Source organism: Pseudomonas sp. Pseusp97, from assembly GCF_047304025.1.
In the GTDB taxonomy this organism is placed as follows: Bacteria; Pseudomonadota; Gammaproteobacteria; order Pseudomonadales; family Pseudomonadaceae; genus Pseudomonas.
Window position 1 is genome coordinate 1 of record NZ_JBGLYK010000004.1, and the last position, 95,268, is coordinate 95,268.

At 61.4% G+C, this 95,268-nt stretch carries 68 protein-coding genes and 1 tRNA gene; 34 read left to right on the forward strand and 35 right to left on the reverse strand.

The window, feature by feature from the left end; genetic code table 11:
• Positions 1-151: 151 nt before the first annotated feature.
• Positions 152-469: a DUF883 family protein gene (locus ACCC94_RS01625; RefSeq protein ID WP_413347731.1), complete on the reverse strand. Its 318-nt coding sequence runs from the start codon at positions 467-469 to the stop codon at positions 152-154.
• Positions 470-872: 403 nt separating this feature from the next.
• Between ACCC94_RS01625 and ACCC94_RS01630 the strand changes: the two genes are divergently transcribed.
• On the forward strand, positions 873-2,081 hold the full coding sequence (locus ACCC94_RS01630; RefSeq protein WP_413347732.1) for an ammonium transporter: 1,209 nt from the start codon (positions 873-875) through the stop codon (positions 2,079-2,081).
• A 144-nt stretch (positions 2,082-2,225) separates the two neighbouring features.
• Here the strand turns inward: ACCC94_RS01630 and ACCC94_RS01635 are convergent, their stop codons facing one another.
• The 3 genes from ACCC94_RS01635 to ACCC94_RS01645 all read right to left on the reverse strand — a co-directional run bounded on the left by ACCC94_RS01635 (position 2,226) and on the right by ACCC94_RS01645 (position 5,202).
• Positions 2,226-3,497, reverse strand: coding sequence for an OprD family porin (locus ACCC94_RS01635; protein ID WP_413347733.1), 1,272 nt, complete (start codon positions 3,495-3,497; stop codon positions 2,226-2,228).
• A gap of 177 nt (positions 3,498-3,674) precedes the next feature.
• Positions 3,675-4,541, reverse strand: coding sequence for an MBL fold metallo-hydrolase (locus ACCC94_RS01640; protein ID WP_413347734.1), 867 nt, complete (start codon positions 4,539-4,541; stop codon positions 3,675-3,677).
• A gap of 64 nt (positions 4,542-4,605) precedes the next feature.
• Entirely contained in the window at positions 4,606-5,202 is a 597-nt protein-coding gene (locus ACCC94_RS01645; protein ID WP_413347735.1) for a glutathione S-transferase family protein, read from the reverse strand.
• A gap of 193 nt (positions 5,203-5,395) precedes the next feature.
• Between ACCC94_RS01645 and ACCC94_RS01650 the strand changes: the two genes are divergently transcribed.
• Genes ACCC94_RS01650 through ACCC94_RS01660 form a run of 3 tightly spaced genes read left to right on the forward strand, consistent with a single transcriptional unit; the run spans position 5,396 to position 7,148 of the window.
• Complete coding sequence (locus ACCC94_RS01650) at positions 5,396-5,953, forward strand: TetR/AcrR family transcriptional regulator (protein ID WP_413347736.1); 558 nt, start codon at positions 5,396-5,398, stop codon at positions 5,951-5,953.
• A gap of 27 nt (positions 5,954-5,980) precedes the next feature.
• Positions 5,981-6,220: a glutaredoxin family protein gene (locus ACCC94_RS01655; protein ID WP_413347785.1), complete on the forward strand. Its 240-nt coding sequence runs from the start codon at positions 5,981-5,983 to the stop codon at positions 6,218-6,220.
• A gap of 52 nt (positions 6,221-6,272) precedes the next feature.
• Complete coding sequence (locus tag ACCC94_RS01660; protein ID WP_413347737.1) at positions 6,273-7,148, forward strand: NAD(P)-dependent oxidoreductase; 876 nt, start codon at positions 6,273-6,275, stop codon at positions 7,146-7,148.
• Positions 7,149-7,264: 116 nt separating this feature from the next.
• Here ACCC94_RS01660 and ACCC94_RS01665 read toward each other — a convergent pair.
• The 3 genes from ACCC94_RS01665 to mobA form a co-directional block, all read right to left on the reverse strand.
• Positions 7,265-7,341: transfer RNA gene (locus tag ACCC94_RS01665), tRNA-Pro, on the reverse strand.
• 145 nt (positions 7,342-7,486) lie between these two features.
• The gene (locus ACCC94_RS01670; protein WP_017519306.1) at positions 7,487-7,708 is read right to left on the reverse strand and encodes a YgdI/YgdR family lipoprotein; all 222 of its coding nucleotides are present in this window, start codon (positions 7,706-7,708) and stop codon (positions 7,487-7,489) included.
• Between the two features lie 94 nt (positions 7,709-7,802).
• Positions 7,803-8,387, reverse strand: coding sequence for a molybdenum cofactor guanylyltransferase MobA (mobA, locus tag ACCC94_RS01675; protein WP_413347738.1), 585 nt, complete (start codon positions 8,385-8,387; stop codon positions 7,803-7,805).
• A 70-nt stretch (positions 8,388-8,457) separates the two neighbouring features.
• Between mobA and moaB the strand changes: the two genes are divergently transcribed.
• Both moaB and glp read left to right on the forward strand, forming a co-directional pair.
• On the forward strand, positions 8,458-8,997 hold the full coding sequence (gene moaB, locus ACCC94_RS01680; RefSeq protein WP_152224593.1) for a molybdenum cofactor biosynthesis protein B: 540 nt from the start codon (positions 8,458-8,460) through the stop codon (positions 8,995-8,997).
• A complete protein-coding gene (glp, locus tag ACCC94_RS01685) occupies positions 8,994-10,208 on the forward strand; it encodes a gephyrin-like molybdotransferase Glp (protein WP_413347739.1) in 1,215 nt (404 codons plus the stop codon). The genes moaB and glp overlap by 4 nt, the downstream gene beginning before the upstream one ends.
• Positions 10,209-10,598: 390 nt before the next feature.
• On the opposite strand, the gene ACCC94_RS01690 is transcribed toward glp, so the two are convergent.
• The gene (locus ACCC94_RS01690) at positions 10,599-11,480 is read right to left on the reverse strand and encodes a hypothetical protein (protein ID WP_413347740.1); all 882 of its coding nucleotides are present in this window, start codon (positions 11,478-11,480) and stop codon (positions 10,599-10,601) included.
• A 281-nt stretch (positions 11,481-11,761) separates the two neighbouring features.
• Here ACCC94_RS01690 and ACCC94_RS01695 point away from each other — a divergent pair, with 281 nt between their 5' ends.
• Entirely contained in the window at positions 11,762-11,959 is a 198-nt protein-coding gene (locus tag ACCC94_RS01695; RefSeq protein ID WP_023122019.1) for a helix-turn-helix transcriptional regulator, read from the forward strand.
• 150 nt (positions 11,960-12,109) lie between these two features.
• Here ACCC94_RS01695 and ACCC94_RS01700 read toward each other — a convergent pair whose 3' ends face one another.
• On the reverse strand, positions 12,110-14,254 hold the full coding sequence (locus tag ACCC94_RS01700) for an AAA family ATPase (RefSeq protein ID WP_413347741.1): 2,145 nt from the start codon (positions 14,252-14,254) through the stop codon (positions 12,110-12,112).
• 561 nt (positions 14,255-14,815) lie between these two features.
• Here ACCC94_RS01700 and ACCC94_RS01705 point away from each other — a divergent pair.
• Entirely contained in the window at positions 14,816-15,409 is a 594-nt protein-coding gene (locus ACCC94_RS01705) for an inovirus Gp2 family protein (RefSeq protein ID WP_413347786.1), read from the forward strand.
• 260 nt (positions 15,410-15,669) lie between these two features.
• Positions 15,670-16,068 (forward strand): hypothetical protein, encoded by a 399-nt coding sequence (locus tag ACCC94_RS01710; protein ID WP_413347742.1) that lies wholly within the window; start codon positions 15,670-15,672, stop codon positions 16,066-16,068.
• A 48-nt stretch (positions 16,069-16,116) separates the two neighbouring features.
• Here the strand turns inward: ACCC94_RS01710 and ACCC94_RS01715 are convergent, their stop codons facing one another.
• From ACCC94_RS01715 to ACCC94_RS01730, 4 genes are all read right to left on the reverse strand, one after another.
• Positions 16,117-17,019, reverse strand: coding sequence for a plasmid partitioning protein RepB C-terminal domain-containing protein (locus tag ACCC94_RS01715; protein ID WP_413347743.1), 903 nt, complete (start codon positions 17,017-17,019; stop codon positions 16,117-16,119).
• Positions 17,019-17,933, reverse strand: a complete 915-nt coding sequence (locus ACCC94_RS01720; protein WP_413347744.1) for a ParB/RepB/Spo0J family partition protein — start codon at positions 17,931-17,933, stop codon at positions 17,019-17,021. The genes ACCC94_RS01715 and ACCC94_RS01720 overlap by 1 nt, the downstream gene beginning before the upstream one ends.
• On the reverse strand, positions 17,930-19,495 hold the full coding sequence (locus tag ACCC94_RS01725; RefSeq protein WP_413347787.1) for a recombinase family protein: 1,566 nt from the start codon (positions 19,493-19,495) through the stop codon (positions 17,930-17,932). The genes ACCC94_RS01720 and ACCC94_RS01725 overlap by 4 nt, the downstream gene beginning before the upstream one ends.
• Positions 19,496-20,242: 747 nt before the next feature.
• Positions 20,243-20,464: a hypothetical protein gene (locus tag ACCC94_RS01730; protein WP_413347745.1), complete on the reverse strand. Its 222-nt coding sequence runs from the start codon at positions 20,462-20,464 to the stop codon at positions 20,243-20,245.
• 217 nt (positions 20,465-20,681) lie between these two features.
• Between ACCC94_RS01730 and ACCC94_RS01735 the strand changes: the two genes are divergently transcribed.
• The 6 genes from ACCC94_RS01735 to ACCC94_RS01760 all read left to right on the forward strand — a co-directional run bounded on the left by ACCC94_RS01735 (position 20,682) and on the right by ACCC94_RS01760 (position 26,428).
• Complete coding sequence (locus tag ACCC94_RS01735) at positions 20,682-21,326, forward strand: tyrosine-type recombinase/integrase (protein ID WP_413347746.1); 645 nt, start codon at positions 20,682-20,684, stop codon at positions 21,324-21,326.
• A 71-nt stretch (positions 21,327-21,397) separates the two neighbouring features.
• Complete coding sequence (locus tag ACCC94_RS01740; RefSeq protein ID WP_413347747.1) at positions 21,398-21,565, forward strand: hypothetical protein; 168 nt, start codon at positions 21,398-21,400, stop codon at positions 21,563-21,565.
• Between the two features lie 104 nt (positions 21,566-21,669).
• Positions 21,670-22,419: a creatininase family protein gene (locus ACCC94_RS01745; RefSeq protein ID WP_259755473.1), complete on the forward strand. Its 750-nt coding sequence runs from the start codon at positions 21,670-21,672 to the stop codon at positions 22,417-22,419.
• 176 nt (positions 22,420-22,595) lie between these two features.
• Positions 22,596-22,985, forward strand: coding sequence for a hypothetical protein (locus tag ACCC94_RS01750; RefSeq protein WP_413347748.1), 390 nt, complete (start codon positions 22,596-22,598; stop codon positions 22,983-22,985).
• Between the two features lie 26 nt (positions 22,986-23,011).
• Positions 23,012-23,428 carry an organic hydroperoxide resistance protein gene (locus ACCC94_RS01755; RefSeq protein ID WP_413347749.1) on the forward strand — a complete coding sequence of 139 codons (417 nt, stop codon included), beginning with the start codon at positions 23,012-23,014 and terminating at the stop codon, positions 23,426-23,428.
• 138 nt (positions 23,429-23,566) lie between these two features.
• Positions 23,567-26,428, forward strand: coding sequence for an ATP-binding protein (locus ACCC94_RS01760; protein WP_413347750.1), 2,862 nt, complete (start codon positions 23,567-23,569; stop codon positions 26,426-26,428).
• A 7-nt stretch (positions 26,429-26,435) separates the two neighbouring features.
• Here ACCC94_RS01760 and ACCC94_RS01765 read toward each other — a convergent pair whose 3' ends face one another.
• The 3 genes from ACCC94_RS01765 to ACCC94_RS01775 all read right to left on the reverse strand — a co-directional run bounded on the left by ACCC94_RS01765 (position 26,436) and on the right by ACCC94_RS01775 (position 30,314).
• Positions 26,436-27,065 (reverse strand): response regulator transcription factor, encoded by a 630-nt coding sequence (locus ACCC94_RS01765; protein ID WP_413347751.1) that lies wholly within the window; start codon positions 27,063-27,065, stop codon positions 26,436-26,438.
• Between the two features lie 88 nt (positions 27,066-27,153).
• Entirely contained in the window at positions 27,154-27,525 is a 372-nt protein-coding gene (locus tag ACCC94_RS01770) for a response regulator transcription factor (protein WP_413347752.1), read from the reverse strand.
• Positions 27,525-30,314: a PAS domain-containing protein gene (locus tag ACCC94_RS01775; RefSeq protein ID WP_413347753.1), complete on the reverse strand. Its 2,790-nt coding sequence runs from the start codon at positions 30,312-30,314 to the stop codon at positions 27,525-27,527. The genes ACCC94_RS01770 and ACCC94_RS01775 overlap by 1 nt, the downstream gene beginning before the upstream one ends.
• A gap of 273 nt (positions 30,315-30,587) precedes the next feature.
• Here ACCC94_RS01775 and ACCC94_RS01780 point away from each other — a divergent pair, with 273 nt between their 5' ends.
• The 5 genes from ACCC94_RS01780 (at position 30,588) to ACCC94_RS01800 (ending at position 35,175) form a co-directional block, all read left to right on the forward strand.
• Complete coding sequence (locus ACCC94_RS01780) at positions 30,588-31,883, forward strand: epoxide hydrolase family protein (RefSeq protein ID WP_413347754.1); 1,296 nt, start codon at positions 30,588-30,590, stop codon at positions 31,881-31,883.
• A gap of 58 nt (positions 31,884-31,941) precedes the next feature.
• The gene (locus ACCC94_RS01785; protein ID WP_413347755.1) at positions 31,942-32,937 is read left to right on the forward strand and encodes an alpha/beta fold hydrolase; all 996 of its coding nucleotides are present in this window, start codon (positions 31,942-31,944) and stop codon (positions 32,935-32,937) included.
• A 14-nt stretch (positions 32,938-32,951) separates the two neighbouring features.
• Positions 32,952-33,452, forward strand: a complete 501-nt coding sequence (locus ACCC94_RS01790) for a cytochrome P460 family protein (protein ID WP_413347756.1) — start codon at positions 32,952-32,954, stop codon at positions 33,450-33,452.
• A gap of 31 nt (positions 33,453-33,483) precedes the next feature.
• A complete protein-coding gene (locus tag ACCC94_RS01795; RefSeq protein WP_413347757.1) occupies positions 33,484-34,320 on the forward strand; it encodes an oxidoreductase in 837 nt (278 codons plus the stop codon).
• Positions 34,321-34,401: 81 nt separating this feature from the next.
• Positions 34,402-35,175 (forward strand): alpha/beta fold hydrolase, encoded by a 774-nt coding sequence (locus tag ACCC94_RS01800; protein WP_413347758.1) that lies wholly within the window; start codon positions 34,402-34,404, stop codon positions 35,173-35,175.
• A gap of 830 nt (positions 35,176-36,005) precedes the next feature.
• Here the strand turns inward: ACCC94_RS01800 and ACCC94_RS01805 are convergent.
• The gene (locus tag ACCC94_RS01805) at positions 36,006-37,730 is read right to left on the reverse strand and encodes a response regulator (protein ID WP_413347759.1); all 1,725 of its coding nucleotides are present in this window, start codon (positions 37,728-37,730) and stop codon (positions 36,006-36,008) included.
• Between the two features lie 154 nt (positions 37,731-37,884).
• Between ACCC94_RS01805 and ACCC94_RS01810 the strand changes: the two genes are divergently transcribed.
• The gene (locus ACCC94_RS01810) at positions 37,885-42,468 is read left to right on the forward strand and encodes an autotransporter outer membrane beta-barrel domain-containing protein (RefSeq protein ID WP_413347760.1); all 4,584 of its coding nucleotides are present in this window, start codon (positions 37,885-37,887) and stop codon (positions 42,466-42,468) included.
• Between the two features lie 124 nt (positions 42,469-42,592).
• Here ACCC94_RS01810 and ACCC94_RS01815 read toward each other — a convergent pair whose 3' ends face one another.
• Positions 42,593-43,660, reverse strand: coding sequence for a diguanylate cyclase (locus tag ACCC94_RS01815; protein ID WP_413347761.1), 1,068 nt, complete (start codon positions 43,658-43,660; stop codon positions 42,593-42,595).
• 989 nt (positions 43,661-44,649) lie between these two features.
• Here ACCC94_RS01815 and ACCC94_RS01820 point away from each other — a divergent pair.
• Positions 44,650-50,112, forward strand: coding sequence for an autotransporter domain-containing protein (locus ACCC94_RS01820; RefSeq protein WP_413347762.1), 5,463 nt, complete (start codon positions 44,650-44,652; stop codon positions 50,110-50,112).
• 755 nt (positions 50,113-50,867) lie between these two features.
• Here the strand turns inward: ACCC94_RS01820 and ACCC94_RS01825 are convergent.
• The 6 genes from ACCC94_RS01825 to ACCC94_RS01850 form a co-directional block, all read right to left on the reverse strand.
• Positions 50,868-51,149, reverse strand: coding sequence for a lysozyme inhibitor LprI family protein (locus ACCC94_RS01825; RefSeq protein WP_259755671.1), 282 nt, complete (start codon positions 51,147-51,149; stop codon positions 50,868-50,870).
• A gap of 866 nt (positions 51,150-52,015) precedes the next feature.
• Positions 52,016-53,980: a hypothetical protein gene (locus tag ACCC94_RS01830; RefSeq protein ID WP_413347763.1), complete on the reverse strand. Its 1,965-nt coding sequence runs from the start codon at positions 53,978-53,980 to the stop codon at positions 52,016-52,018.
• A gap of 108 nt (positions 53,981-54,088) precedes the next feature.
• Complete coding sequence (locus tag ACCC94_RS01835; RefSeq protein WP_169939646.1) at positions 54,089-55,183, reverse strand: DUF4236 domain-containing protein; 1,095 nt, start codon at positions 55,181-55,183, stop codon at positions 54,089-54,091.
• Positions 55,184-55,287: 104 nt separating this feature from the next.
• Positions 55,288-61,959 (reverse strand): DUF3320 domain-containing protein, encoded by a 6,672-nt coding sequence (locus ACCC94_RS01840; protein WP_413347764.1) that lies wholly within the window; start codon positions 61,957-61,959, stop codon positions 55,288-55,290.
• 261 nt (positions 61,960-62,220) lie between these two features.
• Complete coding sequence (locus ACCC94_RS01845; protein ID WP_413347765.1) at positions 62,221-62,766, reverse strand: ankyrin repeat domain-containing protein; 546 nt, start codon at positions 62,764-62,766, stop codon at positions 62,221-62,223.
• Between the two features lie 1,188 nt (positions 62,767-63,954).
• On the reverse strand, positions 63,955-65,979 hold the full coding sequence (locus ACCC94_RS01850) for a DNA/RNA non-specific endonuclease (protein WP_413347766.1): 2,025 nt from the start codon (positions 65,977-65,979) through the stop codon (positions 63,955-63,957).
• Between the two features lie 666 nt (positions 65,980-66,645).
• Here ACCC94_RS01850 and ACCC94_RS01855 point away from each other — a divergent pair.
• A complete protein-coding gene (locus ACCC94_RS01855) occupies positions 66,646-67,623 on the forward strand; it encodes an alpha/beta fold hydrolase (protein ID WP_088417041.1) in 978 nt (325 codons plus the stop codon).
• Positions 67,624-67,683: 60 nt separating this feature from the next.
• On the opposite strand, the gene ACCC94_RS01860 is transcribed toward ACCC94_RS01855, so the two are convergent.
• A complete protein-coding gene (locus tag ACCC94_RS01860; protein WP_413347767.1) occupies positions 67,684-73,170 on the reverse strand; it encodes an AAA family ATPase in 5,487 nt (1,828 codons plus the stop codon).
• Between the two features lie 31 nt (positions 73,171-73,201).
• The gene (locus ACCC94_RS01865; protein WP_239743551.1) at positions 73,202-73,873 is read right to left on the reverse strand and encodes a response regulator transcription factor; all 672 of its coding nucleotides are present in this window, start codon (positions 73,871-73,873) and stop codon (positions 73,202-73,204) included.
• 242 nt (positions 73,874-74,115) lie between these two features.
• Between ACCC94_RS01865 and ACCC94_RS01870 the strand changes: the two genes are divergently transcribed.
• The gene (locus ACCC94_RS01870; protein WP_413347768.1) at positions 74,116-75,162 is read left to right on the forward strand and encodes a GlxA family transcriptional regulator; all 1,047 of its coding nucleotides are present in this window, start codon (positions 74,116-74,118) and stop codon (positions 75,160-75,162) included.
• Between the two features lie 13 nt (positions 75,163-75,175).
• Here ACCC94_RS01870 and ACCC94_RS01875 read toward each other — a convergent pair whose 3' ends face one another.
• Positions 75,176-76,105, reverse strand: a complete 930-nt coding sequence (locus ACCC94_RS01875; RefSeq protein ID WP_413347769.1) for a LysR family transcriptional regulator — start codon at positions 76,103-76,105, stop codon at positions 75,176-75,178.
• A gap of 352 nt (positions 76,106-76,457) precedes the next feature.
• On the opposite strand from ACCC94_RS01875, the gene ACCC94_RS01880 reads away from it, so the two are divergent.
• From ACCC94_RS01880 to ACCC94_RS01895, 4 genes are all read left to right on the forward strand, one after another.
• The gene (locus tag ACCC94_RS01880) at positions 76,458-76,844 is read left to right on the forward strand and encodes a response regulator transcription factor (protein ID WP_413347770.1); all 387 of its coding nucleotides are present in this window, start codon (positions 76,458-76,460) and stop codon (positions 76,842-76,844) included.
• 239 nt (positions 76,845-77,083) lie between these two features.
• Entirely contained in the window at positions 77,084-78,286 is a 1,203-nt protein-coding gene (locus ACCC94_RS01885; protein ID WP_413347771.1) for an NAD(P)/FAD-dependent oxidoreductase, read from the forward strand.
• A 71-nt stretch (positions 78,287-78,357) separates the two neighbouring features.
• Positions 78,358-79,281 carry an MBL fold metallo-hydrolase gene (locus tag ACCC94_RS01890; RefSeq protein ID WP_196619606.1) on the forward strand — a complete coding sequence of 308 codons (924 nt, stop codon included), beginning with the start codon at positions 78,358-78,360 and terminating at the stop codon, positions 79,279-79,281.
• Positions 79,282-79,508: 227 nt separating this feature from the next.
• Entirely contained in the window at positions 79,509-80,942 is a 1,434-nt protein-coding gene (locus tag ACCC94_RS01895) for a mechanosensitive ion channel domain-containing protein (protein ID WP_413347772.1), read from the forward strand.
• Between the two features lie 165 nt (positions 80,943-81,107).
• Here ACCC94_RS01895 and ACCC94_RS01900 read toward each other — a convergent pair whose 3' ends face one another.
• From ACCC94_RS01900 to ACCC94_RS01915, 4 genes are all read right to left on the reverse strand, one after another.
• Positions 81,108-81,311 (reverse strand): transmembrane sensor/regulator PpyR, encoded by a 204-nt coding sequence (locus ACCC94_RS01900; RefSeq protein WP_413347773.1) that lies wholly within the window; start codon positions 81,309-81,311, stop codon positions 81,108-81,110.
• 432 nt (positions 81,312-81,743) lie between these two features.
• Positions 81,744-82,325: a hypothetical protein gene (locus tag ACCC94_RS01905; protein ID WP_413347774.1), complete on the reverse strand. Its 582-nt coding sequence runs from the start codon at positions 82,323-82,325 to the stop codon at positions 81,744-81,746.
• 281 nt (positions 82,326-82,606) lie between these two features.
• Positions 82,607-83,803, reverse strand: coding sequence for an MFS transporter (locus tag ACCC94_RS01910; RefSeq protein ID WP_413347775.1), 1,197 nt, complete (start codon positions 83,801-83,803; stop codon positions 82,607-82,609).
• A gap of 8 nt (positions 83,804-83,811) precedes the next feature.
• Positions 83,812-84,435, reverse strand: coding sequence for an isochorismatase family cysteine hydrolase (locus tag ACCC94_RS01915; protein WP_275607424.1), 624 nt, complete (start codon positions 84,433-84,435; stop codon positions 83,812-83,814).
• A gap of 205 nt (positions 84,436-84,640) precedes the next feature.
• On the opposite strand from ACCC94_RS01915, the gene ACCC94_RS01920 reads away from it, so the two are divergent.
• Positions 84,641-85,141 carry a winged helix-turn-helix transcriptional regulator gene (locus tag ACCC94_RS01920; protein ID WP_413347776.1) on the forward strand — a complete coding sequence of 167 codons (501 nt, stop codon included), beginning with the start codon at positions 84,641-84,643 and terminating at the stop codon, positions 85,139-85,141.
• A 300-nt stretch (positions 85,142-85,441) separates the two neighbouring features.
• Here the strand turns inward: ACCC94_RS01920 and csrA are convergent, their stop codons facing one another.
• Positions 85,442-85,588, reverse strand: a complete 147-nt coding sequence (gene csrA / locus ACCC94_RS01925; RefSeq protein ID WP_413347788.1) for a carbon storage regulator CsrA — start codon at positions 85,586-85,588, stop codon at positions 85,442-85,444.
• Between the two features lie 213 nt (positions 85,589-85,801).
• On the opposite strand from csrA, the gene ACCC94_RS01930 reads away from it, so the two are divergent.
• Complete coding sequence (locus ACCC94_RS01930; protein ID WP_413347777.1) at positions 85,802-86,083, forward strand: helix-turn-helix domain-containing protein; 282 nt, start codon at positions 85,802-85,804, stop codon at positions 86,081-86,083.
• Here ACCC94_RS01930 and ACCC94_RS01935 read toward each other — a convergent pair whose 3' ends face one another.
• The 3 genes from ACCC94_RS01935 to ACCC94_RS01945 all read right to left on the reverse strand — a co-directional run bounded on the left by ACCC94_RS01935 (position 86,084) and on the right by ACCC94_RS01945 (position 89,985).
• Entirely contained in the window at positions 86,084-87,052 is a 969-nt protein-coding gene (locus ACCC94_RS01935; RefSeq protein WP_413347778.1) for a DUF932 domain-containing protein, read from the reverse strand.
• A gap of 522 nt (positions 87,053-87,574) precedes the next feature.
• Complete coding sequence (locus tag ACCC94_RS01940; protein ID WP_413347779.1) at positions 87,575-88,795, reverse strand: tyrosine-type recombinase/integrase; 1,221 nt, start codon at positions 88,793-88,795, stop codon at positions 87,575-87,577.
• A 161-nt stretch (positions 88,796-88,956) separates the two neighbouring features.
• Entirely contained in the window at positions 88,957-89,985 is a 1,029-nt protein-coding gene (locus ACCC94_RS01945; RefSeq protein WP_413347780.1) for an AraC family transcriptional regulator, read from the reverse strand.
• A 159-nt stretch (positions 89,986-90,144) separates the two neighbouring features.
• On the opposite strand from ACCC94_RS01945, the gene ACCC94_RS01950 reads away from it, so the two are divergent.
• The 4 genes from ACCC94_RS01950 to ACCC94_RS01965 all read left to right on the forward strand — a co-directional run.
• Positions 90,145-91,740, forward strand: coding sequence for an FAD-binding oxidoreductase (locus ACCC94_RS01950; RefSeq protein WP_413347781.1), 1,596 nt, complete (start codon positions 90,145-90,147; stop codon positions 91,738-91,740).
• A 4-nt stretch (positions 91,741-91,744) separates the two neighbouring features.
• The gene (locus tag ACCC94_RS01955) at positions 91,745-93,319 is read left to right on the forward strand and encodes a glycerol-3-phosphate dehydrogenase/oxidase (protein ID WP_413347782.1); all 1,575 of its coding nucleotides are present in this window, start codon (positions 91,745-91,747) and stop codon (positions 93,317-93,319) included.
• Between the two features lie 26 nt (positions 93,320-93,345).
• Positions 93,346-94,905, forward strand: coding sequence for an FGGY-family carbohydrate kinase (locus ACCC94_RS01960; RefSeq protein ID WP_413347783.1), 1,560 nt, complete (start codon positions 93,346-93,348; stop codon positions 94,903-94,905).
• 78 nt (positions 94,906-94,983) lie between these two features.
• The coding region (locus ACCC94_RS01965) for a diacylglycerol kinase family protein (RefSeq protein WP_413347784.1) at positions 94,984-95,268 on the forward strand (285 nt) is incomplete at its 3' end.

Below are 95,268 nucleotides of genomic sequence, written 5' to 3' on the forward strand. Positions count from 1 at the left end.
TTTTCCGGGGGGGGGCTTCCGCCCCCCCCCGCCGCCGCCCCCCATGTCCCACGCGCCCCCCCCCCCCCCCCCCCCCGGGGCCCCCCCCGCCCCCCAGGGAAGGGGAGTTGGTCGGGTTTTTCGGCCCGGCGTCCATGGGGTCGCTCATGGATCAGCGCCGGCTGACCAGCAGCCCGAGGAGGAAGCCGACACCGGCAGCGATGCCCACGGCTTGCCAGGGATGTTCGCCCAGGTATTCCTCGGTGGCGTCCACGGCGGCTTTTCCCTGGTCGCGGACCGAGTCCTTGGTGGAGTAGATGGCCTCACGGGCGCGTTTGAGGCTTTCGTGGATCTGGTCGCGCATCTGGTCGGCTTCGGCGCCTGCCAGTTCGGCCGAGGTCTGCAGGAGTTTCTCGGTGTCGCTGACGAGGGCCTGGAATTCGGCCAGGAGTTCATCCTTGGCGGCGTTCACTGCGGTCTTGCGAGGCATGTGATGCTCCTTGTGCTGGTTGAGGTTCCTAGGGTTCGAACCTCGCGGGTGCGGGAAAGTTTCTCATAAATTCACCGCCCGGCCGCGAGGCAGACACCAGCTCAAGCCTAGCCGCCGATGACGGAAGTGCTGGTATGCCGCTTGCATTTCTCTGGTGCGCATGGAGCGTCGAGCGCCCCACGGCGGGGCGTTCCCGGTGCCGCGAAGGGCCGGGAATATGCGCTCAAACGACTGAAATACATAAGGAAGTACAAGAAATTGCGAAGCTGGTCGGAAGGCTCGTGGGCCCTTCTGGTTCAGCGCTCGGCCCCTCTGTGGTGCGCCACTGCTTCAGTGTGGTGCGACGCAGGGTCGCCGCGAGCCGTTTTGGTGCTTTCCCCAACCTCCGGGGCTGCCTGTAGCGATGGAAAACCTCAATAGTGCCGTAGAGACGCTGGTCCACGGCTCCAATACGCTGTTCCTGCTGATCGGCGCGGTCATGGTTCTGGCCATGCACGCGGGCTTCGCCTTCCTCGAAGTGGGCACGGTGCGCCTGAAGAACCAGGTGAATGCCCTGTCGAAGATTCTTTCGGACTTCGCCATCTCCACCCTGGCCTATTTCTTCATTGGCTACTGGATAGCCTATGGCGTCACTTTCCTGCAGCCGGCGGCGACGCTGGCGAACGAAAACGGCTACGCCCTGGTGAAGTTCTTCTTCCTGCTGACGTTCGCCGCGGCGATTCCCGCGATCATTTCCGGTGGTATCGCCGAACGCGCCAAGTTCGGCCCGCAATTGTGCGCGACGGCGCTGATCGTGGCCTTCGTCTATCCATTCTTCGAGGGGCTGATCTGGAACGGCAACTTCGGCTTTCAGAACTGGCTGAAGGCCGAGTTCGGTGCAGCCTTCCATGATTTCGCCGGCTCCGTGGTGGTGCACGCCTTTGGCGGCTGGCTGGCGCTGGCCGCGGTAGTCCTGCTGGGGCAGCGCAATGGTCGCTATCGTGAAGGGCGGCTGGTCGCTTTCGCCCCGTCGAACATTCCGTTCCTGGCGGCGGGGTCGTGGATTCTCATCGTCGGCTGGTTCGGCTTCAACGTGATGAGCGCGCAGTCGCTGGCCGGAGCCAGCGGCCTGGTGGCAGTGAACTCTTTGCTGGCGATGGTCGGCGGTACGGTGGCGTCGCTGCTGGTCGGTCGCAATGATCCGGGCTTCCTGCACAACGGCCCGCTGGCAGGGTTGGTGGCGGTCTGCGCCGGTTCCGACCTGATGCATCCCATCGGTGCCCTGGCCACCGGCATGGTGGCGGGCGCTTTGTTCGTCTGGGCCTTCACCGCGACCCAGGTGCGCTGGAAGATCGACGATGTGTTGGGCGTCTGGCCGCTGCATGGCCTGTGCGGCGCCTGGGGCGGCCTAGCCTGCGGCATCTTTGGTCAGCAGGCGCTGGGCGGGCTGGGTGGGGTCAGTCTCGCCAGTCAGGCGATCGGCACACTGCTCGGTGTGGCGGTGGCTTTCGCCGGCGGCCTGCTGGTGTACGGCCTGGTGAAGTCGGCGGTGGGCATTCGCCTGACGAAGGAGGAGGAGTACTACGGCGCCGATCTGTCGATCCACAAGATCGGGGCGCTCAGTCAGGACTGAGACGGCAACCTGTAGGAGCGAGCTTGCTCGCGAACTGTTCCACCGGCAGCGCTGGAGTCAAGTGGTTCGCGAGCAAGCTCGCTCCTACAGAGGGAAAAGGAAAAAGCCCGGCATCTGCCGGGCTTTTTCGTCATGCCATGCGGGTTACCAGAGCGGCATGGTGTAGCTGACGATCAGACGGTTCTCGTCGTAGTCGTTGGTGTAGTTGGTGCGCATGGTCGCGTTACGCCATTTCACGCCCAGGTTCTTCAGCGGGCCGTCCTGGAAGACGTAGGCGATGTCGGTGTCGCGTTCCCATTCCTTGCCTTCGCCGTCGGTGGTGATCAGGTCGATGTTGTCGCCTTTCACGTAGCGGGTCATGAAGGTCAGGCCGGGGATGCCGATGCCGGCGAAGTTGTAGTCGTAGCGCGCCTGCCAGGACTTTTCATCCTTGTTGGCGAAGTCGCCGATCTGGATGTAGTTCACCAGGTAAGGGTCGGTGCCATTGATGTAGGCAAAGCCGGTGTCGCCGCTCATCTTCTGGTAGCCGAGGCCGAAGGCGTGGTAGCCCAGGGCGTAGGTGAACATGGCGTTGAGCGCCTTGTTGTCGACGTTGCTGCCGCCATCGTCATCGGACTTGGCCCAGCGGATGTCGGACTTCAGCGATTGCTTGTCGGCAATCGGCAGCACGTGGATCAGGCCCAGGTAGTGCTGCTTGTAGATGTCTTCCAGGCCGCCGTAGTGGTAGCTGGTGCTCAGGCTGTCGGTCCACTTGTAGGTGAGGCCGCCGAACAGGAACTTGTTGGACGTGAGGCTATCGCCCAGCTTGATATTGCGCTTGCCGCCGCCGGTGATGGTCATGTCCTCGTAGTCCGAGGAATCGCGCTGATTGACCTGATAGAGGCGGCCGCCGTCGACGGTCAGGCCGTCGAGTTCCGCCGAGTTGAGCGCGAAACCGCTGAAGGTCTGCGGCAGCAGGCGGGTGTCGTTGAACTGCACCACCGGCATCTTCGGCATCAGCGTGCCGCCTTTGAGGGTGGTCTTGGACGCGCGCAGCTTGGCGGTTACGCCCAGGTCGCCGTAGCTGTCCTCGGCGCGCTTGTCGCTGGAGGAACGCTGCAGCAGGCCGGTGCCGCTGCGGTCAGGCGAGGAATCGAGTTTCAGGCCCAGGGTGCCCAGGGCATCGACGCCGACGCCGATGGTGCCGTCGGTATAGCCCGACTCGTACTTGAGGATGAAGCCTTGGCCCCATTCCTCGGCCTTGTTCTGCGTAGGGGCAGGGCTGTCCTGGCGGAAGTCGCGATTGAAGTAGAAGTTACGCAGTTCGACGGTAGCCTTGCTGTCCTTGATGAAATCAGCGTGGGCGAGTGTCGGAAGGGTAAAGCTGGTACCCAGCGCGGCCAAAGCCACGGCACGGGCGATCGGGGTCTTGCTCATTGTTATTGTCTCCTCGAGCGCTTGGGGCAGTTTGATGATGCCGACTGGATCAGGGCCGGCATGTCAATCTGTTACAGCCTATCTACTAAATCATTACCGAATGTTGACGACTCTTAGACCTTAGTCGCTGATTAGTAAGCTGGCTATTGAAGCGCCGAGCGGCGAGTGGCGTGGCTTTCACTGGACCCAGTGGGGGTAGTAGCCGAGCTTGTCCTGCACCAGGGCGTCGTGGGCAGGCACCACGGTGAGCTTGGGGTAGGCCAGCATCAGCTCGTGCACGCGAGCCACTTCGGCGAGGGTTTGCTCGCGATTGTTGTCCACCATGTTGCGGCTCACCCAGAACTTCTCGTGCGGCCCGGTGAACCCGGACAGCCGCCAGGTCGTATCGCCGCTGAAGAAGAAGCGCCGGCCGTCGTCGAGAGTGATGAACAGGCCCACCGCTCCCGGCGTATGGCCGCCCATCGGCACCAGCACCAGGTTGCCGTCGCCGAACAGGTCGAGGCTGCGGTCGTAGCTCAGGAAGGGGCCGGAGTCGAACTGGAAGGGTACCCATTTCACCGGATGGCGGAACTGGCTGGGGAACACCGCCGGCGGCTGGGCGATATGGGCATAGTTGATCTCGTCATAGGTCGCCCAGACCGGAACTTCCGGGAAGTCCGACAGCGCCGAGGCATGGTCCCAGTGGGCATGCGACAGGATGATCCGGTCGATGGAAATACCGCTGCCCTGCAACTGTTCGCGTGCCGGTTTCAGGCCTTCGTAGCGGAACAGCGGCTTTTCCCACCAGGGCATGTCCTGCTTGAACTGGGCGTCTGCCTGGCTGCCCAGGCCGGTGTCGAACAGCAAGGTGGCGGCGTGGTGCTGGACGAGGACGGCGGTGTGGTTCATCGGAACCAGCCGCGTCCAGTCGCCGCCGGCCACCGTGAAGGCATCCAGCGTGGTAATGCCTGAGGTGCGGATCAGCGAAAAGCGCAGGTCGGCGGCCTGGAGATTCAGGCAGGTGAGGGCGAACAGCCCGGCCAGCAGCAGGGATGGGAGACGCATCGGAATTTCCTTTTCGTGGAGCGAAGGAGGGCGCCGTCACGTTGGCGGCGCGAGCAGGAGAGAGTCAGAAGGCGGGCTGCGCGAGGTAGCCGGGCAGGGCGCGAACACGGGCCATCCAGTCGTGCACGTAGGGATAGCCGGCCGGTTCCAGGCCGCCTTCGGGCGCCAGGGTGACGTAGGGATAGACGACAATGTCGGCGATGCTCGGCTTGTCGGTCTGCGCCAGCCAGCGGTGGTCGGCCAGCGTCGCATCGAGCAGCTCCAGGGCATGGCGGCCCTTGGCCTGGGCGGCGGCGAGGTCGCCGGGGCGCTTGAACAGCTGGATCACCCGGGCCATCGCCAGCCCGTGCTGCACCTCGTTGGCCGAGAAGCTCAGCCAATTGGCGATGCGGCCCTGGGTGATGGCGTCCTGCGGGTACCAGTGTGGCTCGGCGTACTGCCGGGCGAGGTAGGCCAGGATGGCGTGGGAGTCGCCCAGGCGCAGTTCGCCATCCTCCAGCGCCGGCACCTGGCCGCGCGGGTTGATGGCCAGGAAGGCCGGGCGCTTGTGCGCGCCGCCCATCAAGTCCACCGGAAGCAGTTCGGCCTTCTGGCCGATAAGCCCGAGGAACAGGCGAACCTTGTAGCAGTTGCCGGAAAGCGCGACGTCGTGGAGTTTCATGGCGCAAGCCCCTTGCGATGTTGTTGTGGGACGGTTGTCGTGGCGTGTTGGAATAGATAATAGACAGACAGGTCTGTATAGTTCAAGTGAAGTGACGGGAAGTCGGTCGGCTTCCGCTGTCGCTGTCGGTAAATCGCCCGGCTCCCCATGGGCGCCAAGCCTCGCGCATAATGTCCGGTCAGGAGGTAATGCCATGGCATCCAGCAAACGCGAGCTGCTACTCGCCACCGCACAGGACCTGTTCTACCGGGAGGGCTACCACGCCACCGGTATCGACCGGATCCTGGCCGAGTCGGGCGTCGCGAAGATGACGCTGTACAAGCACTTCAAATCCAAGGACGAGCTGATCATGGCTGCCCTGGAAGAACGCCACGCGCGCATGGTCGAGCGCATGGAGGTGGCCGAACGCATCCTTGCGCCACGCGAATCGATCCTCGCGGTTTTCGACGGCCTGCAGGACGTGCTGAACAGTCCGGACTTCTGCGGCTGTGCCTTCATCCACGCCGCCGGCGAATTCCACGATCGCGAACACCCGATTCACCAGCAGGCCGCCGAGCACAAGGCTTTCCTGGGGCGTTTCTTTGCCGCCCAGTTGGCGCGTCTCGGCGCCGCGGAGCCGCAAGCCCTGGCCCGGCAACTGCAGTACCTGCTTGAAGGCGTGCTGGTGATGGCGCACATGCAGGGCCCGGCGCAGCAGGGGCGCGAAGCCCGGGCCGTTGCCGATACATTGCTCAAGCACGCCGGAGTCTGATCCATGACGCCACCCCAGGAACCCTCCATGCCGCCGGAATGCCAGCTCTTCGGCACCCTCGGCTGCCACCTCTGCGAAGTGGCCGAGGCGGTGCTGATGCCTTTCGTCGAGCACGGCCTGCTGGTCGAACTGGTGGACATCGCCGACCGCGAGGAATGGGTCGAGCAATACGGCCTGACCATTCCCGTACTGCGCCGCTGCGATTCCGGGGCCGAACTCAATTGGCCCTTCGACGCGCAGCAGGTCGCTGCCTTCCTCAGCCGCTGACGCAGTCCGCGGCTTTCCCGTTCCTCAATCAATCGATGCGAGGCGCTCTGCAATGAAGATCGGATTTCTCGGACTGGGCGGCATGGGCGCTGCCATGGCTACCAATCTCATCACCGCCGGCCATCAGGTCACCGTCTGGAACCGCTCGCCCGGCGCCGCCGAGCCGCTGGTGGAGCTGGGCGCCGTCGCCGCCACCGAGCCTGCGCAGGCATTCGATGTCGAGCTGGTGATTTCCATGCTGGCCGACGATGCCTCCACCCGCGCCGTGCTGCTGGACAGCGGTGCCCTGGCTTCGGCCAAGGCCGGTCTGGTGCACCTGAGCATGGCCACGCTGTCCACCGGCTTCGTCAGCGAGTTGATCGAGTTGCACCGCGAGCGGGGGTTGGAATTCATCGCCGCGCCGGTGTTCGGTCGCACCGATGTCGCCGCGGCGGGCAAGTTGAACATCCTGGTCGCCGGCCCTGAAATCGCCATCGCCAAGGCGCAGCCGGTGCTCGACGTACTGGGACAGAAGACCTGGCCGCTGGGCGACGACCCGCTGCGCGCCGTCGCGGTGAAGATTGCCGGCAACTTCATGATCGCCAGCGCCATCGAGGCGATGGGGGAGAGCGCCGCGCTGGTGAAGACCTACGGCGTGGCGCCGGGCGAGTTCATGGAGATCATGGGCAACACCCTGTTCAACGCGCCGGTGTACCGCAATTACGGTGCACAGATTGCCGAGCAGCGCTTCGATCCGGCCGGCTTCCGCCTGGTGCTGGGGCTCAAGGATGTCGGCCTGGCGCTGTCGGCCGGGCACGAGCAGCGCGTGCCGCTGCCACTGGCCAGCCTGCTGCGTGACAACCTGCTCGAAGCCATTGCCCACGGTGACGGCGAGCTGGACTGGAGCGCCCTGTCGCAGGTGGCGTTGCGCAGATCCGGGCAGCTCTGAATCGCCCATGAAAAAGCCCGTCCGGCTGGACGGGCTTTTCTTGTGCCTGCGATCCGTCATCCGCGGACAAATCGCAGGCAATAAAAAACCCGCCTTCAGGCGGGTTTTTCGGGATTTGGTCGGAGCGACTGGATTCGAACCAGCGACCTTCTCGTCCCGAACGAGACGCGCTACCAAGCTGCGCTACGCTCCGTTTGATGGCGCGCATTCTACCGAAAAACTTTTGATGCACAAGGGGTTAGCGAAAAATATCTGAAAAAAGTTTTTCCGCCCCCGCAAAAACGCGAACGCCCCGCAGACCGATCACGGCCGGCGGGGCGTTTTCACCACCGGGAGAATCAGAGGTCCTTGACGGTCCGTACCTGATCCTTGTTCACGCGGGCGGTTTTGCCATCCAGCTGTTCGAACTCATAGAAGCCGGATTCTTCGTCGTACTTGGGTTTGTCGACCGACTGAATCTCGCGACCATCGTTCAGGGTGATGACGGACGGAGTGGAGCAACCAGCGAGCACTCCGAAGCCCAGGGCGAGCAGGAAGGCGGGAAGCATCCGTTTGTTCATTAGTGAATCTCCTGATGAGCGAACAAAAAAGTACGAAAAGTCTGACCGAGGGGGTGATGGCATAGTTCCCGGAAAATTTTCGAATGCGCCGCTATCAGTCGCGATAGAGCAGTTCAGGGGTGTTCAGGTTGGCGAGGCGCGGGTCTTCGCCGGGGCAATCCACCGCCTGCAAGCCCAGCCTCGAGAATACGTAGCGGGGGCTGCGGTCGCCCTGGTTCCAGGCTTCTTCTATCGCCGCGCGCATCACCACCGGAATGATGCTGAACAGCGGCTCCCACTGCGTGCCGCAGCGCAGCATATGAACGACGTCCGGCGCTGCGGCCGATGCGCGCAGCAGACGCTCCAGCAAGTCGGCATCCAGACGCGGCGCATCGCAGGGCAGCACCAGCAGGTGGGAGTGGCGAGCCACGGCCAGACCTGCGCGGATACCGGCCAGCGGGCCGGGGAAGTCCGTGCTGTCATCCCGTACCAGACGGTCGGCGAAGCCGGCGTAGACCTCCGCGTTGCGGTTGCAGGAGATGATCAGGTCGTCGCTGAAGGAGCGGGCGAGGGCCACGGCGTAGCTCACCAGCGGGCGCCCCTGCCACTCCAGCAGGCCCTTGTCCTGGCCGCCCATGCGCTGGCCGCGTCCTCCGGCGAGAATCAGGACGGAACAGGGCGGCAGCGGGGCTTGTGGCATGTCAGGGTCTCCGGGGCGGGCCTGTGATATAACACCGCGCATTCCAACCTCACAAGCAAGGGCCCTCATCATGAGCCACAAGGCCGAGCAGCCATTCGTCCCGCTGAACATCGCCGTCCTCACCGTCAGCGATACCCGCACCCTGGAAACCGACACCTCCGGCCAGCTGTTCGTCGACCGCCTGAAGGCTGCCGGCCACAACCTGGCCGCCCGCGTCCTGCTCAAGGATGACCTCTATCGCATCCGCGCCCAGGTCGCGACCTGGATCGCCGAGGACGAAGTGCAGGTTGTGCTGATCACCGGCGGCACCGGCTTCACCGGCCGCGACAGCACCCCGGAAGCCGTGACCTGTCTGCTGGACAAGGTGGTGGACGGCTTCGGCGAGCTGTTCCGGCAGATTTCCGTGGCCGACATCGGCACCTCCACCGTGCAGTCCCGCGCGCTCGCCGGCCTCGCCAACGGCACTCTGGTCTGCTGCCTGCCGGGCTCCACCAATGCCTGCCGCACCGCCTGGGACGGCATCCTCGGCGAGCAACTGAACGCCAGCCACCGCCCGTGCAACTTCGTGCCGCACCTGAAGAAGGCGGCGCCCTGCGAGAGCCGCGGATGAGCTGCTGCGACAAGCCGGGCCTGCTGCCGGTCGAGGATGCGCTGGCGCGCCTGCTGAGCCTGGCGGAACAGAGCCCGATCCTCGACATCGAGATCCTGCCGCTCGCTGAGGCGGATGGCCGTGTCCTCGCCGAGCCGCTGCTGGCCGGGCTGGACCTGCCGCCGTGGCCGAACAGCGCCATGGACGGCTACGCGCTGCGCCATGCCGACTGGCAGGGCGAAGCGCTGCCGGTCAGCCAGAAGATCTTCGCCGGACAGGCGGGCGAGCCTTTGCTGCCGGGCACCTGCGCGCGTATCTTCACCGGTGCGCCTGTACCCGAAGGCGCCGATTGCGTCGAGATGCAGGAAAACGCCGAGGTGCTGGAAGACGGCCGCGTGCGCTTCCTGGAACCGCTCAGGGTGGGCCAGCACATCCGCCCGCAGGGCCAGGAAACCCGCAAGGGCGATTGCGTGCTGCCGGTCGGCACTCGCCTTGGGCCGATCGAGATCGGTCTCGCCGCGTCGCTCGGCCTCGGCGAATTGAAAGTGCGCCGCCGCCCGCGCGTGGCGCTGCTGTCCACTGGCGATGAGCTGGTGGAGCCGGGCCAGTCGCTGGCGCCAGGACAGATCTACAACAGCAACCGCCATCTGCTGCGCACCTGGCTGCAGCGCTTCGGCTGCGAAGTGCTGGACGCCGGCATCCTTCCGGACGACCTGGAGCGCACCCGCGCGGCCCTGGCCGGTTTGTCGAATGTGGACCTGATCCTTTCCACCGGCGGCGTCTCCGTCGGCGAGGCGGATTTCCTCGGTGCGGCCCTGCGCGAAGCAGGCGAGCTGGCGTTGTGGAAACTGGCGATCAAGCCGGGCAAGCCGCTGACCGTCGGCCATTACCAGCAGGTACCGGTGATCGGCCTGCCGGGCAATCCCGCGTCCACCCTGGTGACTTTCGCGCTATTGGCGCGGCCCTACCTGATGCGCCGCCTCGGTATGCAGAAGGTCGAGCCACTGCGCCTGCAGGTGCCGGCTGGCTTCAACTGGACCAAGCCGGGCAACCGCCGCGAGTACCTGCGCGCGCGCCTGGAAAATGGCCGTGCGGTGCCTTACGCCAACCAGAGTTCCGGCGTGCTGCGCAGCGCGGCCTGGGCCGAAGGGTTGGCAGAAGTGCGCGAGGGCACGACGCTGGTCGAAGGGGAGTGGCTGACCTTCATTCCTTTCAGCGAGCTCCTCGACTGATGCGTTTGTTGCAGGAGCGAGCTTGCTCGCGAACCGTCTGATACCTGGGAGTCCGGCATCGTTCGCGAGCAAGCTCGCTCCTACAGATACAGCACGGTGTTCGCATATTTGTAGGAGCGGATTTATCCGCGATCCCGGTCGACAGGCCGGCTGAGGATGATTGCGGACGGAGTCCGCTCCTACGCAAAGCCAATCCGCGTGCCGCTCCATGAAAAACGCCGGTCTCAGACCGGCTTTTTTAGTCGTTAAAGATGCGTAATAACTGGGTTAGTCGGTTTTGCTCTGAGTTTACCCACACTTTTACCCACACTTTGGATTTTTCCTATCTGCTAGATTTCCGGTCCGAGGTCGCTTTTTTGGGTCCTGGGCGCTAGCTGCTTACTTCGAATGTCAGTGCTCGACCCCTCGCAGCACACGAATCTGCTCCTTAAGATAGAGATCCTTCTCCTCTTCCATCTGGAGGAGGATTTCGAGGACCCGGGCTCGAGAGAGCTCGTTATCTTTGGAGAATCTGTCCAGCCGCTTGATCGCCTTGTCGCTCAGGATAAAGTTGTATTGCTTCTTCCCCTTGGCTTCTTGGCGCCGAAGTTTCTGCCTCCAAAGCCGCCTGACCGTCGCGATGCAATGGGCCCTCTCAATGGTGCTCCACGTAAAGGTGTCGAGGGCTTGTAGCAGACGTTGATGGCTTTCTGGGCGTGGGTTAGGGAACACCTGATCCGAGAGGTGTTTGCTCAGCCAGTCCCAGACGTGCAAGCAGGCTTCTCGCTCGTCCCCTTCCTTAATCCAATCCAACTGGTGGTCCAGTTGCTGCTGCTCGTCCCATGCGCGCTTCAGGGTTGCCAGGAATGAGGTCTTTTCCCTTGCGGGTGATTCAGCGCAGTCGATCGTGGCTATCAACAGTTCCCTCTCGGATAGCGCCGGCGAATAGATTCGCTCGTCCGCCATTTCACGGGGCAGTCTGCGCTTGATCCAAGACAGCTGACGTTCGCTCTCCGATATCCAGGAGAAGTGCTTCTCAGGAATCAGTAAGTAGTTCTGATTGCCCCCCAAGAGGTCTGTCGTCACTCCGAACTTCTCAATGCTCTCGGCCATACGGTCGCGCATGGTCGCAGGAATGATGTTCTCGGGGTGGTAGACGGCGGTGTCGCGCAGTGCCAGGTAGAACCACAGCCAGATGTCGCGACGACGGTCGACTGATTTTTCCTTTAGCAGGTTGGAGAGGGTGTCCTCGGCGAAGAAGCCGGGTTTGAGAGGAGAGCGGCGACGGGCCATGACTTCCTTGCCTTGGTGAAAGCTTCTAGCTGCGGAGAGCTGGAATAGATGGATTGTAGATGTGGCGTAGAGTGATTCTAGAAGCTGCCTAGATGCCGTTTTAATAAGACATATCTGGAATTCCGAGGCCTGCAGCGGTGTTTCATCCATACCTGCTCTGCAGTCTGCCTTCTACATGGGGGGGCTGACGCCCGTTGTTGCCACCAGGGCTATCCAGAGCTCGTCCCGGTCATTAAAAACGAGACCTGCCAATCCTCTGAACGAACACCAGGAGCACGTTCATGAGGATCATCCGTTTACGAGAAGTCATGGCTACGACCGGTCTGGCCAGATCGACCGTCTACAAGTACATCAGCGAAGGGGCTTTCCCGAAGCCGGTGTCACTGGGGGAGAGGTGCGTGGGGTGGGTAGAGGAAGAGGTGCACGATTGGGTGATGGAGAAAATTGAAGAGCGTGACGCTGCTTTGAGAGCCGCGTGAGAGATGGGCCAGGTATAAACGCGGTGACTGGACACAGCCAGTCACCGCGTTTATACCGTTGGGAGGAGTTATCGAAGGGGGTATCTAAGGCAGCAATCGGCCAGAAGCGCGGACGTTAAAGCAGCGTGAATAAATCTGAACCCTTGTCACTCAGGCCATCATCTTCTCGTAGTGCTGCTCAAAACCAGTTCGCACGAATACTTGTCTGAACCGTTCAATGTAATGATCAGGCTCAATCTCACCAAAATCTGTAAGGTTCACGGCATCGGAGTGAGACTCACGGTTTATATAGCGATACAGAGCCTTAAAATCGGCGTCCTCATCAGCTAAATCCTGCAACGCCTTCGCGAGTTCATCTTGCTTATGCACAAAATTGAAATAATGCTCAAGGATGTTTCGCATCATGTTGGGGATTACAGATACTGAGGTTCGGCCTGACTGTGCGTCTTTAATGGCCTGCCAGAAAGATTGGTAGTCGTTCTGTATATCAGATGCTTTCATTGGGATGATGCCGCTGTATTGCGCCTTGGTTATTCTAAACAGCGAAAAGTCGTCAGCCTTCTTCAAAAGCTTTAGCATCTCATGAAAAAAGAAAAGATTGTGAGTCAAAATAAAAACTTGCTTGAACCTGTCTTTGGGACTTAGGATTCTCCGATAAATTAACGACGCGATATCGTAAACATAGTTGTGAGACAGGCTCGATATTGGATCATCGATAACTATGACGCGATTTGTCTTCAGCTTGCCGCTCTTGCTGTCGAGGTCTCCATTGCAAATCTCTAAGAAGTAAAGGAACGAGATTAGTGTCTTCTCACCCTCGCTCAATGTCTTGAATACTCCCTGCTGCTGAGCCGGCCGCTCTAGGCGGTAACGGGGCAAATCACCCTCTTCCCGCACCACCAAGAAACCTTTCAGCCCCAGCGTGTTGAGTGACGCGTTGATGCTATCTATCGACTGATCAATGTTGGTTATTTTTGCTCTATTATCAGCGATGATTTGCTTTTGTTTTTGAGCCTGCTCTTTAATAAGCTCAATTGCCTTTCGCTTCGTTGCAATCTGCGTTTCGAGATCATTTCGAGCTGCTTTGGCTTTAGAAAGCACTGAGTCGATCGCACCTCTGAAACAATCCCAAAATCGGACTTTGATCGTATCTAAGTGAGCTTTTTTGTTTTTCACCTTGAGATTGAAAGCGGTGATCTTATCTTGCTCAAGCTTCACTAATAAATTCAGGCTATCCAATACATGGGAAGACGACTCCAGAACGACCGGTGCTGACGGGTTAGCGAGCTTATCGGCTAGCAAGCGGCAATTTTTCTGCAGAAGAACCTCAAGAGCGGCGATTCCAGTTGCGAACTCTGGCATTTGATAATCGATCCGCTGATACTGGGCCTTGAGACGTGCTGCACCTGCTTCGTACCTAGATTTCACCCCTGCCAGATCATCCACTTTTCTTTGGTAGGTTTGATCGAAAACCTTGTTTAGTTCTTCGTAGAAATCCGCTTGGAGTTTCTGCTGGCAAAAAGGACAAGTATTGTCATTTCTATCAACAAACCTAAATGCCTGCTTTACCCAATCGGAGTTTCCAAGATTGTTGATTACCTCGCTGAGGTAAGAGTTATCAGAGCCAATTATAACCTCATCCAATAATGGGCTGGATTCAAGATCCTGCTCCGAAAAACTGAATGAAGGGAGCGTCGGACGCTCTTGATCACTTGCTGACTGTAATTCAAATGCCTCCAGAGCTAATATCTCAAATGTGTCTGTCACAGGCCGCAGGCTCAGACTTTCGACTTTTTCCGCCAAGCGTTCCTTAGTATTTAATCCTGTGAAACAAAACTTCAGATCTGAGCTGTCGTGCTGCTTTCTCAAGATCCATAAATCATCTAAAAACGTCTCTCTATTCTCTTTTTGTGTCGCAGCTAGAGCGTTACCAGCAACCAACTCGCCTTGCCGCTGCTCGGCTAGTTTCTGTAGCGCCTCTTCCGCAGCTAGCAACGCATTTTCTGCCTCAATGTTCCCTTCGTTCAGTGTGAAAACACCGGGCTGCGAACTCTCCTGAAAATGGCTTTCCATGAAGTTGTGGTTGTAGACCAGCAGTTCACGATCAGGGTTTGAAGGTTGAATGTCGCAGTTGTAATAAATCAGATCACCGGGATCTTGGAGGTAATTGCCGATGGTGGTCTTACCCGTGCCATTGTGGCCATAAAACATGTTGACCTTGGTCAGCGGCCCGATCGCCACATTCGCATCCGGGGAATAGCTGGTCACACCTCGGAGAATGATTTTCTTTATCACTGGACTGTCCCTATCGAGAAACGGCTACCAAGGTTTCATCCTAGGTCTGAGCTGTGAGATTAGGAAGCCATCACTCCAAGAACATGTTCAGCCAGGCATCGCTTGGGAGAAAGGGAGCAGATTTTTTTGCGAGCAGACCGAACGCTTCCTGCTGGATTTGGCCGCCCTCGAGCAGCTGCAATGGGTCGATTGCTGCCTTGGTTGAACGTCCGATTCGATTAGGGAAATGCGGAGGTGATTGATTTATTGCCGGAGTGACGAGAACCGAAAATGTCCAATCGACATTGTGGCTTTAGCTTCAGTCTGTCCGAGCTCATTGGAGGTTGAGTTCTCGGTGCGGGTAATATGCTTTATAGCCATCTATCCATCCCACCATTCAACACCAGCTCCTGTCCCAGCTCATCCATCCAATCACTACGTCTTCCTAGCCATTGACCAGTAGAAAGTTACTCCCAGTGCAGAGGATATGAGCCTCACTCAGGAGTAACCTTCATGCCTCGTCACCCGAGTAATACCAGCCTCCACCTGCATCACAGCAGCACTTTCCAGGGCCTTCCTGTAATGGCAGAGAAGGGACCCTTCATCGAACAGTACCTATCTCGCTTGCACAGCACCATTGCACGTTCCCTGAAGCAGTACTCCAGAGTGTTTGCCTTTAGAGTGGATCTACGTCTGCCACTGTCCATCGAGCTGCCTGACTACGTGTACACCAACGAGGTCATCAGTAGGTTTCTGGAGTCCTTCAAGGCCAAGATCGAGCATGATCGACAGAGGGCACGCACTCGGCATCGATACGCTCATGACAGCAGGGTCCGATATGTATGGGCGAGAGAAGAGAGCAGGAGAGAGAGACCGCATTACCACCTGCTGATCCTGCTCAATGGAGATGCTTACTTCACAGTCGGCAGGAAGACCTCATCTGAGCAGAACATCTTCCATCGTCTGCAGCAGGCATGGGCGAGTGCGCTGGGTCTTAGCGTGGGCGAGGTGAGTGGTCTGGTGGAGATACCCCGAGCGGCTGGATACCTGGTTACTCGAGCTGCTGGTGATCATGGAGAGCTAGCTGACCTGTTCCATCGAGCGAGTTACCTCTGCAAGGCAGCTACGAAGAACTATAGGGATGGTCAGCATGGCTTCGGATGCAGCCGTGGATAGCTATTCCAGACACGTCTTATATCGATCTTCACCCATGATCGGTCCAATGCACCTGCCTCATTCCTGTTTGCGTGAAGGGGCAGTTGGAGCAGCTCGGCAGCTCTGAAAGGGCATCGTCGGGATGCTTCAACTCTTGCGATGGAGCGCGGTGTTTGACCGTATCGAGACTGGGCGTGGAAGCCTCGTTTTCGGACTGGTTGGTTCGTAGAAATTAACCCAGTTGGCTCCTGGTATGACTAAAGCCAGCTAGGTGCATTTCCATGACGAGCCACACCGCCATCCTTTCCGAACTGCTGCATCGGGCAGATATCACCCGCCAGATTGAGCGTTTCGTTGAGGCAGTTTGGGCCAGCAGCGAGCCGGCCTACCACGTCTCTCATGATCGCGCCGGCGATAGCCTTTATCAGCCGACACCTCTAGCCATTTCAGTCGTTCAGCTAAAGCAAATGCATGACTTCATCATGGGGCTCGACGATGAAGTGGAGGGCGAGGCACTACGAGCGTTTCAGGATGCCTGTCGGTGCGTGGGGCTTGAGTTCAGCCCATTGGTGGGCATGGTCTGCCTCAACGAAAGTGAAGACGGGTATCTAACGCCGGAAGAGACACTGAACTGGTTCGTGAAGCGTGTTCGAACGCAATTCCATACCCCTCAAGAGTGAGCTCATGGGGCTTCGCTAGAGTCAGCTTCCGACCCATAGCGGACACAGCTATTCCCGCTCCAGATGCCGAGCATCAGTGCTAACTGCCTCCATGATGGACATCAGTTCTTCTAGCAAATCAGCATGATGTTGATGGAGATAGCCAGCGATCGACTCATTGCGCAAGACGCGCATTAAGTAGCCTTTAGCAACGACCAAGACGAGCATAGTTTCACCAAGAGTATCTTCCACCTGCCGATAGTCATGCTGGAGGTTCTCCATCTCTCGTTCCATACGAGTAATGTCGACTGAGCTGACCTCGGTAGTCGATTTTTTCTGTGTGACCAGGAATTCGGGGCGGGTCGCAGCTAGAACCATTCGCGCATAGTTGTGGGTAAAACAATTCGCACTGATCATCATTTCCGCGGCTTCAATTTGGCGGATAGGCTTCATCCGACGCAGCACAGTGAAGACCTCATTCGCCACCATTCGAACCTTGAGCAGCTCCACTACCTCGGGTGCAATACCTTTCAGAAGATTGGCGCGCGCATGGATGCGATTTACATTCATGCCTAGGACCTGTGCAATTCGATCCGCTGAGACACCTTTCTTCAATGCTGCAATGATCATTTTGTGCTCTTGAATAGGCGTTAGCCGATTTATTTGCCGGTTGTAGGTGAAGCCCTCATCGTCGGTTGAGATCAAACATAGTGCTTCAGTACCTCCCAGCGCCTTGAGTGCCTCAAGGCGCATGTGGCCGTCGAGCAAGATGTACGAGGTCACGCCAGCGTCGATCACCGGTTTAGGGTGTACAGCCAGAGGCTCGATGATTCCGAGTTCGCGGATTGAGCTGAGGATGCTCAAATACTTCTTGCTCGTGTAAGTCGCTTTTCCCAGTTTTCGAGTAGGTAGGATTTGCTCAACAGGTACGACGATAACGCGTTGCTCAAAGGCCTGCTTGACGTTACCCATTATGAGTTTTCCCCCTGAACTCGGTCCGACAGAGGTTTGGGCATGTCCTGTATCCCTTTGCTGCGCAGCAGGGTGCAGAAGTACTCATCTGCAAACAGCTTGCGCAGGGCCGTCACAATGATGAGCAAGCGCTGTTCGTTGATATCAGCTTTCTTGATCATCACTTTCTGCCGACGAACCTCGGCTTGATAGGCGCTGAGTAGTTTCTGTGGAGTATTCAGACGCTCGCTACCTGACACAGGACTAAAGCGCTTACCTAGCGCCTTCCGACGGTCAATCAGTCGACGTACCCGAAGCAGTTGATCTCCTTTGAGCAGCCCTGTTTCGTAAGCTTCTATCATGGCCAGTTGGACTTCGCTGTCACTGGCGCGCGCAATATCCGTGGCGAACTTAATGGGTAGCCACCCTTTCTCGACGGCCGCAATCAGCCGATCCTCTCCATTTCGTAATAGCATGAGGATGCCGGTGATATAACCGGTATCGAGGCAGGTTTTGGCAGCGATTTCCACTGCTGAATAGCCGCGCTCGCAAAGCACTTGGATCGAGTTCAACAGATCTCGATTGGAGTGTTTTCGGCGAGCCAGGTTCTCGACAAGGCTAATGAGAAATCGGTCTGCCTCACGAGCACTGACGACAATGCAAGGGATGCTTGTTTCCCCTAAGGCTTGAAATGCCTCGTACCGGCCTTGCCCACAGACAATCTCGTAGCACTCCTCGGCAGCATCATTAACTGGCGTCACAGTGATAGGGCGCTTAAGGCCAAGGGCTGAGATATTTTCAACCAACTTGGCGAAAACCCGTCGGTTACGCCCCCTTGGGTTGAGGATTCGAATACGTTCTAGATTGATTAAGCGAATGGAGGACTCTTCGGCGACGTGCAGAGGTGCTTTGCGGTTGCTGGGGATGGCCGTCATGCAACTCTCCTATACGCTGAGCGACGTGATAGTTCAGCCAGGATCTGAAGGCTGTCAAAGCGATAGATTTCAAGGCTTGAAGGATTTGATTCTGCAAGTCGCAAGTTCGATGAAACTATATCGATGGTTGGCAGGACGTAATAATCGAGGGGTGACTCTTCTCCTTCTATCATGCGAACTGCGACGGTGATGTCGGGAGCTGCGCCTAGGTCGAAGCGAATTTTCCAGCGCCTAGCCCCACTCGCGGAGTTCTGACAACGGCACAACACCAGAGAAATTATTAATTCCTCATTCAATTGTATTAGATCAGTTTTTGGATCAATCGCGACGTGCCCGCCGGCTGCCGAAATGTCACCTATGACACGTTGAAGTAAGGTCGGATGCATCTGGCGAAGACGGCGATTTGCTTCGATGTACTCGTAATCGCGCTGGGGGGTGTAGCCAATTAGGGCGTAGGAGCGCAGCAAGCTTCCGAATCTATGCTGATATGCGCTACTGGATGGGCATCCTTCAGTTTCATCAATAATAAGTCCTGACAAATATCCGTTCCGCGCGTAGATTTCCAGTAGTTTATTCAGCATTTCCTCGTTAGACATTCTGTATGAGCGAGTCTGAATTATTTCTTGAGCTGCGCGGAATAGTACTGCACTAACTATAGGTTGGAATGCACCGTCAGCCCTAATCCATTCATCCTGCTTGTTGCGAACTCTTTGCTGCTTGAGCTTAAAGGAGCAGCGATTCCATACATTGTTTCCAATGTATTTCTCATTGATCAGTATTTGGTGGATGGTGCCCCGGGTCCATGGACGCACTCTGTCAGTTAAAACTCCACGGGTGTTAAGCCAATCCGAGATCTCTCGTTCGCTGCGTCCCTCTTCGACGAATAGTCTGTAAATCCATTGAACTATTTCGATCTCATCATCAGGGCCTGGAACTAGAACCACGCGGTCAGTCTGAATGCTTTTATGCTTTCCGGAATCCAACATGCCCTTAGGGGTTCCGTTGGCGTCTATTAATTGTCGTCTGAGACCAAATCCTGCTGGACCACCTTGCCGATACCCAAGTTCTATCAGCCGAGATTGGCCTGCAAAAACTTTTACAGACAACTCTCGGCTGTACTCTCCTGCCATCATCCGTTTTACACTTTTTATGATGTTCGAGACCGGTGATCCATCATTAGTAAACTGTTCAGCGCAGTATTGAACAGACACCCCTGCCTGTCGGCAACGAACCTCGTAGCTTGCGCTGACATCGGGATCCTGAAAGCGCCCCCAACGACTGACGTCGTAGACAAGAATGGTTGAGTAGTCGGCGAGTCCATTTTCAACGTCATCGAACAACTGCTTAAGAGCATCTCGACCCTCAAGTCGCAGGCCGCTTTTTCCCGAATCTGTATATGTACGAGAAATTTCCAGATCATGGGCGGCGGCATAAAGACGAATAGTATCGAGTTGGTTTTCGGTCGAGTACTGCTGGTGCTCGGTAGACATTCGCACATACGCAGCAGCTTTGCGCAGTCTTGACGCTCTCCTATCTTCTTCAGAGCCAATGAATGTTTGCATCGGCAAATGCCCCAGCCAGTCTTCATCCAGCGTTTCGCTGGTGTTGATTAACAAAAGGTAGAAGACGGGGGTAGGAAAAATGTTTACGAAAACGGGCAATTTTTTTCCAAGCGCAGAGCAATACGCCAAGCAGATCTCTATCGCCTTGCAAGACGAGCTAGGAGCTACGCATCAAGCAACCAAGACATTGATGCGCTGGACTAATGCTAACGAGCGCACAGTTAAGAACTGGGTCGCCGGTACGTCGGGGCCACGAGGTGAGCACCTAATTTCATTGGTTGGGAACTCTGATGCGGCTCTTAGTGCATTCCTGAGCATGGCAGGTCGCCCACAGGCTTTAGTGGCTGCGGAGCTTTACTCCTTACGACACCGTCTTCTTGCCTTGCTTGAGGGAATTGATCGCGTGATAGAACTAAAGCCGTCTAAGCCCTAGCGTCACGCTAAGGTTGTTCAATGAGGCAGGGAGCAAACGCCACTGATCTGGAGCAGGTCACGGTTTCGTCGAAGGGCCGGGCGCCTGTGGGATCTACGGTTACGGTGTGCGCGAGATCCTGCCTTCATTGATTTCAGACACAAAGACCTCAAGCGTATCCGCATCGATATCCAGCTGACCGGCCATTTCCTGTAGTCTCCCCGCTGCCCCTTTGCCTCTAACCATGGCTGCAAAGGTTCGGATCAAATCGGCCGCTGCGGCATTGTTGAACGAGGCCGTTCGCAGTGCAGAGCGTAGCTGTCGCTCCGCCTCTTTCATTGCAGCACCGCTATCTGTCCGGCCTGAGTGCGCTCGGCCAGAATGCGAATCTTTCCGGCATCAGCTCGGAGCAACTTGATTACTTCTCGCACTTTGTCTGCCTGGCCGGGTGGAAGCTCCAGTGCGGCCAGCTCCAATACTGTTGCCGAGGCCTCATTTCGAAAGCTCAGCTCTGCCAATGTTACGCGCAACTCCTGTGATGCTCTGTCCAGCGACATGGCATGACCCTCCAAGTGGAATATTCAGCTACTCATCGAAGAGTAGCGCATTGGAATGAACGGCCTGGTGAAGACCGTGCCAAGCACATGCGAGGTGCTTCTTCTGCGTGGACGATCCAGCCAGTCCTCTCGTTGATAAATGTCCGCTAATGGCCGGAAGCGGCCCTGAGGTCGCGAGCGATGCACCCTAGTCCTTCACTCATGTGGAGGACGAATCATGACCACACCCACACCCACACCCACACCCACACCCACACCCAAAGCTCGCGAACCTTGGAACAAGGGCAAACTGGTCGGCCAGAAAGCACCGCTGCGACTTAGGGACATTTGGGCTATCAGAGTGCGACTTGAGATCGCAAACAAGGAGCGCGATCTGGCGCTGTTCAACCTCGCCATAGACAGTAAATTGCGAGCCTGCGATTTAACGAAGCTGCGCGTCAGAGACATAGCTCACGGTGATGATGTGTCGACGCGCGCGATCGTGATGCAGCAGAAGACCCAGCGGCCGGTGCAATTCGATATCACCGCTCAGACAAGAGCATCAGTAGAAGCCTGGATCCGTGCAACTCGCCGTCGTAACGACGATTTCCTTTTTCCCAGTCGTGCTCGACGTTCAGCTCACATATCCACGAGGCAGTACGCCCGCATTGTGAAAGCCTGGGTAACGACAATTGGCCTCGACCCCACGCTCTACGGAACTCACACACTTCGTAGAACCAAAGCATCGCTCATCTATCGCAGAACGAGGAACCTGAGAGCAGTGCAGTTGCTTCTCGGCCATACAAAGCTTGAGAGTACCGTTAGGTATTTGGGCATTGAGGTCGATGACGCTCTGGAGATGGCGGAACAGACTGAGGTTTAAACATGTCCCTTGGCCGGCGCCGGATATTTGCCGGCGCCTCCTGAAAGCGGGGGCACTTCATAGTGCTCATCATGTCGATGCATGGTTCGCTGGGAAAACGCCCACGTATTCTTGATTTGGTTCCCTCCCGCAACGGGAAGGAAGTTGCCCTCGAATTACGACATTTTGCCGATGGCGGCTGGCCTGGCGCCAATGGACACCAAGGTGCAATGTTCGCCGTCTTGGCCTTCATGCTGTGATTTCAGCCACGGGCAACCCGGGCATGGCACCCAGAGCCCCACACCCCTAACGTCCACTTCACGCTCATCCCACTCGACGAAACTGTCGAATCGAGAGGTCTCCCATGCTCCTTCCCCTGTGCACCTGGTCCGAAATCGAGCAGTTTCTTGGCCGCAGCCGGACCATCGTCATACCCATCGGCTCCAACGAGCAGCACGGTCCCATCGGCCTGTTGGGTACGGACTGGATGTGCCCTGAAATCATCGCCCACGAAGCGCAGAAATCGGCCGATATCCTCATCGCGCCGACGTTCAATATCGGCATGGCGCAACACCACCTGGGCTTCCCCGGCACAATTACGCTGCGCCCCTCGACCTTCATCGCCGCCATCTGCGACTGGGTGAACTCCCTGGCCGCCCATGGTTTCGAGAAGATCCTCTTCCTCAATGGCCATGGCGGCAACGTAGCTTCCATCGAGGCCGCGTTCTCCGAACTGTATGCCCAGGCCAGCTTCGCGCGGCGCCCGGCGGGGTTCGCCCTGAAACTGTGCAACTGGTGGGACCTGGAAGGTGTCGGCGAGTTGGCCAACCGGCAGTTCCCCAAGGGCCACGGTATTCACGCCACGCCGTCGGAGATCGCCGTCACCCAGTGGGCCTACCCGCAGCACATCAAGTCGGCCGAATACTCGCCGGCGATCGCCAACTGGGGGCCTATCCGCGAGGCGGCGGATTTCCGCGCGCGTCATCCGGACGGCCGCATGGGCTCCGATCCCGGCCTCGCCACGCCGGAAAAGGGGCGCGAACTGGTGATGCTGGCCGCCCAGGGACTGGTGCAGGCGGTCGAGGCCTTCAGCGGTGAACTGTCGCCGTTCTGAGTGCTACCGCCGCAGCGTTGCCCTTCACGAAACCCGAGCGTCGCTCGGGTTTTTTGTGCGCTGCCGGTAGCCCCTGGGGGGCGGCTAACAAGAGCTAACAGCAGATAACTGGCCCGATTGCACGCTCCTTGCCACGCTGGCAGCCGGGAGTCATTGGCTAACCAGGGGAGGCCTCCATGACCCAGCATGACGGCTGCATGAATCTGGCGGGGCGGCGCAGCAATGCGGAGTTCCGTGCGTTGGTCCTCGGCACTGGCGAGCCGGCGGGCATTGCCTCGCGACAGCTGTACATGGCGTTGCTGCCGCTGCTCATCGCGTTCTTCGAGGGTCAGGTACAGGCCGGGCGCATCGGCCAACCGGCCATGGGCGACCTGGTTCGCGCCACCTTGCGCCAGGTTGAGCGGCAGCGCGCAGCTTTTGATCCGACCGTTCCCTTCCGCGCCTGGCTGCTGGAGTTGGCCCGCCAGGAGCTGAGCGCCTACCGCAGTACGCTGCACGCCGAGGCGCCGGCTGCGAGTCCGCCGCACACGCCCGCGCGACGCATGCGCACTGCCGCCGCGCATTGATTTCACGCTGTCAGGATGTAGTCCCGATGCAGTCGATCGAGAAGGTTCTCTACACCGCCCGCGTGCGTACCCGAGGTGGCCGCGATGGCGAAGCGCGCAGTGACGACGGTCGCCTGCAGCTTCGCCTGACGCCGCCAGGGGCGCCAGGGGAGGGTAGTAACCCCGAGCAGTTGTTCGCTGCGGGTTGGTCCGCCTGTTTCATCGGCGCGCTGCGCCACGCGGCCCATGCGCGCAAGCTGGAGTTCCCTGCGGATGCAGCGGTGGACGCCGAGGTGGACCTGATGCATGGCGAGCACGGCTTCTTCCTGCGCGCGCATCTGGCAATCGAACTGCCTGGGCTGGAAGCGGAACTGGCGCAGTGCCTGGTGGACGCGGCGCGGCACAGCTGTCCCTATTCGAAAGCGCTGCGCGGCAACATTGCCGTTACCCTGAGCCTACGTTGAGCCCGGTTGACGCCGATTTAGCGTGACAGCGCGCATAAAAGGCCGCGCGCGAGGCTTGATCGCGCGCTCGAAACTCCTATCCTGCTAGGACTTGCGGGCCAGCCTCGCGCCCACTCCCACTTCCGGAAGAAACGCCCCGTGGAGTCTGCAGCGGACGATCTGTCCCCCTCGGCGATAGCGCCGATCGAATTCGGCCCGTTCCGGGTCATACCCGGCAAACGCCTGGTCACCCGTGATGCGCAGCCAATGGACATCGGCGGGCGCGCCTTCGACCTGCTCCTGGCCCTGCTGGAAAAGCCCGGCCGGGTGCTCTCCAAGCGCGAACTGCTCAAGCGGGTGTGGCCCGACATGGTGGTGGAAGAGGGCAGCCTGCGCTTTCACATGAACGGGCTACGCCGCGCCCTGGGCGATGGCGAGGACGGCGCGCGCTACATCGCCACCCAGGTAGGTGTCGGCTATGCCTTCGTCGCTCCGGTGAGCCGCGCAGGCGATGCGGCGCCGGCGGTGTTGCCCGTGGCCGAGGGCGTCGGCAGCCTGCCGCCGCGGGTGAAGCTGATCGGCCGTGAGGCCGACGTGCAGATGATCCTGCAGCGCCTGCGCGAGCCGCGCCTGCTCACCATCGTCGGCACCGGCGGGGTGGGTAAGACCAGCCTGGTCGTCGAAGTCGGCCATCGTCTGCTTGCCGAGCGCCGGCATACCGTGCGCTTCATCGACCTGGCCCAGGTGGAGGACGAGCATCTGGTCGCCTCGGCACTGGCCGCCGCGCTGGGGGTGCCCGTGCAGGCCGAAGACCCGCTGGCGGTGCTGCTGGCGTACCTCAAGGGCCAGGATCTGCTGCTGCTCGTCGACAACTGTGAGCATGTGGTCGACGTGGTGTCCGCGCTGGCCGAGCGCATCCGCGACGTCGCTCCCGGTGTCGGCCTGCTCGCCACCAGCCGCGAACCGCTGCGAGCGCGGGACGAAGAGGCGCACTGGCTCGGCCCGCTGGAGTTTCCCGAGCAGCCGCACGGCCTACCCGTCGAGACAGTGCTGGCGTACCCCGCCGTGCGGCTGTTCGTCGAGCGTGCCGAGGCTGCCAACGCTGCGCTGCAATGGCAGGAAGGCGACCCCGCCCTGGTCGCCGACATGTGCCGGCGCCTGGGCGGCATGGCCTTGCCCATCGAGCTGGCGGCGGTGCGGGTGGCGCTCCACGGCGTGAAGGCCACCCATGCACTGCTGGGCGAGCGTTTTTCCCTCGGCTGGTCCGGCCGGCGCACGGCGCAGCCGCGCCACCAGACGCTGCGCGCCATGCTGGACTGGAGTTACGGGCTGCTCGCCGAGAACGAGCGCCTGGTGTTCGATCGCCTGTCGGTGTTCGTCGGGCCCTTCTCCCAGGAGGCGGCCGCGCAGGTCGTCGCGGACGGGCGTATCGATGGGCTGGAGGCTGCCGCCATCCTCGATGAACTGACGTCCAAGGGGCTGGTGGCCGTGGACCGCAGCGAGGCCGCTACGGCGTATCGCCTGCTGGAGATGACCCGTGCCTTCGCCCGTGAAAAGGCCGCTTGCCATGGCTTTGATGAGGCGCACGCCCTGGCCTTCCGTCACGCCGCCTATTACCTGTGGTTGCTGGAGCAACTGGGCAGCGTGCCGGAGGTGATCTACGAGGGCTGCGCACTGCTGGCCAATCAACTGGGCAACGTGCGCAGCGCGCTGGAATGGAGCTTCGGCCCGCAGGGAGACCCCGGCCTGGCGCTGCCGCTGGCGGCTGCCAGTGCGCCGTTGTTCCTGCACTATTCGCTGCAGGTGGAATGCCGCACCTGGTGCGCGCGGGCCACGCAGTTGCTGGAACTGGGCTATTTCGGAACGCCCACCGAAATGGAGCTGCAATCGGCCCTCGGGCTGGTGCTGATGTTCACCCGCGGCAACAGCGAGGCGGCCGGCAAGGCACTGCTGCGCGCCCTGGAAATCGCCGTGGCGCTCGCGGACCACTGGGCCGAATTGCGCGTGCTGGGGCGCCTGCAGATCTTCTACGAACGCATCGGCGACTTCGCCTCGTCGCTGGCCTGGGCGGAGCGCGCGGTGGTGGTCGGCGACACCCTGCGCGAACCGGAAGCGGTGGCGGTGGCCGCCTCGCTGGCAGGCATCTCCCATCACCTGCTGGGCGATCAGCAACGGGCGCGCGAGGAGCTGGAAAAGTCCCTGCGCAACAGCTTGCCCTCGGAGCGCAGCCGCACATTGCACTATGGTTTCGACCACCACAACCGCACCGGCCTGGCCCTGGCCCGCACGCTCTGGCTGCTGGGCTGCGCGGACCAGTCGCGGCGCTGGGCAGACCAGGTGGAGGCCGAGGCGGCGGAGCTCAACCATCCCGCAACCCATAGCATCGCCCTGGTGTGGACGCTGTGCATCCACATCTGGACCGGTGAGTTGGACAAGGCCGAACGCAGCCTGGCGACCTTCAACCGCATTGCCGAGGCCAATGCCTTTGCGCCGTATCAGGCTGCCACTCCGGGGTTCCAGGCGGCCATCGCCATTCGACGTGAGCAGCCCGGCGATGCGGTGCGCCAGTTGGAGGAGAGCCTCACGCGCCTGCACGGCATGCGCTACGAGTTGCTGACCACGTCCTTCGAGATTGCCCTCGCCGAGGGCCTCATCCTCGCTGGCGAACACCGCCGCGCGCTGGGCGTTGCACGGCGCTGCATCGCCCATTGCCGTGACAGTGGCGATGCCTATGCGTTGCCGGAGCTGATGCGCATCGAGGCGCAGATCATCGGCGCCTTGGGCGAGGAGGGCGATCAGGCGGTAGAGGAGCTGCTGCAGGCTTCGCTGGCGATGGCGCGCGAACAGGGCGCCAGGGCCTGGATGCTGCGTTCGAGCCTGGACCTGGCGCGGCTGCGCACGAGACAGGGCGAGGACGTCGCGGCGCTGGCGTTGCTGGACGCCTGCCGGCTCGAGGAAGGCTTCGACACGCTGGACGTGCGTTTGCTGGAGGAACGGCGGCGCGCTCTGGGCGCCACCTGACTCGTGCTCAGCGGCTCTCGGCGGGTATGATCGCCAGCAGGGCCGCCATGTTCACCAGGTCCGGCAGGGTGCGCGCCTGCATCTTGCGCATGACCCGGCCGCGGTGCGCCTTCACGGTAATCTCGCTGATGCCCAGGTCGGCCGCGACCTGCTTGTTCAGGCGCCCGGCCACCACCATTTCCAGCACTTCCCGCTCGCGGCTGGTAAGCAGCGCATAGGCCTGGCGCAGGGCCTCGAGCCGGCTTTGCTGGCCGAGCGCGGCGCGGCTTTGCTGCAGCGCGTCGGCAATGGCGTGCAACAGGGTGTCGCTGTCGAACGGCTTGGTGAGGAATTCCACCGCGCCGGCCTTCATTGCGCGTACGGTCAATGGCACGTCGCCATAGCCGGTGATGAAGATGATCGGCATCGCCGGGCGCGCGCCGGCGACGCTGCGTTGCAGGTCGAGGCCGTTGAGATCCGGCAGGTTGACGTCCAGCACCAGGCAGCTGGGCGCGGCGCCGGCCGGCTCGTCGAGGAAGGCTCTGGCGGCGTCGAACAGCACCGGCCGCCAGCCGGCCGAGCGGATCAGCAGTTCCAGTGATTCACGCACCGAGATGTCGTCGTCGACAACGTAGACGATGGGCGTCGGCTCTTGCATCGGCAGGCGTTCCGTTCGCTGGGCTGCGCCGGGATTGGCGGGAGAGTGATGCAACATGCCATGTCCTCCGAGTGGCGTCGACGGGCTGTCAGCTGACCGGCAGGGCGGCGCTGAGTGCCTTGAGCAGTTCCGCTTCGCTGAACGGTTTGAGCAGGCAGTCCACCGCCCCCTGGGCGATCAGCCGCGGGCGGGTGCCCGCGTCGCTGTGGGCGGTGATGAAGATGATCGGCACGGCCATCGCGCGCCGTGTCAGTTCCTTTTGCAACTGCGGACCGCTCATGCCCGGCATCGACACGTCGAGGATCAGGCAGCGGGTGCGCGGCAGCGCGTCCGACGCGAGGAAGTCTTCGGCGCTGGAAAACGCGCAGACCTGGAAGCCGAACTCGCGTAGCAGGTCCGGCAGGGATTCGCGCACCGATTCGTCGTCATCGACCACCGACACGAGCAGGGGCGTGGCCATCAGCGGATCTCCGTCGGTTGGTCGGGGGTGGGCTGCGCATGGGGGAGCGCGAAGATGAAGGTGGCGCCCGGTCCGTCGTGGGTGGTGGCCCAGATGCGGCCGGCGTGGTGCTCGACGATGGAGCGGCTGACCCACAGACCGATGCCCATGCCCGACTGCTTGGTGCTGAAGAAGGCGTCGAACAGGCGGCCGGCGTCCGCTGGCGCGAAGCCCGCGCCGTTGTCGCGCACGGCGAGGAAGATGCTCGCGTCCGGATCGAGGCCGCTGCTGATGCACAACTGTCGGGGGCGGTCATGCACGTCACCCAGCGCATCGATGGCGTTGAGGATGAGGTTGAGGATCACCTGCTGCAGTTGCACGCGGTCACCGCTCACGGCGGGCAGGTCTGTCTGCAGCGTCGGCAGCACGGTCACGCCGTGGCGCTGCAGTTCGTTGTGCAGCATGGCGATCACTTCCCGCGCCGCTTCGTTGAGGTCAAGCGGTTCGCTGACCGCCTCGTGGCGGGCAAACAGGGCACGCAGGCGCTTGATCACGTCCGCCGCGCGGTTGCCGTCGCGGATGGTGCGCCGGGCGGTTTCCCGCGCGCCTTCCAGGTTGGGCGTGGGCGCACCGAGCATGCGCAGGCAGGTGCTGGCGTTGGTGATGATACCGGCCAGCGGCTGGTTGACCTCGTGGGCGATGGACGCGGTCAGCGCGCCGAGACTGGCGACGCGGGCGACATGGGCGAGCTCGGCGCGGGTGCGGTGCAGGGTCTCCTCGGCGAGGCGGCGCTGTGTCACGTCCTGCGCGGTGGCGATGTACAGCAGCGCACCGTCGGTGTCGCGGGTGGCCTGGGCTACCAGGTGTACATGGCGTATGGCGCCGCCGGGAAGCAACAGCCGATGCTCGTGGGCGAAGTCGCAGCCATCGCGGCGCTGACGCTTGAGCAGCGCTCGCACTGTGGCGCGGTCGTCCGGGTGGATACGCGAGAAGATCAGCTCGAAGCTTGGCGTCAGCCCCGGCTGCAGGTCGAGCAGCCGGTAAATTTCCTCCGACCAGGCGATCTCGTCGTTGTCCACGCGCCAGGAAAAGGTACCGGTGAGGCTGATGCGCTGGGCCTTGGCCAGGAACGCCTCGCTCTGGCGCAGGGCGGCCTCGCTGCGGGCGCGGTCGATGGCGATGCTGGCGAGATGGGTGAATTGCGCGATCAGCGCGCGCTGGCTTTCATCCGGCAGCTCCGGCCGGGCGAAGTAGACCGAGAGGATGCCGCTGACCTCGCCGGCGGTGGACACCACCGGTGTCGCCGCCAGCGCATGGACATCGCCGCTGCGCACCTGCTGGCGCCAGGCGGGCCAGCGGGTTTCCGCGTTCAGGTTGGCAATCAGCACGCTGGCGTTTTCCACGGCCGCCTGAGCCTGGGGGCTGCTGTGGGCATCCACCGGGAGGCCGTTGGCGCCGCCGTAGAAGGAGGCCGGCAGATGCGGCGCGGCACCAGGTTGCAGGCGCGTGGCGGCTTCCGCCACGTGCCCCTGGCACGGAGCGACGAGGGTGATGGCGCAGCGGCAGTCTTCCAGGTTGCTCTGCACCAGGTCGCACAGGGCATCGAGCACCTGGGGCAGCGCACAGCCGCCGGCCATCAGCCCGAGCAGGCGCTTCTCGCCAGCCAGCAGCAGTTCGGCGCGCTTGCGCTCATGGATATCGGTGTTGCCGCCGTACCATTTCAGCACGCGCCCGGCCGCGTCGAGCTGCGGCACCGCGCGGATCAGGAACCAGCGGTAGCTGCCGTCGAAGCGCCGCAGGCGCGCCTCGAACTCGCCGGCGCTACCGGCGTCCAGCAGGCCCTGCCAGTAGGCACCCAGTGCCGGCGCGTCCTCGGGGTGCAGGGCGCTCATCCAGCCGATGCCGGCAGCGCTTTGCGCGCTCATGCCGGTGTAATCGAACCAGCGCTGGTTCAGGAATTCCACGCTGCCATCCGGGGCGGTGCGCCAGACGAAGCCCGGCACGGCGTCGATCAGCGTGCGCAGGCGGTCTTCGGACGCCCGGACCTCGTCCAGTGCGCGGGCCAGCGACTCCCGTGCCTGGGCGATCAGCGCCTGGTCGCGCTTCTGTTCGTCGATGTCCACCTTGAGCACGAACCAGCGCTGGATGCGTCCTGCGGCGTCGCGGTGGGGCAGGGCGCGTACATGGAACCAGCGGTAGATGCCGTCCGCGCCGCGCACCCGGTGCTGGACGTTGTACGGCTCGCCGCTGGCGACGGCGTGCTGCCACGCCTTCAGCGCCTGGGGCAGGTCGTCGGGGTGGAGCGTGCTGGAGCCGGTCCAGCCGCGCAGCTCCTCGAGGCTGGCGCCGAGGTAATCGCTGTTGTGGCGATTGACGCATTCCAGCTCGCCGTCGGGCGTCATCAGCGAGATCAGGCCGGGAATGCTGTCGATGATTTCCTGGGTGATGGCAGCCGGCGCGGCGGTTGGCAGGTCGTCGATATCGATGTTCTGGCCGCACCAGCCAACCAGGGCGCCATCGTCGTCGGTGAGTGCGCGGGCGCGCAGCAGGAAGCGTCGGTACGCCCCGTCGTGCCGGCGCAGGCGCGCCTGCAGGTCGTGGGGCGTGCCGGACTGGCGGATGGCACTCCAGCCCTGCTGCACCGCGGGCAGGTCCGCAGGGTGCACCAGCGCCTGCCAGATGTAGTCGCGATCGTTATCCAGGTCCCGGCCGGCATAGCGGCGCCAAGCCTGGTTGACGCTCTCCAGGCAGCCGTCGGCGCGGGCGGTCCAGGCCATGTCGGGCAGCTTGTCGACGACTTCGTTGTGCATACCGGTCCTCTCCCGGCGCTAGCCGTGGGGCGAGCATGCGCCCAGGCGGCGGGGTTGCCAATGATACCTAGGTGTCGGCTGCGGCACTGCACGCGTTCGCGCGCGAGCCCGATACCAAGGTATCGACCGACACCATGGTGCAATCGCAGCACCCCGCCGGCTTTGTTGAGATCGCTGCAGGTCGCCGATCCGTCGGCCAGTGAACCAGGGAGATCGACCATGCCAGCCGCCTCATCATCGCCCCACCTCCGCCGTCGTTTCAGCCGTACGCTCATGGCCTCCGCCGTGGGTCTGTTCCTGCTCGGCGACGGCCAGCATCACCTGCTGCAACAAGCGTTCGCCGCGAATGCCAGCAGCACCGCCAACGCCGATGACAGCGTGCGGCCGTTCCGCATCCAGGTGCCGCAGGAGCAGCTGGACGACCTGCGTCGGCGCATCGCCGCCACACGCTGGCCGGACCGCGAGACGGTCAACGACGCCTCGCAGGGCATCCAGCTGGAGAAGGTCCGCGCGCTGGTGGGTTACTGGGGCAAGGACTACGACTGGCGCCATGCAGAAGCCAGGCTCAATGCGCTGCCGCAGTTCATCACCCGCATTGACGGCGTGGACATCCAGTTCATCCACGTACGCTCGAAAGAGCCGCACGCCATGCCGCTGATCCTCACCCATGGGTGGCCAGGCTCGCCGCTGGAGTTCCTCAAGACCATCGGCCCGCTGACCGACCCGGTCGCCTATGGCGGCCGTGCCGAAGACGCCTTCGACGTGGTGATCCCGGCGATTCCCGGCCACGGGTTCTCCGGCAAGCCCACCACTACCGGCTGGGGCCCGGACCGGGTGGCCCGCGCCTGGGATGTGCTGATGAAGCGCCTGGGCTACAGCCACTACGTATCCCAGGGCGGCGACCATGGCTCGGTGATCTCAGATGCCCTCGGCCGCCTGGCGCCGCCCGGGTTGCTCGGCATCCACCTGAACATGCCGGCGACGGTGCCGCCGGAGCTGGTCGGGCCGATCAACAGTGGTGCTCCGGCGCCTGCCGGGCTGGGCGCCGACGAGCGCCGCGCCTTCGACGCGCTGAGCACCTTCTTCGGCCGTAACGCCGCCTACGGCGCGATGATGGTGACCCGCCCGCAGACCATCGGCTATTCCCTGGCCGATTCACCCGCCGGCATGGCCGCCTGGATGTACGAGAAGTTCGCCGCCTGGACCGACAGCGGCGGCGAGCCCGAGCGCGTGCTGAGCCGCGACGAGATGCTCGACGACATCTCGCTCTACTGGCTGACCAATACCGGTGCGTCCTCCTCGCGCTTCTACTGGGAAAACAACAACAACAATTTCAGCGCCGCCGCGCAGAAGACCGCGCAGATCAAGGTGCCGGTGGCCATCACCGTCTTCCCCGGCGAGATCTACCGGGCGCCGAAAAGCTGGGCGCAGCGCGCCTATCCCTCGCTGGATTACTTCCACGCGGTGGACAAGGGCGGCCACTTCGCCGCCTGGGAACAGCCGCAGCTGTTCAGCGAGGAACTGCGCGAGGCGTTCCGCCCACTGCGATCGAGCCTGAACAACCACTAGATTCCGCCGCTTGCCGGCAACCACCGGGCAGGCCGCGCGTCTGCCATGGAGACCTGTGATGAACCTGTTCAAGTCCCCGCAACTCGGCGCCTCGGCGCTGGCCATCGCCCTCGCGCCATTCACCTGTGGCGCCGTGGCGCAAGCGGCCACCGACCCGGTCTTCGGCGCGCTCAAGCACGTCGATGCCGGCCTGCTCAACGTCGCCTACGCCGAAGCCGGCCCGGCCGATGGCCCGGTGGTGATCCTGCTGCACGGCTGGCCGTACGACATCCACAGCTATGCCGAGGTGGCGCCGCAGTTGGCCGCCAAGGGCTACCACGTGCTAGTTCCCTACGCCCGTGGGTATGGCGAAACGCGTTTCCTCTCCGCGTCCACCCGGCGCAACGGTGAGCCCGCCGCACTGGCGGTGGATGTCATCGACTTCATGGATGCGTTGAAGATCAAGCGCGCGGTGCTCGCCGGCTACGACTGGGGCGCACGCTCTGCGGACATCGTCGCGGCGCTCTGGCCCGAGCGGGTGAAGGCGCTGGTGTCCGTCAGCGGCTACCTGATCGGCAGCCAGGAGGCAGGCAAGGCGCCGCTGCCACCGGCCGCGGAGCTGCAGTGGTGGTATCAGTTCTATTTCGCCACCGAACGCGGCAAGGCCGGTTACGACAAGTACCGCCACGAGTTCGCCAGGCTCATCTGGCAACTGGCATCGCCGAAATGGCAGTTCGACGACGCCACCTTCGAGCGCAGCGCCCAGGCCCTGGACAACCCCGACCAGGGGCCGATCGCCATCCACAACTACCGCTGGCGCCTGAACCTGGCCGACGGCGAGCCGCGCTATGCCGAGCTGGAGAAGAAGCTCGCGGCCTTCCCGACCATCCAGGTGCCGACCATTACCCTCGAAGGCGATTCCAACGGCGCGCCGCACCCGCCGGCCGAGGCCTACGCCAAGCGTTTCAGCGGCAAGTACGAGTACCGCCTGGTCACTGGCGGCATTGGCCACAACCTGCCCCAGGAGGCGCCTGCCGCCTTCGTCAAGGCGGTGATCGACGCCGATCATCTGTGAGCCGGAGAAGCGCCATGACCATCCCAGCAACCGCATTGCGCCGCATCGCCCTGGCCGGTTTCGCCCTGCTGGCGACCACTGGCGCCAGGGCCGGCGGGGAGGCTTCGCCGATCTACGGCGTGTGCATGCCCGAGGGCTACCGCAACTGGCAATTGGTGGCGCCTGCCCAGGAGGCGGCGCCGCTGAACGAACTGCGCGCCGTGCTGGGCAACGACATCGCCATGAAGGCCTACCGCGCCGGCACCTTGCCGTTCCCCGACGGCAGCGTGCTGGCCAAGCTTGCCTGGAAGCACGTGCAGTCGCCGGAGTTCGAACCGGCGTCGATTCCCGGGGCCGCCACCACCGTGCAGTTCATGGTCAAGGACTCGAAAAAGTACGCGGCCACCGGCGGCTGGGGCTTCGCCCGCTTCATCGACGGCAAGCCCGCCGACGAGGCGCAGCACCAGACCTGTTTCGCCTGCCACCAGGCGCGGGTGAAAGATCACGATCTGGTCTTCACCCGCTACGCACCCTGAGTTCCCTACCTTGAGAGCCGTGGAGGTTCCCATGAACCAACGATGGTTGATCACCGGTTGTTCCCGTGGCCTGGGGCGAGCGCTGGCCGAAGCCGTGTTGCAGGCCGGCCACCGCCTGCTGGCCACCGCCCGCGATCCGGGTTCGCTGGCGGACCTCGCCCGGCACTACCCGCAGACCCTGCGCCTGGCGGCCCTGGATGTCACCGACCCGGCCGCCGCGCAGGGCGCCGTGGCACAGATCCAGGAGGCGTTCGGCGGGCTCGACGTGCTGGTCAACAACGCCGGCTACGGCAACGTCAACTCGGTGGAAGACACGCCGCTAGAAGAGTTCCGCCGGCAGATCGAGACCAACCTGTTCGGCACCATCATCGTCACCAAGGCGGCCATCCCGCTGCTGCGTCGGCAGCGCAGCGGCCACATCATCCAGCTGTCGTCGGTGGGCGGGCGCATTGGTGCGCCAGGGCGCGCGCCGTATTCGGCGGCGAAGTGGGGCGTGGAAGGCTTCTCCGAAGTGCTGGCGCGCGAAATGGCCCAGGTTGGCGTGCGAGTGACCATCATCGAGCCCGGCGGCCTGCGCACCGACTTCGCCGGCGCCTCGACGACGCTCTCCGAGGGGCGCTTCGAATACGACGCAGTGGTCGGCGCCGTGGCACGCCGCCAGCGGGCCTACGACGGTCAGCAGCCGGGCGATCCGCAGCGGGCCGCGCAGGCGATTCTCGCGGTGGCCTGGATGGATCGTCCGCCGTTGCGCCTGGCCCTGGGGAGCGATGCGCTGCTGGCCATCGAGAACGCCGACAAGGCACGGCTGGCGGAGCTGCGCCTGTGGCGCGAGCTGAGCCATTCCAGCGATTTTCCCCGCTCGTCATGAGCGTTCCCCGCACGGCTCGTGATACCCCCGGATCGCCGTGCGGGGCTTTTTATTCCCCAATCCTCAGCAAGGAGATTCACCATGAACAAGACCCTCACCGCCCTGGCACTGGCCAGCGGCCTGCTCGTCGGTAATGCCTTTGCAGCGCCGGTGAAACCGACGGTAGTGCTGGTGCACGGTGCTTTTGCCGATGCCTCCAGCTGGAACGGCGTGACGCGCATCCTCGAGAGGGACGGCTATTCCGTGATCGCCGCCGCCAACCCGCTGCGTGGCGTGGCTAGCGATGGCGCCTACATCGGCAACATCGTCGGCAGCGTCAAGGGACCGGTGGTGCTGGTGGGCCACTCCTACGGCGGTAACGTGATCAGCGCGGCGGCCAGCGACCGGCCAAACGTCAAGGCGTTGGTCTACGTCGCCGCATTCGCCCCGCAAAAGGGAGAGAGCGCCGCTGAGCTGGCTGGCAAGTTCCCGGGCAGCACCCTCGGCCCGACCCTGGCCGCGCCGGTGGCTCTGGCTGACGGCGGCAAGGACCTGTACATCCAGCAGGACAAGTTCCACGACCAGTTCGCCGCCGATGTACCCGTCGGCGAAGCCGCGCTGATGGCGGCGGCGCAGCGTCCGGTTACCGAGGCGGCTTTGAACGAGAAAGCCGGCGCAGCGGCCTGGACGGCGATCCCTTCATGGTTCGTCTACGGCGACCAGGACCGCAACATTCCTCCGCAGGCGCTGGCTTTCATGGCGAAGCGCGCCCATGCGAAGGATGTCGAGGTGGTCAGTGGGGCATCACATGTGGTCATGGTCTCGCATCCCGAGGCGGTAGCGCGTGCCATCGAAAAGGCGGCCAGCGGGTATTAAGGGACTGATACAACTTGCCCGAAGCATTGGATCGTCGCCCTTGAGAGCCAGGAGATGTTGCAGGCTCGGTAAATCATTCAACTCATTGAGATCCAGCTTTCGTGTTCCTAAGCGCCGAATATGAGAGCGAGGAAGTTCGACGAAGCCCGCTTTCGCAGGCTGCGAAACGCATTGGGATAGCGTGGAGCGGTTTCTCCTAAGGCTGCGTCCTCTGAGTGACGGCCTGGATGCACGCCGTCGCCGCCGTGAAGCTTCAGTGTATCCATGTAGCTTCATTAGGGTAGTGAGCGGGCCGGTACGAGCGCTATTGGGCCACTCGCCTGTTTCTTTTTGGCAGCATAAGAGCAGGTAGCTCAACCGTTAATCCTGGCTTCATGGCTGTGCTGACACAGCCTGAAGCCAAAGTTTTCCACGAATAATGCTGCCTCAGGGGTGCGTCCATTCCGTTTGGCTGAAAAATTGACATGGGAGATCAGCCGACGTTTTGGGGCCTGCTTGTGATTATTCCTGTTGGCGACACCTTCCGACCCAAAGCGGACTCTCAGGGGAGGCGGATTGCCTCGGTGGGCAATACAGCACCGTGGCGTAGGGCAGCAACTGCTTGGTCTCCGGTGGGTTGCCGTCGGTGATGTTGTAGGCGGTTACCGCCAGGTACAAGGCGGCCAGCGAGGTCGGTGGCAGGCGTAGCTTTTAGGTACTACCACCATCGAGGGGCTGCCCTTAATACGGCCGGTGAAGGTACTGCGAGCCAGAGCTTGCCCTGCGCCGCCCGCCAACTGATGCACTGCCATGCACCAACCTGAAAATGAGCCAACAGCTTCACTGAGTTCTCAGACTACCAGTGGCAGGTCCAACTCCAGTCGCAGCAGCCCTTCGCCCCGATCGTCCTCCAGTTGCAGCACCTCACCGTGGAAAATCAATGCCATTCGCTGGACTCGCGCTCGCGCCCAGAGCATCGGCTCGTCGCTCTCCACGCTACCGGTCAGGTGATTCCACGGTGAAATCTCAAGCCGCAGACGCAGCAGTCCCTTGAGGTGCCGCCAGTTGCTCAAATGCAGCCGTACCTCGCCAACATTCGGGTTCACTGAAGCCCCCTGTACCAGTGCTTCCAGCAACTGCCGGTAGTGGCCGGCATCAATCCAGACTTTCTTCAAGCTGAGCAAACCCGGCCCCATATCCAGATGCCGCCCGGCCGATTCCAGCGCCGCGTGCAGCGGGCGGACGATGTCTGCGGTGAGCTGGCCGAGATCATGGGCCTCGCTGACGCGTTCGGCGGCATGGTGCTCCAGGTCCAGCAGCTCCTCGACCTGGCGCAGGCTCGCCAGCATACTCTCCACACCCTCCCAGAGGGCAGCCAGTTCGTTTTTCGGCCCAACCGGCCCAAGACCCTGGCTGACCGCAGCCAAGTGGCCCCGTAAGGACATCAGTCGATCGCGGAGCTCGCCGCCGACTTTCGCCAGCAGGCGTGTCTTGAGGTGATTGCGATAGTGCGCCTCGTACTGTTCGCTGCGCATCTGCGCCAATTGCTCGTCGCGCTCGGCCAGGGAGAACATGCCGCCCACCATGCCGATAAGCCGCCCATCCGTCGCACGATGCGGTATGCACCACGCGTAGTAGGCCTTGGGCACATCGTCCGTGGTTTCTAGGACCACCTCCTGGGTCATCGGCTCCTGGCGCAACAGGGCTTCGTGGTGGCGAGCCGCCGCGCGCTGGCGCATCGTCGGTGACAGCCATTGTGCGTCCTCGAAACGAGTCCCCAGGGCCTCTTCCAGCGATACCCCGGCTCGGATCAAGAATGGTCGGTTGCACAGCAGCAACCGCCCGCCCAGGTCACGCACGAACATCGGGTTCGGCGAGGCGTCGAGCACTGCGCGCAATAACTCCATCTCCCCCGCCAGCTCCGGGTCGACCGTCACCAACGGAGCCGTCTCCGAGGCTCCCAGGCTCCGTGCCACCTCAAGCAATTGGAAGTCGCTGCTGACGTTGAGCTTCTGGTGCAGGCGCATCTTGTACGTGCTGACGGTCTTGTAGCTCAGGCTCAACTGCTCGGAGATTTCCTTGTTGGTGAGCCCTCGGCCGAGCATTTCCAGCACCGTCAATTCGCGCCCGGATAGGCGCTCCAGCTCCGCTCTGGCGTCCTGCTCGGCACCCGCAGGCTTCGCCAGATGGGTAGCCACTCGTGGAAAGTAACTGCGTCCATGCAATACGGCCGTCAGGGCCTTCTCAAGTTCCGCTGGCGATTCCGCCTTGCTGACGAAGGCATCCGCGCCCGCCTGCAACGAGCGTCCAGCGTACACCTCGCTTTCCTGCGCACTGAATACCAGCAGGCGTACGTCAGCCATGGCGGAACGCAGGCGCCGCAGAACATCCAGCCCACCCAGCCGTGGGATCGCCAGCTCCAGGATGACGACGTCCGGGCGCAGTTCGCGGCACTGCGCCAGCGCGTCCTGGCCGTTGTCTGCCTCACCGGCTACCACATGCCCGGCGCGCGTCACCAGGGCGCGCAGGGCGGCGCGGATGATGGGCTGGTTGTCCGCCAGCAAGATTGTGCTCATTGCCTGTTCCCTAGCCTTCCTGTCCCGCTTCCAGCGTAGCCCAGACGCCAGGATGGGAGTCACTCCTACAAATGACCTGCAACGGCTCTGACATTCGGCCAAAGCGGCGCCGAGCAGACTCGCGGCATCCCTTCCGAGCCTCCCGGAGGCCGCCATGAAACCCGCGACTACCCACCTTTCCCGTCTGCGCCGCTGCCGCCTTGCCCAGGCCGTCAGCCTGGTGCTCGCCAGCCTGTTCAGCCTGCGCGTTATGGAAGTCGAAGCCGAGGACAGCGTCGTCGAGGCCGACACCGATGACCTCAACCACCCCTCTGAAGCTGGCGCCGTATTCGACCCACCCACGCCGTCGTACCTGGACGTTGCGTTGCAGGCGGCCCACGACGCCCCCGTGCTGTTCGCCAGCCGCGCGCTGCTGGGGGCACCGGCGCCGATCACAGTCAGCAGCGGAACCGGCTTGAGCGCCGGCGAGCACGATGGCGCCACGCTGAACCTGGCGGGCGCGCTGACCACGGGCGTTAAAGCCAGTACCGATGCCCCGCTCGTATTCACCCACGGCAGCATCCGCACCAGCGCAACCACCGCCGCCCTGGCGAAGGGGCAGACCGGCGCCCTGGTCGAGCAGGGCCGCACACTGCTGATGGGCGACAGCACACTGGCCATCAATCCGCTCACCACGGCCAGCGTGGCGATTACCACCAACGACCTCACCGGCGTGAAAATCGACCGCAATGGCGAGGCCCGGCTGAGCAATGTCGATGTACTGGTCGCCGGCGGCACCAAGGGCAACAACAACCGCGGCATCGTGGTCGATCAGGGCCGACTGGAGATGTCCGGCGGCTCGGTGAATACCCAGTCCTGGGGTTCGGTCGGGCTGTCGCTGGAGCATGGCGCCAGCGCCACCCTGGAGGGCGTTGCCATCAGCACCAGCGGCCTGCGCAATACCAGTACCGGCGGCGCCCACGGCGTCCTGGTGAGCGGCGCAAGCACGCTGTCCGCCACCGGGGTCGGCATCAGCACAAGTGGTGGCTCCGCCTATGGTGTACGGGCGAACGATGGCGCGCAGGTCACGCTTGCCGACAGCAAGGTGAACACCTCCGGAGGCAACGGCCATGGGGTTCTGGCTCGCGACGCAGGCACTAGGGTGACGATTGCCAGCGGCGAAATCGCCACCAGCGGAAAAGGCTCGGTGGGTGTCTGGGCGCGCGATGGCGCCCAGGTGGAAATTGCCAGGACAACCCTCCACACCAGCGGCGCAGCGGTTTCCAGCAGCGCCCCGGTAGACGATGAAAAGTCCCTCAGCCTGAGTCATGGCCTGTTGGCCAGTGGGACCGGCACCCACATCGACGCCGGCGGCGTCACCCTGGACATCGCCGCGGGTAGTGCCAGCGCTGCCCGCGCCGAGGATGGCGGTACGATCACCCTGGCCGACAGCGACATCGCTGTCAGTGGCGTTGCCGCCAGCACCGCCACCACAGCGGCGCTGCATGCCACCGAAGGTGGCCGCATCGAGGCCGCAGGCAACCGCATCGTCAGCAGCGGCACCAACGTCGGCGGCGCGCGCGCCGAGGGTACCGGCAGCAGTATCAGCCTCTCCGACGGCAGTATCACGGTGCGCGGTGCGGGCAGCGTCGCCAACCCCGCGGCCGGCGCTCGGGCGATGGCAGGTGCAGCGGTGACCCTGAGCAACATCGCGCTCGATGTGCATGGCCTGACCTACGGCCATGGCCTCTCTGTCGAGGGCTCCGGCTCCTCCGGCACACTCGAGGGCTCCAGCATCGCGGTGGACGGCAACCGTTCCATCGGCGTGAACATCAGCGGCGGCGGCAACGCAACCGTCAGCAACAGCAGCATCTCGCTAGATGCCCAGCCGGGCGCAGTCGGCCCCTGGTCCCCGGCCGTGCTGGTGGACGGCGCCGGCTCCAGGCTGAAAATGACGGCCAGCGACGTCCGCACCACGCCCAGGACCAGCCAAGGCGTGCAAGTGCGCGAAGGTGCCGATGTCGTGGTTGAACAGGGTAGCGTCACTACTTCCGGCAACTACTCGACGGCACTCGCCGCTGGCAGCTCCTCCACGAGCGCACCTGGCTCCACGCTGGCCATCCGCGACGTCACTGTCACTACCCACGGCGACGACAACGCCATGGGCATCGTCGCCGACCTGGGCGCCACGGTGACCGTCCAGGGCGGCTCGGTCACCACTACCGGAAACGGTTCGCCTGCAGCCGGCAACCTCACCTTTCCCCATGGCCTGGCGGCGCGCAATCCCGGCGCACTGCTGGTGGCCGACGGTACCAGTGTGCGCACCACCGGCTCACAGGCCTACGGCGCCGCCGTGGACGACGGCAGCAGCATGCGCCTGGACAACCTCAGCGTGAAAACCGAGGGGCAATACTCCGTCGGCCTCTATGCCGGTATCGGCTCGGCCAAGCCCGGCGCGGTCAGCCTTACTGCGGACCACGTGAGCGTGGAGACCCTCGGTGACAATGCCGGTGGCGTGCTGGTCAGCCGCCAGTACAAGGATGAAACCGCGACGATCGACCTGGACAATGCCAGCGTGGCCACCCGCGGCGTCCAATCCCACGGCCTGCGCGCCGAATCCGGCGCCGCCTTGCGCGCACAGAACAGCACCGTCGCCACCAGCGGTGAGCAGGCGCTTGGCGTGCTGGCGAACAACACCGCCAGTGCCCGGCTGGACAACGTCAGCGTCGGAACCACGGGCGCGCTGGGTCACGGCATAGTCGCCAAGCAAGCTGGCAGCGTTGATGCCGACCGCCTGGTGGTCAGCGTCACCGGCGAGCAGTCCGCGGCACTCTATGCCCAGGGCACCGATGCTCAATCGGGCAGGATCAGCATCGACCACGGCTCGCTGAGCAACCACGACGGCGCCACCATTGCCACTGCCGGCGCCGCCGACATTACCCTCAGCCACAGCCTGGTCGGCGGCAGCGGCCAATGGCTGAACGTCGACAGCTCGCTGGCCAGCGACGGCAGCAGCATTCCGGACATGGGCACCGGACAGTGGCAGGGTGTCGGCAAAAGCGAAGACGCCGTCGGCAATGCCCGCATCGCATTGTCCACCTCCCTGGTCAGTGGCTCGGCAAAAACCGCCGTGGGCAGCCACTCGGACGTCACTCTACAGAACAGCAGCCTGTGGCAGCTCACCGGCGACTCCAACCTCAGCAGCCTCGGCAACGCCGCCAGCCTGATCGACTTCAGTGCCGATGGCGGCTACAAGACGCTCACTACCAATGACTACCGCGGCGCCAACGGTACCCTGGCCCTGAACACCTACCTGTACAAGGACGACTCGCCGTCCGACCAGTTGGTAATCGACGGCGGCAAGGCCAGCGGCGAGAGCAACCTGCTGATCAAGAATGCCGGCGGCCCGGGGGCCCTGACCCAGGGCAACGGCATCAAGGTCGTGGACGCGGTCAATGGTGGCACCACCCAGGCGGACGCCTTCCGCCTGCTCAACCGGGTCAAGGCCGGCCCTTACGAATACACCCTGCATCGCGCCAGCCTGGACGACAGCAATACAGAAGCCTGGTACCTGCGCTCGGACCAGGCCGCAACACCGGTGGACCCGACCAAACCGGTTGACCCTGTCACCCCGGTTGATCCACGCGAGCCGGATGCCCCTGCTCCGCCGGCCGCCCCGGCAGACCCAGTGGTGCCCAGCGATCCAGCCAGTCCCGTACCGGCGGCCGAACCGATCATTCCGGAGCCGACGGCGCCAGCGGCCCGGCCGAATTATCGCGCCGAAACGTCGCTGTACAGCGTCCTCCCCGCCATGGCGCTGAGCTACAGCCGCGCACTGGTCGACACCCTGCACGAACGAGTCGGCGAAGAAAGGCGCCACGTCAACGAACCGTTGCCCAGTGAGGAGATGGACAACTACGGACCATCCCTGGGATGGGGCCGTCTGATCCATCAGAAGGGTTCCGACTCACTGGGCAACGGGGCGGACTACGACTACCGCATCCAGGCCTTCCAGGTCGGCGCGGACCTCTACCGCAACGAAGACACCGACGGCAGCACCGACCAGGCAGGGCTCTCGCTGCAGGCCGGTCGCATCAAGGGCAGCGTCGATCACACCAACGGGCAGGATGCCGGCGATGACACGCTGCGCTCCTACGGCATCGGCGGCTACTGGACGCACTTCGGTCCTGAAGGCTGGTACCTGGACGGTGTCGTCCAGTTCAACCGCTTCGACCTCAATGCCCGCGCCAATGATGCCGGATCGCTGAAGACCCGCGGCCACGGCGTCACCGCCTCACTGGAGGCCGGCTATCCGTTCAAGCTCGACTCGGACAAAACCCTGCACTTGGAACCCCAGGCGCAGTTGATCGTCAGCAAGCTGAAGCTCGACAACAGCCACGACGATGCCGCCGACGTGCGCTTCGAGGACGTGGACTCGCTGACCGGCCGCCTCGGTGTGCGTGTCGACAAGGACTGGTTCCGCCAGGATGACCAGGGCAGGCAGCGGCGGACCAGCGGGTGGGTACGCCCAAGCATCTGGCACGAGTTCAAGGGCAAGGCCAAGACCGAATTCTCTTCGGCGGATGGCTACATCCCCTTCGGCAGCGACATGAACGGCAGTTGGGGCGAACTCAACCTGGGTGTGGATTATCAGCTCAACGACCGCACCAGCGTCACCGGTTCCCTGGGGTACCAGCGCGCCATTGATGGCGACGGTCGCAGCTACGAGGGCATCCTTGGCATCAAGGTGAAGTTCTGAGGAGAGCGGTTCCCTGCTGGACCGCGCCATGCGCGCCGCCAAGCATTGCGCAGCATGAAATCCGTGCGTATTCGGCGGTCAAGCAACAGGAAGCCCCGTGCCCCAACGGGGCTTCTGCTTCCCGCTATAGGCCTAAATTGGCGGTAGTGTGGGACTCTCCAGGGCGCCCTGACCTGCGTCGCTGTTTCGTCTTATACATCTCGTGATCCGCCAGCATGAGCGCCTCTTCCACGCCCACTTGGCTTGGAATGACAACTGCAACCCCCACGCTGGCGCCTGCATATCTGAAGCGTCTGAGGTCATTGCCCAGATCATAAGTTCCTATGGTCGCCATGGTTAGGCGCTCTTGGAGCAGGTTTGCAGCGTTCTGCATTCCCGGAGCGGGATCGGCACAGATGACGGAAGGGCCCAGCGCTACGACGACAAACTCATCGCCGCCTGTCCGGCCAATCGTGTCGCTCAAGCGGAGGTCTCGCTTAAGTTGGTGGGCGACACAACACAAGAGTTTATCTCCCGCCGCGTGGCCAAACGTGTCGTTGATTTGCTTGAAGCCATCCAGATCGACCACCGCCACGAGAACGCACTTCTCTTCCCGTGCCGCCAGCGCAAGTAGGCGGGCCAAGTTATCCAGGATCGCGCGTCTATTGGAAAGCCCCGTGAGCGAGTCCGTCAGTGCCAGCTTGGTCAATTCGGTGTTGGCGGAATGCAGCTGCTCGACTAGTCGATCGCGCTCTAGGGAGTAGCTAAGCAAACCAGACAGCAGATTAAGTAGCGGTTCTGCATCGGAGGAGGGGGCTACCTGACTGGCACTGGCTCCACAGATTGTGCCCAGGACCTTGCCATCCTGAGCCCTGATGGGGGCGCTGACGTAAGTCTTGATACCTAACGCGGCTGCCGCTTCAGAGTCTCCCCAGCATCCGGCTACGTTATCCGTGAACATCCGGTTCTCTTCCAGCGCACGCTTGCACAATGTGTCTGCCCAGGGCACCACTAGGCCTTCTGGAATGACCAGAGTTCCCGCGTTCCGCGCAAACTCGACGCGCTGAACGCCTTCCTCAGTGTTGATGGTTGTCAGGTACGTCGACTCCATACCGGTCACCCTGCTAAGCAGTGACAACAACGGCCGCGTCAGCTCTTCAAGCGTTCTGGCTTTGGGCACGGTATCGGAGAGAAGCGACAGTATGTGGTCCATTGAGGTACGCCGGCTCGGGAGTTGATTTGAGAGTGTTAGCCAAACGACAGCGCGCGGAAAGGCCCTAAAACTGTTCGCAGATCGTGACCTGTGATTTATGCGGCCGCTTCTTGCAGATCCTCCTTTGGGAGAGGCGTTTGTCGTCGCGGGACAGGACATCAAAAGTCGAGGCGAAAGGGAGCCAAGCTGTACGCAAGAACCCTAACGGTCCTCACGTGAAGAAAATGTCCGCTCCTGGCCGATAGCTGCCGTAGGATCAGGAACGGCTCACTTCGGATATCTCCTGAACTATTGCTGATGGCACAGTTTCAGTCGGCTGCAGGGCTGATGGTTCTAGATCCCGTCGCCAAAAATACGACAGTTGCCGTATAGGAGTGGCCGCGTCCGGTTGAGTATCTTGCCGTCGCGCATCCGGCTCTTCTCTCGCCGTTGGCTCTTGTCTAGTACCTTCAACCGAGTGTTAGAGGTTGGGGGGCACACGGTGATGAGCTCCCTCTTCTTACACAGCCCGCCGTGCCTGCAGGTGCTGAGTAGCTGAATTTCGGAGCCACTCGCTCAGAGATAATGGCAAAACAGCATTAACCCAGGCTACGATGGCGCTGCCACTCTGAACGCACGTGCCAATTCTGCGACTCTTGCTATGCCTCAGGCGCCGAGAGCGAAAGAGTGCGCGCGGCAACTCAGAGGAATGTTGTGAACCGTTGACCGCTTGAACGTCGATTCGCGCAAAGGAGTTGAAACCGCGGCCTCGCCAGGCGCGGCTAGGCCAACCACTTCGGCAATGCACTCCATAAAAACAAGGATGAGTTCGTGGGAGAGATTCGTCTGCCTTCGACTGATGTAGCGTCGGAAGGTTGTCCCTCAGTGTTCGGAGGGTTATCGATTCAGCCAGCCCTGGCGAAATACGCCCAGGCGACCTCTGCACAGTCAGCGCAAGCACTGTCTTGCACGAGAGCTCACTGCTTCCCGTCATGCGAAAAGGAATGACCATGCATAGCAGCAAACGTAGCAAAGCCTTTACCGCCCATTTCGCTCCGTTGCCGCTGGCCGTCAGCATGGCGGCTGCCGGGATGGTTTCCGGATTCTTCAGTCCACAGGCACAGGCCCTGTGTACGACAGTCGGCTCCACTATTTCCTGTACTGGCATCACCGTAGGCCTGGTCACCTCGACCAGCGCCCTGACGGTCAACGTGCAGAACGGCGCGCAGATATATCCCGGCGTTATCGACACAGTCAACGCGGTGTCGCTCACCGGTACCGGCATCACCGTGAACAACGCCGGGCGTATCGACCCTTTGCTGCTGCCGGGCCTGGTTTCCCTGGCGTCCGGGCTTAATCTCAGCAATGCCGCGGGCAGCACGGTGCTGGTAAACAACCTTTCCACCGGCCAGATCATGGGCACTTCCAGCCTGCTCTCGGCGAACCTGCTGGGGCTTGGTGGGATTGGCCTGGTAGTGCAGAACGGCGCGGGCGGTACCACCACGGTGAATAACACCGGACTGATCAGCGGCACTGCGCTGCTTGGCGCCGCTGTACTGCCGGAAGACATGCCCGTGATCGCACTGCGTGGAGGTGCCAGAAACGTGCTGACCAACAATGCGTCCGGCATGATCACGGGCCGCGTGGCGATGCAAGCCTCGGCCGCAGGCAACACCTTCACCAACGCCGGTACGGTCACCGGCAGTATCAACCTGGGCGCCGGCGCCGGTGCTAACACCTACAACGCCATCACCGGCTCCGTGATGAGCGGCGGGGCGGGGGTGGGTGTCGATCTGGGTGTGCTCGGCGGCCTTGGCCTCGCCTACGTGCCGGCGGGCATCGTCAATGGCGGCACCGCCAACAACGGCAACACCCTCAATCTGCATAACGCCATCGGTGGCGGCGTCGGGCTGACGGGCTCTGGCACCATTGACGGCAGCAAATATATCAATTTCAGTAAACTGAACGTCACCAGCGGCACCTGGTCATTGACCAACCAGCTCTTTGCGGGCGGGACGACCAACCCTACGGTCGCGCTCAACGGTGGTCTGCTCAATGTGGACAGCACAGCTCTTACCGGAGCGAGCATTACTGCCAACGGCGGCGGCCTCGGTGCTGCAGTAGCGGGTGCAACGGTGAGCAACGGCATCACCCTCGGTGCCAATGGCCTGCTGGTCAGCAACGGCGCCAATGGCCTGACCCTGTCCGGCGTGCTCACCGGTGCCGGCGCCCTGACCAAGACCGGCACCGGCAACCTGACCCTCAGCGGCGCCAATGACTTCAGCGGCGGCACCACCCTGGCCGCCGGCACCCTGACCCTCGGCAATGCCGCGGCGCTTGGAGCCCAAGGCCTGAACGTGACCGGCGCCAGCGCCCTGGCGAACTCGAGCGGGTTGTCCGTGAACAATGCCATCTTGCTCAACGGCGCTAACCTGACGGTGAACAGCGGCGCTGCCCTGACCTTGGGCGGGGCGATCAACGGCACCGGCTCGCTGACCAAGACCGGCACCGCCGACCTGACCCTGAGCGGCGCCAACAACTTCGGTGGCGGCCTCAACATCAACGCCGGCAAGCTGGTCCTTGCCCACGCCGGGGCCACCGGTGGCGGTACCATCACTGCCGGCGTCGGCGGCACGGCGGCGCTGGACACCAGCACCGGCCAGACCCTGACCAACCTGATCCAGCTCAACGGCAACCTGACCCTGACCGGCAGCAACGACCTGACCCTGGTGGGCAAGATTTCCGGTACCGGCGGGCTGAGCAAGGCCGGGGCCAATACCCTGACCCTGAGCGGTGCCAACGATTTCACCGGCAACTCGACGCTGGGTGGCGGCACCCTGATCCTGCAGAATAATACCGGCCTCGGTAGCAGCCAGCTGACGCTGAGCGCCAACTCCACTCTTGATGCAAGCGGACTTTCGCTAGGCAACAACATCAACTTGGGCACCCGTAACCTGACCCTGACCAACGGCACCGCCACCTCTCTCGGCGGCGCCCTTAGTGGCACGGGTTCGCTGATCAAGAGCGGTGCTGGCGACCTCACCCTGGCAGGTCCCAACGCCAGCTACAACGGCGATGTCCTACTGACCAATGGCACCCTGGTCATTGCCAACGATGCCGCCATCGGCAACGGCAGCCTGCGCACTTCGGCCAATACCACACTGGACAGCGACGCCGCGCGCACCATTAGCAACAACGTCAGCCTGCTCGGCAACCTGAACCTGGCCGGGAGCAACGACCTGGCTTTGAACGGCGACGTTTCCGGCAGCAATGGCAGCCTGACCAAGAACGGCGCGGCCAAGCTGGTCCTCAATGGCATTAACACCTACACCGGCGGCACCCAGGTGACGTCCGGCACCTTGCTGGTCGGGGATAGCAGCCATGCATCGGCCCGCGTCGCTGGTCCGGTTTCGGTGTCCAGCGGCGCTTCGCTGGGTGGCTTCGGCACCGTGGCTGGCAACGTCGATGTGGCCTCCGGCGGTCATCTCGCTTCGGGCGCTCCGGTCGGGGTGTTCACCATCGACGGTGACCTGACCCTGCGCCAGGGCAGCCAGGCCGACTTCAGCCTGGGCGCCTCGAACGGATTCTCCACGCCAGGGGCCAGCCATAGCGTTTCGGTCTCCGGTAACCTGAATCTACTGGGGGCCCAGCTCAACCTGTTCGACGCGGGCGGCTACGGCCCTGGCCTTTATCGGCTGTTCGATTGGGGCGGTGCTCTGACCATGAGCAACGGAGGCCTGGTTCCACCGGCGGGGTCGTCCCTGCAGATCTTGACCGCCAACAAGCAGATCAACCTGATTAATGCGACCAACCTGTCCCTCAACTTCTGGAACGCCGACGGACTTGCGAGTGCCTCGCGGATGGGCGGCGGCTCAGGTATCTGGTCGCAGGCCGGAGCGAACTGGACGGATGCCACGGGCAGCGTCACCGCGTGGCGCAACCCCAATGATGCGTTTTCCATCTTTGGTGGCGCGGCCGGCACGGTGACCGTCGATAACAGCGCTGGCGCCATCGAGGCTCAGGGCATCCAATTCGCCAGCGATGGCTATCGCCTAGTCGGCGACAACCTGGCGCTGACCGGCACCACGCAGGGCGCTCTGGGCGAAGTGCGGGTCGGCGACGGTAGTCAGGTGTCGAGCGACTGGACAGCGTCCGTCGACAACGCACTGATCGGCGCCGGTATCGACAAGACCGGGCTGGGTACGCTGGAACTCAATGGCGCCAACACCTACACCCAGAGCACGCGTCTGAGCCTGGGCACCCTGTCGGTTTCCAGCGATGCCAACCTCGGCGCGTCTTCCGCCAATCTCGATTTTGAAGGAGGCACCCTGCGCGTCACCGGCACCAGCTTCCAGAGCACGGCGCGTAGCGTGGTGTTCGGTTCTGCCGGTGGCGGCATCGATATCGCCGACGCCAGCAACACCTTCAGCCTCGGCCAGGCACTCTCCGGCAGCGGCGCACTGACCAAGCTCGGTGACGGCACACTGGTATTGAGCGGCAGCAACAACTACAGCGGCGGCACACTGATCAGTGCGGGCACGCTCACCGGCTCGGCCGGCAGCTTCGGCAGCGGCGCGATCATCGACAATGCGGCGCTGGTGCTCGACCAAGTCAGTGACGCCACCCTGGGCAATGTCATTTCCGGCAGCGGCTCGCTGACCAAGACCGGTGCCGGCAACCTGACCCTGGGCAGCAACAGCTACAGCGGCGGCACACTGATCAGCGCAGGCACGCTCACCGGCTCGGCTGACAGCTTCGGCAGCGGTGCCATCACCAACAACGCACGCCTGATTCTCGATCAGGACAGCACCGCCAGCTTCGCCAATGTCATGTCCGGCAGCGGCAGCCTGGTCAAGCGCGGGACCGGCGTCCTGGAACTGGAAAGCGACTCCAGCGTCGGCGGCGGTACCCAGGTGCAAGGAGGGCGACTGGTCGTTGGCGGCAGCGCGGGTTCGAGCGCGCGCTTGACCAGTAACGTGGACGTCGCCAGCGGCGCTACGCTGGGTGGCCACGGCGTCATCGACGGCAATGTCACCCTTGTCAGCGGTGCGAAACTGGCGCCGGGCAATTCCATCGGCACCCTGACCGTGGATGGCGACGTGACCCTGGGTGCCGGCTCGATCCTGGAAGTCGAAAGCGCGCCGGATGGCAGCTCGGACCGGCTCATTTCCACCGGCGCCGTCAATCTGAATGGCGCCAATCTCAACGTACTCGCCGGTACGGGGAATTGGGCGCCCGGCACCTTCTACGGCATCATCCAGGCCGCGTCGCTCACCGGCAGCTTCGCCGCTGTCAGCAGCAATCTGGCGTTCCTCACCCCGGAGCTGGCTTACAGCGCCACCGGCGTGGAGCTGACCCTGGAGCGCAACGACGTCAGCTTCATCTCGGCGGGCCGTACCTACAACCAGCGCTCAGCCGCCGCCGGCGTCGAATCGCTCGCAACGGGCACGCTGTACAACGCCATCAGCTTGCTCACCGCCGAGCAGGCTCAAGCTGCCTACGACAATCTCTCCGGCGAACTGCATGCCAGCACCCAGGGGGCGCTGTTCGACGACAGCCGCTATGTGCGCGATGCCATTGGCCAGCGCCTGCGTGCAGCCCAGGGGCAAGCCTCCACCGACGCCATCCTGCACACTGACGCCGACAGTGGCATGACCTTCTGGTTGCAGGGCTATGGCGGCTGGGGCGACAGCAGCGGCAACAGCAATACTGCGCGCCTGGATCACGACAGCCGCGGCACCCTGCTGGGCATCGACCTGCCGGTGGGCGACAACTGGCGCGTTGGCGTCGCGGCGGGCTATGGCACCAGCAAGCTCGACGTCGACGCGCGCAGCTCCTCGGCCGAGATCGACAGCACCTCGCTGACCCTGTTCGCCTCCGGCCAATGGGAGGCCCTGAACCTGCGCGTCGGCGCCTCGCACGCCTGGAACGACATCGACAGCAGTCGCCACGTGCGGGTCGGTAGCCTCGCCGAGCACGACAAGGCCAGCTACGACGCCAACACCACGCAAGTCTTCGGCGAACTGGGCTACGCCATCGCCGCCGGCGACTTCACCCTGGAACCCTTCGCCGGTCTGGCACACGTCAAGGTCGACAGCGACAGCTTTAAGGAACACGGCGGCAGCACCGCGCTGCGTGGCAACAGCGAGCAGGACGAGGTGACCTACGGCACCCTTGGCCTGCACGCCTCCACGGCGCTGACCACAGTGGGCTCGGTGCCGCTCGCCCTGCAAGGCACGCTAGGCTGGCAACATGCGTTCGACGATCTCGATCCGAAGCGCCAGCTGTCGTTCGCCGGCGGCGACGCGTTCACTGTCAAGGGCACGCCACTGGCACAGGACACCGCGCTGGCACAGTTTGGCGTCACCGCGCAGGTTGCCAGCGGCACCACGGTGGACCTGGGTTATTCCGGGCAGTTCGGCGATGGCTACAAGGACAACGGGATTCGCCTGGGGCTAAACGTGAGCTTCTGAACAGGGACGCGTAGAGGACGCTCAAGCACCGGGACCTGGGCTTGCTGGAGGCTCTCATCTGAGATGAGAGCCTCCGCGCCCATTGGCCATCCAGCGCTGCAAGGTGCAGCCAACATTACTGAGAGCAACCTTAGCTTCGGGGCCGATGTCTGCTACCGACCCATAGCGGACGCCTAATGAGTGCTTTCAGATCAATGCCGTAAGATATGATTTCTATTTTCGCGTGTATGGAAGGGCCGGAAAATGGAGGGATTTTCAAACCTGTTATGGCAATGGTACGGCGCTGAGCAGGAGGCGAAAATTGCCGCAATTTCCAGGCTCGTTGGTGCGCTTGAGTTTCTTGCAGCAGACGCAGCGGTGCAGAGAGATATTGTTCCCGATTGCCCCATATGTGAGGCATGGTCGTCGCACATGTTGCTGGTTCATGATGCGATCAGTATCTGTGGAGCTGCTTTGCCCGATGAGATCAGGATTCAACTCGATCGAGTCTGGGAGCTATGCTCCGCGATAAACGAGTTAAACCTTCCTTGCCATGATCGAGATGTCTTTGAGCAGCAGCCATGGCAGCCGTTACGTGCGGCGGCCAGTTACATGCTTCTCCGGATGGGAGTGGTAGAAGTAAAAACATGTCTGGCCGAGTTGTCCCCGTGATTTTTCGGTGGATTGGGCGATGATTGTGCGTTTAGACATCCGCTTCTGGCCGGGTACCGAGTCAGTGGGGGCTTGCGGCAGTGAACCTGGCAAAGCGTGGGCGCTCACCATCCATAGTCATCCATGATGTTCTTGAACTGATTTGCCAGCTTCACTCGACATTCTGACTCGTGGGCACTGGACCAAGCCCCACCATAGGTGTCGCTCATGGAGCGGCAGAAATCGGCGCGGAACCGTTCCCAATGATCTTTTGCCGATGCAAGCCGGCTGGCCGAGTCTTTTTTTGGCTCCTGTTCAGCTTCTTTCATGAGTTGTTTGTATCTCTTATCCATATCCTCATTAGACTTTTTCCAGGCTGGATAGCTTTCGTTGGCGTACTCAACCATGGCGGGTTCTGCTGTCGAGTAAAGAGGTAGCGTTGCGACCAAGAGCAGCGGTATTCGGCGAACCGCTGCCGAGAAAGTGGGGCCAGTCGAGAAGCGACTAGCGCGAGCGCGTGGTGCAGGCATCTTTGTTCATCCTTGAGCGGCGGGCCTGGCATTGAGCATAGATGAGAGTCCGCTAATGGCCGTTTTCTGCCTGTCGCCTCTTCGGCGTGACTGGTCAAGTCGGATGCTAACGGTGGTCAGCGGCAATGCAATTGGGCAGTCAAGTGCGATGCAATTACGCACACGGGCGATTGAGTCCTAGTTTCAATGCTTGCTTCTGCTCTCAAAGGCACTGCGGCGAGAGCAAACGGTGAATAGCATTCACGTGGTTTAGCATTTGATTGCTCCGTTGGCTTACGGCTCCAAGGAAGGGATATGGAAAAAAGAAAGCTCACTCGACGCGCGCTAATCATCGCCTGCGCATGTGTTGTCACGGACACTGCACTCGCAAGGGGCGGCAGGGGAGGTCGAGGCTGACCGGTGCGACCAGTGCCAAGAAACATACTTGCCACACTTTGCAATTACCTCCGAGCCGCAGTGTTGGCAGATACCGCGTCGCTTCGGGGTGGGAGGTGTGCGGACACCATTGACGTTGGCGTACTTCATTGAGGCCCCTGAGGCAGAGTGGAGCTCGGCGGATTGCTTAGCGTCCCTTAGCTAAGCAGGTGCCCTCCTGACCCTGATAGCTGAAATCGGCAAAAGTGCTCACCCCGATGCGCTCACCTGGCTCTATACCCTCTGCGGGGGCAGAGGGTACTGGCAGTAGCGATGTGAGGAGCCAAGATCTGCTCGCACAATGCCGATCAAATGGTGCGCGGCTCGAATCACTCGGGTTTTGGGTATTCAATCAGGTCAGCAATTGCTGCATGAACGCTGGAGGTTGGATGCACTGATCCATTAAACCAGTCCGGCAAAATCGCTCTGTTTTTGGGGTTGAATCGCACCTGTGTCATGAACGCGTCGTTGCCCGTTCTCAGTGAGCGAGCGCGGGTACTCGAGTGAGCGTTCCATTCTGCAAAGCTACCCAGTGGAGTCATCGACGGGGAGGCGAGGGGGGGGGTACTTGTCCACGCAAACCTGTCGTCAACTGAGCAGTTCCCTAGCGTCTCGCACTCGGGGCTAACAGAGCAGAGTGATCGCCCTGCGAAGGCAGGCTGAGAGTCAATCGTTCCCCATTGCAGTGCATTGATCGCTCGCTGTTGGTCGGCTCTCAGCGGGGCTATGAAGCTATTCTCAATGTATCGTGCGTCCTCCGGGTCAATCAGGAACATGAAGTACTTGGCGCGAGCATGGAACGCCCTGGAGAAGCCTGACTGCTTCACCACTCGCTCTGTCATGGCAACATTCCCCATGTCCAAGCGTTTTCCGCAGAGCTTTGGCAGCGGTGACTGAAGGGGATTGGGATAGAGCATGACTTTGACTTTTGAGCTTGAGATGCCGAGGTTCTTGTCTAGGGTCTGGCCAATATCAGAGTAGAGATTCGACATGTTTTCCTGAGAGGCTCTGGCTCCGTCCTTTGGGTTAATGACGTTTAGAACTCCTCGCAAGATCGATAGCCACCTTTGCTTGGCGGCATCGTTGGACTCTCCTGCGACCTTCAAGAGCACGTTGCTCGAATCTGACCAATCACTTCGGTAGATCGACTTAGGTACCAGCCCCCAAGTCACTACTCCGGCGAAACCGACATCGTTGCCACCGAAAGCCATCAAAACCTCGTCGACAGGTTGGAGGGCTTTGCTGCAAGCGTCGACCTTTACTACCCCGTAGTACTTGCGGCTACCGAGCGCTGTGACCTCATTTCGGTACTTCACTGTCCCTCCACGATGAGGTGTCTCAGGACACAAAAGGTGGAGGGCAGCGTTCAGCTGTGACTTGTTGAGGGCTTTTTTATCGAGCTCGGCCTCTTCGCGCGGTTGGCCCGCGACTCTTGGGGTGAGCTCCAGATAGTTACCTCCATCGCGACTGTCCCAGATCCGCACGCGATTGGAGATGTCATCGGCAGGAGGGTTGATTTGAGCGCGGAAGAAACCGTCGTAGGCCTCTGCACCCGAACAGCTGAAGGACGCGAATCTGACAACCATGTGCGGATCAGAAGCCGCGATCTTCATCGCATACAGAGACTGCCAGGAGAGAAGTGAGCGGTGACAGGTAGTGTCCCACCAGTCTGCTCCGCTCGAGAATCGCCAACCAGCCATGTTGCGAGAGCTCAGGATTTCGCTGCCTTTCTCAAGTCCTTGCGTTGAAGCATCTGTGCCGACTGCTGCTCTATCGGGGTTACCCTCGCCACTCGCGAAAGAGTCCCCGAACGCAAGGATGGTACGGGTTCTGATGAAGACATCGGTCTTTCCTTCGTCCCCCTCAGAAGGCACAACCGTGAGCTTCATCTTCACTGATTCGGGCAGGTCGATCTTGATTTCGTCCTCACATGGTGCAGATTTTCCGTACTGCTTTCCGTCGACGAACCAGGTGCATTGAGCACCGAGCGGCACCCCACTTACTACGGGGATGATCGTGTGCTTTCGCCTGAATAGAGCTGCCTTCTCGTACAACCCCGTAGCAGGGTTCCACAGGGTCTCGGAGGTCTTTGGCAGCAATGCCCTAAGGCTTGTTGCGTCCTGTGATGCGAGAAATTGAGCGGCCGACATGCCTGGCGACCACGCGGCTTTGATTTTTTTGAATGCCTCCGTTCCTCTAAAGAGGGGAAAGCCGTTCTCTACCGACCAAGTCAACTCTGTAGCAAGCGAGGGAAGAGACGCAGCTAGTCCAACCACCAGTAGTAGTGCGCGCATCGCGAATCCTTTCGTAAGCGTTGGGGGAGGCAGAGGCGATCGGCATTGGGTTGTAGGTAGTGCCGTCCGAAGCCTCTGTCGGTAGGATTTTTCAGGACTGGGCGCCCGCTAGCGCACTGCCTTTACATTTCCAATGGTTCGGATGGCTTGTGCCAGTCCCAAGGCGCGTCCTACGCAGGAGATCTGGATGCGCTCAAAAAGACCCGTATCGCTGGAGAACTGAACCTCCTCGTAGCGGACTACTGGCAGCTTGCGGTTGTTCTTGAAGCGTTTGTCTGGCCCACCTTTCTTGTTCACAAATTTCCAGGTAGTGCTGACGATCTCGGAGTCCTTTGGAACGGCCCCGTCCTCGATGAAATTGGTAGTTGAGATGTCCACTCGCAGGTTTTCATAGGACACGGCGCCCACGCCATTGGGTTCGAAAACAAGCACCTTGTCGGGAAAGAAGTAGAGCGTCTGGCGACCTACAGGAATGCTTGGCGTGGCGACGTTTGTCTTCACAAAAGGTGGGTTCTTAAGTGTCAGAGCTATGGAGCCCCTGGTTACCAAGTGACTGGCGCCGGCGTGATACTTGCTGTCCAGTACCTTCCCTTTGGCCTGCAGATGCCAGGTGGCCCGACAGCTTCGTACCCCGTCAAAAGCAGCGTGTAGTTGCTCGACGAAGTTGGCGTATTCCGACTCAATGTCATAGAGCATCACTGTCGTCTTTCGCAGTAGATCCCAGTAATAGGTCGCTACTGTTAGCAGTCCTCCAACGATTAGAGCGGTGAGGCCAGCCCAGGGAGGGAGCTGCTTATTGGCTAGGAGGATGTACACGCCAACCGTCAGCGCGGCAGCGAGGGGCCAGAGGCGAAAGCGTTTGCGCTTGGCATTGAGCTCGTCGACGAGCGCTTGAGACGAGGAGTCCACCATTAGCCCGATTTCGCCACTTTCAATTTCCTGTAGTGGCGCATGTGTGGTTGATCGGGGCTCTATGAGTTCTGGTGCTGGAAGGCGCGTTGGTTTTGTCCGCGTAGCAGCGGGTGCTGAGGGGGACAGGGTCTGTCGGTAGTAAAGCCCTCCGCGGCCCATATGGATGTAGTTGCCCCTCGGGCCTGTGCCAACTCGAAGTCCTTTGATGCCGGCAGAGACGCCGATTCCGGATTTCGACAGGTTGAATTTGAACGGGCCAACTCGTACTGACTTTCGAACATACAAACCCATGTTCCCTCCGGGCCTGGCGACTGGTTGCTTGCGGTGAAGCCTCCCTCCACCGCATGGTCTTTATTAGGGAGGCAACGCAGTGCCTCATCCGATCGAGAGGTTGCTTAGGTGAACAGCTTGTCGATCTCGCTTTGGATCCGCGCTCTGGTTGATGCAGATACTTTGCTCACTCCTAGCTCGCGGGCCATGGCGTAAACCAAGTCATCACCCACGAGGCTTTGGTCTGCGAACGAGCGCGCCAGTGCGAGGAGCTCGAGGCTACAGATCTCATCGATTGGGCGGATGTTGTCTGCGTCTGCCGGCTGCCGATACGCGATGGCTTCGCGGTTCGGTAAGCGGCGGGGCCAATAGAATTGCCCTGCGTCCTCTTCAACCTTGCTGTATTCGCGATCTGCGACGCTCACGATTCGATCGCGAATGCGAGAACCCGTCCGAGTCCACCCATGCACGCGGGCTATCCGGCGCGCGAGCGTGGAGTCGAGGATCGGGCCCTCTTCTTCGATCACGTGCCTGATCATCATGCCCAGGACAGCGTCGTAGCTTGTTTCGAGGAAGGCGTCAGGATCGACACCCTCAACTGCGCTTAGCGGGTCGCTTTCACGATAGGAGGCGAAGGCTGTCGATGAGCGAGTCGAGTCATTGTCCGAGCGTGCATAGCGCAAGCTTGGAAGTTCATCTTCTTCTTGAGAAGAATCGGAGTGGGCTGTGGGAGAGGACTCCAACTTCTCAGGTTCAGGCTTCCCACTGTGGAGCTCAATGACGTTGTCGTTGCTCGAAATCTCACTTGCTGCGGCGATGGCAGCGAGCTGCTCTTGAACTTCACGTGCTGCACGTTGCTGCCTGCTGTCGACTAAGAGTGCCTCAAGACGCTCGTGGATTTTCTGAGCCGTCCCTAGAGCGTCAATCCACCAGTCTGTCGACCAGATGCGAAGAATCTCCCACCCCAGTCCTCTGAGTACCTGCTCACGCAGCTTGTCCCGATCACGAGCTGTAGCGCTGCGGTGGTAGGTAGCTCCATCGCACTCCACGCCAGCGAGGTATCTACCAGGAGCGTCGGGATCGACGACGGCCAGGTCAATTCGGAACGAGGACACGCCGACCTGAGTGACAACTTGCCACCCTTTGAGGCGCAAGGAGTTTGCAACGGCCTCCTCGAACGGGCTGTCGTAACCACCCAAGCTTCCAGTATCGATCTCTGCGAGTGCCCGGGCGCCGCGGTCGGCAAATTCAAGGAAGTGTTTGAGGTCGCGAACGCCGAGCGCCTGAGTACGGGCGAGATCGATTTTCTCAGCACGGAGAGTACTGAATACTCGCAGTTCATGACGGGCCCGTGTGACAGCAACGTTGAGCCTGCGCTCTCCGCCAGTTCGATTGAGCGGGCCGAAGTTCATTGCGACGTTTCCTGCGGCGTCAGGGCCATAGGTGATCGAGAAGTACATGATGTCCCGTTCGTCACCCTGCACGCTTTCCAGATTCTTCACGAAGACGGGCTCTAGCTCGCTCTCCGAGAAGTAGCTTTCGAGTGTGGGATCTTTTCTACGCTCAGTGTCGAGCAGATCCTCGATCAGCTTCTGTTGCTCGCCGTTGAAAGTCACAACGCCAATCGTCAGCTTGCTCTCGCGGAATCCAGGGCTGCGCAGTCGGCCCAGCAAGTCGTTGACTAGCGCTTTAGCTTCTGCCGGGTTAGTACGCGCGGAGCCTTTCTCGTACACCCCATTGACGACGTGAAGGCTGACAGCACGATCGTTGGTAACAGGGGAGGGGAACGTCACCAGCTTGGAGTCGTAGTACCTCTGGTTCGAGAACGCGATCAGGCTCTCGTGCCGGCTACGGTAGTGCCAGTTCAAATTTCTAATCGGTAAATTGGCGCTGATGCACTCATCCAAAATGCTCTCGAGGTCAGCCTCGACATCAGCATCATCCTGAGTGGACTCCGCTCGGTCGAAGAAAGAAGTTGGCGGAAGTTGTTTAGGGTCGCCAACCATCACCACCTGCTTGCCGCGGGCGATTGCGCCAATCGCATCCCATACCGGAATCTGCGAAGCCTCATCGAAGATCACTACGTCGAAGACGCTCGAGTTTGCAGCCAAGTACTGGGCAATGGAGAGCGGGCTCATCAACAAGCATGGGGTTAGCTTGGTCAGAGCGTCGGGGATTTTCGACATCAACTCACGTAGAGGAAGGTGGCGCGTTTTCTTCGTGATCTCATGTCGCAATACGCCCCATTCCGAGCTCTTGCTTACCGAGTCTTGAGTGGGCAATTCGGCGCAAAGGCGGGCACGTAGCAGGTCTCGAGTGAGGGAGTTGAAACGATCGTCGAGCTCGCGGAAGTCACGGATCCGCTGCTCGTGCTCGACGCTAACGAACGTGCGTATGACCGGCTCATTATCAACGGCCGTATTCAACCACCAGTGGGCATAGTTCGTCTCAAAGGTCTTGCGTACCGATCCTTGCAATACGTGACCGGCTCTCAGGGCTTCGACTAGAGGAAGCAAGCCCAGTGCAGTTGCTTCATCGCATGCTTTTTTCCATGCGCACCAAGCATGCAGGCCGTTGGCGGATTGCACCAGCTGCTCACACTGCAGGTGTTGTTGGTTGAGCTCTTGCTCCGCAAAACTTGCTGCGTCAGCGTCGAGGAACTGCCCAGCGTCGACGAGCTTCTGCACCTGGGTGCTGTACTTACTTAACGATTCCAGCAGCTCTGTTCCTGCTCGAGCCAGCTGTCCTTCTGGTTCTAGCAGGGCATTAGCATCGCCAAGCAGGCGGCTGAGTGCTGATTTAACCCCTTCAACATGCTCTGGTGTTTGGACAAGGGCCGAAATAGCTCCAGCCAAGTGGGCGTGGAATTTGAGCACACGAGAAACAGCCTCTTCCTTCGTATGTAATCCCAGCCAAAGGCCGGCGGTCTGCTCGCGCAAATCCACCAGATCGCTCAACTCCCGCTCAACTGCTTCGCGCTGGCGGAGTGTCTTCAGCTCGCCGAGAAGTGACTCTCCGCAAGATCCATTAGCAACGAGCTCATGTTCGTCCTCCAGACTTCCTTCCTGCGGGACGGCTCGTCGTGCGCGCTGGAACGTCAAGGCCGCTGCTAGTGTCTTGGACTGTGTCTCCAGGCCGTCCCAAAGTGTTCCCGTGGCAGTGCTGAGCTGTCCTAAGCCGGAGATGTCGGCTTCAACAGTACGCACTTCTCGCATCTGCTCTAGAGCTTCTTTCAGGGCTACTCCAGCATGGCCTTGGGTGATGAGTTCAAAACCCTGGTCAGACCATGGGCGGCCTTCGACTGAGCCTGCAAGTGCTGCCTGCAGGCGCATGACCACGGCGAGAAGTGCGGGATCGGTCTTCGAACCCTTCCAAATGGCGCTGGAGTGCTGGCCCGGCTCAAGTGCGTCCAGACGAGCCCGAAGCTCACGTATCTCTATCCAGCGCTGAAGCTCATCGGTAACAGCTGCGGTAGAAGGCGATGTTTGGGTGCTTGCGACTTGTGCTCGAATTCTGCGTTGGGTGAGCCAGGACTTCGGCCAGAATGATTTGCCGGCTTGCTCCCATTCACTCAGCAAAGCTCGCACATCCAGGGCCTCAATTGCTTCGGAGTAGCCGACCGAAAGAGCTTGAGTGACACGATCGAGCTCGCTGAACACCTCTAGACCTTGGTTCAGCTGAATCATTGTCGCTATCGGCCAAGGCTGTGGAAGCCTAGATTTAAGCTCCAGATGCCTCGCGAGCAGGCTGAGCCCCCGTTGGCAATCTTCGATTGTGCTAGCCGTCCAGCACGCAGGTAGTGCCTGATTGAGAGCACGGTGCTGTTCAACAAGTTTGAGACCGGCCTCCAGTCGCTGACCAATTGCCCGTGCATCCGGACGCAGGACGAAGCTCCAGTTTTGCCCTGCGGCGAAGGGAAGGATCTTTGCCAGGCCGGCAAGCCCTTTTAGCGTTCTTGCATTGACCGACAACGTCGGTAGGCCGGACGCTGTTGAATAGCGTTCAGCGGCGTTTTGCGCTACGCGAATGGCAGGCCCCAGTTCGCGGGCTGCGTCTACGACTTGGTGCTGCCAGGTGGGCGACCAGTCGTTGTTTCCAATAAGTTGGAGAGGGTGTTGGCTTAGGGAGTTAAAACCTACCGCCTGGGCGTTTACTTCCAAACGGTCAGCGATCTCCCGCATTTCGAGCAAATCAGCGGTTTGGTGCTGTGTATGCGATGTCCAGGCAAGGTTGATCGGGGCTATATCCTGATTCGTGCTCACCACGCCGATAGCGTTATAGATCGTGTACCCATTGGGGTACCGCTCGTGGAGCCGCTCTACGTAGCGATTCAGAATTTCGCGATGCCCCTGCAGGCGTTGGGCCTCAACCTGCCAGGTCGTTGCATCCGCTGTGCCGCGGGCTTCCCACGCGGAGTGCAATTGCGAAAGGACTTCGGTTTTCTTTGACTTGTTCGAGTGGACTTCAAGGCAAAACTCACCCAGGCCCACTTCCCGCAGGCGCCGATACACAACGTCCAGGGCTGCGATCTTTTCCGAGACGAACAGCACGCGTTTCTGTTGCGCAATGAACTGGGCAATCATGTTCACGATCGTCTGGCTTTTACCGGTACCTGGCGGCCCGATCAGCACGAAGTCTCGACCTTGCGCCGCCGACAGTACTGCAGAGAGCTGCGAAGAGTCGGAAGGGAGCGGGCAGAAAACTTGTTGCGGGCTGTACTGAGAGTCGAGCTTTCGCTCTTCCGGGAACGTGCCGCTACTACCGCCCTCGAATGCGTCGCGGGGGGTATCCAGCAGGTGCTTGACCACTGGGCTCTGGCGGAGGGCCTCAGAGCGCTCCGAGAGATCTTTCCACATCAGGTACTTCGCAAACGAGAACATCGAAAGCACGACGTCCTCGCTGACTTCCCAGCCCTTGATGTCCTTAACTGCTTGGCGAACCGTTTTCCATATGAGTGCGACATCGAGACCGGACTCGTCTTTCGGGAGCTCGCCTTCACCTATGCCAAGATTTAGCTCGAAGTCTTGGCGGAGCATCTCCTGCAGAGTTGGGTTAAAGCGCGGTTCGTCGTCATGAATAACCAGCGTGAAGCCCGCACGAGCGCTCTTTCGCTCAAGCGTTACCGGTACAAGAATCAATGGAGCTCGGTAGCGCTGGCTCTCCTTGTCCTCTCGTGTCCAAGTCAGGAAGCCCAGTGCCAGGAAGAGAGTATTGGAGCCGCCTTCCTGCAGATTTGTTCGCGCTCCTCGATAGAGTTCGGTGAGGCGTGCGTCGAGCTCCGTAGCAGGTAGTCCTACGAACACTTCGTTACGCTTGAGCGCATCCAGAGCATGCTGACGCCGGAGGTCTTCGCGTTCACGCTCTTCATGCAAAGCTTGGTCACGCGGATCAGCACCATCCATTAAGTCTGGACGCGTGTGTAGCTTCAACTGCTTCCCGCTGGCGAGGATGTCCTCCAGAGCTGCTGCATCTGGGGCTTCTAGCCGAACTGCTTTCTTCCCTGCTTTGAAGTTGAGAAGGTTGTTACGCAGCGACAGATCGAGGAGCTTTCTCTGCCAGCGTGCGAGGCGATCTTTCGGATCCAGCGAGGCGATATCGACTTCGACCGGAGCCTCATCAGGTAGGTCAGGAGGCAAGTCGATGAGAAGCTCCGGCTCGACCAGGCTCTGCTCCTGTGCTTGGCTGGCGAGTGCAGGAGTTGCCTCCGCGCTAGCCAGGGGCTTGATCCGTTGCAGGCGTGCACGTCGGATGTCTAGGGCAAGCTCGAAGTCTCGTTCCTGGCCTTCAGCCAGATGCTGGGTGCCACGTTCTATTGCGTAAGAAAGCGGCGGGACGCTTGGCTGAGTAATCAGCGTGGTCTCAAACAGTTTCAGCTCATTGAGCTTGATGCGTTTGCGTAGAGCGGTAATGTCATCGACGGTGCTGTTTGAAAACTCCTCGGCCTTGAGCCAGAAGCCTGCAAACGCGTGCCCACGTGTGAAGATCAGAAGAGGGTTAAGGCCTGCTTGCTCCAGCGCTGCGCAGAACAGCAATGACAGATCAAAGCACGTCGCCAACCCACTCTCCAGGATATGGCTAGGGCTACGTACCTTCTGGCCAAACTGCTCAAAGCTGGAGGGGGGGAGTGCGTAGTCAAGCTTAAGAGCGGCGACAGCAGCCCAGATTGCAGAGGCGATTTCCCACGCGTGTGCTGACCCTCCGGCGTATCCATTGAGTGCAGGGTTCTTGTCCTGCGATCGCAGCAATTCAGCGGCTTTCTTCAACAAGCGCTCGACCGCCATGTCATTGGGCTGCACAAATGCCGCCGTCATGTCGGGGATATGCGAAAGGCCGCCCCATTGATTACGCGGTAGGAGTTCTAGATCAAGCTCAAGGCGGGCAACCTCTTGGAGGGAATCATCGCCGTTGCCCTTTGCTGTCAGGAGAAAGGTGACGGATGCACTCTCAGCTTCTGTCAGCTTTGCGAGCATTGCGCCGTCGATTTGCAGGTCGAGCCCGGGTATGGGGAGAAATGTACCTGGGGCTAGCGAATCGATATGCCAAGTCTTGGTCTTGAAGACGATCGGGTCGGAGAGAAGCTTGAGTTCAAGGCCGCTGTATTTCTGATCAGTATCGTTGACCAGGCGCAGCTCTCGGATCACCGGTACCGAGTTCTGGAAGTCGGCTAGGTTCAGCTTCCCGACCAGCGTGGCCTGAATGCGAACTGTCTTTATTGGGGCAGACTCAACTGCCTGGACGGTGGCCTGTGAGTCTTGAGGCAGCGCACTATCCGGCTGCTCGATAACGTCGTCATTCATGCCGATCTCCTTGTCCAAACCTAGCCAAACGGCGAGGTTTCGGAAGACTCTCGAACCGGACAGTCCCCGGCGCGCGCTTCCATGCATCGCGTCATCCTATCGGCTGACACTTATGATGGCGAGTGGCCAATGTGTCGAGTTGACGAGCTGCATTGCTAAGGTGATCTAGTTAGGGAAATCGGAAATAGAGGAATAACGCAGAGAAAGCGAATTGCGCTGAGCGAGCATCTGGGCAGATGTCATGGGTTGAACAGGTTTTGCTCAAATAAGTGGCATGTCATCCATCCCATACGGTGGATCGTATGTGCCGTGCCAGCCCACCAGTACTCGCTCGAATGCGTCAACGTAATACCTTGATCCTCTGAGGATCTCGAGCGTCCCGCCGGCATATGCAACGTAGAGATTTTCGGCAGCTCGACGCTCAGTCGCATCATTCCACGCATGGCTACTCGGGAGCACGTCCGGATCGCTCGGGGCTGACCATAGTGATTCTTCGTCGACATGTGCTCTGCGGAGTAGGGCCACGATATTCGAATGGCCGTGTTTTTCTGCAACCTCGGCAGGGCTCTCTCTGGTTACAGAAAGTGCTGACACGGCTGCCCCAAGGCGAATCAATTCTAGGCACGCCTTCTCGTGCCCGAAGTAGGCGGCTTGATGTAAGAACGTCCAGCCGGATGTTTCTTTCTGAAAGCGACTGGAGCGCCGAGCAACTGCTGGGGCATCTGCCCAAAGTGCCATGACGTCCTTCCAGCGGCCGCTCTTGGCCTCTTGGTAGGCGGCTTCAATACGATTGGCTAATCCGCTCACAGCGCTGCTCCTTCAGAGGAGTTGGATGGACGAGGTTTGTCGGTAGAGCGACGTTGTACCGGTGTCTCTGACGCTAGCGAGGACTCTCCAAGCCCGGGCCTGCCTACGGGACGCATCTGATCAGGTATAAGCCGGCGAGATAGAGGGGCTGGAGCATCTACGCTATTGGCGCTGTGCGCCGTGGGCGAGGACGCTTCAGGCCCGCCCGAATCGGGTCAAGTCCTTATCCGTATTGCTGAACATCATGTTCACCTGGCGCTCTCGCTTCAGTTGACCGAGCGTCGCAAAAAAGCAGGGTTCGCAGAGGTGTAGCTCATAGCGCTCGCATTGGTGTATTGATGGTGCTTTCCAGGCTGCGCCAAGAGTCGCGAACTCCTGCTGTACGTTGACACAGACGTCGCAGGAGACTGACGCAGTTGATGCTGCATTGTTCATGTCTGGGTACCTCCAGATGAGCTCGGCCACCAGACTGATGCCCATCTCAGAAAGCCTTGCCTGATCAATCTTGATCCTGTTTGTCGAATGGAGCAGTGGCATAGAAGGTAGCGGACTGAAGTACTTTCCACTTGTTGTAGTAGGCCGGCCGACTGCAGTCGACGCCTTCGGTTCCCACCTTGTTGTAGACCGCGCTAGACCGTCGAAGGTGGTACGCGCATCCGGTGACTTCGATGTAGTTCCCGTTGGAGGACAGGATCTCGAAGTGGCTTGCCACCCGTAGATCTTCCGTTTTCTCCTTTCCAGGAATGGAGAAGTGCACTCGGAACGTCGCCCAGTCTTTGTAGCCTGAAATCGTGCCGCGCGGCCATTTTGCTTGTGGTATCTCGTAGGTACGAGCATTGATCTCTGGATGATTTGAATGGCATGCAAGTGGACAGTGCCGGCGCCCGAGCACACTTGAAATTCAACCGGTTTTACCTCCAATTCGGCGCCATCTAGGAGGACGCCGGTGCCGGCTCGCTCCATGAAGTGATCAAGGGCTGCCTGAGGGGAACTCCAACCTACAGTCACTCACCAGCGCTTGCTCAATTCATCGACCTCGCCCATATGACTGTAGGAGAAGGCACTATCAGCAAGATCAGGTCGCTGTGCCACCATGCTCCGCAAGCCGTACGGTCTGAGGCCGGATGGCCACAGCTAGGCGAAACCTGGCTGTGGCCGAAACAGCTCCGCGAACGACTCGGCTCTGCGCTATGGAGAGAGGTTCTTTCCCTGATCCGCGTTGTGATAGACCGCAGGGAACGTCAGCAGACGGATGATCTTCTGCAGCTCGTCAAGGCTAATCATGTGGATTTTCCATTCTGGCGGCACGGAGAACTCGAACAGCTTGGATGCCAATTCTTGCTTCAAGAGGAACGGGTAGACCTTTAGCTCTCCGTCACTGATTGCGCAAATGACTTTCCAGTAGCGAGAGGGAATTTTGATCTTTTCGGTGCCTTCAAAAACCTCGTCCTCATCAGCAAGGATCGGGCCCGCAAAAATACACAGTCGTCCCGCTCTGGATTGCCCGCCAATCAGATTTTCGAGCTGCCCCCAAATGCCGGCATCTGTAGATCGGTTGAAGCCCTTAACTTGAGGTGAGCAATTGGTGACGTGATACGTGTCACCGTTGGCACGCTGAATTTCCGAGTACTCGCTACCCCAACATACGTCGTCCCGGCGCACTAAATGCCCCTTGTCGAACGCTTGGTTATCGTTCGTGTAGAAGCTATCAGGGATCTGATGCTCTGCAGCGATGCGGATATCCAGCACCCATTTCTCCTGATCATTTTTTCCCAACCCACCCAGCGGCTTCCTGGCATAGGCTTGGCTCGGATCAGGCGTTCTTGCTGATTTGCTCCAATCCACGTTGGAGGCGGTGAAGATCGCTAGTTTTCTTTCTGCGTGCAGGACGACGGTGAAGTGTTCATAAGGAATCAGATACTCAGAGGAGTGCACCATCGTCGCTGCTTGCTTCTCGTCAACGAGATCTGGAAGGGGAGTGGGCACATCTAGGAAATTGGCATTAAATCCAGCGCGATTGGTGTAATCACGGTCGACTATAGGTTCTTTAAGACCTTCGAATGCCCCGCCTAGCAGTGAGGATGAGAGGACAGTCCTCACTCCAACAGTGTCATTGAGCTCGAGAACCAACGTTCCAATCTCTAGTCGTCCAGCATTAATTTGCGCGCTTGCCGGCCCTGCCGGAGCCATTACCTTTTCGCCAGCATTGCTCCGGCTGTAGGCGGTGGAGAGCACATCACCACCTTCCATTGCAGCTTGTAGCTCGGTTAAGAATTCGTCTTTTTTCGCGTCTGCTAGAAGCGAGGCGCAAATACTGCTAACACGGACTCCTTCGTTAGCGATCCAGATAATTAGGTCTTCATCTACTCCAGCCAGCGAGTCAGTCTTTTTGCCATTCTTGAGAACGTAAAGACCATCTCCGTCCTGCTGCGCTTTGCCCGAATGATGGAGTGCCACCACTTGGAAGCTGTCGTTAAGGACTGCCGCGCCGCTGGAGCCGGGAGCTGTGTCACTCATGTACCAAAGGAAGTTTGGATCGGACGCGTCGATGCACTGATTCTCTCGGATTGCCCATTGACGGAATGCGCCACCAGGGTGCTGGACGATGCTCAACCATTCCTTTTCGACAACCTTTCCGGTACGAGCTAGGAGGCGGTGAAATCCGAAGGAGGAAAGCTTGGCGTTACCGTCCAATGACGATGTTTCGACGGCGACGACTGCGTAATCTAAGGCTTGGTTCGAGTGGAAATACAAGTCGGGGCGAAGCTTGAATTTATGCGACTGCTCGGGTTGCCCTGCGATCCCCAATCGATAGTTAAACTCCGCGAGGCTAGGTGCGGCATCGTCTTCGACGCCGAATACGTGATGGTTCGTGAGCATCAGGCGTGGAGATACCATGAAGCCGGTCGCCCAACCTTTCGTGGCGCCAAAGTCATCTCTAAGCTGTATGCGGCAGACAGGTCTTCCTGCAATCAACGCACGCTCAAAAAAGAACTCGTCGACTAGGTCGTTGGTACCGAGTATTCGCTCAAACTCTGTGTCAGATGGCTTGGCTCCACCAGCAAAAAGAAAGCTTTTCCTCGTATCTGATATGTGTCTACGGAGTAGCTGAGTTGTCGGGAATCTCAGCTCCTGTTTGACCTCGATGTTTTTCAATACCTGGGGAGTACGGCTCTTGCTTCTCTCCAACTGCTCCTCTGTGGTCATGCGCATTTTTCCCCTCCTTGCCTTAGGCAATCCATTTGCGGCGGTTCAACGCAGCCAGCAGAGCGTAGTCGAGCGAAGGACGAGACTTAGGCCCGCTTCGAATAAGCTCTAGAACTGGCGCGAGGGTCGGTGATGACCTTGCTACCGCACACCCCAAATTCGCATTTCGGTTGAAGGGCGTCTTCATTCATGTGAAGGATGGTGCACCAGAAAATGACACAGTGATCGCCGTCGCCAATGATGGCCGATATCGACCCTTTGCGGTCGTTCGTGAGAGGCAGAGTCCGGCCAAAAGCGGACGTTCCGTCTCCATGGCATGAGGGATTAGTCAGTGACTTCGCATGCTGGTCCTGACCGGCTCCCCCCCCTGGGGAAGTCAGATCGAACGCTCTCGACGCTTCCTCAGGTACATGCTCTCCCTCGAATAGAGCCGTTCTAATAAGCTCCATATATATCTTCAAAGTTGCTGGGCTGACGTCCGGTCAGCTATCGCACCGAGCCGCAAACCAAGGTATGGCCGTGCGATACCCATGGACGATGGTGGCGACAGCGGCGCGCGAATAGGGTTTGCCTATCGACAGCAAGGCTTTCGAGCAGGTGGTCTTCACGCTCTCAGCATTGCGGGTCGGTCGCACTCGCCGCATGAGCGGTATCCTGATGAGAGCTTTCAGCATGACCGAAGAAACCAAAGGAACCACCCGCCGAACACTCATGAGCGCTGGCTTGGCGGCCGCCACCCTGGCGGTGGCGGTGCCGGCCCTGGTGGGCCAATCGAGCAGAACCCAGGCCGCCACAGCGAAGACCAATCGCGGCGCGAGCCAGGGCTCGGGCTATCTTACCCTGCGTGACGGCGCAAGGCTGTTTTACAAGGACTGGGGCAGCGGCCCGATCATCGTTTTCCACCACGGCTGGCCACTTTCGGGAGACGACTGGGATAACCAGATGCTGTTCTTTCTCTCAAGGGGCTACCGTGTAATCGCCCATGATCGGCGTGGACACGGGCGTTCCTCGCAAACGGCCGAGGGCAACGACATGGACACTTATGCAGCCGACGTGGCCGAACTGATGGCGCATCTCGGAGTGAAGAACGCCGTCCATGTTGGTCATTCCACCGGTGGTGGCGAGGTGGTCCGCTATGTGGCGCAGCACGGTATCGGCCGCGTTGCCAAGGCAGTACTGATCGGCGCCGTCCCGCCACTGATGCTACGCACGCAGAAGAACCCTGGCGGACTTCCGCTCAAGCTCTTCGACAGCTTCCGCGAGGCGCTCGCGACGGACCGCGCGGGATTCTACCGCGAGGTAGCCGAAGGTCCGTTCTACGGCTTCAATCGGCCAGGGGCGAGGATTTCCCAGGCGGTGGTCGACAACTGGTGGCGCCAGGGCATGAGTGGCGGAGCAAAGGCTCACTACGATTGCATCGAAGCCTTCGCCGAAACCGATTTCACCGAAGACCTGCGACAGATCCGAGTGCCAACCTTGGTGATGCATGGGGAAGATGACCAGATGGTGCCCATCGACGACTCAGCGCGCCTGACTATCAAGCTGCTGCGCCATGGGACGCTCAAGACCTACCCCGGGCTATCCCATGGCATGTGCACGACCCATGCGAAGATCATCAATGCGGATCTTCTCGCCTTCATTCAGAAGTGACTCGCCAAGGCGCGGCTCGAAGGAGTTCTCTTCGAGCCGTTTCAGGCGTTGCTTGTCGCTTCATGCCTCGGCCAGGTGGATCGGTACGACGAATTGCACCACCGCTCCGCGGGGTTGGTTCGCTGCGGCCCAGAGGCGGCCTCCATGGGCTTCGATGATCGAGCGGCAGATGGACAGTCCCATACCCAGGCCAGTGGGTTTGGTGGTGTAGAACGGGGCGAAGATCTGCTCTGCGTTTTCGGCGGCGAATCCAGGTCCCGTGTCGCAGACCTGGACCAGTACGCCACCGTCAATATCGGGCTGGGTGCTGATTTCCAGCTCACGCGTACCCTGCTCGACCGCGGCCATGGCCTCAACGGCATTGAGGATGAGGTTGAGCAGCACCTGCTGAAGCTCTACCCGATCGCCCGCCACGGCTGGTAGAGAAGCCACGAGGTGCAGGTGCACTCGCACCCCGCCCTTGAGCACTTGCCCACGGGTGAGTTCGACCATCTCCTGGATTGCCCCGTTGATGTCCAACGCCCCCTTGCGCGAAGGTGTCTTGCGCAGCAGTTCGCGGATGCGCTTGAGCACGTCGGCGGCCCGATTGGCGTCGCGGACAATGCGGCCAAGCACTTGGCCGACCTCGCCCAGGTCAGGCGGCTGCGCATCAAGCCAGCGCTGCGCCGCGTTGGCATTGGTGACCGTGGCGGCAATCGGCTGGTTCACCTCGTGGGCGATGGTCGCCACTAACTGTCCCATGGTCGCCACTCGGTTGGCATGCGCCAGTTCTGCCTGTACCTCGCGGTAACGACGTTCGCCTTCGCGCACCAGCTCCTCGGCGCGCTTGCGCTCGCTCAGGTCCAACACGAAGGCCACGCCCTCTCCGCTGCCTGACTCGAACGGCGCCAGACCGATAATTACCGGCAGACGACTGCCATCTCGCTTGAAGTATTCCTTTTCGAATGGCGGCGCGCTGCCATGTCGCACCGCTACGAGCAATGATTGCTCGCTTTCTTCGAGGAACTCCGGTGGCGTCAGGTCGCGCCAGCGCAATTGCCGGGAAACCAGGTCCTCGCGCTGGTAACCGAGCATCCGCAGAAAAGCATCGTTGGCGTCGAGGATTTCACCTTCGGCATTCCAGACGATGATGCCGATGATATTGGCATCCACCAACCGGCGAATCCGCGCCTCACGCTCGGCAACGTCTCGATACAGCCGAGCCTTCTCCAGGGAAATCGCCGCCTGCGATGCCACCAGTTTGAGGACCGCCGTGCGCGCAGGGCTGAAGGCACGGGCAGTCAGATTGTTCTCCAAATAGAGCGCCCCGCTGACCTGCCCCTGACTCACCAACGGAAGGCAAAGGACAGATCGGACGCCCCGCCGGCGCAGGTAGGGGTCGCCTGCAAATTCGGGCGCAACCAGAGCATCGTCGAGAACCAGCGTCTGCTGCGTGCGCAGCACCTGGTAGAGCACTGTTTCCGACAACAGCCCGTCCGGCAGTTGCCCCTGGTCCGCAGACATTTGGGGTTCGGCTCCATCTACGCTGGCCTGAGCAGCGATACGCGGCTGCCCGTCGCCACAAAGCAGCAGCACTCCCCGTTCGGCGCCGGCCTGTTCGATGGCCGTGCGCATGACGCTGTCCACCAGGCGTTCCAGGACGATCTCCCCTGAGACGGTCTGCAGGACCTTCAGCACCGTTGCCAGGTCAAGCTGCTCCATGGGCGCCGCTATGGTCGCTGTGTGCTGCGCACCAGCCGACTCGTGGCCCAGCAGGGGGTGCATAGCATCGAGCTGTCGCACCTTGCCCTCCGCTCCCCAGCGTCGGAAGCAGTCCCGAGCTTCCTGCCAGTAGAGCCTTGCCACCCTGTCCAGCCCACGTATGGCGTAATGTCGGGCGGCCGCTTCGTAAGCGAGCGCCTCTACCTGCAGGAATCCGCTTTCCTGCGCTGATCGCACGGCCCGCTCGTGTAGCGCCTCGGCATCGCTATCGCGCCGCTCAAGGTGAGCGATCTGCGCATCCAACAACAGGATGTGGCAGGTGTAATTTTGCGGGCAGAGCCGCGCCCAAGCCTGCAGCGCCTGCCGATGCGCCGAGAGCCTGGCACACAGCTCGACCAGGGCATACTCCGCGCCCGACGCAGCCAGGGCCAGCCCCGTGAAGAAGTGATACTCGGCTTCCTCAAGAAAGGAGTCGGAGGTGTTGAGCAAAGGCTCGGCCAGCGAAGCCGCCTCGAGGGCCGCTCGATAGTCGCCGGCCAGGTAGCGAGCTTGCAGTTTGCGCACCCAGTACCAGCAGGCGAGCACCTTGGAGGAATTTTCCAAGCCGCGCTCCGTAGCCGCCTCGCTGTAGTTAGGAGTGTCCATGTAGCCGAATTCAAGCGTGCCGCCACGTAGCATGCGGACCATCGCTAGTTGATTTTCCAAAAACGCAATGACCAGACCGAAGCGGACCTTCTTCGCATAGGCCAGGCTCCGTTCCGCCTCTGCGTCCACCTCGGCCAGCGGCAGGCCGGCGAAGAACAGGTTGGAAACCAGGATGTTGCAGGAGAATGCCCCGAACGGCAGGTCGCCCACACGATTCGCTGCGTTGAAGGCCCGTTGCAGGATAAGGCTGCAATCGCGCACGGGTTTCGCCCACCTTGCAACGAACAGGGCGAAGGCAAGATACGTCCGCGCCTCGTAGCGCTGCAGTCGACGCCGGTCTACCAGATCACAACCCAGTTGACCGAAGAGAAAGCCCGCCTGGAAATCGCCGAAGCGCCGGCCGGCAATGCGCGGAATGTTGGCATAGGCCACGCTGGACGTATCGCTGTTGCCATGCTCCAGGCTCAAGGTGATGGCTCGGCAAATGGTGAGGCACGCCAGGTTTTCATCGGTGTGCAGTGCCGGCGAGAACAGGGTGGTGAGTATCTCCATGCAGGCCAGGGCCCTGACATTGCTCATCGGAGGCAGCGAGACGAGCTGATCGATGGGACGCCCGGCCAGTTGGGTCCAGATCCGCTCGTACTCTTCCTGAACGGCCTCGTCGCCTGGATGGGGCGGCCAATCGATGCCCAGGCGGCGCAAGGAGTCCAGGCAGACCACGACCGCTTGATCCCGACGGTCCGTCAGCAGGTGGATATCAACCAGCAAACAGGCCACCACGGTTTGCTCAGCGGTGCCCTGGGCGACGTCGCCCAACCCCTCCAGGCGCTTCTCCGCAGCCGCCAACAGCCCGGTGGCGAACTCGCATTCCGCGCGCCCCAGCTCCAGGGCGAACAGGAGGTCACGGCGCTCGCGCCGGACAGTCCGATCAAGCAGTTCCGCTCCGGTGGCGAAATAGCTGAGGGCCGCTGCATAGGCCGCGGAAGCTTTGGCGCGCTGTCCCGCAAGCAGGTTGAGTTCAGCCAGCCGCTCGCGTTCGACTGCTGCATTGATCAGCTCCATGCCTCGATTGAGCTGGCCGACAATTTCGAAGATTGCCTCCTCACGCTGCCGGGGCGATACATGGGCGGCCAATAGCCGCCCGATACGTAGGTGTGCAGCAGCTCGCTCTGTCTGTGGAATCAGCGAATAGGCCGCTTCATGGATGCGGTCATGGGCGAAGGCGTAGGCGCCCTCCTGACGCTCCACAAGCTCCTGGCGGATGGCTTCCCAGAGCGCCTGGTGCAGTTGTGCTCGCGGCATATCCAGAACGCTGGCAAGCGTGCCGGAATCGGCCAGGTTGCCGAGGCAGGCAAGCTGCTGCAGCACGTGTTGCGTCTGCTGAGGAAGGCGCGCCAGCTTGCCGAGCATCAGGTCGACGACATTATCGGTATAGCCCTTGGCATGGATGAGCGCGGCATCCCAACGCCACTGGCGGAACTCGTAGTCAAAGCTCAGCAGCCCCTCCTCGACCAGGGCATGGAGAAACTGGATGGCGAAGAAAGGATTGCCTGCAGTCTTCTCGTGCACCAACAGCGCCAGGGGGCGGATCTGTTCAGCGCGACAATGCAGTGCCTCAGCGATCATCTGCTCGAGATGTTGCCGCTTCAGCGGCGTCAGCTGGATCTCCTCGATGCGCACTTGCGCCGAGGCCAGTCGGCGCAGGGTCACGCTGAGCGGGTGGCTGTCGTCGATTTCGTTGCTGCGGTATGCCCCCACGAGCATCACATGACGAAGCTCCGCGCTGGAGAGGAGATCATCAAGCAGATCGAGGGTAGCAGCGTCCAACCACTGCAGATCATCTAGGAACAGCGCCAGGGGGTGTTCCGGCCGGGCGAAGACGCCGATGAAACGCTTCAGCAGCCGCAGGAACCGCCGATGCGCCTGCTGCGGTTCGAGTACTGGCAGCTCCGGTTGTTCGCCGATGATCAGGCGCAGCTCCGGAATCAGCTCATTCAGCAGCTGCCCCTCGCCTTCCAGGGCCTGCTCCAGCTCCGAGCGCCATTGCGTCAGTTCCCGATCGTTCTTGCCCAACAGCATGCGAACCAATTGCTGGAACGCCTGCACGAGGGTGGCATAGGGGATGTCTCGCTTGTATTGATCGAACTTCCCCGAGGCGAACAGGCCGCGAGGCGGCACCAGAGCCTTATGTAGCTCACTGACCACCGAGGTCTTGCCGATCCCCGAATAGCCGCTGACCAGCAGCAACCCGCACACCTCGCCGGAGACGCTGCGCTCGAAGGCCGCCACTAGCGAGGCCACCTCCTGTTCACGGCCGTAGAGCTTCTCGGGGACCAATAACCGATCCGGAATACTGTGCTCGTCCAGCGCAAATTCTTTCAGGACACGACCGGCTTCCCAGTCGGCCAGGCAGCGGCGCAGGTCCTGTTCAACTCCCGCGGCACTTTGGTATCGGTCCTCGGCGGTCTTGGCGAGCAACTTCATCACCAGGCTCGACAACACCTTGGGCAAGCTCGGCACTCGCCGCTCGGGCGCCACCGCCTGGCGCGCTATATGGCAGTGCACCCATTCCATGGCGTCGCAGGCAGCAAAGGGCAACTCGCCAGTAAGCATCTGGTAGAAGGTCACGCCCAGCGCATAGAGGTCGCTGCGCGAATCGATCGAGCGGTTCATCCGCCCGGTCTGCTCAGGTGCCATATAGGCCAGGGTTCCGGCCAGGGTCTCCGCCGGCTCCGGGGTCTGACGCTCGCGCGGCAGCCGCGAGGCTAGGCCGAAACCCGTGAAGCGCGGCCGGCCATCGGAGCAGTCCACAACAATATGCGCGGGTTTAATGTCCTTGTGCAGCAATGAGGCTTGATGCAAGCGTGCCAAGGCATGAGCGATGCCGATCGCCAGACGGAGGAAGCGCTCCAGTGGCATGGCGGTGCCCAGCGATGCCGAGAGCGGCTCTCCCCCTGGGTCCCGAAGCACTAACAGGGGGCGCCCACCCTCATGCAGCAGCTCTTGCGGTCGAATAGCCCAGGCTTCGTCCAACTCGTCACGCAAGGCGAATTCATGATTCAACCGCTCAAGGCTGGCTGCGGAGGGCGAGTCCGCGGCAGGTCGCGCGGTCAGAACCAGGCGGTCTTCGTGACGGGGATGCGGGCCTCGGCCGAAGATACGCTCGCCATCGTCCCAGAGCCGCTGCGGTATTGCAGGCATGCCAATCTCCCCAAGCGGGCCAATCGTACGTTCAGAAGGGCGAACGAAGCTGCGGAGCGATCCCCAGGGCTTCAGCCTTGCGGACCAGGTCCGCTACGGAGCGGGCAGACAACTTCCTCATCAGTTGCCCGCGGTGGACCTTGACGGTGACCTCGCTGAGATTCAGCTCGGCCGCAATCTGCTTGTTCATCAGCCCGCCGACGACGAAGCCCATCACCTCGCGCTCGCGCGCCGTAAGTCCCGCATAGGCTTGGCGCAGCCCGGCGCTGCTCTGTTCTGCAGCCAGCCGCTCACCGTCTCTGGCAAGAGCGCTGGCCACCGCATCGAGCATGTCCTGGTCACGAAATGGCTTGGCGAGAAAATCCACCGCGCCGGCTTTCATCGCCTTGACAGTCATGGCGATGTCGCCGTGGCCGGTCATGAACACGATGGGTATGCGCAAGCCTGCCTTGTCGATCCGTTCCTGAAAGGCCAGACCGCTCTCCCCGCGCAGGCGTACATCAAGAACCAGGCAACTGGGCGCCGCCGGCCGGTGAAAGGCCAGGAATTGCTCGGTGGATTCGAATGCCTCGACCCGCAGGCCAATGGAGCGCAACAGCCCGGTCAGGGCAAAACGCATCGACTCATCATCATCGACCACATAAACCACCGGATCACCCAACGTACCGGTGCGGGCGTTTCCCCCTGGTTGCGACCCACTCATTTTTGTTCCCTCCTGTGGCCAACGTGCGCAAAAAATCTAGTCCATGGTGCAATGGCGGCCACTGCCGCCCACCCCGTCCACTGACCGCCGGTTACAACTGGCAAAGCGTCCGAAGCTAACTTGGCAGTCACGGCAACGCCAGGCCAAATAACGTGGATTTTCCGCCAATACTGCGCGACGCTTGCATTGCGTTAATACAACGGGTATTCCGCCATTTTGGCCAGCTCCGCCAAGGCACGATGATGTCACCTCCCCAACCACTGGAACCCACCCGCGCCCTTGCGCAAAAAAATCTTCGCCCGGCAGTTGTTGCCGAGCGCGAGATCGTCTTCATTGCCTACCCCCAGATGGGCCTGCTCGATCTGAGCGGAGCGCAAACAGTATTCTGGGCAGCGAGCCGAGCACTTGCCGAACGCAGCTTGCCTGGTTACCGCCTGGCAACCGCCAGCCTGAGTGGAGAGCTGGTCGCCACTGCCGAAGGCCTCTGTGTCACCACTCAGCCATTGGAGCAGATGAACCTCGCGTGCCTCGATACACTGATCGTTCCGGGGGCTCCTGACATCTGTCGCACCCTGGACCGCCATGCCGAGCTGGTTGCCTGGATCGCCGGCAACGCTGCCGCCGCGCGGCGGGTCGCCGCCGTTTGCAGCGGGGCGTTCCTACTGGCCCAGGCCGGCTTGCTCGATGGGCTGCGCGCCGCTACCCACTGGGCCATGTGCGACGCGCTACAACAGCGCTTTCCGAAGATCCGGGTGGACGCCGATGCGATCTTCGTCCGACAGGAACGAATATGGACCTCCGCAGGCGTGAGCGCAGGCATCGACCTGGCGTTGGCCCTTGTCGAGGAAGACTGCGGACGCGAGGTGGCGATGGCGGTGGCGCGGGAGCTGGTGGTTTACCTGCGGCGTCCCGGCGGCCAGGCGCAATACAGCAGATTGCTGCAGGCCCAGTCCGGCGAAACAGCTCCTTTCGATAAATTGCATCTGTGGCTCGCAGAGCATGCAGGCGATCCTTCGCTGTCCGTGGAGACACTCGCAGAACAGGCGTGCATGAGCACGCGCAATTTTTCCCGTCTGTACAAGGCCAGCACAGGGCGCACGCCGTCCAAGGCCATCGAGCTTTTTCGGCTCGAAGCGGCCCGCCGCCTGCTGGAGGATACGACTCTGGTGCTGGAACGAGTGGCGCGCCAGTGCGGCTTCGGAAACGAGGAGCGGATGCGTGGCGTTTTCCAGCGCAACCTGTCGGTGTCGCCGCGCGACTATCGGCAGCGGTTCACCCGCGACGATTGAGCGCCACGTCATATCAGGCCACCTTGGCTTCGCGTTCAGCCTGCTCGCATAGGTAGCGATACAGCCGGGAGCGCAACCAGCATTCCCGTGGGTCGGTATGACTGATTCCACGCCAGGCCATCGACAATTGCGGCGCTGGAAGGTCGAGTGGCGGGAAATCCGCCCGCAGGCCGGGATGCCGTACCATGGCTTGCGCGACATACTCCGGCACCAGCGCCACCAGCTCCGTACCCCGTAACAGAGCGGGCAAGGCGCTGAATTGCGGAACCGCCAATACGACCTTGCGCTGCCGACCCATCCGATCCAGGGCAAGGTCCAACTCGTCACTGATCTTGCCCATGGACGACACGACCACCTGCGGATGACTGCAGAGGCCGTCCAGGTCCAGAGGCCCGGATGCCGTAGCGCAGCGCAGGACCATCGGCCGCACGGCGCGCAAGTCGCGACAATGGGCGTTGGCAGGCAGTTCCTGTGCTGGACTGATGGCGACCGAGACTTCTCCGCTCTCGAAAAGCCGTGCCAGCTGGAAATGCTCTACCCGCCGGACAATCAACGTGATGCCCGGTGCCTCCCGACGCAAACGCGCCAGCAATTCAGGCAGCAGTGCATACTCCACGTCATCGGAAAGCCCTACATGAAAGGACGCCTGACTGGTGGCAGGGTCGAACGCCTCGCTGAAGCTCAGGGCCACGGCAATTCCGTCCAGCGCCGGAGCAAGCCGGGTGTAAATCGCCTCGGCACGCGCAGTGGGTTCCATCATGCGGCCGACGCGAACGAACAGCGGGTCATTGAACAGGGCGCGCAGTCGCCCCAAGGCACTGCTGATGGTGGTCTGGCTGACGAAAAGCAGCTCACCGGTACGCGTGACACTGCGTTCGCGCATCATGGTTTCGAAAACCACCAGCAGATTGATATCCGTATGTCGCAACTCGTGTCTGTTCATGGTGTCCGCCGCCGGGTGATTTGGAATCGAACAAAAACCGCAAGGCAGAAAGGCAACGCCATCCGCCAGGGATATGTCGCAGGCTAGAAATCAGCTTGGAGGTTGTCTGTTGTACAAGCGGCTTGACGGGCCTATCCATGGACCCGGATACCCTGTCCACAGGTATGAGTACACTGCACCCGACGTATCGAATCATGCGCGAGGACGCGCTCGGCCACCGTCCCGAACGCCCTTCCGAAACGCGCTCATTGCGGTAGCGCAGAACCTGACTTCTATACCTAGGTATACTTCTTTGTTCCGGCGGTGGGCGTATCGTGACTGACAGAAGAGGCGCAGTCTCAAGCGAGCCAAGATGCCCCAGCAAACGCAGGTCCGCCCGACGCCCGTTGTCGCCATCGTCGACGATGACGAGTCGCTTCGCAGCGCACTGGAAAGTCTGCTACGCGCCAGCGGTTACCGGCCCCTGCTCTTCGCCGATGCCGCGCAATTCCTTGGCAGCGAAACCGCGCCGACCTGCGCTTGCCTGATCTCCGATCTGCAGATGCCCGGTATCAACGGGTTGCAGATGCATACGCGCCTCAGGGCCATGGGGCTGCGCATCCCCACGATCTTCATCAGTGCCTTCATCGAGGCATTGCCGACTTCTGCTATCGGCCATGATGGCGTGGTCGCCTGCCTGCCCAAACCGTTCGACAGCGAGCACCTGCTCCAATGCGTGGCCATGGCTCTCGGCCAATGAGCCCCCAGCACTCGTTCAGACAGCAGCACGGACGTTATACCCAGGTATAGGTCCATGCCACCAACGCATCGGTTCACCGACTGCAGGTAGAAGTGTCGGACGACGCGCGCCCCCCTAGCATGACTCCCACAGCGGACCAGCCCACTGCGCGAAGACCTTCTTTCGTGAGCAGGACGCATCGGACCGGCTGCAACGCAAACCTCACGCTCATTGTGCGTCTTCATCTTCGGGAGCAAATCATGCAACAGCGAATATTGGTCATCGGCGCAGGATTCGGCGGATTGTGGAGTGCGCTGAGCGCAGCTCGCCTGCTGGACAAGCATGGCCGCCAGGACGTGCAGATCACCCTGCTTGCACCTCAGGCAGAACTGCGCATCCGCCCGCGCTTCTACGAACCCGATGTGCAGAGCATGTTCGCCCCGCTGGATGATCTATTCGAAGCGGTGGGCGTGCAGTTCGTCCAGGGCACTGCCGAGCGTATCGACCAGCAGGCCCGCAAAGTCGGCTACCGTGACGCTTCCGGCCGAGTCGCCGAACTTACCTACGACCGCCTGGTGCTGGCCAGCGGCAGCCAACTGGCCCGCCCCTCGGTGCCGGGGCTGAAGGAGTACGCCTTCGACGTCGACCAGATCGAGTCGGCCGCGCAACTGGAGAGCCACCTGCTGTCGCTGCGACAGCGGCCTGCCAGCCCCGCACGCAATACGGTAGTGGTGTGCGGTGGCGGTTTCACCGGCATTGAAACGGCCACCGAGATGCCTGCCCGCCTGCGCGCCGTACTGGGGGAAAACGAGGATGTGCGCGTGATCATCGTCGAACGTGGCGAGCGGATCGGCGCGGTGATGGGCGATGGTATCCGTCCGTCGATCATCGAAGCCTCCGACAGCCTGGGCATCGAATGGATTACCGGCGCCTCAGTAGTCGCTCTGGATGCCGAGGGTGTGACCCTTGATGACGGTCGGCACATCCAGAGCCACACGGTGATCTGGACGGTCGGCTTTCGCGCGAGCCCACTGACGGAGCAGCTCAGCGCCGAGCGTGATAGCCAGGGCCGCCTGCACGTGGACGGTGACCTCCGGGTGGGTGGCCAGGACGACGTATTCGCCGCCGGCGACGTGGCCTACGCGGCCACTGACGACCTCGGTAACTTCGCCGCGATGTCCTGCCAACACGCCATCAGCCTCGGTCGTCATGCTGGCAACAACGCCGCCGCCGACCTCCTCGGCCTCGCCCCGGTTCAGTACCGCCAACCCAAGTACGTCACGTGCCTGGACCTGGGCGCCTGGGGCGCGGTGTACACGGAAGGCTGGGACCGACAGCTGAAGCTGGTGAAGGCTGAGGCCAAGGAACTCAAGACGCAGATCAACACTGTGTGGATCTATCCCCCGGCTGCCGACCGCCGCTCCGCCCTGGCGGCCGCCGACCCGCTGATTCCCGTCGCGTGACCCGCGCTGCGCTCGCTCGCCAACGGCCAGTGCCTGCGCCTGATGACACGGTAAATAACAGGAGATCGACCATGACCACGTACCTGAATAGCTTCGCCCCATCTAGCGGCGCCATACCAGCCCAGGAGTTGGTGCCCTCGCGCTACGCCCTGCGCCTGGGCGACGTCGATGTGATGGTGGTCAGCGACGGCGTATTGCCGCTGCCGACCGAGACCATGTCCATCAATGCCACACCTGCCGAGCGTGCAGCCTGGTTCAAGGACATGCACCTGGGCCCGGACATGTTCGACTGGGCACTGAACGTGCTGGTGATCCGCAGTGGCGAGCAGATCATCCTGGTGGATGCCGGCCTGGGCAACCAGTTTCCTGGCTTCCCCCGCGCCGGCCTGTTCCCCAAGCGCCTGAAGGATGCCGGCGTTGAGCTTTCGTCAGTCACTGACATCATCATCACGCACATGCACATGGACCACGTCGGCGGTCTACTGGTCGACACGGTGAAGAACGGTCTGAGCCCCGACGTTCGCATCCATGTCACGGCCACCGAAGTCGACTTCTGGAAAATCCCTGACTTCAGCCTGACGGTAATGCCGCAGCCCGTGCCAGACGTCCTGCGTCGCACCGCCAACGAATTCCTCGCTCACTATGGGGATCGACTGCATATCTTCGAGCAGGAGCAGCACGTGGCACCTGGCGTAGTCGCCAAGCTGACCGGGGGCCACACGCCCGGCCACTGTATCGTTCAGGTGGACTCTTCCGGTGAGCGCCTGACCTTCGCTGGGGACGCTCTATTCCCGGTGGCCTTCGACCATCCGGAATGGCACAACGGCTTCGAGCACGATCCGGACAAGGCATACGAGGTGCGGGTGCGCCTGCTGCGCGACGCAGCGGAAAGTGGCGAGCTGTTCATCGCCACCCACCTGCCTTTCCCTTCCGTTGGCCGGGTTGCGGTCGATGGCGACGCCTTCCGTTGGATCGCGGCCTTCTGGGACTATTAAAAGCCCGAGCGAACCCCGGCCTCCCTTTCGTTGCTGCGCATTGCCGTTCTGCTGCGAAGTGGAGGCCACTTTGCCGAGCATGCCCCCTTGCTTGCCATTTGGTTGAGCAGATCAACCTGCCCAGCTTTGGCCGCCGGCTCTGGCAGATCAGTGTCGATAAAGCCGTCGTTCAGAAACCATGTACAGCTTTGAGGCTACACGGCAGAAGGGCTGTGGAGGGCTCATGTATGTTCACGTTCGTGCCAGATCATCCCCTGGTCTGCGGCGTCATTCTCATCCTCATTGACCTGGCGTTGTGGCAAATGATCGATGCCTCACAGCGCAAGGTGCGGATGTCCGTGCGAATCAGCATATTCATCACCTTCAGTTGGGTCCTGACCAACGCCGGTATCAGCCCGCTGCAACCGCCACTGTGGCCGGAAGACCCTCTTCTCCAGCTGACGGGTACGGTACTGGGTATTGGCTGGTGGTTGTTCGCTGCCAGAACCGTGACCATTGTCCTAGGCAGTGGACTGGCGGCCCGTGGCGGCCACAGCGCACGACTGCTGCATGATGTGATGGGGGCGGCGATTTTCCTGATCGGGATCGTCGGCGCTGCAGCCTATGTCTTGCAATTACCGGTCAAGGGCCTGCTGGCGACTTCTGGAGCCATGGCGATCGTTGTGGGGCTGGCTGTGCAGAGCACATTGAGTGACGTGTTTTCCGGCATCGTGCTCAACACCACCAAGCCGTATCACCTCAATGACCTGATTTCCATCGACGGTACGCAGGGCCATGTCGTGGAGATCGATTGGCGGTCGACGCATCTGATGACCGACGAAGGCGGCATCGCTGTGGTTCCCAACTCTGTCGCAGCGAAAGCGAGAATTATTAACCTGAGTCGCCCAGGTGATGTACATCGGATTCGAACAGTGATTGCGGTACCCAGCAGTGTGCGCCCGCGCCTCGCTATTGATGCCCTCGAAAAAACCCTACGCGGAACGAGGGCGCTGCTGTCGGCGCGCCCCGCCAAGGTCTCGGTCAAAAGCTCGCATCTGGAGTACACGGAGTACGAGCTGAAAGGATTTGTCGCATCGGCCAAGAACAAGAACGATGTCTCCAACATGATGTTCGATCTCGCCCACCGCCACCTCGAAGCCGCCGGCGTCACTTGGGGACATAATCCGGAAAATCCACGCTGGAGTCGCCAGCGCCGGCTTTTGGAGGAGGTCCGGGTTTTTCGTTCGTTGAGCAGCAATGAACGTGACCGTCTCGCTGACGAAATGACACCGATCGATTACCAGGCTGACGAGGTCGTTCTGGGCTTCGGAGAGGTGGCCGACTGCCTGATGATCATCAGTACCGGAGTCATGTCGGTATCAATCCACGACGGTGAAAAACTCATCGAGGCAGGCCGTATGGGGCCAGGTGAAATCATGGGAGAAGAAGGCATTCTCGCGGGGAACCCCTCGAGGGGAGAGTTTCGCAGCATCACAAGCGGGCAATTCTTCCGCATTGGCAAAGATATGTTCGGTAGCCAGTTGGAACACCTGCATGAACTTCAGTCCGCTCTCAGTCACTTGCAGGAACAGCGTGAAGAGATCCGGGAGGCGGTAATCCTGCAGAAGCCAGTGGAAACCAAGAAAAAAGGATTGCTGAGCTGGCTATTGCAGCGCAGATAAATTGAATAGGCCTTTCGCTAATAGACAAACACGCGCCGCGCGATGCCAATCATTAGGAGGCCCAAAGAGCTTGCTGAGAGCTCACCTTGAAAATACAACTTTCCATGCTCTTAGAGTCGGAAAAATCAGGGTCATTGAGTGTCTCTCCAACCTTGAATAAGCCTTTCATTCGGCGGCTCCTTCACGGCGCAGACGGTTGATAGAATACAAGCGGCCCACATACCCAAGCTTTATCGCCATGGGCCCAAGAATCGTCATCGCATGCGCTATCAACAGGCTGGGCAATGAAAGATATTGCTCCATTCCGTAGGCCAGCACAGCCCCGGTCGCCAACAGGAGCGTACCGCAGCTCAGCAGGATATTGGACAAATTAAGAACCCGCCTTGGACTTTCGAAAAATGTAGTCATTTCAGGACTCAGACTAACCGAAATGAAATCGTATTCCAAAAACTTAATTCTCACGCAACTACATTTGGCCGAACTGAATATAAACTAGTATCACCTGAGCATACTTAGGTATTGAAACGCACTTGCCAGGGCTTATCCCAAAGCTTTGTATTTTAATACCTGCGACGCCACACTCGTAGCGCAGTCAAATAAGACAGACCACCTTAGCTACTGCCCGGAAAACTCTCTTTTCAGGCTCTCGGAATTGAATTCGATCAAGATAAACCACCTGGAGCGGCGAAAATGACCCGGAGTTAACTCGTAGCGACGCGAACTGAGCCAACGTCCGCTATGGGTCGGTAGCGGCCGCTGTCCTGGAGCAGCCAACGACTAGAAAATGAAGAAAGTGCCCCTTCAGACTGGCGTCAACGAGAAGCGGATGCCCGCATCTGCAGCTATCCGAATAATGTCAGGGGCCTGAGCGGACATCACAATGACGCCTTCATAAGTATCACTGCCGGACTCCAGGTGCAGGTATCTTCGGCCGCGGACGGTAAGCCATTCGTCAAACTCGGCGAGGAGCTGAACCATTTCCGACGCCTCCAGATGGCGGTACTCATAAGCTTCTTCCAGACCGCTCGCTTTAACCGCCAAAGGTGCCAGGTACTCAAATCCATCAACCCCCCGCCAGTCCACGCTGAGTAAAGTCAGGTACTCCGGTTTTTGGCCGCGCGCGTCATCTAGAAGTCCCGCCGACAGAGCTTCCGTGGCCCCATTGATGTCAGTGAACAATCGCTTGATTCGGCGTGTTAGCCGGTCGCTCTCACTGGCCGGCATATGGGCAAACAGAGCACTCAAAAGGGCTGCCATCGCCTTTCGTTGTTCAGCAGTGGGACGAGGATGGAGCTCGCGTTGGATTTCAGCATCACTGATATCCGTGTCTTCTGGGGGGGGTGCAGAAAACCGGCCGCCAAACAATCGATCAAAAATGCCCATATTCTGCTCCCAGCACACTGTCCATGAAGTCACCTTCCTGCCAAGTAGAAGCGGGTTCAGGCACAACTGTCGAGCAGATAGTCTCGTGGGGCGCCATAGGGGCTGTAGCTGACGCTCGCCAGGGGCAGCAAACGGCCACAAGCGGACCTTGCAAGAGGCGAACAAGCAAGGAGCGAGCATCGCCAGCTTTCGAGGTCAGCTGCAGCGCGAAAGGCTGTTCTTTCAGGAATTCAAGGACGAGGTGCGCCGCAGTGTCGCCTTTGAATGGCTCACGGGCGCACCTAGCCCGTCGTCGAGTTCGACTCAACGGGAGAAAGAGCATTGATCACCGCGGCCGCGCAGGAAAGCAGGATGCCAACAGCGGCAAGGCCAAGCCAGCCTGCCCGGTGCACGCCGTAGTTTCCCAATGCAGCGCCGATCGCTCCACCCAGGAAATACGATCCCATGAATACGGTATTGAGCCGGCTCCGGGCCTCCGGATGCAGGGTGAATACGCGTGCCTGGTTAGCAACCAGTCCGGCACGATTGCCCAAGTCGAGCAGCACCATACCCAAGATCAGCCAGCCAAGACTTTGCCCGCCCGCAGCGATGCAGGCGAAACCTGCGGCGAGGGCCATCGCGCCGGCGAGGACCATGGTGCGGACGCCCAGGCGATCGCTCAGTGCGCCGATATGTGGTGACGCGACGATGCCCAACACGGCGACCAGGCCAAACAGGCCGATGGTGGCGGAATCGAACCCGTAGGGTGGTTGTGCCAGCAGCGCGGCCAGCGAGGCCCACAGCGCACTGAACGCGGCGAACATCAAGAGGCCGCTCGCCGCGCAGTAACGCAACACTCTTTCCTCCCGGACCAGGCTGCCCAGCGAACGCAACAGCCGGTCATAGCTTATCGCTGGCATGCTCGTGGCGGCGGGCAAGCTCCTGGCAACAAGGACCAGCAGCACGACATCGATGAGCGAGGCCAGTACGAATACGGCTCGCCATCCCGTGTGCGCACCGGCGAACCCTCCGACCGTGCGCGCCAGCAACAGGCCAGCCGAGAGGCCACCGAGCAGGCTGCCGACGATGCGTCCTCGCTCAGCCGGAGCAACCAGCCCCGACAGGCAGGGAATGATGATCTGCGCGGTGATCGCCGTCACGCCGACCAGGAGGCTGCTCACGCACAACACGGTGAAGCTCGGCGCCACGGCGCAGAGGATCAAGGCGACGGCATTCGCCGCGATGGCCAACAGTGCGATCTGGCGTGGCTGTCGGCAGTCGGCGATAGGCACGATGAACAGCAGGCCCGCCGCATAGCCAAGCTGCGTCAAGGTGGCGACCAGGCCGGCCTGTGTCGGCGCCAGGCCAAACGATGCGGCCATCTGCGGCAGAAGCGGCTGGTGGTAATAGATGGTCGATACGGCCAGTGAGCAGCACAGGGCCATGAGGGTGACAAGGCGATCGGAAACTCCCATCGGCGCTACGGGAGAGACAGGCATGACCCTCTTCACTGCTGCAGGGCCTGCACCAGCTCGCGGGTCTCCACGATGCTGTGCGCAAACGTCGGCCCGTTCAGTTCGTGCGCCGCATGCATCATTTCCTTGCTGAAGGCGGCTGTCGCATCGCGTACCAGCGTGACGTGATAACCAAGCTCCATGGCGAAGCGTGCGGTGGATTCGATACAGGTGTTCGCCAGCAGACCAACGACGATCACATGGGTGATGCCTCGCTGCTTGAGCTGGAAGTCGAGGTCGGTATTGGCGAACCCGCTTTGCCCCCAGTGCTCCTGGATGATGATGTCGCCTACCTGTGGCACGAAGTCGGGATGCCATTCGCCACCCCAGGAGCCCTTGGCAAAGGTATGGCGCTGCTGGATCAGGCGTTGGGTCGGGTTGGGGTGATCCCAGTGGTCGTAGTCGCCGGGCTGCCAGCGCCGATGCGGTACGTAGTACACCTGGATGGCCTTTCCTCGCGCGGCAGCAAGGGTCGTGCGCAGGTTGTCGAGCAGACGAACCTCGTCCGCGACGCTTCTGAGCATGGGAAACAGCTTGCCGCCATCGGACAGGAAGTCGTTGTAGGGGTCGACCAGCAGCAGGCCGGTCCGCTCCGGGGAATACACGGGATGGGTCATGACGGTGCTCCAGTTGCGGGAGAGGGTTAGGAAGCTTCTGCTGTACAGGCGATGGCTTGCTGCGATGAGCAAGCCTCGACAGGTACAATATCAACTATGATATTCATAGTGTCAACAAAGACGGGGCTTTGAGAGGTACTGCCGGGGGGCATTCCAACATCGGTCGTGTTACTATGAAAAAAATAGTTTCTGCGGAGTAGATGACGTGACGCCAAGACTGGACGAGACAAGCGATACGGTGTGCCCGGTGGCGCGCTCGGTGGACTTGGTGGGCGACAAGTGGACCATACTGGTTCTGCGTGAGCTGTACATGGGCGCGACACGCTTCGAGGAAATGCAGATCCAGACCGCGGCGACGCCGCAGATGCTGACCTCGCGCCTGAAAGCGCTGGAAACCAACGGCCTGGTCGAGCGCCGGCCCTACAACGCAAAGCCGCTGCGCTACGAATACCATCTGACCGACAAGGGATGGGACTTCTACCCCGTCATCTACGCGCTGCGCGCCTGGGGCGAGACGTGGTGCAAGAGCGAGGATGAGGGCCTGGCCGTGCATTTCGTACACCGCGCGTGCGGCCATGATGTGGGCGTGGCCAGTGTCTGTCCCCACTGCGGCACCCCGGTGGAACGCAAGGACCTGGAGGCGTCAATCAGCAATCGTTTCCTTGGCGAACGCGAGTCTCGCCGGGAGGCCTTCAAGCGGAAGTAGCTGATTCAGAGCGTCCGCTAATGGCCGGAAGCAGCCTGTCGATGGGCAAAAAAGAAACTGCGACAGGAGCCCAGAGGGCTCCTGTTTTTGCCGACCTAACGCCAGAGAGGCGGGCCTCGTCGGGTAGCGAAATGGAATATGGCGAGCGCCACGATGAGTGTCAGCAACACTGGCCAGAACCGCATAGCCAAGACAGCCAGACCGACCACGGCTGCCGTACCGGCGAAGATGCTGAAAAGCACAAAGAGTTGGCCCAGAAAACGCAGAAGCCTCATGCCGATTCTCCTGTGAGTCGAGCGATCAGGACGAGCAATGTTGGTTTGCTTGGATCCGCTGGTAGACCTCATCGCGATGCACTGTGATGTGGGAAGGCGCGGAAACACCAACGCGCACCTGATTGCCGTTGACTCGAAGTATGACGATCTCGATATCGTCGCCAATGCGGATGGTTTTTGCGCTCGCCGTTTTGTTCGTAGTGCCAAGAGGTGTCGAGGGTAGAGGTTGCGTCCTGCATGACAGGGCTCCTGTGAGGTCAATGGATTCAGATGGTCTGCTCGTCTGAGCAAGCGGTTGGTGAAAGAAAATTGGAGGATATCTGAAATTCAGATATCCGAAAACCAGATATAGGTTGTGTAGCTGTTCATCGGAAGGGCAGCTGCAATGGCAAAAGCGATTTATCGTCCCGAGTACGCCGCATTTCTGGCGATCCTGAAACGTCGGCGTGTAGCTGCCGGGCTAACGCAAGTTGAGTGCTCCAAAGCACTCGGCCACCCGCAATCGTTCATGAGTGACGTGGAGCGTGGGACGCGTCGCCTCGATATCATTCAAATCAGAGACCTGAGCGCGGTGCTCAAGACGGATCTGGTTACCTTGATTCGCGAGTTTGAGGACTCTTTGAATAGCGTCCGGAAGCTCGATGTCCCGGACGCATCGGCGGATTAGTTAGGCAGCAAGCTCCAACGCAGCATCTAACGCTTTCTGCTTCAGCACTGCCCCTTGTCCGAACCACGCAGAGTCCAGGCGATATTCATTGCTGCGCGCACGCCGCTCGTGGTCCACATATTCGGTGACGGAGCAGAGCAATCCCCACGCAGTTCCTTCCGCCGCAGGTAGCGTGGCACCGCGACCCGCTCCCTCGTACAACTCATGCACCCGGCGCAGCGCCCGCTCGTTGGCGAGCTTTTCAGGGATATCCGTCGTAGGCGCAACATCGCACAACACGTCCAGGAAGAAGCTCGTGGCCTCTCTTGGGCGCACCTTGCGCTCGGCCAGATGACGCATTCGGTACATAAACTCGTCCCATTGCGAGACGGAGATGCCGAGTTGCTTTTTCACCGCCTGTGAGTCAAAGCGAGTGTTGTGGGGAACCTTGATCGCTCGAGAGGTGCCATCCAACGCGATGGTGAGGGTGTTATTGCAAACAACCCGGATGGTGGTCGGCGTGGCAGTGGTAGCGAGTGTCCCGTCGCACGAGGTGGCTAGCAGTAAGTAACCATTCACCTGATCATTGCCTTTGAGCGCTGCGTGCTGACCAGTACGCGCCAGTGCCCAGAATTTGCGGCCACCTTTGAGCACGCCAGCCGTTTCGAGCTCATAGCCCGATACCTCGGTCAGGTCGCGATAGAACTCCAGCACCTCCTTGGGCTGAACGACCTGGTAGCGCTGCGAGACGACGGACAGCGGCGCTTTGGTGTCGGAGCGGTAGAGAACCTTCTGTTCGGGGAAAGAGTGGATGCTGCCCAGATGGCCGACGGCATCGGCCTTGAAGTGCACCGGGCTTTCCTGGATCTGCCAGTCCATGCCGGCTTCGCGTTGCCAGATTTCGATAGGTTGCTTTTGCGGGAGCTGGTTGCCCAGGCCGTGCCAGGGCGTTTCACCCACATAAGCCATTTGTTCGATGAGATGAGCCATGGTGAGTTTCCTTTGAGCAATAGCCGGCCATAGCGCTGCGCGAGGTGCAGAACCGGCAAAATGAATGAGACCGAGGGAAGGGGACTTAGTAGGGGAGGCTGAAGCAGTACTTGCAGTTCAGACAACGATGGTTGTGCAGCACGTGCTCATCCAGCTGTTTGCCGAGGGTGGCTCCGGCCACGCAGCCGGCAACGCCCCCGGCTAGCGCGCCCAGGACTGCCCCGGCAATGCAGCTCAGCGCCATACCGGGTGGTCCGCCGAGGGATCCGAAGCTGGCGCCAGTCTCACCTCCGGCCAGTGCCCCCGAAAGGGCACTGCTGGCGCCGCCAATGGCTCCGATAAAGCTGCCTATTTTCTTGCCAAAATCACGTGTCACGACCTTTGCAGATCGACAAGCGGGACAGATCATCAGGTGTTGCTCCCTGTATCACCGTAAGTGCGGTTCAGTGAAGGTTCACTGGGGAATCTTCACTTGGGTGATGTAGGGCTGAATTTCATTTAAATCGGATGTGCCGCAGACCTTCAGCTGGTTGGAGTGTTGATTTCTGTATTGCAGTAGGCAGCCCACTCATTCATTAGCTTCCGACGTTTTTCCAGAAAGTCAGACCGCGAGTATGCGGCCTCAGTCCCACTGCGTTCATCGTGCGCGAGTGCCAGTTCACACACCTCACGCGGAAAGGACGTGCACTCACTCGCCCAATCGCGGAAGGTGGATCGAAAACCGTGCCGAGTCACATCGGCATGACCAAGCTCATGGAGCAAATTGCGAAGTGCATTTGCGTGCATCACCCCGCTCTTGCCACGTCCAGGGAACAGAAAGGGCGAGTCGGTGCGCTTCAAATTTCGAAGTAAATCTACGGCCGGCCCAGGCAAGGGGATGGAAAACTCCTTTCGCATTTTCATCCGTTCGGCGGGAAGCACCCATGTACCTGTGTCCAGGTCGATTTCACTCCACTGGGCAAGTCTGACCATATGAGTCCGGGCACCGGTGATAATGAGTAGGCGAGCCGCCGCCGCATCTCGACTGGGAGCCTGGTTAAGCTTGGCCATCAGCTTGGGCAAGTCGCTCCAGTGCATTGCAGCGAAATGCGTTCGCTGTCGAGCTTTCTTCTTTTCGGCCTTGCTGAGCAGGTTTTCCAGATGCCCTCGCCAACGAGCAGGATTGTCACCTTGACGCAGTCCATGTGCCTTGGCTGCATCGAGGATTTGCTCAATTTGACCGCGCACCTCGTCGGCGGTGCGGGTCTTGGTCGTCCAGATAGGGCGTAGGACATTCAAAACGTGCTCGATCTGGATAGAGTCTGCCGAGAGTTTTCCAATTTCCGGGAACACGTGGAGCTGCAACTTGCGTAGCCAACCACTGCGCCACTTCTCTGACCAGCGCTCTCCATGGGCTTGGACGTGAGCAGCGGCAAGATCTTCAAACGTCCTTTTTCGTGCTGCGGCCAATTGCTCGGCCCGACGTTTCGCTTCCCTCTCTTCATCGCGTGCAGCCAAAGGGTCTACCCCACTGGCAAGAATTCGTCGCTGCTCACCTGCAAGCAACCGAGCTTGGCCAAGGGAGACTGCCGGATACGACCCAAGGCCCATTTCGCGACTTTTCCCTTGTTGCTTGTAGCGGAATATCCAACTCGCAGAGCCGCCTTTGGCTACCTGGAAGTAGAGACCATCGCCGTCATTGGTTTTTCCAGAATCTGATGCTCTTGCCAGAGACTCGACCGTCTTGCTGGTCAGCTTACCCACACCCTTGCTCCTCCTTCCTACCCACACTCTTACCCACACCTTGGCGGTGGATTCAGCTAATCCTTGCTGGATCTCTTGAGACGAAGTTTAGGCGCTGAGTCCCATGGATACTAGGGTTAATAGATTTTGGTAGATTTCTTGAGAAGGTAAAAACGCCGGTCTCAGACCGGCGTTTTCTTGTGCTGCTGGCGGTACTCGCCGGGCGTCTGGTCCGTCCAGCCCTTGAAGCTGCGGTGGAACGAGCGCGACTCGGTGAAGCCCAGGTACTGGGCGATGTCCTGGATCGGCAGGTCGCTGTGCACCAGGTAGTGCTCGGCCAGTTCCTGGCGCAGTTCGTCGAGGATCTGCTGGTAGCTGGTGCCGGCCTGCTGCAGGTGGCGCTGCAGGGTGCGCACGGTCATCTCGAAGCGCTCGGCGACGCGCTCCTTGCGCGGCAGGCCGTCCTTGAGCAGCAGTCGCAGGGCGTTCTTCACCCGCAAGGGCAGCGGCTCGTCATCGTCCAGTTCGGCCATCAGTGCCAGGGCGTGTTCTTCCAGGGTGCGCAGCAGGTTGGCGTCGGCCTGGCGCAGCGGGTAGCTGAGCAACTGCAGCGGCACCAGCAGGGCGCTGAAGGGTTGCTCGAAGCGCACCGGGCAGCCGAACAACTGCTCGTATTCTGCAACGTCGGTGCCCTCGGGCTGCGCGTGCTCGAACCAGACTTCCTGCGGCGAGCCACTGGTATCGGCGATCCAGCGGGCATACAGCAACCAGGACGCCAGAACGTTCTCCACCATGTGCCGGCGGATCGGCGCGGCCTCGTGGCGGCAGTTCCAGATCAGCTTGATGTGATCCGCGCCCGGCTCCAGCCGGCTGACGCCCATGTCGCCGACCAGCTTCTCGTAGGGAATGATGCGGCCCATGGCTTCGCCCAGGTTGGCGCAGTTCATGGTGATGTAGCCCAGCACGCTCCACGAGCCCGGCTGCACGAAGCGCGCGGAATGCAGGCCGAACAGCGGATCGCCCGAATGCGCGCACAGATGCTGCAGCAGGCGCTCGTGGGCCTCGCTGGGCAGGCGCTGGCTGTTGTCGCTCAGTTGCGAAGGTTCCAGGCCGGCAGCCTGGAGGGCAGCGTCCAGGTCCATGCCGAGGGACTCGGCGTGGCGCAGGTATTTCAGCAGGGCGGGGACGGATGTATAGCCGAGGGAATGCATGGCGCGGGTTCTTGTTCTTCGGTGTCTCGATCGGCAACTGCGCCTGTCTTGATCCGACAGTGACAGGGCAGGGCGGCTGGCTAGTATAGGCAGCCATCAAGCGGCACCGAAATAGCAATCGAATTAGCGGGTTCAGACCCTGAACAACAAGGAGCGGGCATGCGACGCTGGAACGGCTGGGGTGAAGAAACGACGGTGGTGGAGCTGCCCGACAACGGGCGCGGTTTTCTCGCCGAGCTGGTCGGCCCGGGCCTGGCGCTGCCGGACGCGACGCTCGAGCAGGTGCTGGCGAAGGTGCCGGCCTCGCGCCTGCCCGAGCATCCGCTGGTGGTGCGCGACGCCCGCGACCGTCTGCTGCACGCCCGCGGCCAGAGCCTGCCGGACTGGCTGGCGATGCGCGAAGGCGAATTCGGCGTGTTCCCCGATGGCGTGGCCTACCCGCAGACCGCCGAGCAGATCCGCGAGCTGCTGAAATTCGCCGAGCTCTGGGACTGCCTGGTGATCCCCTATGGCGGTGGCACCTCGGTGGCCGGCCACATCAACCCGCCGGCGTCCGACAAGGCGGTGCTCACCGTTTCCCTGGAGCACATGAACCGCCTGCTGGAGCTGGACGAGCAGAGCCTGATCGCCACCTTCGGCCCTGGCGCCAACGGCCCGCAGGTGGAAAGCCAGCTGCGCGCCCGTGGCTACACCCTGGGGCACTTCCCGCAGTCCTGGGAACTCTCCACCCTCGGTGGCTGGGTCGCCAGTCGCTCCAGCGGGCAGCAGTCGCTGCGCTACGGGCGCATCGAGCAGCTGTTCGCCGGCGGCACCCTGGAAACCTTCGCCGGCAGCCTGGAGATCCCGACCTTCCCGGCTTCCTCCGCCGGCCCGGACCTGCGCGAAGTGGTGATGGGTTCCGAAGGCCGCTTCGGCATTCTTTCGTCGGTGAAGGTACGGATCACGCGTATCGCCGAGGACGAGCGCTTCTACGCGGTGTTCCTGCCGTCCTGGGAGCAGGCGCTGGAAGGCATCCGCACCCTGGTGCAGGCGCGCGTACCGCTGTCCATGCTGCGCCTGTCCAACGCGGTGGAAACCACCACCCAGCTCGCGCTGGCCGGCCATCCGGGGCAGATCGCCTGGCTGGAGCGCTACCTGAAGCTGCGCGGCGCGGCCGAGGGCAAGTGCATGCTGACCTTTGGCGTCACCGGTGACCGCGCGCAAAACGCTACCTCGCTGCGTGCCGCGCGGCGCATTCTCAAGGCCTTTGGCGGCGTGTTCACCGGCACCCTGCTGGGCAGGAAGTGGGCACAGAACCGCTTCCGCTTCCCTTACCTGCGCGAGGCGCTGTGGCAGAACGGCTACGTGGTCGACACCCTGGAAACCGCCACCGACTGGTCCAATGTCGACAACCTGCTGAACCGCATCGAAACCAGCCTGCGCGACGGTCTGGCCGCCGAGGGCGAGCGCGTGCACGTGTTCACCCACCTGTCGCACGTCTATGGCGAAGGCTCGAGCATCTACACCACCTACGTGTTCCGCCCGGCGGCCAGCTATGCCCAGACACACGAGCGCTGGCGCAAGCTCAAGCACGCGGCCAGCCAGACCATCGCCAACAACCGCGGCACCATCAGCCACCAGCACGGCGTGGGCAAGGACCACGCGCCCTACCTGCCGGTGGAGAAAGGCCCGCTGGGCATGGCCGCGATCAAGGCGCTGGCCGGGCATTTCGACCCGTCCGGCCGGCTCAACCCCGGCACGTTGCTGCAGGACTGAGCCCATGGCCTGGAATGCAGCGTGGCGCGCCGAAGCGTTGCCGGAACTGGTGGCGCGCGACTGGGACCTGATCGTGGTCGGCGGCGGCATCACCGGCGCCGGCATCCTGCGTGAAGCCGCTCGGCGCGGCTGGCGCTGCCTGCTGGTGGAACAGCGCGACTTCGCCTGGGGCACCTCCAGCCGCTCGTCGAAGATGGTCCACGGCGGCCTGCGCTACATCGCCAAGGGCCAGTTCGGCCTGACCCGCGATTCGGTGCGCGAGCGCCAGCGCCTGCTGGGCGAGGCCCCGGGGCTGGTCGATCCGCTGAGCTTCATCATGCCGCACTACCGGGACGGCTTCCCCGGCCCGCGGGTGTTCGGCACGCTGCTGTCGCTGTACGACGCGCTGGCGGGGCGACGCAACCACCTGTTCTATCGCCTGGAGGAACTGCGCTACCTGGCGCCGGGCCTGAAGGAAGACCGCCTGCTGGGCGGTACCCGCTTCCAGGACGCGGTGACCGATGACGCGCGCCTGGTGATGCGGGTGCTCGGTGAAGCGCGCGCCGAGGGTGGTGAAGCGCTGAATGGCCTGAAGGTGGTCGAACTGGATCGCCGCGGCGGACGCGTGCAGGGCCTGGTCGCCGAGGACAGTGTGAGCGGCGAACGCTTCACCATCCGCGCCCGTGCCGTGGCGCTGGCTACCGGCGCCTGGGCCGATACCCTGCGGCAGAAGCAGGGCAGCGAGCACATCCGCCCGCTGCGCGGCAGCCATCTGTTGATTCCGGCTTGGCGCCTGCCGGTCGCCCACGCCTTCAGCTTCATGCACGGGCAGGACAAGCGCCCGGTGTTCGTCTTCCCCTGGGAAGGCGCGACCGTGGTCGGCACCACCGATCTGGATCACCGCGACACGCTGGACGACGATGCCGCCATCAGCCGCGAGGAAGTGGACTACCTGCTGGCGGCCTGCGCGCAGCAATTCCCGTCCGCCCAAATCAGCGCGGCGGATGTGCGCTCCACCTGGGCCGGCGTGCGCCCGGTGGTCAGCGATGGCGCGCCATCGCTCAAACCCTCGGACGAGAAGCGCGAACATGCGCTGTGGGTCGAGCCCGGCTGCGTGACCCTGGCCGGCGGCAAGCTCACCACCTTCCGCCTGCTGGCGCTGGAGGTGCTCGCGGCCTGCGCACCGATGCTGGAGCGCCCGCTGGAACCCGCCGGCGAGAAGGTCTTCGAGCCGGTGGCAACGATCGACCTGCCAGAGCTCACCGCACCACAGAAACGACGCCTGAGCGGTCGCCATGGCCGTGCGCTGCCGGAGCTTGCGCGTCTGTTGAAAACCCTGGGCGCTGGAAGCATCGGCGACACCGAGTGTCTCTGGGCCGAGCTGGCCTGGGCTGCCGAGGGCGAACTGGTTCTGCACCTGGATGACCTGCTGCTGCGTCGCACCCGTATCGGCCTGCTGCTGGCCGACGGCGCCGCGGCCGAGCTGCCGAAGATCCGCGCACTGTGCCAGCCACGCCTGGGCTGGGACGACGCGCGCTGGAAACGCGAAGAACAGGATTATCTGGCCTTGTGGCGTCGCTGCTACAGCCTGCCGCACTGACCGCGGCCCCCTGGAACGAGAGCCCCATGGATAACAACAACTACCTGCTGGCCATCGACAACGGCACCCAGAGCGTGCGCGCGCTGCTCTTCGATCTCCAGGGCAACCTGGTGGGCAAGGGCAAGGTCGAGCTGGAAGCCTATTTTTCCTCGCAGCCCGGCTGGGCCGAGCAACATCCGGATTACTACTGGGAGCAGTTGGGCGAAGCCTGCAAACGCCTGTGGGCCAGTGTGGACATCGACCGCAGCCGCATCCGTGGCGTCTCGCTGACGACCCAGCGCGGCACGGTGATCCACGTCGACGAAGCCGGCCAGGCGCTGCGCCCGGCGATCATCTGGCTGGACCAGCGCCGCGCCGAACTGGGCGACCCGATCAAGGGGCCCTGGGGCTGGCTGTTCAAGCTGGTGGGCGCGCAGGGCGCGGTGGACTACTTCCGCACCCAGGCCGAAGTGAACTGGGTCGCCCAGCAGCAGCCGGATATCCACCAGCGCACGCACAAGGTGCTGCTGCTTTCCGGCTTCCTCACCCAGCGCCTTTGCGGGCGCTACGTGGACTCGGTGGCGTGCAGCGTTGCCTACCTGCCGTTCGACTACAAGAAGCTGCAATGGGCCGCGCCGCGCGACTGGAAGTGGCAGGCGCTGGACGTGCGCCGCGAGCAGCTGCCGGAGCTGTTCAAACCCGGCGAGAAGCTGGGCGAGATCACTGCCGAGGCCAGCCGCCTGACTGGCATTCCCGAAGGATTGCCGCTGATCGCCGCAGGCGCCGACAAGGCCTGCGAGGTACTTGGCGCGGGTGCCATCGACCCGACGGTGGCCTGCCTGTCCTACGGCACCACCGCGACCATCAACACCACCCGTTCGCGCTACCTGGAGACCATCCCGCTGATCCCGCCGTACCCGGCGGCCATCCCCGATCACTTCAATACCGAGGTGATGATCTACCGCGGTTTCTGGATGGTCAGCTGGTTCAAGCGCGAGTTCGGCCTGCGCGAAATGCAGCGTGCCGCCGAGCTGGGCGTGGAGCCGGAAAAACTGTTCGACGAACTGGTCAACAGCGTGCCCGCCGGCTCCATGGGCCTGATGCTGCAACCCTACTGGACGCCGGGCATCCGCGAGCCGGGGCTGGAGGCCAAGGGCTCGATCATCGGCTTCGGCGACGTGCACACCCGCGCGCACATCTACCGCGCCATCCTCGAAGGCCTGGCCTATGCGCTGCGCCAGGGCAAGGAGCGCATCGAGAAGCGCTCCGGCACCCGCATCCAGCGCCTGCGCGTGGCGGGTGGCGGTTCGCAGAGCGACGCGGCGATGCAGCTCACCGCCGACATCTTCGGCCTGCCGGCGGAGCGCCCGCACGTCTACGAAGCTTCCGGCCTGGGCGCGGCCATCGACTGCGCGGTGGGGCTGGGACTCTATCCGGACTTCACCCGCGCCATCGCTGCCATGACCCGCGTCGGCGATGTCTTCCACCCGCGCCCCGAGGCGCAGCGCACCTACGAACGGCTGTACAACGAGGTCTACCAGCGCATGTACAAGCAGCTCAAGCCGCTGTACCAGAGCATCCGCGAGATCACCGGCTATCCGGCCTGAGCGGCAAATTAAGTTTGAGGAAATTTCCTCCCGCTAGTCTGAGTCCATATCCAGTGGCTCAACCGGGAGGACCCCACCATGACGCAACCCAAGGCCCTGCTGATCCTGCATGGCAAGCAAGCTGCCAACGACGAGGTGCGCGCCGCCGTGCTGGCCACGCGCGAGGCGGGGCGAGAGCTGGATGTCAGGGTGACCTGGGAGGGCGGCGACGCCCGGCGCCTGGTGGAGGAGGGGCTGGCTGCGGGCTACACGACGCTGATTGCCGGCGGTGGAGACGGCACCGTGCGCGATGTCGCCGAGGCGCTGGCCCAGGCCGGCGGTCAGGCCAGCCTGGCGATCCTGCCGCTGGGCACCGCCAACGAC

Bases quoted from the DNA above. Each gene is read 5' to 3' on its own strand.
- ACCC94_RS01625 (WP_413347731.1), bottom strand. From the start codon at position 469: ATGCCTCGCAAGACCGCAGTGAACGCCGCCAAGGATGAACTCCTGGCC.
- ACCC94_RS01630 (WP_413347732.1), top strand. From the start codon at position 873: ATGGAAAACCTCAATAGTGCCGTAGAGACGCTGGTCCACGGCTCCAAT.
- ACCC94_RS01635 (WP_413347733.1), bottom strand. From the start codon at position 3,497: ATGAGCAAGACCCCGATCGCCCGTGCCGTGGCTTTGGCCGCGCTGGGT.
- ACCC94_RS01640 (WP_413347734.1), bottom strand. From the start codon at position 4,541: ATGCGTCTCCCATCCCTGCTGCTGGCCGGGCTGTTCGCCCTCACCTGC.
- ACCC94_RS01645 (WP_413347735.1), bottom strand. From the start codon at position 5,202: ATGAAACTCCACGACGTCGCGCTTTCCGGCAACTGCTACAAGGTTCGC.
- ACCC94_RS01650 (WP_413347736.1), top strand. From the start codon at position 5,396: ATGGCATCCAGCAAACGCGAGCTGCTACTCGCCACCGCACAGGACCTG.
- ACCC94_RS01655 (WP_413347785.1), top strand. From the start codon at position 5,981: ATGCCGCCGGAATGCCAGCTCTTCGGCACCCTCGGCTGCCACCTCTGC.
- ACCC94_RS01660 (WP_413347737.1), top strand. From the start codon at position 6,273: ATGAAGATCGGATTTCTCGGACTGGGCGGCATGGGCGCTGCCATGGCT.
- ACCC94_RS01670 (WP_017519306.1), bottom strand. From the start codon at position 7,708: ATGAACAAACGGATGCTTCCCGCCTTCCTGCTCGCCCTGGGCTTCGGA.
- mobA (WP_413347738.1), bottom strand. From the start codon at position 8,387: ATGCCACAAGCCCCGCTGCCGCCCTGTTCCGTCCTGATTCTCGCCGGA.
- moaB (WP_152224593.1), top strand. From the start codon at position 8,458: ATGAGCCACAAGGCCGAGCAGCCATTCGTCCCGCTGAACATCGCCGTC.
- glp (WP_413347739.1), top strand. From the start codon at position 8,994: ATGAGCTGCTGCGACAAGCCGGGCCTGCTGCCGGTCGAGGATGCGCTG.
- ACCC94_RS01690 (WP_413347740.1), bottom strand. From the start codon at position 11,480: ATGGCCCGTCGCCGCTCTCCTCTCAAACCCGGCTTCTTCGCCGAGGAC.
- ACCC94_RS01695 (WP_023122019.1), top strand. From the start codon at position 11,762: ATGAGGATCATCCGTTTACGAGAAGTCATGGCTACGACCGGTCTGGCC.
- ACCC94_RS01705 (WP_413347786.1), top strand. From the start codon at position 14,816: ATGGCAGAGAAGGGACCCTTCATCGAACAGTACCTATCTCGCTTGCAC.
- ACCC94_RS01710 (WP_413347742.1), top strand. From the start codon at position 15,670: ATGACGAGCCACACCGCCATCCTTTCCGAACTGCTGCATCGGGCAGAT.
- ACCC94_RS01715 (WP_413347743.1), bottom strand. From the start codon at position 17,019: ATGGGTAACGTCAAGCAGGCCTTTGAGCAACGCGTTATCGTCGTACCT.
- ACCC94_RS01720 (WP_413347744.1), bottom strand. From the start codon at position 17,933: ATGACGGCCATCCCCAGCAACCGCAAAGCACCTCTGCACGTCGCCGAA.
- ACCC94_RS01725 (WP_413347787.1), bottom strand. From the start codon at position 19,495: ATGCAAACATTCATTGGCTCTGAAGAAGATAGGAGAGCGTCAAGACTG.
- ACCC94_RS01730 (WP_413347745.1), bottom strand. From the start codon at position 20,464: ATGTCGCTGGACAGAGCATCACAGGAGTTGCGCGTAACATTGGCAGAG.
- ACCC94_RS01735 (WP_413347746.1), top strand. From the start codon at position 20,682: ATGACCACACCCACACCCACACCCACACCCACACCCACACCCAAAGCT.
- ACCC94_RS01740 (WP_413347747.1), top strand. From the start codon at position 21,398: ATGTCGATGCATGGTTCGCTGGGAAAACGCCCACGTATTCTTGATTTG.
- ACCC94_RS01745 (WP_259755473.1), top strand. From the start codon at position 21,670: ATGCTCCTTCCCCTGTGCACCTGGTCCGAAATCGAGCAGTTTCTTGGC.
- ACCC94_RS01750 (WP_413347748.1), top strand. From the start codon at position 22,596: ATGACCCAGCATGACGGCTGCATGAATCTGGCGGGGCGGCGCAGCAAT.
- ACCC94_RS01755 (WP_413347749.1), top strand. From the start codon at position 23,012: ATGCAGTCGATCGAGAAGGTTCTCTACACCGCCCGCGTGCGTACCCGA.
- ACCC94_RS01765 (WP_413347751.1), bottom strand. From the start codon at position 27,065: ATGCAAGAGCCGACGCCCATCGTCTACGTTGTCGACGACGACATCTCG.
- ACCC94_RS01770 (WP_413347752.1), bottom strand. From the start codon at position 27,525: ATGGCCACGCCCCTGCTCGTGTCGGTGGTCGATGACGACGAATCGGTG.
- ACCC94_RS01775 (WP_413347753.1), bottom strand. From the start codon at position 30,314: ATGCACAACGAAGTCGTCGACAAGCTGCCCGACATGGCCTGGACCGCC.
- ACCC94_RS01780 (WP_413347754.1), top strand. From the start codon at position 30,588: ATGGCCTCCGCCGTGGGTCTGTTCCTGCTCGGCGACGGCCAGCATCAC.
- ACCC94_RS01785 (WP_413347755.1), top strand. From the start codon at position 31,942: ATGAACCTGTTCAAGTCCCCGCAACTCGGCGCCTCGGCGCTGGCCATC.
- ACCC94_RS01790 (WP_413347756.1), top strand. From the start codon at position 32,952: ATGACCATCCCAGCAACCGCATTGCGCCGCATCGCCCTGGCCGGTTTC.
- ACCC94_RS01795 (WP_413347757.1), top strand. From the start codon at position 33,484: ATGAACCAACGATGGTTGATCACCGGTTGTTCCCGTGGCCTGGGGCGA.
- ACCC94_RS01800 (WP_413347758.1), top strand. From the start codon at position 34,402: ATGAACAAGACCCTCACCGCCCTGGCACTGGCCAGCGGCCTGCTCGTC.
- ACCC94_RS01805 (WP_413347759.1), bottom strand. From the start codon at position 37,730: ATGAGCACAATCTTGCTGGCGGACAACCAGCCCATCATCCGCGCCGCC.
- ACCC94_RS01810 (WP_413347760.1), top strand. From the start codon at position 37,885: ATGAAACCCGCGACTACCCACCTTTCCCGTCTGCGCCGCTGCCGCCTT.
- ACCC94_RS01815 (WP_413347761.1), bottom strand. From the start codon at position 43,660: ATGGACCACATACTGTCGCTTCTCTCCGATACCGTGCCCAAAGCCAGA.
- ACCC94_RS01820 (WP_413347762.1), top strand. From the start codon at position 44,650: ATGCATAGCAGCAAACGTAGCAAAGCCTTTACCGCCCATTTCGCTCCG.
- ACCC94_RS01825 (WP_259755671.1), bottom strand. From the start codon at position 51,149: ATGGTTGAGTACGCCAACGAAAGCTATCCAGCCTGGAAAAAGTCTAAT.
- ACCC94_RS01830 (WP_413347763.1), bottom strand. From the start codon at position 53,980: ATGCGCGCACTACTACTGGTGGTTGGACTAGCTGCGTCTCTTCCCTCG.
- ACCC94_RS01835 (WP_169939646.1), bottom strand. From the start codon at position 55,183: ATGGGTTTGTATGTTCGAAAGTCAGTACGAGTTGGCCCGTTCAAATTC.
- ACCC94_RS01840 (WP_413347764.1), bottom strand. From the start codon at position 61,959: ATGAATGACGACGTTATCGAGCAGCCGGATAGTGCGCTGCCTCAAGAC.
- ACCC94_RS01850 (WP_413347766.1), bottom strand. From the start codon at position 65,979: ATGCGCATGACCACAGAGGAGCAGTTGGAGAGAAGCAAGAGCCGTACT.
- ACCC94_RS01855 (WP_088417041.1), top strand. From the start codon at position 66,646: ATGACCGAAGAAACCAAAGGAACCACCCGCCGAACACTCATGAGCGCT.
- ACCC94_RS01860 (WP_413347767.1), bottom strand. From the start codon at position 73,170: ATGCCTGCAATACCGCAGCGGCTCTGGGACGATGGCGAGCGTATCTTC.
- ACCC94_RS01865 (WP_239743551.1), bottom strand. From the start codon at position 73,873: ATGAGTGGGTCGCAACCAGGGGGAAACGCCCGCACCGGTACGTTGGGT.
- ACCC94_RS01870 (WP_413347768.1), top strand. From the start codon at position 74,116: ATGTCACCTCCCCAACCACTGGAACCCACCCGCGCCCTTGCGCAAAAA.
- ACCC94_RS01875 (WP_413347769.1), bottom strand. From the start codon at position 76,105: ATGAACAGACACGAGTTGCGACATACGGATATCAATCTGCTGGTGGTT.
- ACCC94_RS01880 (WP_413347770.1), top strand. From the start codon at position 76,458: ATGCCCCAGCAAACGCAGGTCCGCCCGACGCCCGTTGTCGCCATCGTC.
- ACCC94_RS01885 (WP_413347771.1), top strand. From the start codon at position 77,084: ATGCAACAGCGAATATTGGTCATCGGCGCAGGATTCGGCGGATTGTGG.
- ACCC94_RS01890 (WP_196619606.1), top strand. From the start codon at position 78,358: ATGACCACGTACCTGAATAGCTTCGCCCCATCTAGCGGCGCCATACCA.
- ACCC94_RS01895 (WP_413347772.1), top strand. From the start codon at position 79,509: ATGTTCACGTTCGTGCCAGATCATCCCCTGGTCTGCGGCGTCATTCTC.
- ACCC94_RS01905 (WP_413347774.1), bottom strand. From the start codon at position 82,325: ATGGGCATTTTTGATCGATTGTTTGGCGGCCGGTTTTCTGCACCCCCC.
- ACCC94_RS01910 (WP_413347775.1), bottom strand. From the start codon at position 83,803: ATGCCTGTCTCTCCCGTAGCGCCGATGGGAGTTTCCGATCGCCTTGTC.
- ACCC94_RS01915 (WP_275607424.1), bottom strand. From the start codon at position 84,435: ATGACCCATCCCGTGTATTCCCCGGAGCGGACCGGCCTGCTGCTGGTC.
- ACCC94_RS01930 (WP_413347777.1), top strand. From the start codon at position 85,802: ATGGCAAAAGCGATTTATCGTCCCGAGTACGCCGCATTTCTGGCGATC.
- ACCC94_RS01935 (WP_413347778.1), bottom strand. From the start codon at position 87,052: ATGGCTCATCTCATCGAACAAATGGCTTATGTGGGTGAAACGCCCTGG.
- ACCC94_RS01945 (WP_413347780.1), bottom strand. From the start codon at position 89,985: ATGCATTCCCTCGGCTATACATCCGTCCCCGCCCTGCTGAAATACCTG.
- ACCC94_RS01950 (WP_413347781.1), top strand. From the start codon at position 90,145: ATGCGACGCTGGAACGGCTGGGGTGAAGAAACGACGGTGGTGGAGCTG.
- ACCC94_RS01955 (WP_413347782.1), top strand. From the start codon at position 91,745: ATGGCCTGGAATGCAGCGTGGCGCGCCGAAGCGTTGCCGGAACTGGTG.
- ACCC94_RS01960 (WP_413347783.1), top strand. From the start codon at position 93,346: ATGGATAACAACAACTACCTGCTGGCCATCGACAACGGCACCCAGAGC.